This window comes from Microbacterium sp. MYb45 (genome assembly GCF_002979655.1).
GTDB lineage: Bacteria > Actinomycetota > Actinomycetes > Actinomycetales > Microbacteriaceae > Microbacterium.
Map to the genome: position 1 here is coordinate 965,548 of NZ_PCPG01000001.1, position 112,751 is coordinate 1,078,298.

General features: G+C 68.7%; 109 protein-coding genes and 2 tRNA genes (2 of these 111 only partly in view). 38 read left to right on the forward strand and 73 right to left on the reverse strand.

The window, feature by feature from the left end; all coding sequences use genetic code 11:
- From CQ034_RS04610 to sufB, 7 genes are all read right to left on the reverse strand, one after another.
- Positions 1 to 767, reverse strand: the 5' portion of a protein-coding gene (locus tag CQ034_RS04610; protein WP_105710081.1) for an MFS transporter. 604 nt of this gene lie to the left of the window's left edge; only the first 767 of its 1,371 coding nucleotides appear in the window; it begins with the start codon at positions 765 to 767; the stop codon falls past the left edge of the window.
- Positions 764 to 1,918, reverse strand: coding sequence for a MalY/PatB family protein (locus tag CQ034_RS04615; protein WP_105710361.1), 1,155 nt, complete (start codon positions 1,916 to 1,918; stop codon positions 764 to 766). Before CQ034_RS04615 ends, CQ034_RS04610 begins: the two co-directional genes overlap by 4 nt.
- 94 nt (positions 1,919 to 2,012) lie before the next feature.
- A complete protein-coding gene (locus CQ034_RS04620; RefSeq protein ID WP_021200756.1) occupies positions 2,013 to 2,342 on the reverse strand; it encodes a metal-sulfur cluster assembly factor in 330 nt (109 codons plus the stop codon).
- Positions 2,343 to 2,351: 9 nt separating this feature from the next.
- Positions 2,352 to 3,122 carry a Fe-S cluster assembly ATPase SufC gene (gene sufC, locus CQ034_RS04625; protein ID WP_029261756.1) on the reverse strand — a complete coding sequence of 257 codons (771 nt, stop codon included), beginning with the start codon at positions 3,120 to 3,122 and terminating at the stop codon, positions 2,352 to 2,354.
- Positions 3,123 to 3,125: 3 nt separating this feature from the next.
- Positions 3,126 to 3,452 carry a non-heme iron oxygenase ferredoxin subunit gene (locus CQ034_RS04630; RefSeq protein WP_017830403.1) on the reverse strand — a complete coding sequence of 109 codons (327 nt, stop codon included), beginning with the start codon at positions 3,450 to 3,452 and terminating at the stop codon, positions 3,126 to 3,128.
- Entirely contained in the window at positions 3,449 to 4,654 is a 1,206-nt protein-coding gene (gene sufD, locus CQ034_RS04635) for a Fe-S cluster assembly protein SufD (RefSeq protein WP_105710082.1), read from the reverse strand. Before sufD ends, CQ034_RS04630 begins: the two co-directional genes overlap by 4 nt.
- Positions 4,654 to 6,072 carry a Fe-S cluster assembly protein SufB gene (sufB, locus tag CQ034_RS04640; protein WP_029261754.1) on the reverse strand — a complete coding sequence of 473 codons (1,419 nt, stop codon included), beginning with the start codon at positions 6,070 to 6,072 and terminating at the stop codon, positions 4,654 to 4,656. Before sufB ends, sufD begins: the two co-directional genes overlap by 1 nt.
- A gap of 233 nt (positions 6,073 to 6,305) precedes the next feature.
- Here sufB and CQ034_RS04645 point away from each other — a divergent pair, with 233 nt between their 5' ends.
- Entirely contained in the window at positions 6,306 to 7,412 is a 1,107-nt protein-coding gene (locus CQ034_RS04645; RefSeq protein ID WP_105710083.1) for a heme A synthase, read from the forward strand.
- A 66-nt stretch (positions 7,413 to 7,478) separates the two neighbouring features.
- Positions 7,479 to 7,961, forward strand: a complete 483-nt coding sequence (locus CQ034_RS04650; protein WP_105710362.1) for a tetraspanin family protein — start codon at positions 7,479 to 7,481, stop codon at positions 7,959 to 7,961.
- 72 nt (positions 7,962 to 8,033) lie between these two features.
- On the opposite strand, the gene CQ034_RS04655 is transcribed toward CQ034_RS04650, so the two are convergent.
- Positions 8,034 to 8,939: a heme o synthase gene (locus tag CQ034_RS04655; protein WP_105710084.1), complete on the reverse strand. Its 906-nt coding sequence runs from the start codon at positions 8,937 to 8,939 to the stop codon at positions 8,034 to 8,036.
- A gap of 251 nt (positions 8,940 to 9,190) precedes the next feature.
- Between CQ034_RS04655 and tkt the strand changes: the two genes are divergently transcribed.
- Genes tkt through pgl form a run of 6 tightly spaced genes read left to right on the forward strand, consistent with a single transcriptional unit; the run spans position 9,191 to position 17,304 of the window.
- Entirely contained in the window at positions 9,191 to 11,302 is a 2,112-nt protein-coding gene (gene tkt, locus CQ034_RS04660) for a transketolase (RefSeq protein ID WP_105710363.1), read from the forward strand.
- The gene (gene tal, locus CQ034_RS04665; RefSeq protein WP_029261749.1) at positions 11,299 to 12,411 is read left to right on the forward strand and encodes a transaldolase; all 1,113 of its coding nucleotides are present in this window, start codon (positions 11,299 to 11,301) and stop codon (positions 12,409 to 12,411) included. The genes tkt and tal overlap by 4 nt, the downstream gene beginning before the upstream one ends.
- On the forward strand, positions 12,408 to 14,015 hold the full coding sequence (locus tag CQ034_RS04670) for a glucose-6-phosphate isomerase (protein ID WP_105710085.1): 1,608 nt from the start codon (positions 12,408 to 12,410) through the stop codon (positions 14,013 to 14,015). The genes tal and CQ034_RS04670 overlap by 4 nt, the downstream gene beginning before the upstream one ends.
- A gap of 21 nt (positions 14,016 to 14,036) precedes the next feature.
- A complete protein-coding gene (zwf, locus tag CQ034_RS04675; RefSeq protein ID WP_029261747.1) occupies positions 14,037 to 15,587 on the forward strand; it encodes a glucose-6-phosphate dehydrogenase in 1,551 nt (516 codons plus the stop codon).
- A complete protein-coding gene (locus CQ034_RS04680) occupies positions 15,584 to 16,519 on the forward strand; it encodes a glucose-6-phosphate dehydrogenase assembly protein OpcA (RefSeq protein WP_029261746.1) in 936 nt (311 codons plus the stop codon). The genes zwf and CQ034_RS04680 overlap by 4 nt, the downstream gene beginning before the upstream one ends.
- Before the next feature lie 5 nt (positions 16,520 to 16,524).
- Entirely contained in the window at positions 16,525 to 17,304 is a 780-nt protein-coding gene (gene pgl, locus CQ034_RS04685) for a 6-phosphogluconolactonase (protein WP_029261745.1), read from the forward strand.
- Between the two features lie 33 nt (positions 17,305 to 17,337).
- Here pgl and CQ034_RS04690 read toward each other — a convergent pair whose 3' ends face one another.
- Positions 17,338 to 18,441, reverse strand: a complete 1,104-nt coding sequence (locus tag CQ034_RS04690; RefSeq protein WP_231481795.1) for a DMT family transporter — start codon at positions 18,439 to 18,441, stop codon at positions 17,338 to 17,340.
- Positions 18,442 to 18,502: 61 nt separating this feature from the next.
- On the opposite strand from CQ034_RS04690, the gene def reads away from it, so the two are divergent.
- A complete protein-coding gene (def, locus tag CQ034_RS04695) occupies positions 18,503 to 19,069 on the forward strand; it encodes a peptide deformylase (protein ID WP_105710086.1) in 567 nt (188 codons plus the stop codon).
- A gap of 51 nt (positions 19,070 to 19,120) precedes the next feature.
- Complete coding sequence (locus CQ034_RS04700) at positions 19,121 to 19,609, forward strand: septum formation family protein (protein ID WP_146114796.1); 489 nt, start codon at positions 19,121 to 19,123, stop codon at positions 19,607 to 19,609.
- Positions 19,610 to 19,628: 19 nt separating this feature from the next.
- Here the strand turns inward: CQ034_RS04700 and CQ034_RS04705 are convergent, their stop codons facing one another.
- The gene (locus CQ034_RS04705; RefSeq protein ID WP_105710088.1) at positions 19,629 to 21,047 is read right to left on the reverse strand and encodes a CdaR family transcriptional regulator; all 1,419 of its coding nucleotides are present in this window, start codon (positions 21,045 to 21,047) and stop codon (positions 19,629 to 19,631) included.
- A 116-nt stretch (positions 21,048 to 21,163) separates the two neighbouring features.
- On the opposite strand from CQ034_RS04705, the gene CQ034_RS04710 reads away from it, so the two are divergent.
- Both CQ034_RS04710 and CQ034_RS04715 read left to right on the forward strand, forming a co-directional pair.
- A complete protein-coding gene (locus CQ034_RS04710) occupies positions 21,164 to 22,261 on the forward strand; it encodes an alcohol dehydrogenase catalytic domain-containing protein (RefSeq protein ID WP_105710089.1) in 1,098 nt (365 codons plus the stop codon).
- Positions 22,262 to 22,309: 48 nt separating this feature from the next.
- Positions 22,310 to 23,746 carry an APC family permease gene (locus CQ034_RS04715; protein ID WP_105710090.1) on the forward strand — a complete coding sequence of 479 codons (1,437 nt, stop codon included), beginning with the start codon at positions 22,310 to 22,312 and terminating at the stop codon, positions 23,744 to 23,746.
- 122 nt (positions 23,747 to 23,868) lie between these two features.
- Here CQ034_RS04715 and CQ034_RS04720 read toward each other — a convergent pair.
- The 5 genes from CQ034_RS04720 to dusB form a co-directional block, all read right to left on the reverse strand.
- Positions 23,869 to 23,944: transfer RNA gene (locus tag CQ034_RS04720), tRNA-Asn, on the reverse strand.
- 96 nt (positions 23,945 to 24,040) lie between these two features.
- Positions 24,041 to 24,814, reverse strand: coding sequence for an ATP-binding cassette domain-containing protein (locus CQ034_RS04725; protein WP_029261738.1), 774 nt, complete (start codon positions 24,812 to 24,814; stop codon positions 24,041 to 24,043).
- A gap of 36 nt (positions 24,815 to 24,850) precedes the next feature.
- Complete coding sequence (gene dnaG / locus CQ034_RS04730) at positions 24,851 to 26,710, reverse strand: DNA primase (protein WP_105710091.1); 1,860 nt, start codon at positions 26,708 to 26,710, stop codon at positions 24,851 to 24,853.
- The gene (locus CQ034_RS04735) at positions 26,710 to 28,095 is read right to left on the reverse strand and encodes a deoxyguanosinetriphosphate triphosphohydrolase (protein ID WP_105710092.1); all 1,386 of its coding nucleotides are present in this window, start codon (positions 28,093 to 28,095) and stop codon (positions 26,710 to 26,712) included. Before CQ034_RS04735 ends, dnaG begins: the two co-directional genes overlap by 1 nt.
- Positions 28,085 to 29,239: a tRNA dihydrouridine synthase DusB gene (gene dusB, locus CQ034_RS04740; RefSeq protein ID WP_029261735.1), complete on the reverse strand. Its 1,155-nt coding sequence runs from the start codon at positions 29,237 to 29,239 to the stop codon at positions 28,085 to 28,087. Before dusB ends, CQ034_RS04735 begins: the two co-directional genes overlap by 11 nt.
- Positions 29,240 to 29,298: 59 nt before the next feature.
- Here dusB and CQ034_RS04745 point away from each other — a divergent pair, with 59 nt between their 5' ends.
- Positions 29,299 to 29,793 carry a glutathione peroxidase gene (locus CQ034_RS04745; protein WP_029261734.1) on the forward strand — a complete coding sequence of 165 codons (495 nt, stop codon included), beginning with the start codon at positions 29,299 to 29,301 and terminating at the stop codon, positions 29,791 to 29,793.
- A 170-nt stretch (positions 29,794 to 29,963) separates the two neighbouring features.
- Positions 29,964 to 31,160: a metallophosphoesterase family protein gene (locus CQ034_RS04750; protein ID WP_181156207.1), complete on the forward strand. Its 1,197-nt coding sequence runs from the start codon at positions 29,964 to 29,966 to the stop codon at positions 31,158 to 31,160.
- Between the two features lie 63 nt (positions 31,161 to 31,223).
- On the opposite strand, the gene CQ034_RS04755 is transcribed toward CQ034_RS04750, so the two are convergent.
- Positions 31,224 to 31,898, reverse strand: a complete 675-nt coding sequence (locus tag CQ034_RS04755) for a DsbA family protein (protein WP_029261732.1) — start codon at positions 31,896 to 31,898, stop codon at positions 31,224 to 31,226.
- A gap of 70 nt (positions 31,899 to 31,968) precedes the next feature.
- Between CQ034_RS04755 and CQ034_RS04760 the strand changes: the two genes are divergently transcribed.
- Entirely contained in the window at positions 31,969 to 32,580 is a 612-nt protein-coding gene (locus CQ034_RS04760; RefSeq protein WP_105710093.1) for an AAA family ATPase, read from the forward strand.
- Here the strand turns inward: CQ034_RS04760 and CQ034_RS04765 are convergent.
- Positions 32,520 to 33,323: an isoprenyl transferase gene (locus CQ034_RS04765; RefSeq protein WP_029261730.1), complete on the reverse strand. Its 804-nt coding sequence runs from the start codon at positions 33,321 to 33,323 to the stop codon at positions 32,520 to 32,522. The two genes, CQ034_RS04760 and CQ034_RS04765, sit on opposite strands and share 61 nt — an antisense overlap.
- A complete protein-coding gene (recO, locus tag CQ034_RS04770; RefSeq protein ID WP_105710094.1) occupies positions 33,320 to 34,063 on the reverse strand; it encodes a DNA repair protein RecO in 744 nt (247 codons plus the stop codon). Before recO ends, CQ034_RS04765 begins: the two co-directional genes overlap by 4 nt.
- A 34-nt stretch (positions 34,064 to 34,097) precedes the next feature.
- On the opposite strand from recO, the gene CQ034_RS04775 reads away from it, so the two are divergent.
- Positions 34,098 to 34,796, forward strand: coding sequence for a trimeric intracellular cation channel family protein (locus CQ034_RS04775; RefSeq protein WP_105710095.1), 699 nt, complete (start codon positions 34,098 to 34,100; stop codon positions 34,794 to 34,796).
- Positions 34,797 to 34,896: 100 nt separating this feature from the next.
- Here the strand turns inward: CQ034_RS04775 and leuA are convergent, their stop codons facing one another.
- The gene (gene leuA, locus CQ034_RS04780) at positions 34,897 to 36,651 is read right to left on the reverse strand and encodes a 2-isopropylmalate synthase (protein WP_105710096.1); all 1,755 of its coding nucleotides are present in this window, start codon (positions 36,649 to 36,651) and stop codon (positions 34,897 to 34,899) included.
- A gap of 193 nt (positions 36,652 to 36,844) precedes the next feature.
- Between leuA and CQ034_RS04785 the strand changes: the two genes are divergently transcribed.
- On the forward strand, positions 36,845 to 37,492 hold the full coding sequence (locus CQ034_RS04785) for a hypothetical protein (protein WP_258134052.1): 648 nt from the start codon (positions 36,845 to 36,847) through the stop codon (positions 37,490 to 37,492).
- 1 nt (position 37,493) lies between these two features.
- On the opposite strand, the gene CQ034_RS04790 is transcribed toward CQ034_RS04785, so the two are convergent.
- The 12 genes from CQ034_RS04790 to hrcA all read right to left on the reverse strand — a co-directional run bounded on the left by CQ034_RS04790 (position 37,494) and on the right by hrcA (position 47,563).
- Positions 37,494 to 38,450 carry an NADP-dependent oxidoreductase gene (locus tag CQ034_RS04790; protein WP_105710365.1) on the reverse strand — a complete coding sequence of 319 codons (957 nt, stop codon included), beginning with the start codon at positions 38,448 to 38,450 and terminating at the stop codon, positions 37,494 to 37,496.
- A gap of 15 nt (positions 38,451 to 38,465) precedes the next feature.
- Positions 38,466 to 38,939 (reverse strand): hypothetical protein, encoded by a 474-nt coding sequence (locus tag CQ034_RS04795; protein ID WP_105710098.1) that lies wholly within the window; start codon positions 38,937 to 38,939, stop codon positions 38,466 to 38,468.
- Positions 38,936 to 39,916: a hypothetical protein gene (locus CQ034_RS04800; protein ID WP_105710099.1), complete on the reverse strand. Its 981-nt coding sequence runs from the start codon at positions 39,914 to 39,916 to the stop codon at positions 38,936 to 38,938. Before CQ034_RS04800 ends, CQ034_RS04795 begins: the two co-directional genes overlap by 4 nt.
- Positions 39,909 to 40,436: an RNA polymerase sigma factor gene (locus CQ034_RS04805; protein WP_105710100.1), complete on the reverse strand. Its 528-nt coding sequence runs from the start codon at positions 40,434 to 40,436 to the stop codon at positions 39,909 to 39,911. Before CQ034_RS04805 ends, CQ034_RS04800 begins: the two co-directional genes overlap by 8 nt.
- Before the next feature lie 54 nt (positions 40,437 to 40,490).
- Entirely contained in the window at positions 40,491 to 41,387 is an 897-nt protein-coding gene (era, locus tag CQ034_RS04810; RefSeq protein WP_029261719.1) for a GTPase Era, read from the reverse strand.
- Complete coding sequence (locus CQ034_RS04815) at positions 41,380 to 42,675, reverse strand: hemolysin family protein (RefSeq protein WP_029261718.1); 1,296 nt, start codon at positions 42,673 to 42,675, stop codon at positions 41,380 to 41,382. Before CQ034_RS04815 ends, era begins: the two co-directional genes overlap by 8 nt.
- Positions 42,672 to 43,130: an rRNA maturation RNase YbeY gene (gene ybeY, locus CQ034_RS04820; protein WP_029261717.1), complete on the reverse strand. Its 459-nt coding sequence runs from the start codon at positions 43,128 to 43,130 to the stop codon at positions 42,672 to 42,674. Before ybeY ends, CQ034_RS04815 begins: the two co-directional genes overlap by 4 nt.
- Complete coding sequence (locus tag CQ034_RS04825) at positions 43,127 to 44,152, reverse strand: PhoH family protein (protein ID WP_258134104.1); 1,026 nt, start codon at positions 44,150 to 44,152, stop codon at positions 43,127 to 43,129. Before CQ034_RS04825 ends, ybeY begins: the two co-directional genes overlap by 4 nt.
- A 79-nt stretch (positions 44,153 to 44,231) precedes the next feature.
- Entirely contained in the window at positions 44,232 to 44,582 is a 351-nt protein-coding gene (locus CQ034_RS04830) for an HIT domain-containing protein (RefSeq protein WP_029261715.1), read from the reverse strand.
- Between the two features lie 64 nt (positions 44,583 to 44,646).
- Positions 44,647 to 45,375 carry a 16S rRNA (uracil(1498)-N(3))-methyltransferase gene (locus CQ034_RS04835; RefSeq protein ID WP_105710101.1) on the reverse strand — a complete coding sequence of 243 codons (729 nt, stop codon included), beginning with the start codon at positions 45,373 to 45,375 and terminating at the stop codon, positions 44,647 to 44,649.
- Between the two features lie 2 nt (positions 45,376 to 45,377).
- Positions 45,378 to 46,493: a molecular chaperone DnaJ gene (dnaJ, locus tag CQ034_RS04840; protein ID WP_105710102.1), complete on the reverse strand. Its 1,116-nt coding sequence runs from the start codon at positions 46,491 to 46,493 to the stop codon at positions 45,378 to 45,380.
- Between the two features lie 38 nt (positions 46,494 to 46,531).
- A complete protein-coding gene (gene hrcA / locus CQ034_RS04845; RefSeq protein WP_091036953.1) occupies positions 46,532 to 47,563 on the reverse strand; it encodes a heat-inducible transcriptional repressor HrcA in 1,032 nt (343 codons plus the stop codon).
- A 103-nt stretch (positions 47,564 to 47,666) separates the two neighbouring features.
- Here hrcA and CQ034_RS04850 point away from each other — a divergent pair, with 103 nt between their 5' ends.
- A complete protein-coding gene (locus CQ034_RS04850) occupies positions 47,667 to 49,085 on the forward strand; it encodes a carboxylesterase/lipase family protein (protein WP_258134054.1) in 1,419 nt (472 codons plus the stop codon).
- 19 nt (positions 49,086 to 49,104) lie between these two features.
- Here the strand turns inward: CQ034_RS04850 and hemW are convergent, their stop codons facing one another.
- The 5 genes from hemW to CQ034_RS04875 all read right to left on the reverse strand — a co-directional run bounded on the left by hemW (position 49,105) and on the right by CQ034_RS04875 (position 55,255).
- The gene (gene hemW, locus CQ034_RS04855) at positions 49,105 to 50,322 is read right to left on the reverse strand and encodes a radical SAM family heme chaperone HemW (protein ID WP_105710104.1); all 1,218 of its coding nucleotides are present in this window, start codon (positions 50,320 to 50,322) and stop codon (positions 49,105 to 49,107) included.
- Positions 50,322 to 50,975: a DUF1990 family protein gene (locus CQ034_RS04860; protein ID WP_029261708.1), complete on the reverse strand. Its 654-nt coding sequence runs from the start codon at positions 50,973 to 50,975 to the stop codon at positions 50,322 to 50,324. The genes hemW and CQ034_RS04860 overlap by 1 nt, the downstream gene beginning before the upstream one ends.
- Positions 50,976 to 51,066: 91 nt before the next feature.
- Positions 51,067 to 51,552: a DUF1990 family protein gene (locus CQ034_RS04865; RefSeq protein WP_146114797.1), complete on the reverse strand. Its 486-nt coding sequence runs from the start codon at positions 51,550 to 51,552 to the stop codon at positions 51,067 to 51,069.
- A gap of 3 nt (positions 51,553 to 51,555) precedes the next feature.
- Entirely contained in the window at positions 51,556 to 53,409 is a 1,854-nt protein-coding gene (gene lepA / locus CQ034_RS04870) for a translation elongation factor 4 (RefSeq protein ID WP_105710106.1), read from the reverse strand.
- A 115-nt stretch (positions 53,410 to 53,524) separates the two neighbouring features.
- Positions 53,525 to 55,255, reverse strand: a complete 1,731-nt coding sequence (locus tag CQ034_RS04875; protein WP_051662504.1) for an ABC transporter family substrate-binding protein — start codon at positions 55,253 to 55,255, stop codon at positions 53,525 to 53,527.
- Between the two features lie 366 nt (positions 55,256 to 55,621).
- On the opposite strand from CQ034_RS04875, the gene CQ034_RS04880 reads away from it, so the two are divergent.
- Genes CQ034_RS04880 through CQ034_RS04900 form a run of 5 tightly spaced genes read left to right on the forward strand, consistent with a single transcriptional unit; the run spans position 55,622 to position 60,920 of the window.
- Positions 55,622 to 56,602, forward strand: a complete 981-nt coding sequence (locus tag CQ034_RS04880) for an ABC transporter permease (protein WP_029261704.1) — start codon at positions 55,622 to 55,624, stop codon at positions 56,600 to 56,602.
- Position 56,603: 1 nt separating this feature from the next.
- Complete coding sequence (locus CQ034_RS04885; protein WP_051662503.1) at positions 56,604 to 57,521, forward strand: ABC transporter permease; 918 nt, start codon at positions 56,604 to 56,606, stop codon at positions 57,519 to 57,521.
- Complete coding sequence (locus tag CQ034_RS04890; RefSeq protein ID WP_105710107.1) at positions 57,472 to 59,574, forward strand: ABC transporter ATP-binding protein; 2,103 nt, start codon at positions 57,472 to 57,474, stop codon at positions 59,572 to 59,574. Before CQ034_RS04885 ends, CQ034_RS04890 begins: the two co-directional genes overlap by 50 nt.
- Entirely contained in the window at positions 59,571 to 60,146 is a 576-nt protein-coding gene (locus CQ034_RS04895) for a PH domain-containing protein (RefSeq protein ID WP_181156209.1), read from the forward strand. The genes CQ034_RS04890 and CQ034_RS04895 overlap by 4 nt, the downstream gene beginning before the upstream one ends.
- Positions 60,147 to 60,188: 42 nt before the next feature.
- The gene (locus CQ034_RS04900) at positions 60,189 to 60,920 is read left to right on the forward strand and encodes an alpha/beta fold hydrolase (protein ID WP_105710109.1); all 732 of its coding nucleotides are present in this window, start codon (positions 60,189 to 60,191) and stop codon (positions 60,918 to 60,920) included.
- On the opposite strand, the gene CQ034_RS04905 is transcribed toward CQ034_RS04900, so the two are convergent.
- Positions 60,915 to 62,150 (reverse strand): MFS transporter, encoded by a 1,236-nt coding sequence (locus CQ034_RS04905; RefSeq protein ID WP_105710110.1) that lies wholly within the window; start codon positions 62,148 to 62,150, stop codon positions 60,915 to 60,917. The genes CQ034_RS04900 and CQ034_RS04905 overlap by 6 nt on opposite strands.
- Positions 62,147 to 63,517, reverse strand: a complete 1,371-nt coding sequence (locus tag CQ034_RS04910; RefSeq protein ID WP_105710111.1) for a GH1 family beta-glucosidase — start codon at positions 63,515 to 63,517, stop codon at positions 62,147 to 62,149. Before CQ034_RS04910 ends, CQ034_RS04905 begins: the two co-directional genes overlap by 4 nt.
- A gap of 222 nt (positions 63,518 to 63,739) precedes the next feature.
- Between CQ034_RS04910 and rpsT the strand changes: the two genes are divergently transcribed.
- On the forward strand, positions 63,740 to 64,000 hold the full coding sequence (gene rpsT, locus CQ034_RS04915; protein WP_105710112.1) for a 30S ribosomal protein S20: 261 nt from the start codon (positions 63,740 to 63,742) through the stop codon (positions 63,998 to 64,000).
- Between the two features lie 97 nt (positions 64,001 to 64,097).
- On the opposite strand, the gene holA is transcribed toward rpsT, so the two are convergent.
- From holA to CQ034_RS04930, 3 genes are read right to left on the reverse strand one after another with little or no spacing between them, the layout of a single operon-like run.
- A complete protein-coding gene (gene holA, locus CQ034_RS04920; RefSeq protein ID WP_105710113.1) occupies positions 64,098 to 65,138 on the reverse strand; it encodes a DNA polymerase III subunit delta in 1,041 nt (346 codons plus the stop codon).
- A gap of 43 nt (positions 65,139 to 65,181) precedes the next feature.
- Entirely contained in the window at positions 65,182 to 67,512 is a 2,331-nt protein-coding gene (locus CQ034_RS04925) for a ComEC/Rec2 family competence protein (RefSeq protein ID WP_258134055.1), read from the reverse strand.
- Positions 67,509 to 68,105, reverse strand: a complete 597-nt coding sequence (locus CQ034_RS04930; RefSeq protein ID WP_105710114.1) for a ComEA family DNA-binding protein — start codon at positions 68,103 to 68,105, stop codon at positions 67,509 to 67,511. The genes CQ034_RS04925 and CQ034_RS04930 overlap by 4 nt, the downstream gene beginning before the upstream one ends.
- Positions 68,106 to 68,286: 181 nt before the next feature.
- On the opposite strand from CQ034_RS04930, the gene CQ034_RS04935 reads away from it, so the two are divergent.
- Positions 68,287 to 68,925 carry a phosphatase PAP2 family protein gene (locus tag CQ034_RS04935; RefSeq protein ID WP_146114798.1) on the forward strand — a complete coding sequence of 213 codons (639 nt, stop codon included), beginning with the start codon at positions 68,287 to 68,289 and terminating at the stop codon, positions 68,923 to 68,925.
- Positions 68,926 to 68,995: 70 nt separating this feature from the next.
- Here the strand turns inward: CQ034_RS04935 and leuS are convergent, their stop codons facing one another.
- On the reverse strand, positions 68,996 to 71,572 hold the full coding sequence (gene leuS, locus CQ034_RS04940) for a leucine--tRNA ligase (RefSeq protein ID WP_105710368.1): 2,577 nt from the start codon (positions 71,570 to 71,572) through the stop codon (positions 68,996 to 68,998).
- A 34-nt stretch (positions 71,573 to 71,606) separates the two neighbouring features.
- The gene (locus CQ034_RS04945; protein ID WP_181156211.1) at positions 71,607 to 72,929 is read right to left on the reverse strand and encodes an anthranilate synthase component I family protein; all 1,323 of its coding nucleotides are present in this window, start codon (positions 72,927 to 72,929) and stop codon (positions 71,607 to 71,609) included.
- A 41-nt stretch (positions 72,930 to 72,970) separates the two neighbouring features.
- Here CQ034_RS04945 and CQ034_RS04950 point away from each other — a divergent pair, with 41 nt between their 5' ends.
- Genes CQ034_RS04950 through CQ034_RS04960 form a run of 3 tightly spaced genes read left to right on the forward strand, consistent with a single transcriptional unit; the run spans position 72,971 to position 75,570 of the window.
- Positions 72,971 to 73,642 (forward strand): DedA family protein, encoded by a 672-nt coding sequence (locus CQ034_RS04950; RefSeq protein ID WP_105710116.1) that lies wholly within the window; start codon positions 72,971 to 72,973, stop codon positions 73,640 to 73,642.
- 4 nt (positions 73,643 to 73,646) lie between these two features.
- Positions 73,647 to 74,672 carry an App1 family protein gene (locus CQ034_RS04955; RefSeq protein WP_029261689.1) on the forward strand — a complete coding sequence of 342 codons (1,026 nt, stop codon included), beginning with the start codon at positions 73,647 to 73,649 and terminating at the stop codon, positions 74,670 to 74,672.
- A 16-nt stretch (positions 74,673 to 74,688) separates the two neighbouring features.
- Positions 74,689 to 75,570: a 3-methyladenine DNA glycosylase gene (locus CQ034_RS04960; RefSeq protein WP_105710117.1), complete on the forward strand. Its 882-nt coding sequence runs from the start codon at positions 74,689 to 74,691 to the stop codon at positions 75,568 to 75,570.
- A 3-nt stretch (positions 75,571 to 75,573) separates the two neighbouring features.
- Here CQ034_RS04960 and CQ034_RS04965 read toward each other — a convergent pair whose 3' ends face one another.
- The 4 genes from CQ034_RS04965 to CQ034_RS04980 are packed head-to-tail and all read right to left on the reverse strand — an operon-like array spanning position 75,574 to position 78,806.
- The gene (locus CQ034_RS04965; RefSeq protein ID WP_258134056.1) at positions 75,574 to 76,779 is read right to left on the reverse strand and encodes a glycoside hydrolase family 3 N-terminal domain-containing protein; all 1,206 of its coding nucleotides are present in this window, start codon (positions 76,777 to 76,779) and stop codon (positions 75,574 to 75,576) included.
- A 26-nt stretch (positions 76,780 to 76,805) separates the two neighbouring features.
- Positions 76,806 to 77,462, reverse strand: a complete 657-nt coding sequence (locus CQ034_RS04970) for an SDR family oxidoreductase (RefSeq protein ID WP_029261686.1) — start codon at positions 77,460 to 77,462, stop codon at positions 76,806 to 76,808.
- Positions 77,463 to 77,490: 28 nt separating this feature from the next.
- Positions 77,491 to 78,018, reverse strand: coding sequence for a hypothetical protein (locus CQ034_RS04975; RefSeq protein ID WP_029261685.1), 528 nt, complete (start codon positions 78,016 to 78,018; stop codon positions 77,491 to 77,493).
- Complete coding sequence (locus tag CQ034_RS04980; protein ID WP_029261684.1) at positions 78,015 to 78,806, reverse strand: hypothetical protein; 792 nt, start codon at positions 78,804 to 78,806, stop codon at positions 78,015 to 78,017. Before CQ034_RS04980 ends, CQ034_RS04975 begins: the two co-directional genes overlap by 4 nt.
- Positions 78,807 to 78,946: 140 nt before the next feature.
- Here CQ034_RS04980 and CQ034_RS04985 point away from each other — a divergent pair, with 140 nt between their 5' ends.
- Positions 78,947 to 79,969 (forward strand): DUF2804 domain-containing protein, encoded by a 1,023-nt coding sequence (locus CQ034_RS04985; RefSeq protein ID WP_105710118.1) that lies wholly within the window; start codon positions 78,947 to 78,949, stop codon positions 79,967 to 79,969.
- On the opposite strand, the gene CQ034_RS04990 is transcribed toward CQ034_RS04985, so the two are convergent.
- Positions 79,956 to 81,026, reverse strand: coding sequence for an NAD(P)-binding domain-containing protein (locus CQ034_RS04990; RefSeq protein WP_105710371.1), 1,071 nt, complete (start codon positions 81,024 to 81,026; stop codon positions 79,956 to 79,958). The genes CQ034_RS04985 and CQ034_RS04990 overlap by 14 nt on opposite strands.
- A gap of 137 nt (positions 81,027 to 81,163) precedes the next feature.
- Here CQ034_RS04990 and CQ034_RS04995 point away from each other — a divergent pair.
- The 6 genes from CQ034_RS04995 to CQ034_RS05020 all read left to right on the forward strand — a co-directional run bounded on the left by CQ034_RS04995 (position 81,164) and on the right by CQ034_RS05020 (position 83,965).
- A tRNA-Ala gene (locus CQ034_RS04995) sits at positions 81,164 to 81,236 on the forward strand.
- A gap of 106 nt (positions 81,237 to 81,342) precedes the next feature.
- Positions 81,343 to 81,804, forward strand: coding sequence for an SRPBCC domain-containing protein (locus CQ034_RS05000; protein WP_029261681.1), 462 nt, complete (start codon positions 81,343 to 81,345; stop codon positions 81,802 to 81,804).
- Between the two features lie 103 nt (positions 81,805 to 81,907).
- A complete protein-coding gene (locus CQ034_RS05005) occupies positions 81,908 to 82,096 on the forward strand; it encodes a hypothetical protein (RefSeq protein ID WP_029261680.1) in 189 nt (62 codons plus the stop codon).
- Between the two features lie 37 nt (positions 82,097 to 82,133).
- Positions 82,134 to 82,592 carry a DUF6153 family protein gene (locus CQ034_RS05010; protein WP_181156212.1) on the forward strand — a complete coding sequence of 153 codons (459 nt, stop codon included), beginning with the start codon at positions 82,134 to 82,136 and terminating at the stop codon, positions 82,590 to 82,592.
- Positions 82,593 to 82,696: 104 nt separating this feature from the next.
- Positions 82,697 to 83,284: a DUF305 domain-containing protein gene (locus tag CQ034_RS05015; RefSeq protein ID WP_029261678.1), complete on the forward strand. Its 588-nt coding sequence runs from the start codon at positions 82,697 to 82,699 to the stop codon at positions 83,282 to 83,284.
- A 63-nt stretch (positions 83,285 to 83,347) separates the two neighbouring features.
- Positions 83,348 to 83,965 carry a CueP family metal-binding protein gene (locus CQ034_RS05020; RefSeq protein ID WP_105710120.1) on the forward strand — a complete coding sequence of 206 codons (618 nt, stop codon included), beginning with the start codon at positions 83,348 to 83,350 and terminating at the stop codon, positions 83,963 to 83,965.
- A gap of 126 nt (positions 83,966 to 84,091) precedes the next feature.
- On the opposite strand, the gene CQ034_RS05025 is transcribed toward CQ034_RS05020, so the two are convergent.
- The 11 genes from CQ034_RS05025 to rplU all read right to left on the reverse strand — a co-directional run bounded on the left by CQ034_RS05025 (position 84,092) and on the right by rplU (position 91,884).
- Positions 84,092 to 84,376: a hypothetical protein gene (locus CQ034_RS05025; RefSeq protein ID WP_029261676.1), complete on the reverse strand. Its 285-nt coding sequence runs from the start codon at positions 84,374 to 84,376 to the stop codon at positions 84,092 to 84,094.
- A 95-nt stretch (positions 84,377 to 84,471) separates the two neighbouring features.
- The gene (locus tag CQ034_RS05030; protein ID WP_105710121.1) at positions 84,472 to 85,161 is read right to left on the reverse strand and encodes an SDR family oxidoreductase; all 690 of its coding nucleotides are present in this window, start codon (positions 85,159 to 85,161) and stop codon (positions 84,472 to 84,474) included.
- Between the two features lies 1 nt (position 85,162).
- Positions 85,163 to 85,543 (reverse strand): ribosome silencing factor, encoded by a 381-nt coding sequence (rsfS, locus tag CQ034_RS05035; RefSeq protein WP_029261674.1) that lies wholly within the window; start codon positions 85,541 to 85,543, stop codon positions 85,163 to 85,165.
- Positions 85,543 to 86,754: a hypothetical protein gene (locus tag CQ034_RS05040; RefSeq protein ID WP_105710122.1), complete on the reverse strand. Its 1,212-nt coding sequence runs from the start codon at positions 86,752 to 86,754 to the stop codon at positions 85,543 to 85,545. The genes rsfS and CQ034_RS05040 overlap by 1 nt, the downstream gene beginning before the upstream one ends.
- Positions 86,751 to 87,356, reverse strand: coding sequence for a nicotinate-nucleotide adenylyltransferase (nadD, locus tag CQ034_RS05045; RefSeq protein ID WP_029261672.1), 606 nt, complete (start codon positions 87,354 to 87,356; stop codon positions 86,751 to 86,753). Before nadD ends, CQ034_RS05040 begins: the two co-directional genes overlap by 4 nt.
- A gap of 6 nt (positions 87,357 to 87,362) precedes the next feature.
- Complete coding sequence (locus CQ034_RS05050) at positions 87,363 to 87,587, reverse strand: hypothetical protein (protein ID WP_029261671.1); 225 nt, start codon at positions 87,585 to 87,587, stop codon at positions 87,363 to 87,365.
- Between the two features lie 67 nt (positions 87,588 to 87,654).
- Entirely contained in the window at positions 87,655 to 88,908 is a 1,254-nt protein-coding gene (locus CQ034_RS05055; protein WP_105710123.1) for a glutamate-5-semialdehyde dehydrogenase, read from the reverse strand.
- A 9-nt stretch (positions 88,909 to 88,917) separates the two neighbouring features.
- Positions 88,918 to 89,703 (reverse strand): glutamate 5-kinase, encoded by a 786-nt coding sequence (proB, locus tag CQ034_RS05060; protein ID WP_029261669.1) that lies wholly within the window; start codon positions 89,701 to 89,703, stop codon positions 88,918 to 88,920.
- Positions 89,700 to 91,199 (reverse strand): GTPase ObgE, encoded by a 1,500-nt coding sequence (gene obgE / locus CQ034_RS05065; RefSeq protein ID WP_029261668.1) that lies wholly within the window; start codon positions 91,197 to 91,199, stop codon positions 89,700 to 89,702. Before obgE ends, proB begins: the two co-directional genes overlap by 4 nt.
- Positions 91,200 to 91,299: 100 nt before the next feature.
- Positions 91,300 to 91,557, reverse strand: a complete 258-nt coding sequence (gene rpmA, locus CQ034_RS05070) for a 50S ribosomal protein L27 (RefSeq protein WP_028501603.1) — start codon at positions 91,555 to 91,557, stop codon at positions 91,300 to 91,302.
- Between the two features lie 18 nt (positions 91,558 to 91,575).
- Positions 91,576 to 91,884, reverse strand: coding sequence for a 50S ribosomal protein L21 (rplU, locus tag CQ034_RS05075; protein ID WP_028501602.1), 309 nt, complete (start codon positions 91,882 to 91,884; stop codon positions 91,576 to 91,578).
- 247 nt (positions 91,885 to 92,131) lie between these two features.
- Here rplU and CQ034_RS05080 point away from each other — a divergent pair, with 247 nt between their 5' ends.
- Positions 92,132 to 92,398 (forward strand): DUF4031 domain-containing protein, encoded by a 267-nt coding sequence (locus CQ034_RS05080; RefSeq protein WP_029261667.1) that lies wholly within the window; start codon positions 92,132 to 92,134, stop codon positions 92,396 to 92,398.
- Here the strand turns inward: CQ034_RS05080 and CQ034_RS05085 are convergent.
- Positions 92,363 to 94,996, reverse strand: coding sequence for an Rne/Rng family ribonuclease (locus CQ034_RS05085; protein WP_258134060.1), 2,634 nt, complete (start codon positions 94,994 to 94,996; stop codon positions 92,363 to 92,365). The genes CQ034_RS05080 and CQ034_RS05085 overlap by 36 nt on opposite strands.
- 282 nt (positions 94,997 to 95,278) lie before the next feature.
- On the opposite strand from CQ034_RS05085, the gene CQ034_RS05090 reads away from it, so the two are divergent.
- Entirely contained in the window at positions 95,279 to 95,896 is a 618-nt protein-coding gene (locus tag CQ034_RS05090) for a vitamin K epoxide reductase family protein (protein WP_105710124.1), read from the forward strand.
- A 71-nt stretch (positions 95,897 to 95,967) separates the two neighbouring features.
- On the opposite strand, the gene ndk is transcribed toward CQ034_RS05090, so the two are convergent.
- The 5 genes from ndk to CQ034_RS05115 all read right to left on the reverse strand — a co-directional run bounded on the left by ndk (position 95,968) and on the right by CQ034_RS05115 (position 102,782).
- Complete coding sequence (gene ndk / locus CQ034_RS05095; RefSeq protein WP_029261664.1) at positions 95,968 to 96,384, reverse strand: nucleoside-diphosphate kinase; 417 nt, start codon at positions 96,382 to 96,384, stop codon at positions 95,968 to 95,970.
- A gap of 1 nt (position 96,385) precedes the next feature.
- Positions 96,386 to 96,808, reverse strand: coding sequence for a DUF4233 domain-containing protein (locus CQ034_RS05100; protein ID WP_029261663.1), 423 nt, complete (start codon positions 96,806 to 96,808; stop codon positions 96,386 to 96,388).
- Entirely contained in the window at positions 96,796 to 98,148 is a 1,353-nt protein-coding gene (locus CQ034_RS05105) for a folylpolyglutamate synthase/dihydrofolate synthase family protein (RefSeq protein ID WP_105710125.1), read from the reverse strand. Before CQ034_RS05105 ends, CQ034_RS05100 begins: the two co-directional genes overlap by 13 nt.
- Positions 98,145 to 101,525 (reverse strand): isoleucine--tRNA ligase, encoded by a 3,381-nt coding sequence (gene ileS, locus CQ034_RS05110; RefSeq protein ID WP_105710126.1) that lies wholly within the window; start codon positions 101,523 to 101,525, stop codon positions 98,145 to 98,147. The genes CQ034_RS05105 and ileS overlap by 4 nt, the downstream gene beginning before the upstream one ends.
- A gap of 417 nt (positions 101,526 to 101,942) precedes the next feature.
- Positions 101,943 to 102,782, reverse strand: a complete 840-nt coding sequence (locus CQ034_RS05115) for an endonuclease domain-containing protein (RefSeq protein ID WP_258134061.1) — start codon at positions 102,780 to 102,782, stop codon at positions 101,943 to 101,945.
- Positions 102,783 to 103,077: 295 nt separating this feature from the next.
- Here CQ034_RS05115 and CQ034_RS05120 point away from each other — a divergent pair, with 295 nt between their 5' ends.
- Positions 103,078 to 103,728 (forward strand): pentapeptide repeat-containing protein, encoded by a 651-nt coding sequence (locus tag CQ034_RS05120; protein WP_105710128.1) that lies wholly within the window; start codon positions 103,078 to 103,080, stop codon positions 103,726 to 103,728.
- On the opposite strand, the gene CQ034_RS05125 is transcribed toward CQ034_RS05120, so the two are convergent.
- The 8 genes from CQ034_RS05125 to CQ034_RS05160 all read right to left on the reverse strand — a co-directional run.
- Complete coding sequence (locus CQ034_RS05125; protein WP_258134062.1) at positions 103,718 to 105,223, reverse strand: ABC transporter ATP-binding protein; 1,506 nt, start codon at positions 105,221 to 105,223, stop codon at positions 103,718 to 103,720. The two genes, CQ034_RS05120 and CQ034_RS05125, sit on opposite strands and share 11 nt — an antisense overlap.
- A complete protein-coding gene (locus CQ034_RS19725; RefSeq protein ID WP_105710130.1) occupies positions 105,220 to 106,032 on the reverse strand; it encodes an ABC transporter permease in 813 nt (270 codons plus the stop codon). The genes CQ034_RS05125 and CQ034_RS19725 overlap by 4 nt, the downstream gene beginning before the upstream one ends.
- Positions 106,029 to 106,976 carry an ABC transporter permease gene (locus CQ034_RS05135; protein WP_105710131.1) on the reverse strand — a complete coding sequence of 316 codons (948 nt, stop codon included), beginning with the start codon at positions 106,974 to 106,976 and terminating at the stop codon, positions 106,029 to 106,031. The genes CQ034_RS19725 and CQ034_RS05135 overlap by 4 nt, the downstream gene beginning before the upstream one ends.
- Positions 106,977 to 107,001: 25 nt before the next feature.
- Positions 107,002 to 108,615 carry an ABC transporter substrate-binding protein gene (locus CQ034_RS05140; RefSeq protein ID WP_105710132.1) on the reverse strand — a complete coding sequence of 538 codons (1,614 nt, stop codon included), beginning with the start codon at positions 108,613 to 108,615 and terminating at the stop codon, positions 107,002 to 107,004.
- 94 nt (positions 108,616 to 108,709) lie between these two features.
- The gene (locus CQ034_RS05145) at positions 108,710 to 110,230 is read right to left on the reverse strand and encodes a serine hydrolase (RefSeq protein WP_105710133.1); all 1,521 of its coding nucleotides are present in this window, start codon (positions 110,228 to 110,230) and stop codon (positions 108,710 to 108,712) included.
- The gene (locus CQ034_RS05150) at positions 110,227 to 110,940 is read right to left on the reverse strand and encodes a type 1 glutamine amidotransferase (protein WP_105710134.1); all 714 of its coding nucleotides are present in this window, start codon (positions 110,938 to 110,940) and stop codon (positions 110,227 to 110,229) included. Before CQ034_RS05150 ends, CQ034_RS05145 begins: the two co-directional genes overlap by 4 nt.
- Positions 110,937 to 112,031 (reverse strand): dipeptidase, encoded by a 1,095-nt coding sequence (locus tag CQ034_RS05155; protein ID WP_029261652.1) that lies wholly within the window; start codon positions 112,029 to 112,031, stop codon positions 110,937 to 110,939. Before CQ034_RS05155 ends, CQ034_RS05150 begins: the two co-directional genes overlap by 4 nt.
- Positions 112,032 to 112,047: 16 nt before the next feature.
- Positions 112,048 to 112,751, reverse strand: partial view of an aminotransferase class IV gene (locus CQ034_RS05160; protein WP_105710135.1) — the 3' portion only. Its footprint extends 187 nt past the window's final position; the window shows 704 of its 891 coding nt (coding positions 188-891); the start codon falls outside the window, past its right edge; the stop codon is at positions 112,048 to 112,050.

The window sequence follows — 112,751 nt, forward strand, 5'->3', positions numbered from 1 at the left end:
CGTGGCAGCAGCGGGAGCACGGCGAGTCCGATCGCGACGACTGCGCCGAGCGCGACCGGCCAGCCGACCGACGGTGCCATGTCGGCAGAGAAGCCGATCACGACGGCGAGAACGGCCACGACCACGGCGAGTGCGAGGCGCACGACGAGGGCGCGTCGGTTCTGCGGCTCCCCCTGCCCCAGGTCGACACCACGGAGGCGGACAGCGATCATCATGAATGCGGCGCCCGTCAGCACCGCGACGCCCAGGAACGCCCATCGCCAGTCGAGGTACTCCGCGACAGCCCCGGCCAGGAATGGTCCGACCATCGACGGCACGACCCAGGCCGCGGCGAAGGCGGCGAAGATCCTGCCGTGCAGATGAGGCGGATACAGCCGCGCCACCACCACGTAGAGCGCAACGGTCTGCCCGCCGGTGCCGAGCCCCTGGACGAGTCGTCCGATCAGGAACTGATGCATCGTCACGGCGAAGCCCGAGACGAGAAGACCGACGATGAAGAGCGTGACGGCGACATACAGGGCGCCGCGCGGTCCGCGCGCGTCCGACCACGCGCCCGTGGCGACCATGCCGATCACACTCGTCGCCAGGGTGCCGGCGAAAGCAACGGCGTAGAGGGCCTCGCCGTGGAGAGCCTCGCTGACGATCGGCATGACCGTCGTCACCGCGAGTGCCTCGATGGCGGCGAGGAAGATCAGGGCGACCGCGCCGAGGGTCACCCAGATGCGTTGGCGGTCCCAGATCGTCGCGGCGTCGACCGGAGTCGTCATCGGCCCACGAGCGCCGCGATGCGCTCGATCGCCTCAGTGATGATCTCCGGGGAGGTGCCGAAGTTCAGCCGCACATGGCCCGCACCCTCGGCGCCGAAAGCCGGTCCGAAGTGCAGGGCGACCTTCGCGTCGCGCAGGATGCGTCGCGCGGGATTGTCGCCCCAGTCGAGCGCGGTGAGGTCGATCCACGCGAGGTACCCGGCGTCCGGAATGCGATAGCGCGCACCCGGCAGGTGAGCCGCCAGAAGGTCCTCGAGCAGCACTCGATTCTCATCGAGGGTGCGCAGCAGCCCATCCAGCCAGGGGTCGCTCTCTTCCGAGAATGCGGCCACGGCGGCGAGCAGACCGAACTGTCCGGTACGCCACTCCACCTCAACGGGCAGGCCGCGCACGACCTCACTCGTCGCGTCGTCGGCGGTGACCATCAGGGCACACTTCAGACCTGCGAGGTTGAACGCCTTGCTGGCGCTGACGACTGCATAGCCGACGCGCCGGGCCGCATCGTTCACGGCGAGGAACGGCGTGAACCCGGTTCCCGGTTGCGCGAGCGGCGCATGGATCTCGTCCGAGACGACGGCCGCCCCGAACTCATCCGCCAGGTCCGCGAGCGCGGCGAGGCCGTCACGGTCATGCACCGTGCCGGTCGGGTTGTGCGGGTTGCAGAGCAGGATCGCCGTCGCTCCGTCGTCGAAGGCCGCACGGATGCCGTCGAGATCGAGTTCCCATCGGGTTCCCGTGTCACGCAGCGGGACGCGCTCCACCTCTGCGCCGGCCTCGGCGACCAGGTCGTAGAACGGCGGATACACCGGAGGGGTCACGACGACCCGCTCCCCCGGCTGCGTCACACGGCGGAGGATCTCCACGATCCCCATGCTCACGTCCGCCGTGCTCCGCATGCGCGCGGGGTCGGGCTCCCAGCCGTAGCGTCGGTTCGCGAAAGCGGCGAACGACTCGGCGAGCGGTGTGCGCGATGCGACATACCCGGTGTCACCGATCTCCACGGCGCGCCGCAGCGCATCCGAGATCGCCGGCGCCAGCGGGAAGTCGGTCTCGGCGACGAACAGCGGAAGCACATCGTCCGGGTACTCACGCCACTTCTCGCTGCTGCGCTCGCGGAGCTCCGCCAGAGGCAGTGCCTTCACCTGAAGCATTCGTTCTCCCGAGGTTCCGAAACGCGTCATCGTCGTATCGTCGGATCCGACGCGCGCGTCGTCGTGCCGCCTCGCGGCAGCGGTCCCGTGCGGATCAGATCGCGAAGCCGAGCGCGCGCATCATGTCGCGCCCGTCGTCCGTGATCCGCTCCGGACCCCACGGCGGCATCCAGACCCAGTTGATGCGGAATCGATCGACGACGCTGTCCAGAGCCTGAGCGGTCTGGTCCTCGAGCACGTCGGTGAGCGGGCAGCCCGCGCTGGTCAGCGTCATGTGGATGACGAGAGCATCGTTCTCGTCATCCCAGGCGAGGTCGTAGATGAGGCCGAGGTCGACGACGTTGATCCCGAGCTCGGGGTCCATGACGTCTTTGAGAGCCTCGGTGACCGCGTCGTACTTCTCGTCCGTGAGGGTCGCTGTCATGCGATCAGCCTACGCCTCGATGGGGGCTGCAGGGTCGAGGAAACGGTCGTATCCCTCGTTCTCCAGCCGGTCTGCGAGCTCGGGGCCGCCCTCTTCGACGATCTTGCCCGCGACGACCACGTGGACGAAGTCGGGGCGGATGTAGCGGAGGATGCGGGTGTAGTGCGTGATCAGCAGCACGCCGAGGCCGGTGGACTCCTTCGCGCGGTTGACGCCCTCGGAGACGATCTTGAGCGCGTCGACGTCGAGACCCGAGTCGGTCTCGTCGAGGACTGCGAACTTCGGCTTCAGCACCTCGAGCTGCAGGATCTCGTGGCGCTTCTTCTCGCCGCCGGAGAAGCCCTCGTTGACGTTGCGCTGCGCGAACTTGGGGTCCATGCGCAGGTTCGACATGGCCGCCTTGACGTCTTTGGTCCAGCCGCGGATCGCCGGCGCTTCACCGTCGAGTGCAGTCTTCGCGGTGCGGAGGAAGTTCGTCACGGTGACGCCGGGGATCTCGACCGGGTACTGCATGGCGAGGAAGAGCCCGGCGCGGGCGCGCTCGTCGACCGTCATCTCCAGGACGTCCTGGCCGTCGAACGTGATCGAACCGGAGGTCACCGTGTACTTCGGGTGACCGGCGATCGTGTAGGCCAGGGTCGACTTGCCCGAGCCGTTGGGGCCCATGATGGCGTGGGTCTCACCGGTGTTCATGGTGAGGTTGATTCCGTTGAGGATCGGGGTGGTCCCCGCATCGGTCTCGACCGTCACATGCAGGTCGCGGATCTCGAGAACAGACATTCTTCAAACTTCCTTAATAACAGTCGGATCGATGAGCACGTCGTCGCCGTCGATCTGGACGACGTAGACCGGGACGGGCTCATATGCGGGGAGATTCTGGGGCTTGCCGGTGAGCAGCGAGAACGCGGAGCCGTGAGCCCAGCACTCCACCGTGTCACCTTCGACGAAGCCTTCGGACAGCGAGATGTCGCCGTGGGTGCAGGTGTCGCCGATGGCGTGGATGACTCCCTCGCCGTCTTTGATCACCGTGATCGGCACGCCGCCCGGATCGACACGCAACGGCATGTCCTGCTCGAGGTCGGCGACTCCGCAGACGCGTTCGGCGGTCATGCACTCACCTCGGCCAGCTCCGTCTCGATCGCCGCCAGAAGCTCGGCCTCGAGGGCGGGGATGCCGAGGCGCTGCACGATGTCGGTGAGGAAGCCGAGCACGACGAGCCGACGTGCCTCCTCCTCGCTGATACCGCGCGCCTGCAGGTAGAACAGCTGCTCGTCGTCGAAACGACCCGTCGCACTCGCGTGTCCGGCGCCGAGGATGTCGCCGGTCTCGATCTCGAGGTTCGGGATCGAGTCGGCGCGGGCGCCCTCGGTGAGGACCAGGTTGCGGTTCGCCTCGTAGGAGTCGGTGCCCGTGGCGTCGGCTCCGATCAGCACGTCGCCGATCCAGACGCTGTGTGCGCCCTGCCCCTGCAGCGCACCCTTGTAGAGGACGTCACCCTTGGTGTGCGGTCCCTTGTGGTGCAGGTACACCTGGCTCTCCAGATGCTGCCCGGCGTCTGCATAGGACAGGCCGTAGAGGTACCCCTCGGAGCCTGCGCCTGCGAGCTCGACGTTCGGGTTGACGCGCACGACGCCGCCGCCGAAGCTCACGACGAAGTGCTTGAGCGTCGCATCCGCACCGACCCGTGCCTGGTGTGCAGACGCATGGACCGCGTCATCCGCCCACTGCTGCAGGCTGATGACCGACAGCTTCGCGCCGTCGCGGACGATGATCTCGACGTTCTGTGCGTACTGGGCGGACCCGGTGTGCTGCAGGACGACGGTCGCCGAGCTGTGCTCGAGCGCCTCGATCACGATGTGCGCATCGGCACGACGGTCGGCTCCGAGACCGGCGATGGAGACGAAGATCGGCTCTGCGACCTCTTCCTCGCGCGGGATCCGCACGTGGAGGGCCTCGGCGGATCCCTGCCAGGCCACGGCCGCGGTGACGTCTTCGGCGAGGAAGACCTCGCCGCGGGGGGCGGTACCGATCGCGAGCGGCGCGGCGATGTACTGCTCCCCCGCGTTGATCGTGTAACTCACACCGTCGTTCTGCGGAGCCACCTCGAACAGCGAGGTGAGCTGCGCGACGGGTGTGTGCTTCCAGTTGACCTCGCGCCCGGTGGGGGCGCCGAAGTCGGCCGGCTCGAAAGAGTGCGGACGCTCGGAGCGGGTCTGCACCGGGACGAATCCGGCCGCGGCCACCTGGGCGGCGGGGTCGATGTGCGCGTTCGTGTGCTGCGCCTCGGCAGGCGCTGTCGTAGCGGCGGTCACTAGCCGACCGATCCTTCCATGCCCATCTCGATGAGCTTGTTCAGTTCCATCGCGTATTCCATCGGCAGTTCCCGCGCGATCGGCTCGATGAAGCCGCGCACGATCATCGCCATCGCCTCGTCCTCGGGCATGCCGCGGGACTGCAGGTAGAACAGCTGCTCCTCGCTCACCTTCGAGACCGTGGCCTCGTGGCCGAGCTGCACGTCGTCGACACGGATGTCGATCGCCGGATAGGTGTCGGAGCGGGACTTCGTGTCGACGAGCAGAGCGTCGCAGCGCACGGTGTTCGCAGAGTGGTGTGCCGCGGCGTCCACGCGTACCTCACCGCGATAGCCGGCACGTCCTCCGCCGCGGGCGATCGACTTCGAGACGATCGACGACTGCGTGTAGGGCGCCATGTGGATCATCTTCGCGCCGGCGTCCTGGTGCTGACCGGGACCGGCGAAGGCGACCGACAGGGTCTCGCCCTTGGCGTGCTCGCCCATCAGGTAGATCGACGGGTACTTCATCGTCACCTTGGAGCCGATGTTGCCGTCGACCCACTCCATGGTCGCACCCTCGTACGCCACGGCGCGCTTGGTGACCAGGTTGTAGACGTTGTTCGACCAGTTCTGGATCGTCGTGTAGCGAACGCGGGCGTTCTTCTTCACGATGATCTCGACGACGGCCGAGTGCAGCGAGTCCGACTTGTAGATCGGGGCCGTGCAGCCCTCGATGTAGTGGACGTAGCTGTCCTCGTCGGCGATGATCAGCGTCCGCTCGAACTGGCCCATGTTCTCGGTGTTGATACGGAAGTACGCCTGCAGCGGGATCTCGACGTGCACGCCCTTGGGGACGTAGACGAAGGAGCCGCCCGACCACACGGCCGTGTTCAGCGCGGCGAACTTGTTGTCACCGGCGGGGATGACCGAGCCGAAGTACTCCTCGAAGAACTCGGGGTGCTCGCGCAGGGCCGTGTCGGTGTCCATGAAGATGACGCCCTGCGCCTCCAGGTCCTCGCGGATCTGGTGGTAGACGACCTCGGACTCGTACTGGGCTGCCACACCGGCCACGAGCCGCTGACGCTCGGCCTCGGGGATGCCGAGGCGCTCGTAGGTCTCGCGGATCTCGGCGGGAAGGTCTTCCCACGTCTGCGCCTGCTTCTCGGTGGAGCGGACGAAGTACTTGATGTTGTCGAAGTCGATCTCGCTGAGGTCGGCGCCCCAGGTCGGCATCGGCTTCTTCCCGAAGAGCTGGTACCCCTTGAGACGGGTCTTCAGCATCCATTCGGGTTCGCTCTTGAGTGCAGAGATTCCTCGCACGACCTCTTCCGAGATCCCGCGTTTGGCGATGGCGCCGGCGGCGTCTTCATCGTGCCAGCCGAATTCGTACACCCCCAGACCGTCAAGCTCCGGGCGGTCGATCAGTACATCCGACATCCAACACTCTCCTCACAGGTCCCAAACGGTGTCATCCGCCCCGACACACCTGATCCCCGTCGAGTCTGCGGGAGCGGGTGCCGTTGGTGGGCCCTCATCACCGGCGCTTCCATCGCGCCTAAACTGTTGTCGATGCTTCAGCGCGGTCAGCGCTCATCGCAACAATCCGATTCTACAGGTTCCGCCTGACAGACGGGCCATGCCCGCAGGTTCCAGCGCGGTCCGGAGGACTAATGCCCGAGACGACGATCCCCGCCTCCACTCCGACGCAGACGGCTCCGCCCCGTTCTGCTCCGTGGGGACGCGCGCTGACGGTCTTCGCCTGGCTCTCCTTCCTCAGCGAGACCATCATCATCGGCACCGGCGGCGCGGTGCGCCTCACCGGATCGGGCCTCGGATGCTCCGACTGGCCGCTGTGCACACCGGACTCCCTGGTCCCGATCCTCGAAGTGCAGGGCATCCACGGCATCATCGAGTTCGGCAACCGCCTGATGACGGGCGTGGTCGGGATCATCGCGCTGGCCGTCGTGCTGCTGGTCCTGCACCTCTTCAGCGGGAAGCGCGGCCTGGTCACCGCGCTCTGGTACGCCGCCGGCGGCATCGTGGCGGCCGTCGCCGCGTTCGGCATCGCCGCCCCCTTGCACTTCCCGGCCTCCCCCATCGCGCTCGGCGTGCTCTTGATCGCCGTCATCGCGGCGGCGGTCCGCTCCATCCGCACGACGCCCTCCCGACGTGACCTGGTCCTACTGGCCTGGCTCGTGCTCATCGGCGTGGTCGCCCAGGCGCTCGTCGGCGGCATCACGGTGCTGACCGGCCTCAACCCCTTCATCGTGGGCTTCCACTACACCTCGTCCCTGCTGCTCGTCTGCATCACGGCGGCGTTCCTGGTGCGCCTGAAGACGGACGGCGGACCCCGTGAGCGCGCGGTTCCCGCGTGGTTCGCGGCTGTCACCCACGTGACCGGCCTCGCACTCGCCGTGACGATCGTCTTCGGCGTGCTGACGACCGGGTCGGGTCCCCATTCCGGCGACGCGGATGTGCTGCGGCACGGCTTCGACGCGACCGTGCTCGCCCACGTGCACTCGTGGCCCGGCTACATCCTGGCCGCCCTCGTGCTGTTCCTCACGGTCGCCGCCTGGGTGCTGCGCCTGGAGCCGCGGCGCTGGCTGCTCGTCCTGGTGCTGGCGATCCTGGTGCAGGTCGGTGTGGGGGTCTGGCAGGCACGTGAGGGACTCCCTCCGCTGCTCGTCGGCATCCACATGGTGCTCGCCTCGCTCTCGGCCGCCGCGTACACCGTGGTCGTGCTCCATCTGAAGCGCCGGGTCCCCGCCGAGGCCTGACCCCGCACAGGCGATCCACAGCTCGCACATCGCCGACTCATCAGCGTGTCCGCGATCGTGGACGACATGAACAAGTCACTCTCACGCAGCATCGGATTCTGGCTCCTCCTGGTCGTGTCCCTCGCCACGACAGCTGTCGGCGGATGGCTCATCTCCGGTCAGATCGGGACGATGACGACCACCCTGCTCGACGGCACGGCCACGGGCGTCGAGGTATACGTCGGCCAGTCTCTCGTCGTCGTGGGCGCAGGCGTCCTCGCGGCCGGAATCGTCGGCATCCTGCTCACCCTCGGGCTCGTCGCGGCACGCTCGCTCGTCCCCACTCCCGCCCCGGCCGTCGTCGAGGCGATCGACTGGACCGCCGAGACCGCACAGCCTCAGGCCGCGGCCGAGCCCGCAACGTCCGAAACCACCGCATCCCCCGAGGCAGCGCCGACGTACGACACGGCGACAGTCGACGAGGTGCCCGCCGCTGACGCGCACGACACCGCTCGGGACGACGCTCCCGCCGGCGACGCGAAGCCGGACGACTCGACGATCACACGCTGATCTTCTGAGCGGAAAGAACGACGGAGCGGCGCCGAGGAATCGGCGCCGCTCCGTCGTTTCAGAAGCTTCGAGTCAGAACGGCAGCAGCGGGTCGATCGCGACCGCGACGAAGATCAGCGTCAGGTAGGTGATCGAGGCGTGGAACACGCGCATGGGCCGCGGCTCGGTGCCGTGGACGGCGCGGTTGTAGAGCCGGTGCGACTCGTAGATGAACCATCCGCCGAAGACGGCCGCGGAGACGGTGTAGACCAGACCCATGTTGGCGATCGGGACGAGGAGCAGAGAGCACGCCACCGTCGCCCACGCGTAGAGGATGACCTGGAGGCCGACCTGCGAGGCGTTGCGGGTGACACCCAGCATCGGCACGTCGACGTCTTCGTAGTCGTCCTTGTACTTCATCGACAGCGGCCAGTAGTGCGGCGGCGTCCAGAGGAAGATCAGGAGGAAGAGGACGAACGCCGGCCAGTCGAGCGAGCCGGTGACGGCGGACCAGCCGATGAGCACGGGGAAGCACCCAGCGATGCCGCCCCAGATGATGTTCTGCTCGGTGCGGCGCTTGAGGATCATCGTGTAGATCACGACATAGAAGAAGATCGCGGTCGCGGACAGGGCTGCGGCGAGCCAGTTGGTCGTGGCGAGCAGCCAGACCGTCGAGACGATCGCGAGCGTCCAGGAGAAGATCAGCGCGCCGCGCGGGCTGATCTCGCCCGTGACCAGCGGTCGATTCTCGGTGCGATGCATGTGCGCGTCGATGTCACGATCGAGGTACATGTTGAATGCGGCGGCGGAACCGGCGCTCAACGAGCCGCCGATGACGGTCGCCAGCACCAGCCACAGGTTGGGCAGTCCGCCCTGCGCCAGGAACATCACCGGAACGGTCGAGACGAGCAGAAGCTCGAGGACACGCGGCTTGGTGAGCGTGATGTAAGCCTTCACCGTGCGACCGATGGACGACTTCCTCACGGTCTGATCAGACATCGTCGAGATCTCGATCGCCTCCTCCGCACATGTGACCGGACAACCTCTCCAGTCTATGACACCGGATGACGTCATCCGCGCCGTCCGCTCGCGTAGCACGACAGTCGTCTTCGCTATGCTGAGAGCACTCGCGCGCCCGGCGCTGCGCACACCCCTCCACCCGTCTCCGCGACGGTGCAGGATGCGCCAGGGAAGTTGCGGATGCGCCAGGGAATAAGGGCGCCCTCGAAACTGTCGGAAAGGGCATGAACGTGTCGGAATTGCAGTGGGATGAGATCGATCGACGCGCGGTGGACACCGCCCGAATCCTGGCGGCCGATGCCGTCGAGAAGGTCGGTAACGGTCACCCCGGCACGGCCATGAGCCTCGCTCCGGCCGCGTACCTCCTCTACCAGCGCGTGCTGCGCCACGACCCGACCGACGTCGACTGGCTGGGCCGCGACCGCTTCATCCTCTCTGCGGGACACTCCTCGCTCACGCAGTACGTGGAGCTCTACCTCGGTGGCTTCGGACTGGAGCTCGATGACCTCAAGGCGCTGCGCACGTGGGGCTCCCTCACCCCGGGTCACCCGGAGTACGGCCACACCAAGGGCGTCGAGATCACCACCGGCCCGCTCGGTCAGGGTCTCGCCTCCGCCGTCGGCTTCGCCTACGCCGCCCGCTACGAGCGCGGCCTGTTCGACCCCGAGGCGGCCGCCGGCACCAGCCCGTTCGACCACTTCGTCTACGTCGTGGCCGGGGACGGCGACCTGCAGGAAGGCGTGACCAGCGAGGCCTCCTCGCTCGCGGGCCACCAGCAGCTCGGCAACCTGATCGCCATCTACGACTCCAACCAGATCTCGATCGAGGATGACACCAACGTCGCCTTCACCGAGGACGTCGCGAAGCGCTACGAGGCCTACGGCTGGCAGGTGCAGACCGTCGACTGGAAGAAGACCGGTGAGTACGTCGAAGACGTCGCCGAACTGTTCGCCGCGATCGAGGCCGCCAAGGGCGAGACCTCGAAGCCGTCGCTCATCATCCTCAAGACGATCATCGGATGGCCGTCGCCCGGCAAGCAGAACTCCGGCAAGATCCACGGTTCCGCTCTCGGAGCCGACGAGCTCGCTGCCACGAAGAAGGTGCTCGGCTTCGACCCCGAGCAGACCTTCGTGGTCGCCGACGACGTACTCGCCCACACCCGCGGTCTCGCGGCTCGTGCCGCCGAAGCCCGCGCCGCCTGGCAGGAGTCCTTCGACGCCTGGGCCGCCGCGAACCCCGAGAAGAAGGCGCTCCTCGACCGTCTCGAGGCACAGGAGCTCCCCGCCGACATCACGGCCGCGCTCCCGGTGTTCGAGTCCGGCAAGGAGGTGTCGACCCGCGCCGCATCCGGCCAGGTCATCAACGCCCTCGCCGCCGAGCTTCCGGAGCTGTGGGGCGGTTCGGCCGACCTCGCCGAGTCGAACCTCACCACGATCAAGGGGGCGCCGTCGTTCATCCCGGCCGAGTGGTCGACCCATGAGTGGTCGGGCAACCCGTACGGACGGGTGCTGCACTTCGGCATCCGCGAGCACGCCATGGGCGCGATCGTCAACGGCATCGTCCTGCACGGCAAGACGCGCGCGTTCGGCGGCACGTTCCTCATCTTCAGCGACTACATGCGCCCCTCGGTGCGTCTCGCCGCCCTCATGAACATCCCGAGCATCTTCGTCTGGACCCACGACTCCGTCGCCCTCGGTGAGGACGGACCGACGCACCAGCCGATCGAGCAGCTCGCGACGCTCCGCGCGATCCCGAACTTCACGGTCGTCCGCCCCGCCGACGCCAACGAGACCTCGGCCACCTGGCTCGAGATCCTCCGTCGCCACGAGGGACCGGCCGGCATCGCGCTGACCCGCCAGAACATCCCGGTGTTCGAGCGCGGCGAGGGTGCAGCCTCCGGCGACACGTTCGCTTCGGCGGACAACGCGGCCAAGGGCGCCTACGTCCTCGCCGAGGCGCCGAACGGCACGCCGGACGTCATCATCGTGGCCACCGGCTCCGAAGTGCAGCTCGCTGTGAACGCCCGCGAGGCGCTGGCCGCCGACGGCGTGAACGTCCGCGTGGTCTCCGCTCCGTCGCTCGAGTGGTTCGACGAGCAGGACGAGGCCTACCGCGAGAGCGTGCTTCCCGCATCCGTCACCGCTCGCGTCTCCGTGGAGGCGGGCTCCGTGCTCTCCTGGCGCGGAATCGTGGGCGACCGCGGCCGCTCGGTCGGTATCGACCACTTCGGCGCCTCCGCCGATTACAAGACCCTGTTCGAGAAGTTCGGCATCACGACCGAGGCCGTCATCGCGGCCGCACGCGAGACCATCGCCGCAAACAGCACCAAGGAGAACGCATGAGCACCCCCACCGCACAGCTCGCCGCCGCAGGTGTCAGCATCTGGCTCGACGACCTCTCCCGCACCCGCATCGACTCCGGCAACCTCGCCGAGCTGATCTCGTCGCGCAACGTCGTCGGCGTCACGACGAACCCGACCATCTTCGCGAACGCGATCACCGACAAGAGCAACACGTCGTACGACGCACAGGTCACCGAGCTCGCCGCCTCCGGCGCGAGCGCCGAGGAAGCGGTGTTCGCCGCCACGACCCAGGACGTCGGCGCCGCACTCGATGTGTTCCGCCCCGTCTGGGAGGCCTCGGGACATGTCGACGGCCGCGTCTCGATCGAGGTCTCCCCCGACCTCGCCCACGACACCGCGGGCACCGTCGCTCAGGCCAAGGAGCTGTGGTCGAAGATCGACCGCCCCAACCTCCTCGTCAAGATCCCGGCCACCAAGGCAGGGCTTCCGGCGATCACCGAGGCGATCGCGACCGGCATCAGCGTCAACGTCACGCTGATCTTCAGCCTGGAGCGCTACGCCGAGGTCATCGACGCCTACCTGACCGGTCTGGAGCGCGCACACAGCGCCGATTTCGACCTGTCGAGCATCCATTCCGTCGCCTCGTTCTTCGTGTCTCGTGTCGACACCGAGACCGACAAGCGGCTGTCGGCGATCGGCACCCCCGAGGCCGAGGCACTCAAGAGCAAGGCCGGGCTCGCGAACGCGCGCCTCGCTTACGAGCTCTTCGAGCAGAAGTTCGCGGAGAAGCGCGCCCAGGACCTGATCAAGCTCGGCGCGAACCTGCAGCGTCCGCTGTGGGCCTCGACCGGCGTCAAGGACCCCGCGCTCCCCGACACCCTGTACGTGACCGAGCTGGTCGCCGACGGCGTGGTGAACACCATGCCCGAGAAGACCCTCGAGGCGACGTTCGATCACGGAGTCATCACCGGCGACACCATCACGGGCGGATACGCGGAGGCGCACCAGGTGTTCGATGACCTCGCCGCCGTGGGCATCGACCTCACCGACGTCACGCAGGTCCTGGAGGATGAGGGCGTCTCGAAGTTCATCGACTCCTGGCACGACCTGCTGGGTCAGGTGGCCGAGGCTCTGGAGTCCCAGCGATGACCTTCTCGATCCGCACGTCCGGCGCGGCGCGAGCCGCGATCGATGAGACCGTGCCCAGCCTGGTCCACGATCTCGTCGCCTCGCGCATCACCGGGGGCGACCCCACCCTCTGGGGTGCGGCCGCCGAGGCCGAGGCCGCCGTGCGCCTCGGCTGGGTGGAGGCCGTCTCGGTCTCCCGCCCGCTCGTCGCCGATATCGTCGCCCTGCGCGCCGATCTGAACGCCAAGGGCGTCACCCGCGTGATCCTCGCCGGCATGGGCGGCTCCTCGCTCGCGCCCGAGGTCATCGCGCAGACCGCGGGTGTGCCGCTGACGATCCTCGACTCCACGGCCCCCGGCCAGGTGCTCGCCGCTCTCGACGAGGGGCTCACCGACACCGTGCTGGTCGTGTCGTCGAAGTCGGGCTCCACCGTCGAGACCGATTCGCAGCGCCGCACGTTCGAGGCCGCGTTCCGCGATCTCGGAATCGACCCCGTGGAGCGCATCGTCGTCGTGACCGACCCGGGTTCGCCGCTCGATGTCTCGGCCCGCGAAGCGGGATACCGCGTCTTCAATGCGGACCCGAACGTCGGCGGCCGCTACTCGGCACTCACCGCTTTCGGCCTGGTGCCTTCGGGCCTCGCGGGCGTCGATATCGACGAGCTGCTGAACGAAGCCGAAGCGTCTTCGCTCGAGGTCGCGGTGGACTCCGCCGAGAACCCCGCGCTCCGTCTCGGCGCAGCGATCGCCGCAACGAACCCGCGACGCGACAAGCTCGGTCTGATCACCGACGGCACGCACATCAAGGGTCTGCCGGACTGGATCGAGCAGCTCATCGCCGAATCCACCGGCAAGGACGGCACCGGCATCCTCCCGGTGGTCCTGCTCCCGGTCTCTCCTGAACTCGACCCGGTGCCCGCCGACCTGCAGATCGTCCGCCTGGTCGACGACGCCAACGAGTTCCACCTGCACGAGCGCCACGAGGGCGAGATCCTCGTGAGCGGCACCCTGGGTGCGCAGCTCATCGTCTGGGAGTATGCGACCGCGATCGCCGGTCACCTGCTCCGGATCAATCCTTTCGATCAGCCTGACGTGGAGTCGGCGAAGATCGCCGCCCGCGGCCTTCTCGACGCCCGTCCGGAGCCGACTGCTCCGGCATTCGTCGAGAACGGTGTCGAGGTGCGTGTGTCCGACACCGCCCTCGCCGCCTCCGGCACCGTCGAAGGTGTGCTCGATGCGCTCTGGGCCCAGCTCCCCGCCGATGGCTACGTGTCGATCCAGGCATACGTCAACCGCCTCGAGGTTCCGCAGCTCCAGGGCCTGCGCGAGCTCGTCGCGGCGGACTCGGGTCGCCCCACCACATTCGGATGGGGCCCGCGGTTCCTTCACTCGACCGGCCAGTACCACAAGGGCGGACCGGCGCAGGGCGTGTTCCTGCAGATCCTGGAGCGCACCGAGGTCGATCTCGAGATCCCGGATCGCCCGTTCACCTTCGGGCAGCTCATCCAGGCACAGGCCGCCGGTGACGCGGCCGTGCTCGCCGAGCACGGCCGCCCGGTCGTCACGCTGACGATCACCGAGTCCTCGGACGACGTGCTCGCCCTCTTCGAAGCCGCACAGAAGTAACAGCAGGAGAATCCCCCACCCATGTCTGTTCCCATCTCGCGCGGGCACAACCCGCTGCGTGACCCCGATGACCGTCGTCTCAACCGGATCGCGGGGCCCAGCGCTCTCGTGATCTTCGGCGTCACCGGAGACCTGTCACGCAAGAAGCTGATGCCCGCGGTCTACGATCTCGCCAACCGCGGTCTGCTTCCGCCGGGGTTCGCCCTCGTCGGATTCGCTCGCCGCGACTGGGAGGACCAGGACTTCGCCCAGGTCGTCTACGACGCGGTCAAGGAGCACGCCCGTACGCCGTTCCGTGAGGAGACCTGGACGCAGCTGCTTCAGGGCATCCGGTTCGTGTCGGGTGAGTTCGACAACCCCGACTCGTTCCGCAAGCTCCGCGAGACCATCGAGAAGCTCGACGTGGAACGCGGCACGATGGGGAACCACGCGTTCTACCTGTCGATCCCGCCGAAGGACTTCCCGCTCGTCGCGAAGCAGCTGAAGGATTCGGGTCTCGTCGGCGAGAACAGCGATGATGACGAACGCTGGCGTCGCGTCGTGATCGAGAAGCCGTTCGGGCATGACCTCGAATCCGCCCGTGCGCTCAACGCGGCGCTCGAGGTCGCGTTCCCCGCGGACTCGATCTTCCGCATCGACCACTACCTGGGCAAGGAGACCGTCCAGAACATCCTGGCGCTGCGCTTCGCGAACGAGCTGTACGAGCCGATCTGGAACCGCAACTACGTCGACCATGTGCAGATCACGATGGCCGAGGACATCGGCGTCGGCGGTCGCGCCGGGTACTACGACGGTATCGGCGCCGCGCGCGACGTGATCCAGAACCACCTGCTGCAGCTGCTCGCGCTCACCGCGATGGAGGAGCCCATCAGCCTCTCGGCGGAGCACCTGCGTGCCGAGAAGGAGAAGGTGCTCGCCGCAGTGCACGTGCCGGACGACCTCTCCCTCGCCACGGCTCGCGGCCAGTACGCGGGCGGGTGGCAGGGCGGTGACAAGGTCACCGGCTTCCTGGATGAGGAGGGCATGAACCCCGACTCCACCACCGAGACGTATGCGGCCATCAAGCTCGAGATCGACACCCGCCGATGGGCCGACGTGCCGTTCTACCTGCGGACCGGCAAGCGTCTCGGACGCCGCGTGACCGAGATCGCCGTGGTCTTCAAGCGGGCTCCGCAGCACCTGTTCGGGCGTGGCAACGCCTCGGAGCTCGGGCAGAACGCGCTCGTCATCCGTGTGCAGCCCGATGAGGGTGTGACGATCCGCTTCGGATCCAAGGTGCCCGGCAGCGGGAGCAACGTGCGCGACGTCACGATGGACTTCGGCTACGGCCACGCCTTCACCGAGGCGAGCCCCGAGGCCTACGAGCGTCTGATCCTCGACGTCCTCCTGGGCGACCCGCCGCTGTTCCCGCGGCACGAGGAGGTCGAGCTCTCCTGGAAGATCCTCGACCCCGTGGAGAAGTACTGGGCGGCCGTCGGCGGTCCGGTGGAGCAGTACGCTCCGGGCTCGTGGGGTCCGGCATCCGCCGACGACCTGCTGGCCCGCGACGGACGAGTCTGGAGACGCCCGTGATCATCGACCTTCCCGACACGACCGTCAGTCAGGTCGCCAAGCAGCTCGTCAAGGTACGCGAAGAGGGCGGCGCCGTCGCCCTCGGCCGTGTGCTCACCCTGGTCATCGCCGCCCGCAACGGTGTCGCCGAAGCGGCCATCGATGCGGCCAACGACGCATCGCGTGAACACCCCATGCGCGTCATCGTCATCACCACGGGCGACGGCGATTCCCGCCTCGATGCCCAGATCCGCGTGGGCGGCGACGCCGGCGCGAGCGAGGTCGTCGTGCTGCGTGCCTACGGGGACGCCGCGAGCAACGAAGAGAGCCTGATCACCGGTCTCCTCCTGCCCGACGCTCCCGTGGTCGCCTGGTGGCCGGAGGATGCTCCGACCTCGCCGTCGACGTCACCGCTCGGCCGCATCGCCCAGCGCCGCATCACCGATGCCGCCACCTCGCCCGACGTGCGCGATCGGCTCGCGCTGCTCGGACGCACCCACGCCCCCGGAGACACGGACCTCGCCTGGACGCGTCTGACGCACTGGCGGGAGCAGCTGGCCGCTGTGCTCGATCAGCCGCCGTACGAACCCATCACGGGTGTCGAGGTGCGCGGTGGGTCGGCTTCTCCGTCGACCGCGCTGCTCGCCGCCTGGCTGCAGATGGCTCTGGGCGTTCGCGTGCGCTGGTCGTACGAGAACCCCGAGCACTGGCAGGAGGGCATCAAGTCGGTCCGTCTGACCCGCGCCTCCGGCGACATCCTGCTCGAGCGGCCTTCGCCCGGCATCGCCATCCTCACGCAGCCGGATCAGCCGAACCACGACCTCCACCTGCCGCGCCGCACGCTCCGCGAATGCCTCGCGGAGGAGCTGCGCAGGCTCGACCCCGATGTCCTGTACGGTCGAGTCATCACCGAGGGCTGGGAGAAACTGGGTCCGCCCGAGACTGGAGAGTGACGTCGATGCCGGTATCGTCCGCAGAGAAGCGGGTCGTGGTGGAATCCACCCCCGCCGCCCTCGCCGCCCGAGTAGCAGACCGTTTCCTCACGCGTGTTCGCGCGCGTACACGGAACGGTCGAGTCGCCCACATCGCCCTCACGGGAGGTTCGATGGGTGGTGCCGTGCTCCGCGCCGCGGCGGACGATCCGCGGTCCGCCGCGATCGACTGGTCACTCGTGCACTTCTGGTGGGGTGACGAGAGGTACGTGCCGCGAGACGACGCGGACAGGAACTCCCTGCAGTCGCGCCGGGCTCTCCTCGACCACATCCCCGTGCCCACCGAGAACGTGCACGAGGTGGCGGGGCCCGAGACCGGACTCACGCTCGACGAGTCGGCCGCGGCCTACGCCGCCGAGCTCGCCCGTTTCGGCACCGACGAGCACCCGTGGCCTTCCTTCGCCGTCTGTTTCCTGGGCGTCGGCCCCGACGGACACATCGCCTCGCTGTTCCCGGATCGGGAGGAGGTCACGGTCACCGACGCCGCTGTGCTCGCCGTCCGTGATTCTCCGAAGCCCCCGCCCGAGCGCGTCACGCTCACGCGCCCGGTGCTCAACTCGTCGAAGCGGGTGTGGCTCGTGCTCACCGGCGCCGACAAGGCCTCGGCCCTCGGACTCGCCCTCGCCGGTGCGAGCTACACGAGCGTGCCGGCTGCCGGCGCCAAGGGGCGCAAGCGCACCGTGTTCTTCGTGGATGAGGCCGCCGCTTCCGAGGTCTCACCCGACCTCATCGATCAGGCGTACTGACCCGCGCGTCACTCACGGCCCTCGCTCGTGCAGCTACTGCTGCTCGGTGGGACCGGAGCGCCGCGGTGGAAGGTCGCCGTCATCCGGGCTCTCGGAGCTCTCCGGACGTTCGCGTTCCGTCGCGTCGACGGCTGTCGTCCGCGAGGAGGAGGCTTCTGCGGACGCCCCCTGCCCGGTCGGCGTGCTCCCGCGCTCGATTCCCAGCTCCTGGCTGTCGCTGAGCACCTGTGGGTGGTAACGGGCGAGACCCACCACTCCCCACACGGCGATGGCTCCGGCGATCGCGAAGATCACCATGACCCACGGCGGTGCGGCCGCGGCCTCGCCGAGAACGACCATGCCGATCAGAACCGCGACGAGCGGATCGACGACCGTGAGGCCGGCGATCACCAGGTCAGGCGGGCCCGAACTGTAGGCGGTCTGCACGAAGTACCCGCCGACCGCGGCCGCGGCCAGGAGCGCGAGCACGCAGATCGCGGTGATCCACTCGAACTGACCGGCCTCGATGCGCTTGATGATCACCTTGGCGAGGGTGGCGACGAAGCCGTAGAGCACACCGGCGCCCACCACGTAGAACAGCGCCCGCATGCGGTGGCGGAGTATCAGCCAGCAGGCTCCGAGGATGATGATGACGACGAGCAGGAGGGCGAGAATCACGAAGAGCTCGCGCTCGGTGACCTCCTGCTCCGTCGCGTAGATCGCGGCGAAGAAGACGAACAGGAAGATCCCGCCGACGCAGCAGGCTATGGCTGTGAGCGACTGTCTCGTCGGACTGTGACCGGAGACTCTCGCGTTCAGGAGCGTCGTGATGACGAGGGCGATGGCACCGAGCGGCTGGACGACGATCAGCGGCGCCTGGACGAGGGCCGCGAGCTGACAGACCACAGCGAGGCCGAGCATGAGCGTTCCGACGAGCCAAGACGGCCGAGTGAGCAGCCGTTTCAGCTGGTCGAAGCTCAGGCCCGATGCCCCGTCAGCGCCGCTGAGACGCTCGACCTTCTCGACTCCCCGGTGCTGGTATTGCGCGCCGAGCGACATGAAGACCGCTCCGGCGAGGGCGAGAGGGATCCCGAGCAGGATGCCGGGGTTCTGGAACGCTCCCACGAGCTGATCGCCGACCTGTTCGGCCCCGTTCATCCATACCCCAGCAGTCACGGTACGAGCCTACCCGGCATGCGCCTCGGACTAGGGTTGTGACGTGGCTGTACTTCCGATTCGCATCATGGGCGACCCCGTCCTGCACTCCCCCGCGTCCCCCGTCGACGAGATCACCGACGACATCCGCACGCTCGTCGCCGACATGTTCGAGACGATGGACACCGCGCCGGGAGTCGGGCTGGCGGCTCCGCAGGTCGGCGTGCCCCTGCGCATCTACACCTACGCCTACGTGGACGACGACGATCAGCCCTGGCGCGGCGTGCTCATCAACCCTGAGCTGTGGATGGTGCCGCTCGAACCGGGCGACCCCGATCCCGACCTCGAATCCGAGGGCTGCCTCTCGTTCCCCGGTGAGCGTTTCCCCCTGCGTCGCTCGGAGCGGGTGCACGTGACGGCGACGGATCTGGACGGCCGACCGGTCACGATCGACGTGGACGGATGGCGTGCCCGGATCATGCAGCACGAGTTCGATCACCTCGACGGCATCCTCTATGTGGATCGTCTCTCCGACGGCGATTGGAAGACGGTGCAGAAGATCGCACGCAAGCGCGGATGGGGACGTCCGGGGGCGAGCTGGATGCCCGGTGTTGACGACCTCGAGGGCTGAGCCGCAGCACGAGTGGAGATCGTGTCCCCGAAGGCACGAAGGAAGATCAAGATGAAGCTGTACGAACGACCGTCTCTGCTGTTCGCCGCGTGCGCCCTGACGCTCGCGGTCGCCCTGACCGGCTGCGGGACCTCTGACCCCTCTCCTGAACGCAGTGCGACCGGCGACGGCGCTGGTGTCGCGAAGGTCGAGACGCCCGCGATGACGGTCGGTGACTGTCGCCTCGAAGCCACCAGCGGCCTGCCCGAAGACGCGGAAGTCGTCCCCTGCGCCGAACCCCACGACGAAGAGGTCTTCCACGAGATCGAGATGCCCGACGGCACCTTCTCGCAGCAGGCGGTCGAGGCAGCCTCCGCCGAGTGCGTCGGGGATGCGTTCACGGCCTTCGTCGGAGTGCAGCGGGAGGCGTCCGCGCTCGGCGTGTACCCGATCCCCCCGGCGGAAGAGACGTGGGACCAGCCCTACGGGCGCACCGTCTACTGCGTGCTGTTCGATCCGGCCGGACAGATCGAAGGAACGCTGGAGGGCGCCGCGCGCTGAGCGAACGCTCCGGTGACTCTCAGCCGTCCGACGCGCGCAGCGCGAGCCACGCGGCGACGCGATCGTCCGGATCGGCCAACGACAGCCCGATCAGATCCTCGATCCGTCGGATGCGAGCGGTCAGGGTCTGCCGGTGGATCCGCAGGCGGCTAGCACTCTCGCCCCATGCACTGTTCGTGGCGAGGAAGACCCGCAGCGTCTCGATGAGTTCCGTCCCTTGATCCCCCGAACGGAGCGGATCGAGCAGTCGGCCGACCCTGCCCACCTGCTCCCGATCGAGTTGCCCGAGCACGAACGACACGGTCGGGATCGCGGTGTAGCGGACCACACGTTCGCCACCGGCACGAGCCGCTTCGCACGCCTGGCGGGACTCGTCGACGCTCCGGGCGAGTGCGTCCGTGCCGGCCGGGCGTCCGAGGCCGAGGTACAGCGTCGAGGCGAAGGCCTCCACTCGGTGCGCGATCTCTTCCACGTGCTCTTCCCGCAACAGGCCCTGGATGAGTCCGCGCTGCGATGTGAAGACGTGCTCGGCGCCGAGTTCGTCCAACCACAGTGCGAGTAGATGCTCGACGTCGACGCCGCTCGTGCGGGACGCCAGAGCGAATCCCACGAGGGTCCGCTCGTGCACACCCCAGCGGCGGAGGAGGCGCGTCGCCCGGTCTCCGCCCTCGAGAACCGTCTCGAGCATCATCGATCGACCGAGACGCTCGAGATGGCTGCTGTCGCGCGTCCTCATGAGTAGATCGAGCAGCGCAGCGGCTTGCGAGCTGAGTTCCCGGCCCCGACCGGAGCTGTCGTTGCGCGGGGCGGTGACGAGCTGCGCGGTGACGTCCTGTCCGGGGCCCACGGGATGAACCTGCAGTGCTCGATGACGCACGCGGACGGGCCGGCCGATCGCGACCGCGATCGCGTCGTCGATGTGCAGGCTCCCCGCACCGGCGGTCGTGATCACCTCGCCGTGCCGGTCGAGGAGCACGGCCCATCCGTCGATCCGGTGTGCGAGTTCGGCGATGACGCCTGTGATCCCGCTGCGTCGAGCCGCGAGCGTGAGAACCCGCATCGCCGAGGTGATCGCTCTGGCCTCCGCGGCCTGGTCGACGGCGAGGAGGGCCGTGAGCCGGGGCATGAGCAGTTCCTGCGATGTGTGCGCCCCCACGATCGCGGTGATCCGCGCTGCGGAGAGCACCTGACGCAGCGGAGGCGTGTCGACGCTCGTGACGAGCACGATGTCGCGCAGGAGCGTGGCGCGTTCCGGATCGTCGACGAGCGCGAGGATGGGCTTCTCGTCCGTCGTCACGAGTGTCGTGAAGAGCCGGTCGGTCGGGATGCCGAACGCGTCGATCGCGACCACCGAGTTCACGTGTCGGGTGCTCGGGACCTCGCCCTGCAGGAGTTCGCCGTCGAGGTACCGCGCTACGGAGACGACATCACGAACCATACTTCGATCATACGAAATGTCGAACGCAGGCTTTTCCATTCACACATTTGTCGGATGCTCCGACCGGGCGCGCTCTCCTAGCATCGTGCGCATCCCCTCTCCACCCGAAGGATGTCATGAAAGCTGTTGTCTTCCGCGATCCGCAGTCACCGATCGAGTTCGTCGACGTCGACCTCGCGCCCCCGCGCGCCGGCGAGGTCCGCGTGCGAATCGCGGCCGCCGGCGTCTGCCACTCCGACCTGCACGTGAAGCGCGGCGAGTGGGATGCCGCTGCTCCCCTGGTCATGGGCCACGAAGGATCCGGCGTCGTCACCGAACTCGGTGAAGGCGTGAACACGCTCGCCGTGGGCGATCACGTCGTGCTGAGCTGGGTGCCGCCGTGCGGCGAGTGCCGCTACTGCCGCGCCGGTCACGAGGCACGGTGTCAGAAGGTCGCGACCGTGGTCGCGCCCCTCGGCGTGCTGTTCGACGGGACCTCGCGTCTCACCCGCGACGGCGAGACCCTGCATCACTACCTCGGCGTCTCCTCGTTCGCCGAGGAGGTCGTGGTGCCCGCGTCCGGAGCCGTGAAGGTGCGCGACGACGCCCCGCTCGATGTCGTCGCCGTCGTCGGGTGCGCGGTGGCCACCGGCGTCGGAGCGGTGCTCAACACGGCCGCGGTCGAGCCCGGTTCCACCGTCGCGGTGATCGGCTGCGGCGGCGTGGGCCTCAACGTCGTCCAGGGGGCGCGACTCGCCGGTGCGGAGCGCATCGTCGCGATCGACGTGCGACCCGAGAAGACCCAGCTGGCCCTGCAGTTCGGCGCGACCGACCGCATCGACGCCTCGCAGGGCGACGCCGTCGCGCAGCTGCGGGAACTGATCTCCGACGGGGTCGACTACGCCTTCGACGCCATCGGACGCACCAGCACGACGGAGCAGTCGATCCAGATGCTCGGGCTCGGCGGCGCCGCCGTGATCGTGGGCCTCCCCCCGACGGGCGCCCGCGCGTCATTCGAACCCCTCGTCCTCGCCGAAGCCGATCAGCGCATCCTCGGATCGAACTACGGCTCCGTCCGCCCCTCCATCGACGTTCCCGCTCTGGTGGACCGCTACATGGACGGACAGCTCAAGATCGACCCCCTGATCTCCGGGCGGCGCCCGCTGTCCGAGGCCGCGGCGGCCCTCGACGATCTCGAGACCGGTTCGGCACTGCGTACGCTCCTCATCCCCTGACCGCGCACCGCGGACCCTCACCCCTGAAACCCGAATCCAGGAGAACCCATGTCTGACACCGTCGTCGCCCCGCCCGGCGCGCCCCAGGATGCCGGCCTTCGCACCGGCGTCATGAGCGGCCCCGAACTCGCCGCTCAAGCCATCGCCAACATCGCCCCCAGCGCCGTCATCGCCTTCACCGCGGCGGCGATCTTCCTCGGTGCGGGCAACGGCACCATCTACGCCTTCGCCCTGGCGACGATCGTCATCCTGTGCGTCGGCTACTGCGTCGTCGTGTTCGCTCGCAAGCACGCCTCGGCGGGTTCGCTGTACACGTACGTGTCGAAGGGCCTCGGGCCGTTCGGCGCCTTCCTCGCCGGCGTCACCCTGCTGATCGGCTGCTTCGGCATCGCGGCCGCCTCCCTCAGCGGTTCCGTCAGCTACATGGCCCAGTTCCTCCGCATGCTCGGCCTTCCGGCCCAGGGACTCGGATGGGACATCGGCCTCGCCGTCGTACTCGGCGGGTTGGCGACGCTGTTCACCATCCGCGGCATCCGCCTGTCGGCCCGGGTCTCGCTCGTGCTCGAACTCCTCTCCGTGGGTATCATCCTCGTGCTCCTGGTCGCGGCACTCATCTGGGCCGGACCCGCCGCGTGGGACCCCGCTCAGGTGCTCGCCACCGGATCCTCGTTCCAGGGGGTCGCGTCGGGCATGGTGCTCGGCATCCTCGGGTTCGTGGGGTTCTCCTCCGCTGACGCACTCGGCCGAGAGGCCAAGGAGCCGTACAAGGCGATCCCCCGCGCGATCATGTGGAGCGCGCTCGGCGTCGGAGTCCTGTACGTGTTCGCGGCGTATACGCAGATCACGGTGTTGGGCGACGACCTCGCCACCTCGGCCAGCCCGCTGGAGAGCATGTCGGCTCTCATCGGCATGCCGGCCTGGTTCGCCGCCGCCCTCACGATCGGTGTCTCGGCCTCGTTCTTCGCGGTCGTCGTCGCTCCGCTCAACGTGATCGGGCGCATCGTGTACGTCATGGGCAAGGAGGGCGTGGTCGCCGAGCGGTTCGGTCGCACCCACGAGCAGCACCTGACCCCGCACCGCGTGCTGATCATCGCCGGCGCGGCCGCGATCACGGTCGACATCGTGCTGCTGCTCTCGGGAGCGGCGACCGGCGACATCCTCGTCTGGGTGAACACCTGGGGCACCTACGGCTACATGGTCGCCTATGCCCTCGTCGCGATCGCCTGCGTCGTCTACACGCAGCGGGCGAAGATGCGCAACGGCCTCGTGAAGGTGTGCGCGACCATCGCGGTCGTCACCATGGCGTACGTGTTCTTCGCGAACGTCTGGCCGGTGCCGGCGTTCCCGTACAACGTGATCCCGTACATCTTCCTGGCCACCGTCGCTCTCGCGCTGACCCGGTACCTCTACCTGTCGCGTCGTCGACCCGACGTGATCGCCCGCATCGGCAACACCGAGACGAGCGCCATGGAGGGCGTCGGCTGACGCCGTCCTCCCCCACTGATGAGAAGAGCCCCTTCTACCGAAGGGGCTCTTCTCTCCATTTCAACCGCTCGATCCCGCGTCTGAACGAGAAAAGCCCCCTCCGTGGAGGGGGCTTTTCTCGTTGGCTCCCCGGCTTGGACTCGAACCAAGAACCTGCCGGTTAACAGCCGGCTGCTCTGCCAATTGAGCTACCGAGGAATGTGCCCGCTCAGCGGGCAACTCGACAAGCTTAGCAAACTCCGGAGCGACTTCAGGACACCGGGGCGCCCTTCGCGGATGCCGGGCGTGTCGTGCTCAGCGGCGAGAATCCGACTCCGCATTCGGGACCCAGAGCAGGTCACGTCCGACGCCCCGGGCGACCACGTGACCGGCGCGCAGCATGAGCGTTTCGGCGTTGAGCTCGCGGATGAAGTCCGCATCGTTGGTGACGAGCAGCGCGGCCATCCCCTGCTCCTTGCGGCGTCGGGTGATGGCGTCGAACACCACCGGTCGCACCTCGAGATCGAGGTTCGCGAGGATCTCGTCGGCGATCAGCACCTTCGGCTCCAGGACGAACGATCGTGCGATCGCGACACGCTGGCGCATCCCGGCGCTGAGCTCGTACGGGAACTTGGCCGCCGTGCCGAGCGGAAGGTGCAACTCGTCCAGGAGCGTCGCCACGCGGATCGAGAGCGCCTTGGTGTTGACCTTGCGCTCGCGGACGAGGATCGGCTCGGCGATGACCTCGTTGACGGTCAGCCGCGGCGGCAGGTCGGCACCCGCCCCCTGCGGCACGAAGCCGGTGCGGTAGGTGAGGATTCTGTGCTTGCGTCCCGGCCGGCGCACGTCGACGCCGCACACCTGCGCGCTCCCCCCGACGACCTTCACCGAAGGGTCGGTGGAACCCGCGAGAGCGGCGACCAGAGTGGATTTTCCGGAACCCGTGGGGCCGGCGACGCAGATCAGTCCCCCGGGAGCGAGAGAGAAAGTGACGCCGTCAACGGCGCGGGTCGGCATCCCGTGGCCGATCCGGTCGATCACGAGATCCGAGCAATCGATCGCGTTCGTGGATTCTGGCCTGCGGGACATGTGTCCATCCTGCCTTCTTCGCGGTGCAGGGCGGGGTTACGACTCGGCGAAGCGCTGACGCTCGGCATCGATGTCGCGCAGGCGCATCCGCAACGCACGGCCCCCATCGGAATCCGCCGGCACCCGCTGCACGGCGCCGAGAAGCTCCTGCTTGTCGCGCTCGAGCTGGCGCAGGACGAGTCGTCGGGCGAGGTCGGCCACGGTGGCGACGGCGCGCTCCTCATCCCGCGCGGGGAAAGGCGTCATCAGCAGCTCACCCGCCAGCGAGCGATAGGGCTCGCGGACGCTGTTGACGGCCTCCGTCACCCAGCCGGCCCTGGTGCGGTCGGGCGCCGCCGCCACGGCTTCGCGCACGGCGTCGAGACCCGGGGTGCGGAACGGCATGCCCAGCGCCCGATTCAGGAGGGCCTGATCGACCTGATGCCCGTACTGCAGGGCACCCATCAGCGCGTCCCGTTCGACCGCGACATCGGGGCTGCGCGGAAGACTGGCGAGTGTGACCGGCGCCACGACCGATGCCCCGGTCGCGGGATCGACCTGCGGAGCCTCGCGACGCGAGTGCTGCGGCGTGGAACCGCCACGCGCCGCGCGCTCGACCTCGCTACGCACCTCGGTGGGATCCATCCCGAGTCGCCGTGCCAGGACACGCTCGTAACCCGGGCGAAGGAGCTGGTCGCGGATCTCGGCCACGATCGGCGCCGCAGCCCTCAGAGCGCCCACGCGCCCCTCGACGGTGGAGAGATCGAAACCGCCCAGCTTGCGGTCGATCGCGAACTCGAACATCGGCTGCTTGGTGTCCATCAGCCCGCGAACGGCCGCGTCGCCACGCTGGAGGCGCAGATCGCACGGATCGAGCCCGTCCGGGGCGACCGCCACGAAGGTCTGCGCGTTGAACCGATCGTCTTCCGTGAAGGCTCGCAGCGCGGCCTTCTGGCCGGCCTCATCGCCGTCGAAGGTGAAGACGACCTCGCCCGAGGCGTTGTCATCGCCCATCACGCGCCGCAGCACCTTGATGTGGTCGGTGCCGAATGCCGTGCCACACGTCGCGATGGCCGTGGTGAGACCGGCGAGGTGACAGGCCATCACATCGGTGTACCCCTCGACCACGACGACACGGCGGGGGTCTCCGCGCGCGATGTCGCGCTTGGCGAGGTCCAGTCCGTAGAGGACCTGCGCCTTCTTGTAGATCGGGGTCTCCGGGGTGTTCAGGTACTTCGGGCCGTTGTCGTCGTCGAAGAGCTTGCGCGCGCCGAAGCCGATCGTCTGACCCGAGACGTCGCGGATCGGCCACACCAGGCGCCCGCGGAACCGGTCGTAGACGCCGCGCTGCCCGGTGGAGACCAGGCCGGCGTTGCTGAGCTCTTCGCGCGTGAAGCCCTGTGCGGTGAGCGCCTTGAGCATGCCGTCCCAGCCGCGCGGCGCGAAGCCGACGCCGAAATGAGCCGCGGCTCCGGCGTCGAAGCCGCGCTCCCCGAGGAAGCGGCGGCCGGCCTCGGCATCCGGCGTGAGCAACTGTGCGCGGAAGAACTCCGCGGCCGCGGTGTTCGCCGCGTAGAGACGGCTGCGGCCGCTCGTCTCCGGTGCCGCTCCCCCGTCCTCATAGTGCAGCGTGTACCCGATACGGCCGGCGAGACGCTCGACCGCCTCGGTGAAGCTGACGTGGTCCATCTCGCGCAGGAACGAGTAGACGTCGCCCGACTCGCCGCAGCCGAAGCAGTGGTAGTAGCCCACTTGCTGGCGCACATGGAAGCTCGGACTCTTCTCGTCGTGGAAGGGGCACAGTCCCTTGAGCGAACCCACGCCCGCCGACTTCAGCGCGACACGCTCACCGACGATGTCGGCGATGTTAGTGCGCGCCTTGACCTCGTCGACGTCGGCCTGCCGGATCCGCGGCATCAGCGCGCCCCTTCGGCGATGGGCCGCCTCTCGGCGTGCGCCCGAGCCCCGGGTCGAGCGTGACGAGGAGTCCAGATGCCCACCTCGGCCGGATCGATCTCTCCCACGAGCCGGTTGTGCCAATCGATCGCGCTCTGGTCGGTGAGGCTCGCGATCTGATCCACGACGACCCTGGCGCGCTCGGCATCGTCCTCCGCCGCGATGAAGTCGGCAGCGAACGCGGGCTCGAGCACGTCGGATCCGGCGGACCACAGGGCGTCTGTCGACCACAGCGCCTCGGCGAGCCGCGTCAGAACGCGCCGCTGTTCCTTGTACACGCCCTTGCGAGCCTCGATCGTGACGATGGCCTGACCCATGATGCCCTTGAGCACCGCGATCTCGACCTCGATCACCCGCGGGACGACGACATGGGCGTTGTAGCGAACCAGAGCCGTGCTTCCGTACGCCTCTTTGGTGGCGGCGACCGCGGCTTTGGCGAAGCGGCCGATCAGATCGCTCGTCAGGTTCTTGAGCCGGGCGAGCGCCTGCCGTGAGCGGTCGAACGACGCGAGCCACATCGGCTGGGACGAGAGGCGGTACAGCGCATCCGCCAACTCGTCGCGAGTGAAGTCGTATCCCACCCACTGCTGGATGCGTCCGAGCAGCGCATCGTGCGCACGCGGATCGGCCAGCTGCGCGACGTCGACGTATCCGTTGACGATCGCGTCCTCGAAGTCGTGCACCGAGTATGCGATGTCGTCGGAGAGATCCATGATTTCGGCCTCGATGCACCGCAGGCGTCCGGGGGCTCCCTCGCGCATCCACCGGAACACAGCCTCGTCCTCGGGGTACACGCCGAACTTGAGCCGCCCACCGGGATCCGGCACCGGACTGTCGACCGTCCACGGGTACTTGCACGTCGCGTCGAGGCTGGCGCGCGTCAGGTTCAGTCCGACCGAGCGGTCATCGTCGTCGAGCACCTTGGCCTCGAGCCGCGAGAGGATGCGCAGCGACTGGGCATTGCCCTCGAAGCCGCCGATCGGCTCCGCCCATTCGTTGAGCGCCCGCTCGCCGTTGTGTCCGAACGGCGGGTGGCCCAGGTCATGGCTCAGACAGGCGGTGTCGACCACATCGGCCGAGACGCCGAGAGCGACCGCCAGCTCCCGTCCGACCTGCGCCACCTCGAGCGAGTGTGTCAGGCGGTTGCGGGCGAAGTCGGCCGTGCTGGCCGGGCTCAGCACCTGTGTCTTCGCGGCGAGCCGACGCAGAGCTGCGGAATGCAGCACGCGTGCGCGATCGCGCGCGAAGTCGTTGCGCTCCGAACGATGGGTCTCCGCGAAGAAGCGCTCGGCGTCGCGCGCGTCGTAACCGTCGGCGCGCAGGCCGACCTGAGGATCAACCGCCACTGTTCTCGATCTCCGCTCCACGCATCATCTCCGATGCCGACGAGGCGAGCTCCCGCGACTCCAGCCACTTGTCCGGCAGTGCCGTCCGCTTCGGATGCCCGGAGCGTCCGCGCTGCCCCTCGGCATCCGCACCGGGATACGGAGCGGTGTGATCGAGTCGCCCGAGGAAGTCGTCGATCTCCGCGAGGCTGGATGCGGTGGCGAGCCCGGTGCGGATGTCACCACCGACCGGGTATCCCTTGAAATACCAGGAGACGTGCTTGCGGATGTCACGGCACCCGCGATCTTCGTCTTCGAAGAACTCGACCAGCAGCTCGGCATGCCGACGGAAGGCGTTCGCGACGAACCCGAGCGTGGCGTCGACCGTCTTTCCCTCGCCACCGAAGGCGGTGGCGAGCTCACCGAACAGCCACGGGCGTCCGAGGCAGCCGCGTCCGACCACGACACCGTCGCAGTCGGTCTGCGCCATCATGCGCACGGCATCGTCGGCGGACCAGATGTCGCCGTTGCCCAGCACGGGGATGCTCGTGACGGCCTGCTTCAGCTCGCCGATCGCGTTCCAGTCGGCGTGCCCGGAGTAGAACTCGCCCGCGGTGCGCGCGTGCAGGGCCACGGCGGCTGCACCGGCATCCTCCGCCGCGCGCCCGGCGTCGAGGAACGTCAGGTGATCCTTGTCGATTCCCTTGCGCATCTTCACCGTGAGCGGCACGTCACCCGCCGCCTTGACCGCCTGGTCGACGATGTCGGCGAACAGCTTCGACTTCCACGGCAGCGCTGCTCCCCCGCCGCGGCGGGTGACCTTCGGCACCGGGCATCCGAAGTTGAGATCGATGTGGTCGGCATGGTCTTCCGCGACGATGATGCGCACGGCCTCGGCGATCGTCTTCGGGTCGACACCGTAGAGCTGAATGGACCGCGGCGTCTCGGACTCGTGGTGCCGGATCAGACGCATGGTCGTCTCGTTGCGCTCGACCAGCGCACGCGAGGTGATCATCTCGCTCACGTAGAGCCCGGCGCCGTACTCGCGGCACAGGCGCCGGAAGGCGGTGTTGGTGATACCCGCCATGGGTGCGAGGACGACCGGCACGTCGAGGTCGATCGGGCCGATGCGAAGGGGGCGGGCGGGGGCGGTGGCGAGAGTCATGTCCTGTCCATTCTCCCAGACGCGGAGCCCGGAGGGATGCGGCGACCTAAGCTGTGAATATGACCGATTCCGCGCTCCGTTCGATCCCGTTCACCGATGCCAAGGGCGAGGAGAAGACGCTCGACGATCTCGGCGCCGACGTGGTGCTGGTGGTCAACGTGGCGTCCAAGTGCGGACTCACCCCCCAGTACGAGCAGCTCGAGGAACTGCAGCGCCTGTACGGGGACCGCGGCTTCACGGTCGTCGGCTTCCCGTGCAACCAGTTCTTCGGCCAGGAGCCGGGCTCCGTCGACGACATCCTCGAGTTCTGCTCTACGACCTACGGCGTCACCTTCCCGGTCAATGACAAGGTCAAGGTGAACGGCAAGAACGCGTCGGAGCTCTACAAGGCTCTCAAGGAGACCCCGGACGAGGGCGGCAAGGCCGGCCGCGTCGAGTGGAACTTCGAGAAGTTCCTCGTGCTGCCCGACGGCGACGTCCTGCGCTTCCGTCCGAAGCAGAAGCCGGACGCCCCCGAGATCGTCAGCGCGATCGAAGCAGCACTGACCCGCTAAGTCACGTCGGATCGAGCGCGGGGTCGGTGCGGTTCACCTCCGCGTAAGCCGCGCGCTTCCCTGATCTGCGGGCGAACACGGGGCTCGTTCATCTCCTCGTCAGCCCGACGCCATCTGGCCTCCCTAGTCTCACCGCGGCGAACATCGCCCGAAGACGAAGGAGACCACGCATGCCCGACCGTCTGCCGATCAGCCGGCGCACCGTCCTCACCGCCGGAGCGCTCGGCGCTCTCGGAACCGCCCTGCCCCTCGGTACCGCCTCCGCAGCCGCGGCCTCGGACATCGCCCCGGCGGGCGCCGGAGCCGGCCGCGGTCTGCGTTTCCGCGCCGACGGGACCTTCAAGGTGGTGCAGTTCAACGACACGCAAGACGATGAACTCACCGACCGCCGCACGGTCGAACTGATGGAGAAGGTGCTCGATCAGGAGAAGCCCGACTTCGTCGTCATCAACGGCGATGTGATCACCGGCGGCTGCGAGACCCGGCTCGCCGTGAAGCAGGCGATCAACAACGTCGTCACGCCCATGGAGGCCCGGCGGATTCCGTGGGCGGTCACCTACGGCAACCATGACGAGGACTCGCTGCCGCAGTCGGGCGTGGACGAGGCGGGAATGCTGAAGATCTACCGCTCGTACGAGTACAACGTGAACGCCGAGAGCACACGGGGCGTGACCGGTACCAGCAACACGATCGTGTCGATCGGCTCGGCCGCCCGGAAGAACCGCGAGGCGTTCGCCCTGTGGTTGATGGACTCGGGGCGCTACGCCCCCGGCACGATCGACGGCCAGGACTTCGCCGGGTACCCGACCTGGGACTGGCTGCGGATGGACCAGGTGGCCTGGTACCGCGAGCAGTCGCAGCGTCTCGAACAGCGGCGGGGGCGCAAGGTACCGGGGCTGATGTTCCTGCACATCGCGCTGTGGGAGCACCGCTTCATGTGGTGGGGCGGCGTGGACACCCGCACGGAGGCCGATGCCGCGCGCGGCAAGGCCCGGCACGCCATCGTCGGTGAGCGCAACGAAGACGAGTGCCCCGGTCCGTTCAACTCCGGGATGTTCAATGCCATCCTCGAGCGCGGCGATGTGAAGGGCGTGTTCGTCGGCCATGACCACATCAACGACTACGTGGGCGACTACTACGGCGTCATGCTGGGCTACGCCCCCGGCACCGGGTTCGGCGCCTACGGTCTCGACGGCGCTGAGCGCAACCGTATGCGCGGTGGTCGGGTCTTCGAGCTCAAGGAAGCCGGTGACGAGGTGACGATCGCGACGCGTGTCGTCTATGCGCGCGAGCTCGGCATCGATCTGACCGCGAACGACCAGCCCATGGAGCCGCTGCCGCTCGGCCCGCGCCAGCAGCGGATCTGACGCACACACGGGGCGACGCCGGGGACCCGTTCGGGTCCCCGGCGTCGTGTTGTCCGGCGGGTCTCAGGCCTCGACGGGTTCGTCCCGCTTGGCCCACAGGTCGCGGATCACGTTCTCGAACGCGGCCGGCGGCTGTGCGCCACTGATGCCGTACTGGCCGTCGACGACGAAGAACGGAACGCCCTGGATGCCGTAGGCCCGTGCCTGCGCCTGATCCTGACGCACGGCCGGGAGGTACTGCTCGCTCTCGAGCGCTGTGCGGGCGCGGTCGGCGTCGAGCCCCACCTCGGCCGCGAGGGCGACGAGGTCGTCGATACGCCCGACGTGCTTGCCCTCGGTGAAGTAGGCGGACATGAGCCGCTCCTCCATCTCGTGCTGCAGCCCTTCGGCCTTCGCGAAGTGCAGCAGCTCGTGCGCCTTCACGGTGTTGGTGTGCTGCAGGATGTCGAAACGGTACTCGAGCCCCGCGTTCGCGGCGACACCGGTCACGTTCGACAGCATCTGCTCGACCTGCTCCCGCGGCATGCCCTTGTGCCCGGCGAGGAAGTCGATCTCGTCGCCGTCGAAGTCGACCGGGGTGTCGGGCGACAGCTCGAACGAGTGGAAGGTGATGTTGACCTGCGGCGCGTCCTCGTCGGCAGCGACCGCTTCGAGACCCTTCTCGAGGTTGCGCTTGCCGATGTAGCACCAGGGGCAGGCGATGTCGGACCAGATGTCGATGGAGATGGGTTCAGTCACACTTTCATCCAACCGCATGCGCCTCCGAGCTATTCCGAGGCGGCGGGCGCGAGATCGATAGGATTCTCGGATGCTCACCGCCGCCGATCCGCTTCCCTTCCGGCCCGAGCGGGTCCTGATCGCCGGTGTCACGGGCTCCGGCAAGACGACTCTCGCGCGCCGCGTCGCCGGAGTGTGGGGGCTGCGCCACGTCGAGATCGACGGCCTGTTCCACGGGCCGGACTGGACTCCGCGGCCCGAGTTCCTCGACGACGTCCGCGCCTTCGCGTCCGAGGACCGCTGGGTCACCGAATGGCAGTACACGAGCAAGGGCACCGACGAGATCATCACGCCGCGTGCCGAACTCGCGATCTGGCTGGACTACCCGTACCGCGTGGTGCGCTCCCGCCTGCTGCGTCGAACGCTTCGCCGCAGCATCCTGCGCACGCGGATGTGGAACGGCAACGTCGAGAAACCGATCTGGCACATGTTCCGCATCGATCCCGACGAGAACATCCTCGCCTGGCAGACCAAGACCCTGGGGCATTGGACCGAGCGGATGCCGGACTACACCCTGCGCTTCCCGCAGCTCACGATCGTCCGGCTCCGGACTCCGCACGAGACCGAGCAGTGGCTCCGGGCTCAGGCGGGTGAGTCAGGGGTGTCGATCGCGCCGCCGAAGCGACGGTCCCGCGACAGGTAGATGCCGATCGCCCGCCAGAGTTCTTCCCGCGAGAAGTCCGGCCAGAGCGTGTCGAGGAACACCATCTCGGCGTAGGCCGACTCCCACAGCAGGAAGTTCGAGGTGCGCTGCTCCCCCGAGCTCCGGAGGAAAAGGTCGACGTCGGGCATGTCCGGCACGTACAGGTTCCGGCGGATCATCTTCTCGGTGATGGCCTTGGGCTTCACGCGGCCGGCCGCGACGTCTTCCGCAATCGCCCGCATCGCGTCGACCAGTTCGACTCTGCCGCCGTAGTTGACGCACATCGTGAGGGTGAGCACGTCGTTGCCGCGGGTGAGCTGTTCGGCGTGCTGCAACTCCTTGATGACGCTGCCCCAGAGCCTCGGCTTGCGGCCGGCCCAGCGGATGCGGACGCCCCACTCGTTGAGCTGGTCACGGCGGCGGTGCAGCACATCGCGGTTGTAGCCCATGAGGAAGCGCACCTCCTCGGGGGACCGCGCCCAGTTCTCGGTCGAGAACGCGTACACGGACAGATGCTTCACCCCGGCCTGGATGGCGCCGGCGACGACGTCGAGCAGCACCTCCTCGCCCGCCTTGTGGCCTTCGATGCGGTTGAGCCCTCGGCGGTTGGCCCAGCGGCCGTTGCCGTCCATGACGATCGCGACGTGCTCGGGCACGGCCCGGAACGCCGGCGGGTGCACACCGGTCCAATCCAGCGGACGATAGGGCACCGCGTCTTTGTGCGTGTAGGGCTTCGGGCTCATCGTGGTCCTTCCGACGAGATGTCCGACACATGGGCGAGCGAGCGGATACCGCGCTCCAGGTGCCACTGGGCGTAAGCGGAGACGAGTCCGGACGCGGCCGCGGTGTCGGCGGGCGGGGACGCATCGATGACGTCCCACTCCCCCGAGATCAAGGCGCGGAGAAGGGTCAGTGTCTTCTCGGCGACGCGGGGGCTGCCGGCCGGCGCGCAGTTGGTGCACACCAGTCCACCCAGCTGCGCGACGAACCGCGCGTGCGGCCCCGGCGTCCCGCAGCGCGCGCACTCGTCGAGCGAGGGCGCCCACCCGGAAAGCGACATGACCCGCAGGAGGTACGAATCGAGGATGCTCCGCGCGACGTGCTCTCCGCGCGACAGTGCCCGCAGCCCGCCCACGAGGAGCAGGTACTGATCGGGGGTCGCCTCGGCATCGCTCAGACGGTCGGCTGTCTCCACCATCGCGTTCGCCGCGGTGAACCGGTCGTAGTGCGCCGCGATGTCCGTGCCGTAGGAGCCGAGCGATTCCGCCTGCTGCACGATGTCGAGCGAGCGCCCCTGATAGAGCTGCACGTCGGCGACCATGAACGGCTCGAGCCTGGCGCCGAACTTCGACGAGGTGCGGCGCACGCCCTTAGCGACCGCGCGCACCTTGCCGTGGCGGCGCGAGAGCATGGTGACGATGCGATCCGCCTCACCGAGCTTGTGAGTGCGCAGGATCACCGCTTCGTCTCGGTAGGTGGGCACCCCTCGATTATCCTCCGTACGGGAGAATGGACGGGTGACCGAACCGCTCTTCACCATTCCGCTGTGGGCGGACCTGCTCGGCGTCGGCCTCGGCGGGGTCCAGGGAGCGATGTTCGCTTCGGGGTTCCAGGGTCAGCGGCGCCTCGACTGGCTCGGCGTCGCGATCATCGGCATCATGATCGGGATGGGCGGCGGTCTGATCCGCGACATCCTGCTCGGGCAGACGCCGGCGACGCTGCAGAACCAGTGGTATCTCGTCACGGCGGCCGGGGCGGCACTCCTGGGCATGCTGCTCGCCGGTCTGTTCACCCGCCTGAACACCGCGATCGTGGTGCTCGACGCGGTGGTCATCGGGATGTTCGGTGCGTTCGGGACGAGCAAAGCTCTCGCCTTCGGCATCCCCGAGGTGCCGGCCGTGTTCATCGGCGTGTGCGCGGCCGTGGGCGGCAGCGTGCTCCGCGACATGCTCATGGGGCTGCCGACCGCGATCATGCACGTCGGGTCGCTCTACGCCGTCGCGGCCGGCGCCGGGTGCACGTTCATCGTCATCGCCGTCGCGCTCGGGATGCCCATCACGATCGCCGCCGTCGCCGGCATCGCCGTGACGACCGTCATCCGCATCCTCGCCGTCACGTTCGACGTCTCCCTGCCGGAGCAGCGCCGGATCTACCGCCGCAAGGTGGCCGCCGAGACGGGCGCCATCGCGATCGTCAAGCCCAGCGCCGACATCTGAGCCTCCGCGTCGGGATTACGGCCACTCGTCCAGTGGGTCTGAACAGGGAATGACGAACGCCCCCTCGGTCGTCACCGAGGGGGCGTTCCTGCGCGGACTGTCAGACCGCCGCGAGCTCCTGCTGCCGCGTGCGGATCGAGCGGTTGACACCCGAGACGATCGCCTTGAGGGATGCCGTCGAGATGTCGCCGTCGATGCCGACGCCCCACAGGCGCTGGTCGCCGACCTGCAGCTCGACGTAGGCCGCGGCCTGTGCGTCGCCTCCGGCGCTGAGGGCGTGCTCCACGTAGTCGTACACGGTGATGTCGAAGCCCTGACCACGTAGCACCTCGACGAACGCCGCCACCGGGCCGTTGCCGTTGCCCGACACCGAGACCTGCTCGTCGTCGTCGCGCAGCACCACGTCGAGCACCACGTCACCGGACATGTCGCTGCGAGTCTGCGTCGCGAGCAGCTCGAACCGTCCCCACTTGGCCGCGGAGTCGTCGGCGGGCAGGTACTCGTCGTTGAAGATCGACCAGATCTGGTCGGACGTGACCTCGCCGCCCTCGGCATCCGTCTTGGCCTGCACGACGCCGGAGAATTCGATCTGGAGCTTGCGCGGCAGATCGATCGCGTGATCCGACTTCAGCAGGTACGCGACGCCGCCCTTGCCGGACTGCGAGTTCACCCGGATGACCGCCTCGTATGAGCGGCCCAGGTCCTTCGGGTCGACCGGCAGGTACGGAACCGCCCACTCGATCTCGTCGACCGTGACGCCCTCGGCGCTCGCCCGGGCCTCCATCGCTTCGAAGCCCTTCTTGATCGCATCCTGGTGCGACCCGCTGAACGCGGTGAAGACCAGGTCGCCCGCCCAGGGGCTGCGCTCCGGCACGGGCAGCTGGTTGCAGTACTCGACCGTGCGCTTGACCTGGTCGATGTCGCTGAAGTCGATCTGCGGGTCGATGCCCTGCGTGAACAGGTTGATGCCCAGCGCCACGATGTCGACGTTGCCCGTGCGCTCGCCGTTGCCGAACAGGCAGCCCTCGATGCGGTCGGCTCCGGCCATGTAGCCGAGCTCGGCGGCGGCGATCGCGGTACCGCGGTCGTTGTGCGGATGCAACGACAGGATGATGTTCTCTCGGTAGTTGAGGTTCCGGCTCATCCACTCGATCGAGTCGGCGTAGACGTTGGGAGAGGCCATCTCGACGGTGGCGGGCAGGTTGATGATCACCTTGCGGTCTGCAGTCGGCTCGAAGACCTCGATCACCTGGTTGCAGATGTCGACCGCGAACTCGAGCTCTGTGCCCGTGTAGCTCTCGGGCGAGTACTCGTAGTAGACCTTCGTGTCCGGGATCGTCTTCTCGAACTTGCGGCACAGGCGCGCACCCTCGAGCGCGATGTCGATGATGCCCTGCTTGTCGGTGCGGAACACGACCTCGCGCTGCAGCACGCTCGTGGAGTTGTACAGGTGCACGATGGCCTGCTTGGCGCCCGCGATCGACTCATACGTGCGCTCGATCAGGTGCTCGCGCGCCTGGGTCAGCACCTGGATGGTGACGTCGTCGGGGATCAGGTTCTCTTCGATGAGCTGGCGGACGAAGTCGAAGTCCGTCTGGCTCGCCGACGGGAAGCCGACCTCGATCTCCTTGTAACCCATGCTGACGAGCAGTTCGAACATCACGCGCTTGCGCTCGGGCGACATCGGGTCGATGAGTGCCTGGTTGCCGTCGCGAAGGTCGACGGCGCACCACCGCGGCGCCTCGGTGATCCGAGCATCCGGCCAGGTACGGTCAGGCAGGTGGACGTTGATCTGCTCGTGGAACGGCCGGTACTTGTGGATCGGCATCGCGGACGGGCGCTGAGTGTTCTGCATGATGGGGCTTCTTCTCTTCGTCAAGATGAACGGGCCAACACAAGCGCCGCGACGAGGAAGGCCCTAGCTTTAGGACTCGTCGCGGCAGCTAAGAAGAAGCAGACCACCGAAAGGCATGTGGTCATGCTAGCAGGGATGGCCCGGCGGTTTCGACGCGTGTGAGACGATCACGCGGCCGGTGACACTCCCCGATATGAGCACATCGCAGCGTCGCCTGATCCTCGCCGTGGCATCGGCCGTCGGACTCCTCGCTTTGACCGCCTGCACCGCGGGACCGGGCGGTTCCGCGGCGCCGACGAGCACGACCGTCCCGTCGGACCAGCGCCTCGAGAACGCACATCCTGAGCCTCCGGAGGGGCGCGTCATCGGGGTGGGCACCGTGCTGGACGACGCAGGCGACGTGGCGTTGTGCATGGGGGCGATCATGGAGTCCTACCCGCCCCAGTGCAGCGGGGTGGCGCTGGACGACTGGACCTGGGACGGCGTCGACGGCAGCGAGACCAGCGGCGACGCGACCTGGGGCGCGTACGCCGTGTATGCCACGTACGACGGCGAGCGGCTCACCCGGACCGACCCGCCGATCATGCTCGCGCTGTACGACACGGTCGCTCCGGAGGATCCGACCGGCGGCGTCGAGGGCTCGACGGCCGAAGACGAGTTGACGCGGGTGCAGGACGACATCTCCGCGCGTCTCGGGACCGATGCCCTCACGGTCGGGACGGATCGAGGCTACGTCTGGCTGCACGTCGTGTGGGATGACGGCACTCTCCAGGATGCGGTGGATGCCGAATACGGCGACGACGTGGTGGTCGTGACCTCCGCCCTGCGCGAGATCGACTGACCTACGGGATCAGGGCGAGTTTCCCGCCAGGGTGGCCGGTCGCCAACACACGATGGGCCTGACGCGCCTCGTCGAGCGGAAAGGTCCGGGCGACGGGCACCACGAGGTCGCCGTTCTGCGCGAGGGCGATCAGCTCACTGCGCACCTCATCGCGGAACCGGGCACTGGCGGGCATCGAGCCGGCGATCGCCTGGATCCCCTCGGCCTCGGCGCGCCCCAGGGCGGCGATGGTGACGATGCGACGGCGATCCGCGACCAGCTCGAGTGACACGTCGACGGCCTCGTCGGTGCCGACGGCGTCGAGCGCTGCGGCCACCGGTCCGGCCGAGACCTCACGGACCCGGTCGGCGAGCCCCGGGCCGTATCGGACGGGCTCTCCCCCGAATCGCCGGACCTCGTCGAACCGGTCGGTGCTCGCGGTGCCGATGACACGGATGCCGCGGAGCCGAGCCTGCTGCAGGACGCTCACGCCGACCGCGCCCGAGGCACCGTGGAGGAGGAGGGTCGCCCCCGGCGCCGCCCCGGTGACCGCGAGCATCTCCGCGGCCGTGGTGCCGACGAGAAGCAGGTTCGCCGCCTCCGGATGCGTGAGCGTGGACGGCTTCGCGAAGACCTTCTCCGCGGGGACCGTGACCGCTGTCGCGTAACCGCCGCGCACCCGGAAAGCGATCACCTCGTCGCCGATCGCCGCTGCACCGGAGCCGATCCGAGTGTCCGGGCCGACCGCGCTGAGCACACCGGACACCTCGTACCCGATCGGAACGGGGAACTCCAGGCCCGACCCGCCGGACGCGACATGCTTCGCGTCGGCGGGGTTCACGCCGGACGCGTGCACTCGGATGGTGACCTCACCGTGCCCGGGTGCCGCCAGTCGCTCCTCGACGAACTCCCACGAATCCGGTCCACCGGGCGCGGTCGCCACCCAGTGCTGCGCCAGCGGCCGTTCCTCGGATGACATCGACTGCGACACGGTTCAGAGGAGGCAGCGGAGGTTGGTGACCGTGCCGGAGACGTTGCTCCAGCTCCCGGCGGCCACGGTCTTCAGGACGGTCGACCCGTTGCGCACCTGGACGGAGCCGGAGCCGCGGGCGTTGGCGACGGACTTGACCGCGAAGCTCGACGGGATCGTATGCACCGCGCACGTGCCGAACGTCAGGGATGCTCCGCCGAGCGAAGTGTTGCTGTAGGCGCAGATCCTGCCGGTGGTGCAGCTCCCGACCGACCACGATGACAAGCCCGAGGCTGCGGGCACGGTGAGCTCCATGTCGAGCTTGGGCCACACCGCGTGCCGCCCGTCGATGACGACACCGCCCGGCACCTCATCGAGCACCGCCGCCACCAGGGGGTCGACCTCACGGTCGTCGTCGACGGCGGCCATGGCGGGGGCCGCCCCCAGCGTCATGACGAGCCCGAGCAGAGCAGCGGCCAGAACCGTGGTGCGTTTCATCGAACGGTCTCCTCATCGAGATCCCACATCTGATACGAGATGATCGCGCCGGCGGGGAACACGTCATCGGCTTTCAGGACCGTGCGTTCGACGCCCACGATCCGCCCCGTGTCGCGCGACACCAGTACCAGGTCGCTCACGGCGCCGTCCGGGGACTGGACACGTACACCGGTCACGGCGCGCCCCAGGCGATCGGTCGTGTTGCCCAGTGCTTCGCCACCACCGGCCTCCTCGAGCAGGAGCAGGAGTTGCGCGTGCTGCGCGTCGGTCAGCGTCCACTGGTCCAGAACAGAGGTGAGCGCCAGCTCGACGTCGTACGCGGTGGGATCTGCCGGCATGCCGAACGCCTCGAGCATCGCCACCATGTCGTCCCGCGTCTCACCGGGCACCGTCGTCCAGGGGGTCTCGAAATCCCCCGGCTCCATCACCAGATCGGTGACGACCTTCCCGCTGCTCGAAACCTCGGCGGCGTTGCTGGCCACCGCGTCAGAGGGATCGTACGGCACTCCGGCGATGATGGTCATCCGCCCGGAGCCGTCCGGTTCCCACACGAGTGTGGAGAGCTGTGGCACGACAGTCGTGGTCTTCGCGTCGACATCGACTTGGAAGCCCCAGGAGGCCGTCCTGACGGTTCGCATCGGCACCGTCGGCCCCGGTGTCTCGGCAAGAGCCGTCTCCGCGTCGTCGACGATCTGAGCGACAGTGCTCGACCCACTGAACTCGAGCGGTGCGGGAGTGCCTGCCACGGCGGCGCCCTGCGGAGAGAGCACCCCGATCACCAGGGCGGTGGAAGCGGCGACGGCCGTGATCCCACCCGCCCAGCCGAGCGTCCGCACCCGACGGCGCTTCGGTGCGACATCGCGTCGGAGGATGCGGTCCCGGGTCGCGAGAGCACGGGCGTCGGGCGGTGCGTCACGTGGCGTCGGTGCAGGGTCGGCGTCGATCAGCATCCGCTCGAGCACGGCGTTGTCAGTCATCACCCGTCATCAGCCCCTCCAGGCCCAGCTCATCACGCAGACGACCCTGCGCGACGCCCAGCGTCTTTCGCACTCGGGACTCAGAAGCGCGCAGCAATTCCGCGATCTCCCCCACCGCGAGTCCATCCCAGTACGTGAGCATGATGATACGCCGTTGTACCGGAGTGAGGACACCCAAAGCTCGGATGACTACCAGGCGGGCCGTCAGCCCCGGCTGTTCGTCGGCGCCGGACACTCCGCTGTGCACGGCGTCGACGGCGCCGTTCGGCATCGACGACGGACGAGAACGAGAGCGCAGACGCCGATCGGCGGCACGGAGCAACCAGACCCGACCGGGCGGTCGAGCCGGCCTCAACCGGGACCAGGCATGCAGGAACACCTCGGAGACGATCTCGGTGATTTCCTCCTCGTCGCCGACGACGCCCTCGATGTGGTGCCGTACCGCCGCCCAGTGAGCGTCGAAGACTCGGGTGAAGACCTCGTTCCGCAGCGGATTCGGGTCATCGCTGCGGAAGCTCATGTCTGCGGGGTCGGCGGCCTTCCCGCCGCCATCGACGTGTGACCGGGCCTCATCTCAGAAGCCGAGCCTGCCGAGCTGTTTCGGGTCGCGCTGCCATTCCTTCGCGACCTTGACATGCAGGCCGAGGAACACGCGGGTGCCCACCAGCGCCTCGATGCCGACGCGGGCACGCGCGCCGACCTCGCTCAGTCGCTTGCCCTTGTGCCCGATGATGATCGCCTTCTGGCTGTCGCGCTCGACGACGATCGACGCGTGCACGTCGGTGAGGTCGGTGCCCTCGCGCGGCGCGATGTCGTCGATCACGACCGCGATCGAGTGCGGGAGTTCGTCGCGCACCCCCTCGAGGGCCGCCTCGCGGATCATCTCGGCGATGCGGTCCTCCTGCGACTCGTCGGTCGTGATGCCCTCCGGATACAGGGCGGGGCCCTTCGGCATCAGCAGCAGGATCTCGTCGGACAGGACGTCGAGCTGGTCCCTGGTGAGCGCGGACAGCGGGATCACCGCGGACCAGTCTTCACGCAGCGCGTCGACCTCCAGCAGACGCTCGGTGATCTCGTCGCGGGCCGCGACATCGGTCTTCGTCACGATCGCGATCTTCTTGGCGCGGGGATAGCCGTCGAGCGACGCGGCGATGCGGCGATCACCCGGGCCGACCTTCTCATTCGCCGGCACGCAGAACCCGATGACGTCGACGTCGCCGAGCACCTGCTCCACCAGGTCGTTCAGCCGTTCACCGAGCAGTGTCCGCGGCTTGTGGATTCCGGGGGTGTCGACGATGACGAGCTGCCCCTCCGGACGATTCACGATGCCGCGGATCGCTCGACGTGTGGTCTGCGGCTTCTCGCTGGTGATGGCGATCTTCTCGCCGACGAGTGCGTTCGTCAGCGTCGACTTGCCGACGTTGGGGCGGCCGACGAAGGTCACGAACCCGCTTCGGGTGTCGTCAGTCATCGTGTCGATCTCCTTCATCCTGCGAAGCGTCAGGGTCCCCTGCCGCACGTTCCACGAACACCGTCGCGATCCCGCGACCTCGGCCACGAGAGGCTCCTCCGGTGAGGACCAGGCCCTCCACCGTCGCCGTCGCCCCGGGTTGCGGGACCTGTCCCAGCGCCTTGCCGAGCAGACCGCCGATCGAGTCGACATCCTCGTCCTCGAGTTCGAGACCGAAGAGGTCGCCCACGTCCTCCAGGGAGAGACGGGCACTCACGCGGTAGCGTCCGTGACCGAGATCGACGAACTCTGCGGATACCTGATCGTACTCGTCGGAGATCTCGCCGACGAGTTCCTCGATCAGGTCCTCGAGGGTCACCAGGCCGGAGATGCCACCGTGCTCGTCGATCACGAGGCACACGTGCACGGCGTCGCGCTTCATCTGCTGCAGGAGCGTCTCGGCGCGCATCGACTCGGGCACGAAGGTCGCCGGTCGCGCGATCGGCCGGATGGATGCGGCGCGCCAGGCACTGTCGTCGCGATACGCGAACTGCACGAGGTCCTTGAGGTACAGCACACCCACCACGTCGTCCGCGTCGTCGTCCACGACGGGCATCCGGGAGACCCCGCGGTTCAGGAACAGGGACATCGCCTCGTCCGTCGTGGCGGTGGCATCGACGGTCACCATCTCCGTCCGCGGCACCATGACGGCGCGGACGAACTGGTCCGTGAAGTCGAACACCGAGTGGATGAGGTCGCGGTCGTCCTCCTCGATCAGATCGTTCGAGGCCGCCTCATCGACCATGCTGAGCAGCTGGTCCTCGCTGGCGAAGGAGCTCCGGCCCGTGCCGGGTGTGACCTTGTTGCCCAGCACGACGAGCCCCTGCGCGAGCGGTCCGAGAAAGATGCGGAGCCCTCGGACGATCGAGGCCGTACCGCGGATCATTCCCTCGGCGTGCTGGCGACCGAACGACCGCGGGCTCGCGCCGACGAGCACGAAGGTGATCGCCGTCATCAGCAGAGCGGCGGCGAGCATCGCCCACCAGTTGTTGTCGATGAGCATGGTGAAGGCGACCGTCACCAGCACCGCAGCGGTCACCTCGGCGAGCACGCGGATGAACGCGACCGCGTTCACGTGCGCGTCGAGATCGGCGGCGATCCGTCCCAGCGCCTTGGCCCGGCGTCCCTCGGTCGCCATGTCGGCGAGATTGGCGCGGGAAGCGACACCGTAGGCGGCGTCGATCGCCGCCATGAGACCGCCGAACGCCACCAGCAGGACGGCGGCGATGAGAAGGAGGGCGGCCGTCATCGGCGGCGTTCAGCCGCGGCGAAGCCCTGGATCAGTTCCTTCTGCAGTCCGAACATCTCACGCTCCTCGTCGGGCTCGGCGTGATCGAATCCGAGAAGGTGCAGAAGGCCGTGGGTGGTGAGCAGGATCAGCTCGTCCATCAGGGTGTGACGCGCGGCCTGAGCCTGTGCCTCCGCCACCTGCGGGCACAGCACGATGTCGCCGAGGAGACCGGGAGCGGTGGGGCGGTCCTCCGTGCCCGGACGCAGTTCGTCCATCGGGAAGCTGAGCACGTCGGTGGGGCCGGGCTCGTCCATCCACTGCACGTGGAGTGCCTCCATGGCGCCCTCGTCGACGAGGACGATCGCCACCTCGGCGTCCGGGCTGACGTGCAGCTGCGCCAGGTTGTAGTCCGTGAGTCGCTGCAGCACGGTCTCGTCGACGTCGATGGCCGACTCGTTGTTGATCTCGATCATGAGAGTCCTCGTTTCGGCATGCGGTCACGTGGTCCGGGGCGCTGCGCTCCCCTGCGGTCGGCGCGATTGGCGAACTCCGCCGCCTGCTCGCGCTCGAAGCGCTGCGCCGTGCGCTTCTCGTCGTACTCGCTGTACGCGTCGACGATGCGTCCGACCAGCGAGTGACGGACGACGTCGTCGCTGGTGAGTCGCGAGAAGTGGATGTCGTCGATGCCGTCGAGCACGCGCGTGACCAGACGCAGTCCGGAGGAGCCCTGCGGGAGGTCGACCTGGGTGATGTCGCCCGTCACGACCATGCGCGTGCCGAAGCCGAGGCGCGTGAGGAACATCTTCATCTGCTCGGGTGTGGTGTTCTGCGCCTCGTCGAGCACGACGAACGAATCGTTCAGGGTACGCCCGCGCATGTACGCGAGAGGGGCGACCTCGATGGTCCCGGTGGCCATCAGGCGCGGCACGATCTCGGGGTCCATCATCTCGTTGAGCGCGTCGTACAGCGGTCGCAGGTACGGATCGATCTTGTCGGTCAGCGTGCCGGGGAGGAACCCGAGGCGCTCTCCCGCTTCGACGGCGGGACGGGTGAGGATGATGCGCGTGACTTCCTTGCGCTGCAGCGCCTGGACGGCCTTCGCCATCGCCAGATAGGTCTTGCCCGTGCCGGCAGGGCCGATGCCGAAGACGATCGTGTTCTCCTCGATCGCGTCGACGTACTCCTTCTGCCCGAGAGTCTTGGGACGGATCACCTTGCCGCGAGTGGTCAGGATCGCCTCGCCCAGCACCTCACTCGGACGGGGACCCCCCTCTTGGCGCAGCATGCGGGCCGAGCTGGAGACGTCGCTCGGAGCCAGGTCATGGCCGGCTCTGGTCATGGCGAGCAGCTCTTCGACCAGCGCCTTGGCTTTCGCGACCGCATCCACGTCGCCGCCGAGAGTGATCTCGTTGCCGCGCACGAGCACCTGGACGTCAGGGTGCTCCTTCTCGAGCATCCGCAGCAGGCGGTCCTGCGGGCCGAGGAGCTGCACCATGGCGACGCCATCGGCATAGATCTTCTCGACGGCCTCGGGCGGTCGACCGCCCAGGCTGCGTTCCTGCGGTTCGTTGTTGTCAGGCACCGACGCTCTTCTCGGTCAATCCCCCGGCCAGCACATGGGCATGGACGTGGAAAACGGTCTGTCCGGCGTTCGTGCCGGTGTTGAAGACGAGGCGGAAGTCGCCGTCGTCGGTGTGCTCGGCGGCCAGCTTCCCGGCGAACGCCACCATCTCCGCCAGCAGGGACGGATCCCCTGCGGCGAGCTCGGTGACATCGCGGTACTCCGCGGTCTTCGGCACCACGAGGAGATGCACCGGTGCCTGCGGGGCGATGTCACGCAGTGCGAACAGGCGGTCGGTCTCGCCGAGGATCTCGGCAGGGATCTCCCCGTTCAGAATGCGCGTGAAGATCGAGGGTTCCGTCATGCGATCAAGTCTACTGATCGCCGCGTCCCCAGCGGCCTGACGCCGTGGGCGGCCGGAACGCAGCTCACCAGCGGCCGAGCGCGACCGACAGCACGGCGATCGCCGCCGGGCCCGCCGTCGACGTCCGCAGCACCGTGTCGCCCAGGAGCACTCTTTCGGCGCCCGCAGCTGTCAGCCGGTCGAGTTCTTCCTCGGCGATCCCGCCTTCCGGCCCCACGACCAGCACCAGATCGCGATCGTCGGCCGAGATCTCGGAGAGGCGCACGGATGCGGTGGGGTCGAGGAGCAGCACGCGCTGCGAGGTCGCCCGCTCGGCGAGCTGCGTCGTCGAGACCGGTGCGGTGACCTCGGGCACCCAGGCCCGATGGGCTTGCTTCGCGGCCTCGCGCACGATGGTCGCCCACCGTTCGCGACCTTTGACCGCCTTCGGTCCCTCCCAGCGGGAGACGCTGCGGCTCGCCTGCCACGGCACGATCTCGTCGACGCCGAGCTCGCACGCCGCCTGCACGGCCAGCTCGTCGCGGTCGCCCTTCGCGAGCGCCTGGACCAGAACGATCCGAGGGCTCGGAGCCGGATGCTCGACGCGGTCGGAGATCCGCACCTCGACGCGGGTCGGGGACACCTCTTCGGCCGCACCGATCAGCCACACGCCCGCGCCGTCGCCGACCGTGACCGCCTCGCCGACCCGCAGGCGCCGCACGACGGCGGCATGCTTCGCCTCAGCGCCGGTCAACGACACGAGGTCGCCGACTCCGGCATCCGTCGACGACTCGACCAGGAAGTGCAGCGCCATGATCAGTGGCTGCGGAAACGGTCGCGGAGCTTCGAGAAGAGACCGGGCTGGAACTGCGCGAGCTGCGGATCCGGAGCCTTGGTCTTCTTCGCGAAGTCCTCGATCAGCGCCCGCTGCGCGGAGTCCAGCCGGGTGGGCGTCAGCACCTGCACGCCGACGCGCAGGTCTCCGCGCTGGGTGCCCCGGAGCGGGGTGATGCCACGCCCCTTGATGGTGAGCACGTCGCCGGACTGCACGCCCGCGCGGATCTCGAGGTCGACCTCGCCGTCGAGCCCCTGGATCGTGGTCTCGGTGCCGAGGATGGCGTCGGTCATCGACACCTCGAGCGTGGCGAGCAGGTCATCGCCCTCACGACTGAAAGCGGGGTGGGCGTTGACCGTGACCTCGACGTACAGGTCGCCGTTCGGGCCGCCCGCCTTGCCGACCTCGCCCGAGCCGGGCAGCTGAAGGCGAAGGCCGGTCTCGACGCCGGCGGGGATGTCGAGCGAGACCGTGCGACGCGAGCGCACGCGGCCCTGGCCTCCGCAGGTGCCGCACGGGAACGGGATGGTGGTGCCGTAGCCCTCGCACGTGCCGCAGGGCTGAGAGGTGACGACGTTGCCGAGCAGGCTGCGCACCTGACGCTGCACGTGTCCGGAGCCGCCGCAGATGTCGCAGGTGACGGGGGACGTACCCTCCTGGCAACAGGAGCCCTGGCACGTCTCGCACAGCACGGCGGTGTCGACGTCGATGTCGCGGTGCGCGCCGAAGACGACGTCACCGAGGTCGAGCGTGACACGCACGAGAGCATCCTGTCCGCGCTCCCGGCGCGAACGGGGTCGTGCGCCGCGACCGCCGCCCTGGGAGGCACCGAAGAACGTCTCGAAGATGTCGCCGAACCCGCCGAATCCGCCGAAGTTGCCAGCGGCGCCGTCTCCTCCGCCCATGTCGTAGCGGCGCCGCGACTCGTCGTCGCTCAGCACGTCATACGCGTGCGTGACGAGCTTGAACTTCTCCGCCGCATCCTCACCGGGATTCACATCCGGATGCAGCTGTCGCGCGAGGCGCCGATACGCCTTCTTGATCTCGTCGGTGGAAGCGTCTCGGGACACCCCGAGAACCTCATAGTGGTCCGCCACAATCGCCTTTCTGCGTGTGTCTTCCGGTCGCGACCGCGTCAGCGGCCGGCCTCGTCTTCGTCGAGCATCCGCGACAGGTAGCGGGCGACCGCCCGCGCCGCCGCGAGATTGCTCGGATAATCCATCCGCGTCGGCCCCATCACGCCGACGCGCGCGGTGCCGCTGGGCGCCGCGTAGTTGCTGGCGACGATCGATGCCTCGCCGAGGCCGAACGGCGCGTTCTCGGTGCCGATGCTGGCCGCGAGCCCGTGCTCGTCGGTCACCATCTCACTCATCAGCCGCAGCAGGGTCACCTGCTCCTCGATCGCCTCGAGGAGCGGATGGATGCTGCCGCGGAAGTCCTGTTCGCGACGGGCCAGGGTGGCTGCTCCCGCCATCACCAGACGCTCTTGGCGGAAACCGCTGAGCTCGTCCATGACGACGCTCGCGATCGCGCGCAGCACGTGATCCTTCGGCGCGTCCTGAACGGCGAGCAGTGCCTGCAGCCGGTCGGAGGCCTCGCCGATGCCGTGACCGGTGATCAAGGCGGCCATGCGCGCGCGCAGCACCGCCATCTCGGCCTCGTCGATGGCCTCCGGCAGCTGGGCCACGCGTTGCGACACACCGCCGGCGTCCGTCACGAGGACGATCAGGAGACGATTGGGGGCCAACGCCACCAGCTCGACGTGCGTGACGTGAGCACGTGCGAACGAGGGGTACTGCGCGAGCGCCACCTGACCGGTGAGCTGCGTCAGCACCCGCACGGTGCGCACCATCAGGTCGTCGAGGTCAGCGGGCTCGCCGAGGAACGACTCGATCGCCGAGCGCTGCGCGGACGAGAGCGGCCGCAGCTGCGCCAGGTGATTCACGAAGACGCGGTAGCCCTTGTCGGTCGGCACCCGACCGGACGAGGTGTGCGGCGCCGTGATGAGCTCTTCGTCCTCGAGCAGCGCCATGTCGTTGCGGATCGTCGCCGCCGAGACGCCGAAGGAGTGCCGGTCGACGATGGAACGGCTGCCGACGGGTTCGTGGGTCTCGACGTAGTCCTGCACGATCGCGCGGAGAACCTGGAGTCCTCGCTCTGTGACCATCGCCCTTCCCTTCCGCTGGCACTCGGACGTTCAGAGTGCCAATCCTACCCCGTGCAGCTCGGGATTCTCCGTAGCGCGGATGCGCGACCCTAGGATGACGCTCATGACCTCCTCCCCCCGGGCCACCCTGTCCAGCGGCACCGTCCGCGGCTCCGAGGAGGAAGGGATCGTCCGGTTCCTCGGCATGCCCTACGCCGCGCCGCCCTTCGGCGAGAACAGGTTCCGCGCCCCGCAACCGGTGCCGGCGTGGGAGGGCATCCGTGAGGCGACGCAGTTCGGCCCCACGGCACCCCAGCTTCCCTACGCCGGCGCGATCGGCGAGCTCCTCGGCTCCGTGCGCATCGACGGTGAGGACATCCTCACGGCCAATGTCTGGGCACCGTCCGGGGCCTCCGCGGCGCCGGTGCTCCTGTGGATCCACGGCGGGGCGCTGGAACGGGGCACCGCTGCTCTGCCCCTCTACGACGGCACGGTCTTCGCGAAAGCGGGGATCGTGTTCGTCTCCATCAATTACCGCCTGGGCTCGGAGGGTTTCTCGGTACTCGAAGGTGCACCGAGAAACCTCGGACTGCGCGACGCCGCTGCGGCGCTGGAGTGGGTGCACCGCGAGATCTCCGCGTTCGGCGGTGATCCCGCGCAGATCACCGCGATGGGAGAATCCGCCGGCGGGGCGATCGTCGCCGGGCTCCTCGCGCGCGACGAATCCCGCGAGCTGATCCATCGGGCGATCATCGAATCCGGACCGTTGGCTGCACAGCCGGCGAAGAAGGCGGGACGGGTGACCGCACGGCTCGCGAAGCACCTCGGAGTCCGGGCGGACCGTGACTCGTTCGCCGCGCTCTCACCCGGTCAGCTGCTCGAGGCGCGGAAAGCCCAGTCCGCAGGCTCGTCCCCGTTGGGCGGAGCTCCCGGCTTCCAGTTCGCGATCGACCCGGAGAGCCTGCCGCGCTCACCGCACGAGGTGCTCGGCGACATCGACACGCCCCTCCTGATCGGCAGCAACACCGACGAGTACCGGTTGTGGTTCCCGCCCGCGGCTCTGGCCGGCATCAGCGAGCTGAAGCTGCAGGCGGCGCGGATCCTCTCCCGCATCCCGCAGCGCGCGGTGCGCGAGTACCGCTCGGCCTTCCCCGGGGCGAACACCGGCGAGGTGTTCGGGCAGCTCGTCACGGACATGCTGCTGCGGGCGCCACTGAGTCGCCTGGCGGCTGCGCGGCCGGAGCGCACGCACGTGTACGAGTTCGCGTGGCAGAGTCCGGTTCGCGATCTGCGGGCCGCGCATGCACTCGAGCTCGGCTTCGTCTTCGATCGGCTCGCGGACGACGAGACGGTGCGCTTGGCGGGCCACGACGCGCCGCAGACGCTTGCGTACGAGATGAACGCGGCCTGGGTGGGATTCGTCACGAACGGCGACCCCGGCTGGCCGGCGTACGGGCCCGGCCGACAGACGCGCATCTTCGACACCACGAGCGCGACGCTGCCGCAGCGCCGGACCGCGGGGATGGACCTGCTCCCGGGCTGAGCCCGCCCGCATCGGCCGATCAGTCGGTGAGCTCGCGCACGACGGCATCGGCGAGGAGCCGACCACGAAGCATCAGCTGGACCCGGCCGCGGATGGCGGCGGCCGGGTCCACGAGCCCGTCGGCGATCAGCCCGGCGACGTTGCGTCGGTTCGCGGCGGGCACCTCGTCGATAGCGATGCCCTCGCGGATGCGGCTCAGCAACAGGATCCGCTCCAGCGTCCGCGACTCGGCGTCCGGTCGTTCCGTGCCGGCTGCGGGTGACTCGGATGCCGCGAGCCGCTGTGCGTATGCCGCCGGATGCTTGACGTTCCACCAGCGCAGCCCGGCGACGTGGCTGTGCGCTCCGGGGCCGAAGCCCCACCAGTCACTCCCGCGCCAGTACGCGAGATTGTGCCGCGACCGCTGCTCGGGCGTGCGTGCCCAGTTGCTGACCTCGTACCAGTCGAAGCCCCCCGCCGCGAGACGGGCGTCGGCGAGCTCGTACATGTCGGCCTGCACGTCGTCGTCGGGGGTCGGAACCTCTCCACGGCGGATCTGGCGAGCGAGCTTCGTGCCGTCCTCGATGATCAGCGCGTACGCGGAGATGTGGTCGGACTCCAGCGCGAGCGCCGCGTCGAGCGAGACTTCCCAGTCGGCGAGCGACTCCCCCGGCGCCCCGTAGATCAGATCGACACTGACCGCGAGACCCGCGTCCTTCGCCGCGGCGACCGCGGTGGTCACGTTCTCGGGCCGGTGCGTGCGGTCGAGGGAGGCGAGCACGTGCGGCACGGCCGACTGCATGCCCACCGACATCCGCGTCACACCGGCGGCGGCCAGCGTCCGCGCGACCGCGGGCGTCACGGTGTCAGGATTCGCCTCCACCGTGACCTCTGCGCCCTCTGCCAATCCGAAGGCCGAGGTCGCGGCCTCCAGCATCCGGGCGAGATCGCCAGCCGGCAGCAGCGTGGGCGTGCCACCACCGAAGAAGACGGTGTCCATCGGCCGCAGCGCCCCCGCGTCGGCCAGCACCCGACGGGCGAGGCCGATCTCAGAGATCAGCGTCGATGCGTAATCCTCCTGCTTGGCGCCGCGGAGCTCGGTCGACGTGTAGGTGTTGAAGTCGCAGTAACCACAGCGCACCGTGCAGAACGGGATGTGCAGGTAGGCCGAGAACGGCACACTCGCGTCGAAGGGAAGGTCGTCGGGCAGATGTCCGTCTGCCGGCGCAGGGTCTCCCAGAGGAAGCGGTCCCGCCATCACAGGGGGGTCGCGTAGAGCGGGGAGATCGCGCGGAGGTAGCGCGCGAAGAGCTCACGACGACGGCGCTTCACGAGCGCCGGCACGGTGCGGTACAGCAGCGCGTGCGGAGCGTCGAAGGCGCGGACGGTGAACCAGACCTCGTCGTTGTCTTCACGCCAGTCCACGTCGAAGGACTCCTCGCCACGGACGACGGATCCGCCGACGGTGCCGAGGACGAAGCCGATGCGCCGGGTCTCCTCGGTCACCGAGATCACGCGGAGCTCCGCGTCCGCACGCATGCTGCCGACGCGACCGCGCAGATGAAGAGTCATCCCCGCGCCGACGAAGGGCATGCCCTCCGCGTCGTAGCGGGGCTCGACGTCACGCTTGCTCGGCGCGATCGGGTTGCCCTCCGCGTCGAAGCTCACCCCCGCGTAGGCGGGGCCGGGCGCCGGACGCACGTCTTCGACGGAGAGTCCGGCCGCGCGCTGCGCCGTCCACGAGAGCAGCGCTTCACCGGCGGTCTGGAAGCGCTCGCTGCCGCTACCGATCCGCCAGGATTCCTCCGCCGGGATGCTGCGCTCCGGCGGGTACTGCATCAGATCGGGCGCGTGGGTCGCACCCACGGCCGCATAGTCCACCGTGTCGTCTCGGAAAGTCCCGCGCCGCATGAGTTCCAGCCTACTTCCCGTTGCCTGAGCGAACACCCCCACGCGCCGCACGGCGACACATCTTCGGTCAGTGAACCCGCTCAGTCGAGCGTCACTGCGTGCGGGAAGCCGCTGCTTCGGCCTGCACGATCTTCACGTAGCGCGCATGGGTCGCGCGCTGCACCATCCGCAGGGCAGGACCGAGAACACGCCAGAGTGCGGTGGAAGGGCAGGAGATGGACCGCGCTGTGAACACACCGCGCTCGTCGATCCGGAACGACTCCTCGCCGTAGATCGGGTGCCCGGGTCGCGTCTCGTAGCCGAAGCCGCTCTCATCGGCCCAGACGATACGCACCGGCTCGACGAAGCGGATGCCGAGCAGGCGCTTCGCGAGCACCCCTTCGAGTCCCGGTGTCGGCTCCTCGGACGGCACCGCGAATCCGGCGCGTCGTTTGAACTCCCACGAGCACACCAACGCCGCGACGGCATCGCGCGCCGCCGGATCGACCACGGTCGAATGCTCGGCGATCCGCATGCCCACCGGCGCTGTCGCGACAGGATGACGCGTGATTCCCCGCTCGTAGGCCGGTAGCGGCACGTGCTACTTCTTGTCCTTGCCCTCGACGTCGCCCGACAGCGCGGCGATGAACGCCTCCTGGGGGACCTCGACGCGACCGACCATCTTCATGCGCTTCTTGCCCTCCTTCTGCTTCTCGAGGAGCTTGCGCTTGCGGGTGATGTCACCGCCGTAGCACTTGGCGAGCACGTCCTTGCGGATCGCGCGGATCGTCTCTCGGGCGATGATGCGCGCGCCGATCGCGGCCTGGATCGGAACCTCGAACTGCTGGCGAGGGATGAGCTTGCGCAGGCGTTCGGCCATCATCGTGCCGTAGGCGTAGGCCTTGTCTCGGTGGACGATCGAGCTGAACGCGTCGACCTTCTCGCCCTGGAGGAGGATGTCGACCTTGACGAGGTCGGCCTCCTGCTGCCCGGACGGTTCGTAGTCGAGCGACGCGTAGCCCTGGGTCTTCGACTTGAGCTGATCGAAGAAGTCGAACACGATCTCACCGAGCGGCATGTTGTAGCGCAGTTCGACGCGTTCCTCCGAGAAGTACTCCATGCCGAGCAGCGTTCCACGGCGGGACTGGCACAGCTCCATGACGGTGCCGACGTAGTCCTTGGGCAGCAGGATCGCCGCCTTCACCATCGGCTCCGAGACCGAGCCGATGCGCCCATCCGGGTACTCGCTCGGGTTGGTCACGGTGACGGTCTCGCCGGTGTCGCTCGTGAGCACCTCGTAGATCACGCTGGGTGCGGTGGTGATGAGGTCGAGGTCGAACTCTCGCGCGAGACGCTCGGTGATGATCTCCAGGTGCAGGAGACCGAGGAATCCGCAGCGGAAGCCGAAGCCGAGGGCCACCGAGGTCTCCGGTTCGTACACGAGCGAGGCGTCGGAGAGTTTCAGCTTGTCGAGCGCCTCACGCAGCTCCGCGTAGTCGCTGCCGTCGATCGGGTACAGACCCGAGAACACCATGGGCTTGGGGTCCGTGTACCCCGGAAGCGCCTCGGACGCGGGCTTGCGCGACGTCGTGATCGTGTCGCCGACCTTCGACTGACGCACGTCCTTCACACCCGTGATCAGGTAGCCGACCTCGCCCACCCCGAGTCCCTTGGTCGGGGTCGGCTCCGGGCTCGACACACCGACCTCGAGCGCTTCGTGATTCGCTCCGGTCGACATCATCTGGATGCGCTCGCGGGGCGAGAGGCTGCCGTCCACCATGCGCACATAGGTGACCACACCGCGGTAGGCGTCGTAGACCGAGTCGAAGATCATCGCGCGCGCCGGCGCGTCCGCGTCGCCCTTCGGGGCGGGGATCTCCTTGACGAGCCGGTCGAGCAGCTCCTCGACGCCGACGCCGGTCTTGCCCGAGACGCGGAGCACGTCCTCGGGCTTGCCGCCGATGAGGGATGCGAGTTCCTTCGCGTACTTCTCGGGATCGGCGGCCGGCAGGTCGATCTTGTTGAGCACCGGGATGATGTGGAGGTCGTTCTCCAGCGCAAGGTAGAGGTTCGCCAGCGTCTGGGCCTCGATGCCCTGCGCCGCGTCCACGAGCAGGATCGCGCCTTCGCATGCCGCGAGCGAGCGCGAGACCTCATAGGTGAAGTCGACGTGGCCCGGGGTGTCGATCATGTTCAGGGCGACGGTCTGGCCGTCGAGCTGCCACGGCATGCGCACGGCCTGGCTCTTGATGGTGATGCCGCGCTCGCGCTCGATGTCCATCCGGTCGAGGTACTGGGCCCGCATGTCGCGATCCGAGACGACGCCGGTGATCTGGAGCATCCGGTCGGCGAGGGTGGACTTGCCGTGGTCGATGTGGGCGATGATGCAGAAATTGCGGATCTGCGCAGCCGGCGTCGAGGCAGGCTGAAGAGGTGTGAGAGCGCGTGGGGACATGTCCCCTCGATTCTACGGTCAGGCGGTGTGAATCCCCGATTCGCGCGCTGCTGTGCCGGGGAAAGCACACTGGGCGGCCCCGAAGGGACCGCCCAGTGTGGGGTGCGAACGGGGCTTACTTGGCCCAGCCCACGTTCTCCCAGAACTTCGCGCCGGTGACCGACTCGAACTGCGAGGGACCGTAGTTCACGAGGCCGTCGGCGATCGCGTACTGGTTCGGTCGTGCCGCGAGCGGGATCGTCACGGCTTCGCCCATGATGATCTTGTCGATCTCCTTCGCGATCTCGAGGCGCGCCTCGGGGTCGAGCTCGGCGTTGGCCTTCGCCCACAGATCGTCCAGACGCTCATCCGCGACACCGGGGAAGTTCTGCCCCGAGTCGGCCGGGTTGAAGATCGATTCCGTCGAGGAGATCGGGTACGGCGTACCCTGCCACGCGAAGATCGTCGCCTCGAAGTCACGCGTCTCGGTCGTGATGTACTTCGTGAAGAAGTCGGCCGACGGGACGGTGTCGATCTTGACGTCGAAGCCCGCCTTGGCGGCCATCGGCTGGATCTGCTGCGAGAGGATCGCCGAGTTCGGGGTCTCCGAGGGGATCACGAGGCGAACGGTCAGCTTGGTGCCGTCCTTCTCGCGGATGCCCTTGTCGCCCTCGACCCAGCCGGCGTCTTCCAGCTGCTTCTTCGCGGCGTCGACATCGAACGCGATGTCCGCACCGTCGTCTTCGTAGCCGTTCTGGCCGTTGAGGAAGATGAGGTTGTTCAGGACCTCGGGCTCGACACCCAGCGGCTCGATGACGGCCTGAGCCATGATCTGACGGTCGAGCGACTTCGCGAAGGCCTGACGGACCTCGACGTCCTCGAACACGCCGGCGGTGCCGTTGAGCGTGACGTGGCTGTACGTCACACCCTTCGAGTTCAGGATCTCGGAGTCGGAGCGCGCCTTCGCGGACTCGAGCGTGTCGACGCTGGAGTTGATCGGAACGGCGTCGAACTCCTTGTTGGCGAACGCCTGGCCGACGGTCGACCGGTCGGTCGCCTTGTAGTTGATCGTGTCGAGCTTCGGCTTGTCGCCCCACCACGTCGGGTTCGGCTCGAACGTGATGGTCTTGCCGGTCGCGTCGAACTTGCTGACGATGAACGGACCGCCGGAGACGTAGGTCGAACCGTCAGCAGCGAACGGACCGTTCGCCCACGCGGTGTTGAAGCTCTCCGGCGTCTCCGTGAGCCAACGAGGGTAGATCGTGCCGGTGCCGAGGATGGAGGGCCAGTCGGCGTTCTTGTTCGCGAACGTGATCAGCACATCCTGGTCGTTCTCACCGGCCTCGACGGAGGCGATGTCGGACCAGACGTTGGTGGACGTCGGGGCGTACGCCTCGTTCTTGCCGTTCAGGGCGTTGAACTGGCCCTGGAAGTCCTGGACACCGATGGGAGTGCCATCGGACCAGACGGCGTCGGGGTTGATCTTGACCTCGACGACCTGAGGGTCCTCGCTCTTGAGCTCGACCGACGTGGCGAAGTTCGGGTCGGCTTCCCAGCTGCCGTCCTCGTTCACGACGACGAAACCGGGGGTGAACAGGCTCGCGATCGTGTTGTCGTCGACGGTGCCGGAATCGAGGTTGTAGAGGTTCCAGTTGGCCGGCGTCTCGTCGAGCGGCAGGTTGAGCGTGCCGCCGTCCTTGACGGCGTCGCGGTCTGCGGCGACCCAGCCGGTCCCGGGAAGCGCCTCGGGCGAGGAACCGCCGTCCCCCTCGTTTCCGCCGTTCGTGGCGGGCGCGCACGCAGAGAGCGCCAGCGCGACCGCGGCGATCCCGGCGAGGCCCGCCCATTTCTTGGAGTTCGACTTCATCGATCTCCCCCTTCTATCGTTTCGTGCAGACTGCACAGGACTCGTCCGAGCCGGGTACCGAAGACAGCGACCGGCTATGGAGCAACATCATCGATAATCGCCCCGTACACCGGCATGTCAGGCACGTGTTGTCCGGATCGTTACCTAGTTGTCGTTCAAGCCGCAGGATCGTGTGGCTGAAACGGGGTCGCGTCGTGGCTGACACCGCGTCGCGCCAGCCTGACCACCGTGAACATGGCAACATGGGGAGCCTGCCGGCGATCGAAGAGGATATGCCGGAGTTTTGGAAAGCGGGACTCGGGTGCCTAGAGTAGCGAGGCCGCAACAGATGTCGGGTGCGCGGCGATCCCGCGCCGAAGGAGCTCCATGATCGGATTCATCGCCAAGCGATTGGTGAACTATCTCATCCTCACCGTCATCGCCACGTTGGCCGGTTACGCCCTCGTCTCCACCACACTTCAGCCGGCGGCGCGGTTCCTCGGCAAGAATCCCCCCGTCCCGCAGTCCAGCATCGACGCCGCGCTCGACAAGATGGGCGTCAATCCTGACGTATCGCTGCTGCAGCGCATGTGGGACTGGCTCGTCCAGTTCGTCACGACCGGCTCCCTCGGAATCTCCACTCGCAGCACCGAGGTGACGGCTGACATCATCGAACGGGCCGGCACGAGCCTCCGACTGCTGATCATCGGCTCCATCCTCGGCGCGATCTTCGGCATCCTGCTCGGTGTATGGGGAGCCATCCGCCAGTACCGCGCGAGTGATCAGATCATCACCTACGCGTCGTTCACCGTTCTCGCGACGCCGATCTTCGTGATCGCGGTACTCCTCATGATCGGCGCGACCTGGGTCAACAACGCGTCCGGTCAGCAACTCATCAACTTCACCGGCGAGTACAGCGTCGGGGTCACCGGGTTCTGGCCCGTCATAGGCGATCGAATAGCGCATCTGCTGCTGCCCACGATCGCGCTCACCGTGACCGCGGCAGCCTCCTACTCCCGGTACCAGCGCAGCGCGATGCTCGACGTGCTGTCCTCGGACTTCATCCGCACGGCACGCGCGAAGGGCCGCACCCGCGGATCCGCCATCATGCGTCACGGCGTGCGCGTCGCACTGATCCCCATGTCGACCTTCTTCGCCTACTCGTTCGGCACCATCCTGGCGGGCGCGGCCGTGACGGAGAAGATCTTCAGCTGGCACGGCATGGGCGAATACCTCATCGACTCCGTGTCGAACAACGACATCAACGCCGCAACCGGATCCATCCTGTTCGCCGCGATCCTGGTGCTCATCGCGGGCACGCTGGCCGACGTCCTCTACGCGGCCCTCGACCCCCGAGTGAGGATGTGACATGACGCTCGATCCCACACAGCTCGACGCTCCACCGCTCGAGCCGGAGAACGAGGAATCTCCCTCGATCCCCCGGTGGCGGCTGATCCTGGTCCGCACGTTCTCGACCAAGCGGGCCTGGATCGGCGCCGGCGTGCTCGTGCTGATGTTCCTGCTCGCGTACGTCGGACCGCTGCTCTACCCGTGGTCGTCCACCGACCAGGACTATCTCGCGTTCAACAAGGGGCCGAGCCTCGACCACTGGTTCGGCACCGACACGATCGGGCAGGACATCTTCGCCCAGTCGATGGCGGGTCTGCAGAAGTCCCTGCTCATCGGCCTCATCGTCGGACCGGTCACGGCACTCATCGCCGGGCTCGTCGGCGCGATCGCCGGGTACGTCGGCGGTGTCTGGGACCGGGTGATCGTCTGGATCATCGACCTGCTCCTCGTGCTGCCGAGCTTCTACATCCTCGTGCTGCTGAGCCCACTCTTCAAGGACCTGGCCTGGGTCGCGCTCGTCGTGTTCCTCCCCCTCTTCGGATGGATGGTGCTCGCGAGAGTCATCCGCGGTCAGACCATGTCGCTGCGCGAGCGCGACTACGTCAAGGCGGCTCGCTTCATGGGCGTCGGCGGTTTCACCATCATCCGCCGCCACATCATCCCCAACGTGGCATCGCTGCTGATCATCGACGCGACGCTGGGTGTCGGCGCCGCGATCCTCGCCGAGACCACGCTCAGCTACTTCGGCTTCGGCATCCAGCCGCCCGACGTGTCACTCGGAACGCTGCTCGCTGCGGGAAGCGCCGCGGCGACCACCCGTCCCTGGCTCTTCATCCCGCCGGCGATCATCCTCGTCGCCACCGTGCTCGCGTCGAGTCTGCTCGGAGATGCCCTGCGTGACGCCGTCGACCCGACCTCGGAGAACAACCGTGCCTGAACCCCTGCTTCGCGTCCGCGACCTCAACGTCACCTTCGAGACGAAGGCCCGCACCGTCCACGCCGTCCGCGGTGTGAACTACGAGGTCAATCGCGGCGAGTTCCTCGCCATTGTGGGTGAGTCCGGTTCGGGCAAGTCCGTGTCGTCGATGGCGGTCATGGGCCTCCTCCCGAGCACCGCCAACGTCTCGGGCTCCATCACGTACGACGGCACCGAGCTCCTCGGCTCCACCGACCGGCAGCTGTCGAAGATGCGCGGTTCCGACATCGCGATGATCTTCCAGGACCCGCTCTCGGCACTGACGCCGGTCTACACGATCGGTCAGCAGATCATCGAGGGCCTCAAGCTGCACCAGCCCGGGCTCAGCAACCAGGCTCTGGAGGCCCGCGCGGTCGAGCTGCTCGACATCGTCGGTATCCCGGAGCCGCGCCGACGGGTGAAGTCGTTCCCGCACGAGTTCTCGGGCGGCATGCGCCAGCGCGCGATGATCGCGATCGCCATCGCGAACGATCCGAAGCTGATCATCGCGGACGAGCCGACGACGGCACTGGATGTCACCATCCAGGCCCAGATCCTGGATGTCCTCCAGAAGGCGAAGGAAATCACCGGCGCTGCCGTGGTGCTCATCACGCATGATCTCGGCGTCGTCGCCGGCAACGCGGATCGCGTGGCCGTGATGTATGCGGGCCGCATCGTGGAGACCGCACCGGTCGACGAACTGTTCGCACGTCCGGCGATGCCGTACACGATCGGACTCCTGCGCTCGATGCCGAGCATCGCCAACGGGGCCTCCGAACGTCTCGTCCCACTCGAGGGACGTCCGCCGCTGCTGACTGAGGTGCCCACCGGCTGCCCGTTCGCCGATCGCTGCCCCGCCGTGATCTCGGCGTGCCACGACATCGAACCCGATCTCGTCCCCGTCGCACCGCTGCAGTCCGCGGCGTGCATCCGTGCGGAGGAGATCGTCGACGGCCGGCTCCCCCGCGACGAGGTCTTCTCCCCGCCTGCCCCGGTCGAAGAGGTCGTCCGCGAGGTCGAGACCCGCGGCACCGTGCTCAAGGTCGAAGACCTGAAGCGGCACTACCCGCTCACCAAGGGCACCGTTTTCCGCCGCCGCATCGGCACCGTCCGCGCGGTCGACGGCGTCAGCTTCGAGCTGGACGGCGGCAAGACCCTCGGCCTGGTCGGAGAATCGGGCTGCGGAAAGTCGACCACCGTCATGGAGGTGATGGAACTCGCCCAGCCGCAGTCGGGGCGCGTCTCCGTCAACGGCATCGACACGGCCACGCTCTCCGCTTCACAGCGTCGCGCGCTCCGGACCGACATCCAGATCGTGTTCCAGGACCCGGCGGCCTCGCTCGACCCGCGTATGACCGTCGAAGAACTCATCGGCGAACCGCTCACCGTGCACGACGTCCCGGCGAAGGAGATCTCGCGCCGCGTGCGCCGGATGCTCGAGCTCGTCGGTCTCGAGCCGAGCTATGCCCGTCGCTACCCGCACGAGTTCTCCGGAGGTCAGCGCCAGCGCATCGGAATCGCGCGTGCGCTCGTCGTCGAACCGAAGATCCTCGTCCTCGACGAGCCGGTTTCCGCGCTCGACGTCTCGGTGCAGGCCGGCGTGATCAACCTGCTCGAGGATCTGAAGCAGCAGCTGGGACTCTCCTACCTGTTCGTCGCACACGACCTCGCCGTGGTGCACCACATCGCCGATGACGTCGCCGTGATGTACCTCGGGCGCATCATCGAGTACGGCGATGTCGACGCGATCTTCAGCAACCCGCGCCACCCGTACACGCGCGCGCTGCTGTCGGCCGTGCCGATCCCCGACCCGCAGATCGAGCGGACGCGCGAGCGCATCCTCCTCTCCGGAGACCTGCCATCGCCGACCGAGACGATCACGGGGTGCGCGTTCCGCTCACGGTGCCCGCTCTACGCGATCCTTCCTCCCGCACAGCAGGCCGAATGCGAGACCGTTTCTCCCGAGCTGCGCCCCGTGGAAGGACGCGACGTCTCCTGCCATTGGGCGGAGCAGGACATCCTGCAGACCGCGTGATCCGTGGTGACGGCGTGAGCGGCCGCGGCACTGACCGCATCGTCATCCGCGGTGCATCGGGCTGGTGGATCAGCGGTGTTCTGGCGGCGCTCTTCGCCTACCTGCTCATCGATGCGGCCGTTCGCGCGGAGTGGGCGATAGTGCTCCTCTCCCTCCCCTGGATGGGAGTGGTGCTGCTCGTGTGCTGGATGCTGCTGATCCGGCCGTGCGTCATCGTCGCGCCTGCCACGCTCACCGTGGTCAACGTCTTCCGCACACACACGATCCCGTGGCACGAGGTGGCCGAGCTCCACGTGCGGTATCAGCTCGTCGTCGAGTTGACCGACGGCACCGCGATCCGCGCCTGGGGTTCACCCACCGTCCGGCCGCGTCGGGACCGGGAAGCCGACGTGTCGACGTCCCATCGTTCCCGCGCCTTCGTCGGTGTGGTGGAGGCGATCGACCACGCGCGTGATGACGTCGGGCGGGCTCCGACGGGTGAGGCGGCGACCGTGAGCGTTGCGTGGCTGCCTCTTCTCGCTCTCGCCCTCGCCGTGGCTCTCGGCGTCACGGCAGCCGGCCTGCTGTTGTGACGCGGGGTCTCGGCATAAACGCCGAGATCCTAAGCTGAACGCGTGAGCGCACAGATCGTCCTCGTGCACGGCATCCGCACGTCCGCCACCATGTGGCGCGCGCAGCTCGCCTATCTGGAAGCGCACGGATACGCCGCCACAGCCGTCGACCTGCCGGGACACGGCACCCGGATGGGCGAGGACTTCACGCTCCATGAGGCGCTGCACACGATCGACGTCGCGGTTCGCGCTGCGGCGGAGAAGGGGCCCGTCGTGCTCGTCGGGCATTCGATGGGCGGGCTCCTCTGCCTCGCCTACGTCGGCGGCGCGGAGACGCCGCCGGTCGCCGGACTGGTCGCGGCCGCGTGCACCTCGCTCCCCTCCGGCGCGGGCCTGCGCGCCTATCGGCTCTTCGCGAGGGCCGTGGACTCGCTCCCCGACCGCGGGATGTGGCTCACCGCGCGGATGCTCGAGGCCACCATCCCCGCCGAGACGCGGTCGGACTTCGCCGCAGGCGGCTACGCACTCGACACACAGGATGCCGCGCTCCGCAGCCTCGCAGCCCTCGACGTCGCCGCCGCGGTCCCCCGCATCAAGATCCCCCTCTGGTTCGTGAACGGTCAGTACGACCAGCTGCGTCTGAACGAGACGCTCTTCCGTCGTCTCGCCTCACACGCCGAGCTGATCATCGTCCCCCGCACGACTCACCTGGTCACGGCCATGAGGCCGCGGATCTTCAACGCGGTGCTGCAGCTCGCGATCGCGACGGTGGAGCAGGACGCAGAGCCGTCATGAGCGCTTCGGCTCTCGCGCGAACGCCGTGAGCAGTCCCCCGACCAGGGACAGCACCGCCGCCGCGACGAACACCAGCCAGAACCCGCCGACCAGAGCGACCAGCGCGGCCCCGAGCACCGGTCCGATCAGCTGGCCGAGGGCGGCCGTGACGTTCACGATCCCGAGGTCACGCGCATGGTCCTGTTCATCCGGCAGCAGATCGGCCGCGAAGGCGAGTCCCACCGTCGAGAACGCGCCGTACCCGAGCCCCATCAGAGCCGCGGCCACCATCGTCATCTCGAACGTCGGCACCAGCGCGATCGCAACGCCCGATGCCGCCTGCACCACCGTGGCGGCGACCGCGAGCGTGCGCCGATTGCCCGTACGGTCGGAGACGAGACCGGTCACCACGGACGCGATCACCACAAAGACCGTGTACACGACGATGAGCAGTAGGAGGTTGTCCTGCGCGACGGCACTCGGCTGGCCGAGCCCGTGCAGGAGGAAGAACAGGAACAGCGCCGTCCCGAGTGCATTGCCGATGTTCGTCACCAGGCGACCGGAGAGCATCCAGGCGAAATCCCGGTCGCGCAGAGACGCCAGCCGACGGCGCCCCACCGTCTTCGGGCGCATCGCCTCGACACTCGGCGGGTCGGGCAGGAGCAGGGCGGCTGCCGATCCGATGACCGCGATCACGCCGGCGAGCAGCAGGTAGCCGTCGCGGATGCCGAGTCCGAGGAGAACGACGAGGCCGACGCCGAGCACGATGCCGACGGCCTGACTGGAACCGACCGCCGCGGAGGCCGCACCGCGCTGCGTGGACGGCAGCTGGTCGGCGATGAGAGCGGTGAAGGCGGCGGACGAGACCGCGACGCCGATCGACACACCCACCCACCCCGCGCCGACCGCCCAGGGACCTTCCGCGTATCCGGTCAGGACGAGGCAGACCGCGGTGACAAGAACGCCGCCGAGCGCCCAGGGACGGCGACGGTGGCGCCCCGCCGCCACACGATCGGAGAGCGCTCCGGCCGCGGGACCGGCGATGATGCCGGCGAGCCCGCCGATTCCGAGAACCAGACCGGAAGAGACGACGCCGCGGATCCAGTCGTCTTCCGGCGTGTCCAGCTGCAGGGGAAGGAGCAGCTGCACCGGCGTGAGCTGCACGGTCCAGATCGCGAGCCACGCCAGCGTGAAGAGCGACATCCATCGTGCTCCCGCTCGAACGGTGCGCGTACCGGTGACTTCGGTCATCTCCCCACCGCCGTCGCTGCCGCTGCGCGCGCACTCGCGATGACGTCGCGATACCAGTCGTAGGAGGCCTTGGGCGTCCGCTCCCGCGTCTCGAAGTCGACGTGGACGAGCCCGAACCGCTGGGTGTAGCCGTCGGCCCACTCCCAGTTGTCGAGCAGTGACCACACCGTGTACTCCTCCACGGGGACTCCGGCTGCCATCGCCTCCCCGACGGCGGCGAGGTGCCCGGCCAGATACGCGATCCGGTCCGTGTCGTCGACGCGGCCGGCGCGCGGCGGTTCCGGGAACGAGGCTCCGTTCTCACCGATGATGACCGGGGGAAGACGGGGGTGCCGGGCATGCAGGTCGACCAGGAGGTCGCGGAGGGCTCCGGGCACGATCGGCCACTCGGGACCGAAGCCGGTGACGGGAGCCCCGGGAGTGGGCACGATGTCGAAGGGGATGGGACTCCCCTCCTCTGCTGCCGTCACGGTCGTGGGGTTGTAGAAGTTGATGCCGTAGAAGTCGATCGAGCCGCCGATCTCCTCGAGGTCCCCGTCGCGCACCGGCATCGGCGGGAGGCCCAGCGACTCCAGGTCCGGGTAGGAGCCGGTGAGGAGCGGCTCGCTGAAGACCCGATTGTGGATCAGGTCGTAGAGCGCGGCCGCCTGGTGGTCGTCGGCTGTGTCGTGCAGCGGAAGCACCCACGTGTGGTTGTTCGCGAGCCCGACGGCGGAGGCGCCTCGCTCCCGCAGCACGGAGGCAGCGCGGGCATGGGCGAGCAGCTGGTGGTGGGCGGTCGGCAGCGCGCCGAAGAGCAGCTGTCTCCCCGGCGCGAGTGCGCCGACCGCGTATCCCTGCAACGTCGTCATGGCCGGCTCGTTGAGGGTGTACCACTGCCGCACGCGATCACCGAGGCGGTCGGCCACGATCGTCACGTAGTCGGCGAAGCGCTCGGCGGTGTCGCGCTCGAGCCAGCCGCCGTCGGCCTCTACCGCACTCGGCATCTCCCAGTGGAAGAGGGTCGGGAACGGAGCGACCCCCGCCTCCAGCAGAAGGTCGACCAGCCGCGAGTAGTGGTCGAGGGCGGTCTTGTCACCGTCACCTCTGCCGTCCGGCTGCACGCGCGCCCACGGAATGGAGAACCGATAGCGGTCGAGCCCCAACCCGGCCGCGAGAGCCACATCCGCCTCGGGATGCCGATAGCTGTCGCATGCCGGGTCTGCCGTCGATCCGTCGATGATCGCGCCGGGCCTCTCGAGGAAGTCGTCCCAGATGGAGCGTCCCGTACTTCCCGTCGGACGCGATCCCTCGATCTGGAAGGCGGAGGTCGCGGCGGACCAGCGAAGGCCTGCGGGCACGGACGGAGGAACGCGTTCGGGGGTCATATGGCTCCTTGACAGCGGTGTCGGGATAGTGATGATTCTGCACCCAGTACCATGAGATCCGCGACGGAGTTTCGCAATCCGTCGGCCGTTTCGCGTCTGCACCCCCTCTGCTGGTAGACTCGGCTCTTGGCTTGCGTGTGGGTTCTTCCCTCACGACCGCCGTGCAGCAGCCCTCTTCTGCTGCCGGCATTCCGAACACTCCTGTACAGAAAGCGTCCACACGTGGCAAACATCAAGTCGCAGATCAAGCGCAACAAGACCAACGAGAAGGCGCGCGAGCGTAACAAGGCCGTGAAGAGCGAGCTCAAGACGGTCATCCGCACGACTCGCACGGCAGTCACCGCCGGCGACAAGGCCGCAGCCGAGGCCGGCCTGAAGAAGGCCGCCGTCAAGATCGACAAGGCCGTCAGCAAGGGTGTCCTGCACAAGAACCAGGCGTCGAACCGCAAGTCGGCTCTCGCCAAGCAGGTCGCTTCTCTCTGAGCTGAAGCTTCTGAGAAAGGCCCGTCCCGTCTTCGGGGCGGGCCTTCTTCGTTCTTCGGCAGTGATCCGCGGCGTTCCGCGGCGTGAGGACGCGTGACTACTCCTCGCCGAACGGTCGACGAGTGGCGATCACCGTGACCATACGCTCGAGCGCGAAGATCGGATCGCGGGCGGCACCCTTGACCTCACCGTCGGCGCGCGCTGTGGCCTGGATCGCCATTCCGAGCGAACGCTCGTTCCACCCGCCGAGGTCACGGCGGGCACGGTCGACCTGCCAGTCCTTCATACCCAGGCGCTGGGCGAGCTGGCGGCTCGGTTCGCGGTTTCCGGCGACCCGCGCCATGGTGCGGAGCTTCATCGCGAAGGCTGCGACCATCGGCACCGGATCAGCACCGGATGACAGTGCGTGGCGGAGCGCGACCAGCGCCTCACCGTAGCGGCCGGCGATCGCCGTGTCGGCCACGACGAATGCCGACACTTCGACGCGCCCGCCGTAGTACTTGGTGACGACTTCTTCGGAGATGTCGCCCTCGACGTCTCCGATGAGCTGCTGGCAGGCCGCCGCCAGCTCGGTGAGGTCATCGGCGAACGCGGAGACCAGCGCACGGAGCGCCGCCGGCGCGATGCGCTTCTTGGCGGTGCGGAACTCCCCCGCTGCGAAGTCGACCCGGTCGCCGTCGCGCTTGATCGCCGGGCAGGCGATCTCGATGCCTCCACCGGTGCCGGCGCGGACCGCATCGAGCAGCTTCTTGCCGCGCACGCTCGCCCCCGTGTGCCGGAGGATGACGGTCGCCCCCTCCTGCGGGTTGTCGAGGTACGACACCGCTTCCTGGATGAAAGCATCGGAGCACTTCTCCACGCCCGAGACACGCACCAGGCGTGGTTCGCCGAAAAGGGACGGGGAGGTGAGGGACAGCAGCGTTCCCGGCGCGTAGTCGTCGGCGCGCACATCGCTGACCTCGAGAGCGGGGTCTTCGGCGCGGAGATAGTCGCGGACGCCGGCGATCGCCCGCTCGGCGCACACCTCTTCCGGCCCGGAGACGAGCACGAGCGGAGCGGGACGAGGCTCTCGCCAGGAGACCTGGGGGACCTTCGTGGGTTTCGCACCACCGCGGGAAGGGGGACGCGAAGCTGCCATGGATCCAGACTACCGGCGGTCACCGACACCGCTGCCCGCTCGCTCATGGTGCAACCTTCTCCGTCCACACCTGCAGCTCGCTGTCGCCGGTGCCGAGGAGGATGCGTCCCTGCCGATCGGTGCGCAGCGCCTGCGCCCCGGTCGCCGACAGAAGGTCGAGTGTCTCGATGCGCGGGTGGCCGTAGTCGTTGTCCGCTCCCACGCTGAACAGCGCCACGCGAGCCTGCACGGCCTCATAGAGACCCGCATCCTGGTCCGCGCTGCCGTGATGGGCGACTTTGACGACGTCGTAGTGACCCAGCCGAGCCGTGCGGAGCAGCATCCGCTGGGGTGCCGCCGAGAGGTCGCCGAGGTAGAGCGAACGGGGCACTCCTCCCCCATCGAACTCCATCACCACGCTCGCGTCGTTGCCCGCCGGAAAGGCGGCCGAACCCCGCACCGGCCACAGCACTCGCCACGCGGCATCGCCGAGGTCGCCGCGTTGGCCTGCCCACGCCTCGTCGACCTGTGCACCCGAGGCGGCGAGGTCGGCGAGGAGACGTCGTTCGTCCTCCTCGAGCGCCGGCCCGTGGAGGACCGCGCCCACCCGTCCCTGCACCGCGGCGACACCGCCGACATGGTCGAGGTCGAAGTGCGTGAGGACGAGCAGGTCGATGTGTCCGATGCCGAGAGACCGCAGACACGCCGCCAGCGGCTCCGGGGCGGGCCCCGTGTCGATCAGCGCCACTCTCGCCGCCGAGCGCACGAGCAGCGCATCGCCCTGTCCGACGTCGCATGCGGCGATCGCCCACCCCTCCGGCGTCGTCGCCGTGGCGAGCGGTCCGTCGAGGACCACACGGGCGCCGGCGAGCGAGAGTACGACGATCAGAACCGCGGCTGCGGCTCGCTGCACAATGAGTCCTCCACGCCCGGTCGCAGCTCCCCTGCTCTGGGGGCCGGACCTGATGACGACGACCGCGATACACGCGCTCACGAGAGCCACGAGCAGTGCGCTGCCGATCCCTGCGGGCAACAACAACTGTGCGCCCGGCAGGCGAGCGGTCGTCGTCGCCGTCGTCGCGATCCAGGCGGCCGGCAGCCAGGCCGACGACGCCAGCAGATCAGCGAGACCCGGCAGCGGAGCGGCCAAACATGCCAGCATCCCGACCACGGTGGCGATGGGCGCCGCAGGAGCCGCGATGATGTTCGCGGCGATGCCGATGAGCGACTGCTGCTCGGCGAACAGGGCGATGATCGGGCCGCAGGCCAGCTGCGCGGCGAAAGGGACGGCCAGAGCGAGAGCCACCGGTCCGGGCATGATCCGGCCGAACCCCCGCGCGAGTGGAGGCGCGAGCAGGATCAGCGCTCCGGAGGCCGCGACCGAGAGCGCGAATCCCGGGGTGGCGGCCAGCCAGGGGTCGACGAGAAGGATGCCCGCCGCGCACAGCGAGAGCATGCCGGCTCCGGCACTCGGTTTGCCCAGAAGTAGGGTGAGCATCCCGACGGCCGCCATGACCGCCGCACGGATCACACTCGGCTCCGGCGTGACGAGGACGACAAACCCGGCAAGCCCCACGACAGCGAGGACGACCCGCAGCATTCGCCCCGCACCGCACAGGGCGGCGATCCAGAAGATCCCGCCGACGACGATCGCACAGTTCGCCCCGCTCACCGCGGTGAGGTGACTGAGACCGCTCGTGCGCATGTCGTCGTTCAGCTCGATCGACACCGCCCGGGTATCCCCCACGGCCAGGCCGGGAAGCAGGCCGGCGCCGGGCTCGGGAAGCCGCAGGGAGCGCTCGACGAAGGCGTGCTTGAGCGCCGCTGCGACGCCGAACACTCCGGAGGCGGGTTCGACGACCTCGGCATCGTTCGCGAAGACGACGAGCGCCGATCGCTCGCCCGAATCGGTGGCGGCGGCCTCCCCGATGACGCGGATGCGCGCGCCGAGGTCGAACCCGTCGCCCGGGTCCACTCCGATGCGCACGGGCACGGGCGCCGACGCCCCGCTCGCACGCCCCGGCGGTCCGAGCGTCGTGGTGGTCGCCTCGAACCAGAGCCGCCCGTCGCGCCCCACCGACGCCGAGGAGGTGATCTCCCCTGTGGCCTCCACCACGCGGCCGTCCCAGGACATCGCCTGCTCCCGTGCGGGGAGGGCGAACCCGACCGTCAAGGCCGCGGCCGCGGCTCCCGCGAGAAGCACGACGGCCAGACCGCCGGTCAGCCGCGAGACCCAGGTTCGCGGGCACCGGACGAGCAGCATCAGCACCAGACTCGCCACGAGACCGCAGGCGGCCGCACACCACCAGGCCGCCTCGGGTATCAGTACGCAGAGCATGGCGGTGCCCCAGACAGCCAGCGCGAGAGGGAGGAGACGGAGGTCGCGCGCCTTCACACCCTGACTCCGTCGCGCAGGCCAGCGAGCAGCTTCTCGCCGATGCCGGGAACCGCGAGCAGGTCGTCCACCGATCCGAAGCGTCCGTTCTCGTCGCGCCAGGCGATGATCCGCTCCGCCAGCGCCGGACCGATGCGCGGCAGCGTCTCCAGAGCGGCCTGATCCGCGGTGTTGAGGTCGATGCGGTCGTCACCCGGCGGACCCGCTCCCGGCGCATCGGTCGCCGCCCCCACGGCCGGGACGATGATCTGCTCGCCGTCTTCGAGGAGCCTCGCGAGGTTGACCGCCGCCAGGTCGGCATCATCAGTGGCTCCCCCGGCCGCTGCCAGCGCATCGACGAGGCGGGCGTCCAGGTCCAGCACGTAGATACCCGGACGGGCGACCGAACCCAGCACGTGCACGTACAGCTCACCGGGCGCGCCGGCGGCCGTCGCGGCTTCCGTCAACGGTACGGATGCGGTCGGCGCGGCCTGGCCGCGGAGGATGCCGAGGCCGACGGCGGCGGACAGCACCACGAGTGCGAGAACCACCCCGGCGCCGATGCTCAGACGCAGTCGACGCCGCGGCGGAGGTGGTGCCTGGGGAGATGCCATCCGGCCACGCTAGGTGGGTGAATCGGGCTTCCCGGGCGCCGGACACCTGAGCCGTGGACAACCTCCGCGCTCTGGCAACGGTGCAGAGAAGCACTATCCCGCGCATCTCCACCGCACGGCGGACCCGGCTACATCCTCCGACCGATGCTCACCCGAGCCCACTGTCCGTAGCGTCGTGAGCATGCCCTCCACTCGTCTGTCCGTGCGCTCCGTCCTGCCCCTGGGCATCGCCTCGGCACTCGCCGCCCTCCTGTTGATCGTCCCGTTGCCGGGGAGCCTCAGCGTGGTCGGCACCCGATGGCTCAGCTCTGCAGGCTCGGCCGTCCCCGCGGTCGAGCTGATCTCCGAAGCGGGGCTCCTCCTGCTCGCCGCCGCCACGGCAGCGGTCATGGCTCGTGCATGGTGGAACCACCATGAACGACGCGTGCACATCGCAGCCTCCGCCGTCGGCGTGGTCCTGGCCTACCTCTTGAGCGAGGGCGGAAAGCTGCTCTTCGCCCAGGCGCGTCCGTGCGCGGTCTGGCAGATCGCCGGTGAGTGCCCGCCACCCGGAGACTGGTCGTTGCCCTCGAACCACGCGACCCTCGCATTCGGCGCTGCTGCGGTGATCGCCATCACCCTCGGACGGTCGTGGCTCACATGGTCGGCGATCGCGCTCGCCTCCGTCGTCGCCGTCGGGCGCGTCTCGCAGGGCGTCCACTACGTCCATGACGTCGCCCTCGGAGCGATCCTCGGCGTGGCCGTCCCGCTTCTCGTCGTCATCGGCATCGAGGCGATCATGCGCGTCGCTCAGGCCCGCAGAGCAGCGCGAAGGGGATGACGGCGACAGCCCCTGGCGCTCACGAGAGCGAGCACCAGGGGCCGGAAGCAGTCCGTGCGGTGAGAGCCGATCAGCCCTTCACGACGATGCTGACGATCTTGGGCGCGCGCACGACGACCTTGACGATCTCGCGGTCACCGATCGAACGGATCACGCGCTCGTCCGCGCGAGCCAGCGCTTCGAGCTCACTCTCGCCGATGCGCGCCGAGACCTCGAGCTGTGCGCGGACCTTGCCGCCCACCTGCACGACGGCGGTGATCGTGTCCTCGACCAGCAACGCCGGATCGGCGGACCGCCATGGCACCAGGCCGACGGAGGGCTCGTGACCGAGGATCTCCCACACCTCTTCGGCGGTGTGCGGGGCGAACAGGTCGAGCATCACGGCGATCGTCTCGGCGGCCTCACGCACGGCGGGATCGGCGGCACCGGCAGCACCGTCGATCGTCTTGCGGGTGAGGTTCACCAGCTCCATGAGGCGGGCGACCAGCACGTTGAACTTGGTCTGCTCCACGAGAGCCGGGGCCTCGGCGAGCAGCTTGTGCGTCGCGCGGCGCAGTGCGGGGTTCCCGCCGTCGAACACGACGTCGACCGGACTCGCGACGTCGCCGGCGATCCGCAGCACGCGGGCCAGGAACTTCTGCGCCCCGGCTGTGGAGACGTCCTCCCAGTTGATGTCATCCTCCACCGGGCCTGCGAAGGCCAGAGCGACACGGACGACATCGGCACCGGGGTCGATCATGCTCGACGAGAACTCGACCAGATTGCCCTTGCTCTTCGACATCTTCGATCCGTCGAGAAGAACCATGCCCTGGTTGATCAGCGTCGTGAAGGGCTCGGTGAAATCGATCAGCCCCATGTCGAACAGGACCTTCGTGATGAAGCGCGCGTACAGCAGGTGCAGGATCGCGTGCTCGACACCACCGATGTACGAGTCGACAGGAGCCCACCGGTCGGCCTGAGCCGGGTCGAATGCGACGGTGTCGCTGTTCGGCGACAGGAAGCGCAGGAAATACCAGGAGCTGTCGACGAAAGTGTCCATGGTGTCGGTGTCGCGCAGCACCGGGTCACCGGTCCCGGGGGCCGTGGTGCGCACCCAGCGCTCCGCCGCCCCGAGCGGCGAGGTGCCCTTGGGCGAGAGGTCGAGACCTTCCACACTGGGCAGCTTCACCGGCAGCTGGTCTTCGGGAACCGGGATGATGTCCCCGTCCTCGGTGTGCAGCATCGGGATGGGAGTGCCCCAGAAGCGCTGACGCGAGATCAGCCAGTCGCGCAGGCGGTAGTTCTTCGCCGCGCGTCCGGTGCCGGATGCCTCCAGCTGCTCGATCGCACGCGCGATCGCGTTGCGCTTGGACAGTCCGTTCAGCGCACCCGAGTTGATCATGCGGCCTTCGCCGGTCAGGGCGATGCCGGTGGATGCGGGGTTCTGCTCGTCGAAAGCGGCGCCGGTGTCGATCGGCACCCCTTCGTCGTCGACCTCGATCACGGGCATCGCGCCCGTGACGGGAGCCGTCGTGTCGACGACGACCTTGACCGGCAGGTCGAACGCGCGGGCGAAGTCCAGGTCGCGCTGATCGTGGGCGGGCACGGCCATGACGGCGCCGTGGCCGTAATCGGCGAGGACGTAGTCGGCTGCCCACACCGGGAGCTTCTCGCCGTTGACCGGGTTGATCGCGTAGCGCTCGAGGAAGACACCGGTCTTCGGGCGGTCCGTGGACTGCCGGGCGATGTCCGTCTCCTTCTGCACCTGCTCCAGGTAGGTGCGGAAGCGCTGGCGCACCTCGTCCGGCGCATCCGCCGCCAGCTCGGACGCCAGATCGGAATCGGGGGCGACGACGAAGAAGGTGGCTCCGTGCAGCGTGTCGGGGCGCGTCGAGAAGACGGTGACCGGCTCTTCGCGACCCTCGATGACGAAGTCGACATCCGCACCGACCGAGCGTCCGATCCAGTTGCGCTGCATCTGCAGCACCTTGTGCGGCCAGAAGCCCTCGAGCTGGTTGAGGTCGTCGAGCAGACGGTCGGCGTAGTCGGTGATGCGGAAGTACCACTGCGTGAGCTTCTTCTTGATGACCTCGGCACCGCAGCGCTCGCAGCGACCGTCGACGACCTGCTCGTTGGCCAGCACGGTCTGGTCGTTGGGGCACCAGTTGACCGGGCTCTTCTTGCGATAGGCCAGCCCACGCTCATAGAGCTTCAGGAACAGCCACTGGTTCCAGCGGTAGTACTCGGGGTCGGACGTGTGGAGGACGCGCGTCCAGTCGTAGGAGGTGCCGAACTCCTTCAGGCTCTGCTTCTGCTGATCGATGTTCGCGTAGGTCCACTCCCGAGGGTCGGCACCGCGCTTGATCGCCGCGTTCTCCGCGGGCAGGCCGAAGGAGTCCCAGCCGATCGGGTTGAGCACGTTGTGCCCGCGGTGACGCCAGAACCGGGCCACCATGTCGACGTACGCGTAGTTCTCGGCGTGCCCCATGTGCATGTCACCGGACGGGTAGGGGAACATCCCGAGCACGTACTTGCGCGGGCGGGTGTCTTCCTCCCCGCCGGTGAGGAACGTGCCGTTCTCCGCCCAGTACTTCTGCCACTTCGTCTGGATGGCGTGCGCCGACGGAGTCTCGTCATCGGCGGGAGCGGTGGACAGGTTCTCAGACAACGAACGCACGACCAATCTGAAGGAAAAAGCGGGATCAGTTCAGGATATCGGAACGCCAGACCCCCGGCATTTCCGCACCGAGCGCGGCGAGGGGAGCTCGCGCCTTGGTCGCGACCTCGGCGACTTCGGATGCGGCGACCGATCCCCAGGTGATGCCTCCGCCCGCGCCGACGACCGCCTGGTGGCCATCGATCAGGATGCTGCGGATGACCATGGCGAGGTCGAGCACGCCGTCCGCCCCGATGTACCCGAAGCAGCCGGCGTAGACGCCGCGCGGCCCGCCTTCCAGCTCGTGCAGTCTCGTCATCGCGGAGAGCTTGGGGGCACCCGTCATGCTGCCGGCGGGAAAGGCCGCGTCGAGCAGCGAACCGACGGCCGTCCCGGCCGCGGCGACACCGCTCACGGTGCTCACGAGCTGGTGCACGGCCGGGTAGCTCTCGACCACCCACAGTCCGTCGACGCGGATGCTCCCCGGCTCGCACACGCGGGAGAGGTCGTTGCGCATCAGATCGACGATCATGACGTTCTCCGCGCGCTCCTTGCGATCCGCCGCGAGTTCTGCGGCCAGCGCGGCATCCTTCTCCGGGTCCGCACCGCGGGGCCGGGTGCCCTTGATGGGGCGGGTGCGGATGACACCCCCCTCGGCGTGGAGGAACTGCTCGGGGCTGGCGCTCAACAGGGTACGGCCGCCGATGCGGACGAAGCCGCCGTGGTGCGCGGGCGTCGCAGCGCGCAGGCGACGGTACACCTCGACGTCATCATGTGCCCCGGCCACTGTGAACCGCGTCGTCAGGCACAGCTGGTACGCGATGCCGGCGCGGATCAGGTCGCGGCAGCGTTCGATGAGCACGGCGTACTCGTGCGGATCGTGGCGCGCTTCGGCGACGCGACGCGCACCGTCGGGGACCTTCAGGGGGACCGTGTCGTCCGCCGGCTGCGGGACGGCGGAGACTTCCGCTGTCCACGAGGGGAGCTCGTCGTCGGCGCTGAGCACCCAGGTGCGCCGCGCGGCATGGTCGAACGCGACGACATGTGTGGCGCGCAGCCAGGAGCCGCCGGGCTCGTCGACGGGCCCACTCACCGGGGCGCCGGCGGCCGCGGCACCGGACTCATAGTCGAGCCAGCCGACCCACCCACCGGAGAAGGGCGGACGGGTGCGATCGGTCGGAGCCGCATCCAGTGCCACATCCCGCGGCAGCGACGACGGCTCCCCCGTGCCGACGAAGCTCCACACCTGCGCGGCATCCGCGCCGGCGTCGAGCCAGAAGACATCGGCGACGCGCGCTTCGAGCATCCGGAACACGGCCCACGGCTCCACCCAGGAGGAAAGGGGGCGAGCGGTCAGCTGTTCGGGCACCTTTCCAGCCTAGGACCGGGTCGCTCCCGTATTCTCATGACGTGGACGACCTCCTGCTCTGGCTCCTCGACACCGTGCAGTCGATCGATCCGATCACGCGCACACTGGTCGCGGGGCTCGCCGTCATGCTGGAGACCAGCATCCTGATCGGCCTCATCGTCCCCGGAGACACCATCGTCATCATCGCCTCGATGGGCGTCGCCACCGCGTGGGAGGGCATCGCGATGGGCGTCGCCGTCGTGATCGGAGCGCTGATCGGCGAGAGCGTCGGATTCTGGCTCGGACGCTGGCTCGGCCCGCACATCCGCGTGTCGTGGCTCGGCCGCAGGATCGGCGAGCACAACTGGGTCCGTGCCGAGAACTATCTCGAACGCCGCGGCGGCATCGCGATCTTCCTGTCCCGGTTCCTCCCGGTGCTGCACTCCCTCGTGCCCCTCACCGTCGGCATGAGCGAGTACCCGTATCGCAAGTTCCTGGCCTGGACCGCTCCGGCGTGCGTGCTCTGGGCGACCGCGTACGTGAGCGTGACCTCCCTCGCGGCCGGCAGCTTCCGCGAACTCGTCGATCGCGTGCACTTCGCCGGCTACATCTTCGTCGGCGTCATCGCGCTGTTCCTGCTCCTCGCATTCCTCGGCAAGAAGCTGCTGCAGCGGCTCGAAGCCCGCCATCAGGAGGCCCCGGAGTCGGCAGCCGACTCCGACGTGAAAGACTGAGTCAATGGCATCGGCTCCCCCAGCCCCCCGGATCCACTGGTTCGCCCGACTCGAGCATCGCCTCCATGTCTGGCGTGAAGGTCGTGCGCGCCGTCGTGGCCGTGTCGCCACGATCCTCCCGTTCCCCGGCTACGGCGGTCCGGGCTGGGTGCGGGTCGTGGGTCGAGTGCTGATCGTGCCCCCGCAGCGTCGCACCCGCGACGGCGAGCCGGCGAGCGTGCGCGGCTGGCGCAGCTTCGTCGGGATCCCGGTCGGGTACGCGACCGTGACCGTGCATGTCGGCGAGACGACGCATCAGCTGGTCGCCGATCGCGGTGGCGTGGTCGATGCGAAGATCCCCGTCGACCTGGAGCCCGGCTGGCAGAACTTCATGATCTCGGTCGAGGGGCAGGAGCCCGTCGAAGCCGGCGCCTTCATCGTCGCCAAGGACACCACGTTCGGCGTCGTGTCCGATGTCGACGACACCGTGATGGTCACGGCCCTGCCGCGTCCGTTCATCGCCTTCTGGAACTCCTTCGTGCTCGATGAGCATGCCCGCCTCCCCGTGCCCGGAATGGCCGTGCTGCTCGACCAGCTGCTGCGACAGCACCCCGGAGCACCGATGGTGTACCTGTCGACCGGTGCGTGGAACGTCGCTCCGACCCTCTGGCGCTTCCTCGGTCGCCACCTCTTCCCGGCGGGGTCGATGCTGTTGACCGACTGGGGCCCGACGCATGAGCGCTGGTTCCGCAGCGGGCGTGAGCACAAGCTCACCAACCTGCGCCGGCTCGCGGCGGAATTCCCCGACGTGAAGTGGTTGCTGATCGGCGATGACGGCCAGCACGACGAATCCATCTACTCGCAGTTCATGGACGAGCATCCCGATTCGGTCGCCGGGGTCGCCATCCGGCGCCTGCTGCCCGCAGAAGCCGTGCTCGCCGGCGGTCGTGCCGGCCGAGAGCCGCATTCCGAAGACGTGGCACCGTGGGTGAGCGCCGAAGACGGCGCCGGGCTCCGCGACCTCCTCGGCGAAGCCGGCATCCTGCACTGACGAGACCAGGCCAGACATGCACACGCTGATCGAGAGGGCGCTCCCCCGCGAAGAATGGCTCACCCGTGAGCAGGCGCATCACGAGCGCGCCGACGCGCTGACCGCCGCGCATCGCGAGCGCTCCTCCCGATCCGAGAAGCACCCCGTGTGGGACTTCCTGTTCACGTACTACTCGTACAAGCCGGCACAGCTTCGGCGCTGGCACCCGGGAGCCGATGTCGAGCTGCAGGATGCGCCCGAACGTCTCTCGTGGCGCTGGTATTCGCCGGGCGAGAGCGAAGGCGGCGTCGTGCCCGACCCCCGATCCTTCGCGCAGGAGAAGGCGGAGCTCGCCGCGCTCGTGGAGCGGATGCTGCGCCGCACGGCGTCGCGCCCCGGCCAGTTCGGCTGCTTCGGCCTGCACGAGTGGGCGATGGTGTACCAGGCGGACGAGCACCGTCACGCGGTGCCGCTGCGTCTGGGACGGGCGGGCACGGATGCGGTCGTCGAGAGTCATGATCTGCGCTGCACGCACTTCGACGCGTTCCGGTTCTTCACCCCGGAGGCGGTCCCCCGCAATCGCACGCCCCTGAGCCGCGAGGACCAGCCGCTGTTCGAGCAACCGGGGTGTCTGCACGCGGGGATGGACCTCTACAAGTGGGCGACGAAGCTCGGGCCCCTCATCCCCGGCGAACTCCTCCTCGACTCGTTCGAGCTGGCGCGTGACATCCGGCTGCTGGACATGGAGGCCGCGCCGTACGATCTCTCGGCGTGGGATGTCACCCCCGTCCGCATCGAGACGCCGGAGGGCAAGGCGGAGTATGTGCGCCGGCAGCGCGTCTTCGCCGAACGCGGCACCGCGCTGCGCAGGGCTCTGCTGGACGCGTGGCTCGGCGACGGCACACGAGAAGCGGCCTGAGCGTCACTCCGCCTGTTCGCAGTCGGCGCAGAGCGTCCATCGCGCCGACGCCGCGGACAGTTGGGTTCGCAACGTGAGCACCCGCGTCGCCGCTTCTTCGAGCCGCTCCTTCGGCAGAGTGCCGGCTTCGACCGCCGCCGCGATCCCGGCCGCCATCTTGCCCGCGGTCTGCGCATCGGAGCCCGCGATCATCAGCACCAGGTCGTTGCCGGCGGCGATCGCGGCGACACCGTTGGCGACGGGATCCGCGTAGGCGGGATTCCCCGACGACAGCAGCATCCCGAGGTCGTCGGTCACCGCCACCCCCTCGAAGCCGAGTTCCTCCCTGGCGATCTCGTGCCACTTCGCCGAGAGGGAGGCTGGCAGGGTGTCCACTGCCGTGTAGGCGAGATGCCCGTACATGAGGAGAGATGCTCCGGCATCGATGCCAGCCGCGAACGGGACAGCCTCCGTACTGCGCCATTCGTCGAGCCCCATGCTCGTGCTCGGGATCGCGGAATGCGAGTCTCCGGGGGCTGCGCCGTGTCCGGGGAAGTGCTTGAGCGTCGAAGCGACGAACTGCTCCTGCGCGGTGGTGGCGGCCGACACGCGATCCGCGGCGCTCGCGGGATCGGTGCCGAGCGCGCGACCGTAGATGAAGGTTCCCGAGTCGGCCGTGAAGTCGGCCACGGTGCCGAAGTTCACCGTGATCCCCGCGCGGGCCACCAGCGACCCTCGAGCCGTGAACGCCGCCGAGGTGGCGTCGACCGGCTGCCGCTTCAGCGTGGTGGAGGCCGCGTACTCATCGCCGTGCAGACGCGAGACGATCCCGCCCTCCTGGTCGACAGCGATCAGCGGCGGCAACGCGGGATCGATGGTCATCGCGGCGGTGAGGGCCTGCAGCTGGGACTCCGAGTCGGGGATGTTCGCTCCCATGAGGATGAACCCGCCGAGACCGGAACTCATGTATGCCCGGAGCGCGGCGGGATCCGTTCCCGACACGTGCCCCATGACCACGGCGGAGGCCTGCTCGGCCACCGACATCTCCTTGACGAGAGCGGTCGCATGCGCGGCCGGGCCGGTTGGCTCCGCGACCGGGGAGACCGCGGCGGAGGTGCGGGAGGCAGCCGTCGACGGGACGGTCGAAGCGCCGGCGGCCGGTGAGGCGCACAGTGCCGCCGTCGCGACGACCGCCAGCGCTCCTGCGGCCCAGCGACGGTATCGGGACATGACGGGTCCGGTGCGGTGTGGACGCGTCAGCAGCCGAGCGCCTCGGTGATCGGCACCGCCGTGGCGGCGTCGCCGTTGCCGAAACGGATCGTGCGCCCGATGGTGCACGGTCCGTGGAGCGATGCGGCGATGACCCCGGCGACGTCTGCCCGCGACACGGCTCCGCTGCCCGCTGGGTCGATCTGGATCCGCGCGGTCGGCTCGTCGAACGTGAGCGTGCCGGGAGCGAGGATCGTGCCTTCCAACCCGCTGCCGCGCAGATGCTCGTCGGCCGCCCACTTCGCATCCGCGTACGGGAAGAAGGAGTCGCCCTCCGGGACACCGTGATCGGCCGTGGATCCGAGCCACGACACCATCACGTAGCGGCGGACGCCCGCCCGCTCGGCCGCATCCATCGATCGCTGAGCGGCGTCACGATCCACCGCGTACGTGCGCTCCGGTGATCCGCCACCGGCACCGGCCGACCACACGACCGCGTCGTGCCCGCGGATGATCTCGGCGAGCTCGTCCACGTCGAGATTCTCGATATCCGCGACGAGGGCCTCGGCCCCCGTCGCTTCGACATCGGAGGCGTGCTCCGGGTTGCGGATCACGCCGGTGACCTCATCACCGCGAGCGACGAGCAGTGGCGCGAGCAGAAGGGCGATGCGGCCGTGGCCGCCGAAGACGATGATGCGCGACATACCCTCACCCTACGCGCCCCCTCCGACCTCAGCGCGGGGTCTGGTCGCTGTCGATCACGAACGCCTGCGGATGGCTCGGCAGGTAGCGGACGACCACCGGCTCGCCGCTCGTCAGGTAGACGTCGCGGTCCGGGTACACGGCGGGCGTGAAGAAGTTGCTCTCCAGCGTGTACTCGACGCCCTCGGCGGTCGTGAAGGTCACCCAGTCCCCCTCCAGTGTGCCGGTGGTCGGGCGGCCGTTGTCGTAGATGTAGGCCCGGGTCACGGGCACTCCGGTGAGGCTGAGGATCCCGATCACGAGCGATCCGACCATGACCAGCGCCAGCACGCGGGCACCGATACGAACGACGCCGGCCCAGACCCGACCTCGCGGGTGCTCCGTGGGGTGCAGGAGGCCCTCCCGCTCCCGGATGCTCCGCAGCGCCTCACCCGGAACCGCACCCCGCGCCGACAGCGCGAACAGCCCGAGGGTCGAGAACCCCGCGATGAAGACCATGGCGTATCCGTGAGAGGCCGGGAAGTTCACCAGCCAGACGAGGGTGTCCATCGGGTTCATCGTGCCGTCTCCTTCTCGATGGTCACCGCGACGGTCTGCGGGTCCTCCCGGCGGTAGAACGCCCATACGGGAGCTCCCACCTGGAGATGCGGGATCGCCTGGGGGTAGACGAACACGGTCGTGTCGGCCTCCCACGTCGCCGCTCCTTCGGGTGCCATGAGCACGCGCAGCGCGAGTTCGCTCTGCCCTTCGCGACGTCGGCCCGTCGGCCGCACCTCGAGCACGGACGCGGGCACCTGTGTTCCGCTGGTGCGCGCCCGCACCTGGCGGGGGTCGATCAACCCACGATCGATGCGCCACTGCAGCATCGCGTCGCGCACAGCGGGGTCGCTGAGGTCCGCGAGCTCGACCGTGTCCTGGTCGGTCACGCTGTAGCGCACCGGGACCGGAAGCCCCACCTGGAGCGTCGCGAGATCCGTGGGCTGCACGAGCGTACGGAGCTGCCCGATGAAGTCATCGGCCGCACCCGGGTTCACGCGGATGAAGAGGTCGTACTGCGGCACATCGTTGACCGTCATCCCGGTGCGGGTGACCTCGACGATCGTGCCGACCCCGATCTGCGCCTCACCGCGCGGGGTCCTGCGACGCGCCAGGCCCGACAGCATCCCGCCGAACGTCAGCAGCAGGCCCCACGCGACGCCGATGATGATCGGGCCGCCGAGGGTGTCCTCACCGGCGAACGGGAGGATCGAGTGACGCTGATCCACGCCGAACAGCCCTTCGCCGACCCAGATGACGAGCCAGGCGGAGAGCAGCAGCCAGACGACGAGGAACACGATGCGGAGCATGCTGTTCAGCGTAGCCAGGCACCGGTCTCCGCCCGAACACGGATCCGTGTGCCGGGTCCCTCGTACGGCGGCACCGGGTCCTCTACACTCGGGTCAACGATGCCGACCCGAACGGTATCCCTCCCGACAGCAGGACGACGATGCCCACACCGCTGATCGAGCGCGAGATCACCGCGCCCGTCTCGCTCACGACTCCCGACGGGGCACTGAACCGCGATGCGCTCGGCTGGTCTCGAACGCCTCTGCACGACACATCCGGCATCCCCGGTCGAGGCCACTGGGGGCGCAACAAGCGCTGGGAGTACTGGAACGTGATGACGCCGTCGCACATCATCGCGTTCACCGTGTCGTGCGTCGACTACCTGGCGCTGCACGAGGTCTGGGTGCTCGACCGGGCGACCGGCGAGGACATCGGATCGACCGTGATCTCCCCCGGAGCGCGCACCGCGACACTGCCGCCATCGCTCGGGGAAGGCCCGGTGCGGGCCCGCACCCGCCGCATCACGCTCGACGTCGACGAGGTGTTCGACGGCACGCGCCTGCGGGGCACCGCTCCTCGCGTGTCGTTCGACCTGCTCGCCGCCAGGCCGCCCGAGCACGAGTCGCTCGGCGTGGTGGTGCCCTGGCGTCGTGGAGACGACATCCGCCGGTTCCAGTACACGGTGAAGGACGTGGCGCGGCCGACGACCGGCAGCATCGCCATCGACGGCACCGCCCACGACGTGCCGGTGGGCAGCTGGGCGGTGCTCGACCACGGACGCGGGCGCTGGCCGTATCAGGTGCAGTGGAACTGGGCCGCGGGTAGCGGCATCGTCGACGGCCGCACGATCGGGTTGCAGCTCGGCGCGAAGTGGACGGATGGCTCCGGTGCCACCGAGAACGCCCTGCTCGTCGACGGGCGCCTGTCGAAGATCAGCGAGGAACTCGTGTGGGACTACGACCCCGAGCAGTTCATGCGCCCCTGGCAGGTGCACGGTGCGACCGCCGACCTCACGTTCACACCGTTCTACGACAAGATGTCACGTACGAATGCGCTGGTCATCGCGAGTCGGACCGATCAGCTGTTCGGCGTCTGGTCGGGTTGGGTGCACGACGACACGGGTACGCCGGTGCGCGTCGACGGCATCGAGGGCTTCGCCGAAGAGGTGCTCAACCGCTGGTGACGCTCGCCCCGGCGGACCGCAGCGCGCGCTGCACACCTTTCGCCGCCGAACGCCCGGCACGATTGGCGCCGATCGTGCTCGCCGACGGCCCGTAACCGACCAGCTGCACCCGCGGGTCGGCGACCGCGGTCGTGCCGCGGCCGTTCCGGTCGAGCTGGATGCCGCCGGCCGCGCTGCGCAAGTGCAGGGGCGCCAGGTGGCTGATGGCCGGACGGAAACCCGTGGCCCAGAGGATGACGTCGACGTGCTCGAACCTGCCGTCGGCCCAGCGCACGCCGTCGGGCTCGATGCGCTCGAACATCGGGCGACGTGCGGCATAGGCGCCCAGACGCTCGGCTTCGCGTTCCTGCGGGCGCAGCATGAGTCCGGTGACGCTGACCACGCTCTCGGGAGGGAGTCCTGCGGCGACGCGCTGCTCGACCAGAGCGACCGCGGCCGCACCGGCTTCGGGCGTGAAGTCGTCGTTCCGCCACACGGGTTCCCGGCGGGTGGCCCAGAGCGTGTCGGTGATCGGGGCGAGGGCGCCGAGGAACTGCACCGCGGACGCCCCACCCCCGACAACGAGGACTCGTCTGCCGAGGAAGTGCTCGGGGCCGGGATAGTCGACCGTGTGCAGCTGCTCTCCGACGAAGGTCTCCATCCCGGGGTAGTGCGGGAGGAACGGATGCGACCACGTCCCCGTCGCGTTCACCAGCGTGCGGGTCGTCCACTCCCCCTCCCGCGCTCGCACGACAAGGAGTCCGTCTTCGTCCTCGACGCGTTCCACGTGCACCGGTCGGAGCACCGGGAGTGCATGCGTGCGCTCGTATGCCGCGAAGTAGTCGGGGACGGCCACGTTGGCACGGGCTCCGTCACGCGGCGGCGGCGTGTCGCCGGGCAACTCGGCGACACCGTGCACGTCGCGCATCGTCAGGGCGTCCCAGCGATGCTGCCAGGCGCCTCCAGGTCGCTCATCCGCGTCGAGGACGACGTGCGAGATGCCGAGCCGCGACAGGTGGAAGGACGCCGAGAGGCCGGCCTGCCCTGCGCCGATCACCAGACTGTCGAGGATGCTCACGAAGAACAGAACGCCCCGCCACTCCCGGTTGTTCCAGCCCGGTGACGACACTCCCGGGCGGCTGCCGCCGATTGGTGCTCGCGCGGATTCGTGTAGTACTCTTTTCAAGTTGCTCCGGCTTCTACGGAGCGGCATCTGGGCCTGTGGCGCAGCTGGTAGCGCACCTGCATGGCATGCAGGGGGTCAGGGGTTCGAGTCCCCTCAGGTCCACAACGAAACCCGCGAGAGATCGCGGGTTTTCTTGTTTTCCGGGGCCTTTCGAAGCTGCGATGATCACCGGGAGCGGCGGGGAACGTCGCCGTCATAGGCTGACGATATGAGCAGAACCGATCGCGCCAGTCTCCTCGTCCACGTCGGCCGCGACGAGACGTTCGCTGCCTTGACCAGCCGCGAAGCGCTGCTCACCTGGCTGCCTCCCCACGGGATGCACGGGCGGTTCGAACGCTTCGACATGCGTGAAGGCGGCTCGTATCGACTGGTTCTCACGTATGACGACCCCACCGACTCGCCGGGCAAGACCTCGGCCGACTCGGACGCCTCCGAGGTACGCGTCGCGCGGATCGTGCCGGGCGAGCTCATCGTGCAGGAGGTCGACTTCGACTCCGACGACCCGACGTTCCACGGCACTATGCGGATGGAGTGGCGTGTCCGCAGCGTGGCGGAGGGGACGGAGGTCGAGCTGACGGCCCGCGACGTGCCCGAGGGCGTCCGCGCCCGCGACCACGCGCAAGGACTGACATCGTCGCTGGCGAATCTCGCCGCGTATCTCGAGCCCTGATTCCCGGCGCCGTGGCTAGCGTGCGACTTCATGAGCGTCAACCCGGTTCATTCCGCACGCTCCAGGATCTAGCGTGAACGCACCTCGACGAAAGGATGCGATCATGTCGAACCCCATCATTCCTCCGGTCCCTCCCGTCCCCCACGATGACGATGCGGCCGACGTGCCCACCAGGGACGTCGACGGTGAGCGCGTCCTCGATCCGGATGTCGATGACGCTCTCGTCGACAGCGCCGAGGCCGATCGCGTCGCCGCGGGAGCGGACGAGGACGCAGACGCCACCGGGGTCTGAGCGGGCCGAGCCGCACCACCCCGCTTAGACTTACTCCATGGCACCGGTGGCGGCGACGCGGTTCGGAAGGAGCTCATCGAGCATCTTCCGGGGTGTGCTGTCGGGTGTGCTGCTCGTCGCCGCGGTCATCATCGGGCTGCTGGGCATGCACACTCTGAATCTGCACGGGACCGCAGCGGCCGATGCACCGGCTGCACTGACGCTGACCGCTGTCGAGTCCTCCTCGGCGCACCACGGCACAGCTCAGGCGCATCCAACCGGGAGCCCCGCAGGCGCGGCCGATATGTCCTGCGCGGGTTGCAGCAGCGATGATCACACCGGGGCGGCGATGATGTGCATGCTCGCCCTTCTGCTCGTGCTCGTCCTCCTCATCGCGCCCGGAGTTCTCCGCAGCTGGTCGGGCACTCTGTTCCGGTCCCCCCTCATCGAGATCCTCACGGCACGGGTCCTCCCCCGCGCCCCCTCGCTTCACGTTCTCTGCATCAGTCGCACCTGAGCGGCTGTCGAGCCCGCGCTCTCGCGCACGGCTCCACACCTCTCACACACTCGCGCGCCGCCGCCCGGCGTGTGCGCCACGACTATGCCTATTGGAGAACACCCATGAAGATTCGTGCTGCGGCCACAACCGCACTCGCCCTGTCTGCCGTCCTGCTCATGTCCGGCTGTACGACCGGCACCGATGACGGATCCATGCCTGGCATGGATCACGGCTCGTCGCCGTCCGCGGGCGTCGGTGATGCCGACGTCATGTTCGCCTCGATGATGATCGTCCACCACGAGCAGGCGATCGAGATGAGCGACATCGTGCTCGCAGCGAGCGGGATCGATCCCGCGGTGACCGAGCTCGCAGAGCGGATCAAGGCCGCTCAGGGCCCGGAGATCGAACAGCTCGAAGGCTGGCTGGACGAATGGGACGTCAGCTCCGATGACCGCGACGCGAGTGGGATGGATCACGGAGACGGAATGATGAGCGAGGACGACCTGACCGCGCTGCGGGACGCGGAAGGCACCGCGGCCTCTCGCCTCTTCCTCGAGCAGATGATCATGCACCACGAGGGTGCCGTCGAGATGGCGCAGGCGCAGGTCGACGAGGGCAGCGACCCGGAAGCAGTCGAACTCGCCCAGACGATCATCGACGCGCAGACGGACGAGATCCAGGAGATGAAGGACCTCCTCACCGCCCTCTGACCCGTTCGGCGGCCGGTGTCGGTGCGCCCGGCACCGGCCCCACTCCGTATGAAGGACCACGCCATGAACCACGACACGTCCACCCTTTTCACATTGCCTCGACGACGCAAGCTGTCCGCAGTGCTCGCCGCACTCGCCGTCGCCGGCATCGCCCTGCCCGGATGTACCGCGCCCACACCCGACGCCGACCCGGCGGCGGCGCAGGAGATCCTCGCATCGCATGAACTCGCCGGACTCGACGTCGGAGAGGTGATCGAACGACTCGAGGCGATGCCCGTCGCGGACCGACCGGATCGTCTGCTCGCGTCGGTGCAACCCGATGCTCTCGTGCTCCGCGACGAAAGCGGTCGGGAGAGCCGGCTGCCGATGCCCCGAGATACGGTGTACGTCTCGATCGCACCGTTCCGCGAGCACACGCACGAGTGCCACTTCCACAGCCTTACGACGTGCCTCGGTGAGCTCTCCGATACCGAAGTACGGGTCAGCGTCACCTCTGAAGACGGCAAGACACTCGTCGAGGAGACCCGGCCCACCGAGGACAACGGCTTCATCGGCATCTGGGTGCCCCGGGACATCGAGGCGACGCTGACCGTCGAGAGCGAGGGCCTCACGGGTACCGTGCCCCTGTCGACCACTTCGCCGGACGACCGTACCTGCATCACCGATCTGCAGCTGCTCTGACCGGACGCTGTTCCGATCGGACGCTGCTCGGACGACTGGCCGACGCAGCGAAACGCCCAGGGGACCCAGAAGCGCACCCCCTCGAGCATCGAGGGGGTGCGCTTCTGTACGGCGTGGTGGAGACGGTCAGGTCGCCATCAGCGGGGGGCGGTGAGGAATCGTGATCGGACGGGTCGCGCGGCTGGAACCACGCATCCGCTCGACGTCCTCGAGCACCTCGAACGCGGTTCCGTAGCGGGTGGCGAGCGGCAGGTCACGGAGCCAGGTCACCTCGACCTCGGTCTCGGCGAGCTCGTAGACGCAGGCGACCACGTGGCGCGGATCGTTGGGGGAGTATCGAAGGTCGTTGATGACCCATTCCGACGCGGTGATGCGATTCAACATGAAGCGCGGATCGGGGAGTTCAGACATGCGGGGGCCCTCCAGGACTCTCTCGAGAAGAGCTTGCGCCCTCAGCGCTCCGAGAAGAAGCCCCTTGACAGCACCTGCGGAGGATGCGGGTCGGCTCAGCGGCCGGGGCGCACCGTCAGGTCGGTGATCTGTGCGTCCCGCGGAAGGTCGAGCGCCGTGAGGATGGTCGTGACCACGGCCTCCGGTGTGGCGTAGCGTTCCGCGTCGTACGCCTGGCCCTCCTGCTGGTGCACGCGCTCTTGCATCGGCGTCGCCGTGCGGCCGGGGTAGATCGAGGTCACCCGCACTCCGTGCGGCGCCTCCTCGGCGCGCAGGGCGTCGGCGAGTGCCCTGAGCCCGTGCTTGGACGCCGCATATGCCGACCATCCGGCGTTGGCGCGCAGGCCGGCGCCGGAGTTCACGAACACCACCTGCCCCTGCGACACGCGCAGCACCGGAAGGAGAAGCCGGGTGAGCTCCGCCGGAGCGATGAGGTTGACGGCGAGCTGCTGCTCCCACAGCGCGGCCGGCAGATCAGCGACGTCGCCGAGGTCGACGACGCCGGCGACATGCACCAGCGAATCGATGCGGTCGGGCAGCTGCTGCTTCGAGAGCGCCCACGACAGTCGCCCCGGCTGCGCGAGGTCGCCGACGATGACGGACGCCCCGGGAAGGTCTTCCGCGATCTGCTTGGCCCGCCCTGCATCCCGAGCCATCGCCACGACGACGTCGCCACGGTCCAGCAACCGGCGGGCGAGAACCGACCCGATGCCGGAACCCGCACCGGTGATCAGGTGCGTGGTCATGTCAGCTGGCGTCTGCCGCAGGCTCGGCCACGTCGATCGGAACGATCGGGCAGTCCTTCCAGAGGCGCTCGAGCCCGTAGTAGACGCGCTCCTCCTGGTGGAAGACGTGCACGATCAGGTCGCCGAAGTCGAGCAGCACCCAGCGCGCCTCCGCCCGCCCCTCACGACGCACGCGCTTGTGACCGGACTCGATCAGGCGGTCCTCGATCTCGTCCGCGATCGCGGCGACGTTGCGCTCGCTGTTTCCCGTCACGAGCAGGAAGATGTCGACGAGCGGCAGCGGCTCGGAGACGTTGAGCGCGACGAGATCCTCACCGCCCTTGTCGATGGCGGCTTGGGCTGCGAGGCGCAGCATCTCTTCGGCAGTTTCAGGTGATTGCATCAGATCATTTTCGTGGTGAAGGCGATGACGAGAACGACGCCGATCGCGAGGGCGAGTCCGCCGGCGATGATGGCGAGGGTCACCATCAGTCGGTTCCCCTTCTCGGGGGCAGGAGGTCGGATGACCTCTCCGGCCGGCTTGATGGTGCTGACGGCCGCACTCGCGGCGATCGGCGTGGGCGAGGATGCCGGCGGCAGCTCGCCATCGATGAGAACGGCGTCGACGTCCTTGCCGTCGGTGGTGCCGAGCGCATGACCCTGCGAGCCCATGCCCTTCGGCAGCTCGTAGGAACCGGTGACGAGGATCTCTCCGGTCGACGCGACCGGGCCCGAGAGCGAGCCCTCCCCCGGCGACGGGGTGAAGATCAGCGCGTTGGGCGCGGAATGCTGTGACCCCGTCGAATCTCCCACGCCGATCAGCTCGTCGAACGATGGCCGGAAAGGCGTGTGCGCTTCGGGAGCGTCGGCGAGAAGGCCTTCTCCGAACGAAGAGTTGACGGTCGGACGCACGTCGTCGTCTTCATCGTCGTCGGCATCGTGCACGTCGGCGAGGACGTCACCGTCGGCAGCCTCGTCGCTGCCCTCGACGGGAAGTCCGAGCACCGCCTCGACATCGTCTTCGTCGACCGCGGCCTCTGCAGGGGTCTCGACGGCCTCGAGCGGGACGTCGCCGACCGTGTCGGCCGCGACTGCTGCGCTGACGGGGGCGACGGCGACCTCGTCATCCACATCGTCGTCCTCGTCATCGTCGACATCGACGGTCCGAGCGAAGTCCGGGACCCCGGAGACGAGCTCGACAGGGGCTTCTGCAGCGGCCACCGCGGGAGCTTCCTCCTGCTGCGGCGCCTCTTCTTCGACCTGCGCTGCGGCTGCTGCCTCGACCTCATCGGCGGGCTCGGCGGATGGCACCGCTTCCGCTTCTTCGGCACCGATCACGGAGACGGAACCGGTGCGGGCCTTCTCCTGCTCGCGAACCTGGCGACGGGTCAGCGGGGCATCGCCGTTCGCTTCGTCGGTTACGGCGACCGGCACCGGTGCCGGTTCGATCTGGACGGGTTCCGCGGCACGGGGCAGCGGGGGCGCGGGGGGAGCCGCCTCGGCCGCCGCGGCGGCCTCCTCGCTGGAGATGACCGGGGTCGATCCCGTCAACCGGATCTCCCGCAACTGCTTGCGCGTCAGCGGACCCTGCCCTTGCTGATCCGATGTACTCATGCCTTGCTCCGATACAGGTGATGCTTCGCGATGTACTGAACGACCCCATCAGGGACCAGGTACCAGACCGGCTGATCGTCACGAACGCGTTCGCGGCAGTCCGTCGACGAGATCGACAGCGCCGGCACCTCGAGTTGGCTGACGTTGTCGCTCGGGAGGCCGTCAGTGCTCAGGACATGTCCAGGACGTGAGACCGCGACGAAGTGGGCCAACTCCCACAACTCATCATGGTCCCTCCAACTGAGAATTTGCGCCACGGCGTCGGCTCCCGTGATGAAGAAGAGCTCGGCGTCGGGTCGATCCCGCTTCAGATCGCGCAGGGTGTCGATCGTGTAGGTGGGGCCTTCGCGATCGATGTCGACCCGGCTCACCGTGAACTGCGGGTTCGAGGCGGTCGCGATCACGGTCATCAGATAGCGATGCTCGCTCGGCGAGACACCCGACTTCTGCCACGGATGCCCGGTCGGCACGAAGACGACCTCGTCGAGGCCGAAAGAGTTCGCGACCTCGCTCGCTGCGACCAGGTGGCCATGGTGGATGGGGTCGAACGTGCCGCCCATCACGCCGATGCGCGGGGGGCGCGTGGTCGCAGCGTCGTTCATGCGGGCCTAGTGGCCGTGTCCCGCCTCGTGGCCGTCTTTTCCGTGCTGCGCAGCCCATGCCTCGGCCTTCGCCGAGTGACGGTTGGCGACGTTCTTGTACGAGAACGTCACGAGGCCGAGCGCGCCGAACACGATCGCGGCGATGACCCCGAAGATCAGCGTCTCGAGCGCGACGTTGCCGTGGTGCTCGGTTTCGGCAGCGGCCATCGCGATCTGTGCGACGAGGTTCATCCTGGCTCCGTTTCGTGGCGTGCTGTTCGGGATCCTGCGGGGGTTACAGCGTCCCCCAGTCTAGCCCTCAGCCGCGCGTCTGCCCCGACCCACGCGCGAGCCATTTCGTGCTGGTCAGCTCGGAGAGCCCCATCGGTCCCCGCGCATGCAGCTTCTGGGTGGAGATGCCGACCTCCGCACCGAACCCGAACTCGCCTCCGTCGGTGAATCGCGTGGACGCGTTCACCATGACCACAGCCGAGTCCACCTCGGCGAGGAACCGCTCGGCATTGCGCGAATCCGTCGTGATGATCGACTCGGTGTGCCCCGTGCTGTACCGACGGATGTGCGCGAGGGCCTCGTCGAGCGAGTCGACGACCTTCATCGCGATGTCGAGGCTCAGATACTCGGTCTCCCAGTCCTCCTCGGTGGCGGGGATCACGTTCGACATGAGCCCCACGACCATGTCGTCGCCGTGGATCGCGACACCCTCGCTCTCGAGAGCACTGGCCACCAGCGGCACGAGACGCGGCGCGGCCTGACGGTGGACGAGGACCGTCTCGACGGCGTTGCACACGCTCGGACGCTGCACCTTGGCATTCACGACGATATCGCGCGCCCAGTCGTCGGGGGCGGTCTCGTCGAGGAAGATGTGGACGTTGCCCGCCCCGGTCTCGATGACGGGCACGGTCGACTCCGTCACCACGGTCTCGATGAGGCCCGCACTCCCCCGCGGGATCAGCACATCGATGAAGCCGCGACCGTGCATGAGCGCCTTCGCGCCGTCGCGGCCGAAGTCGTCGACGGTCTGGATCGCCTCCGCCGTGAGTCCGGCGCCCTCGACCGCCGCGCGCATGATGTCCACGAGCACGGCGTTGGACTCGTAGGCGGCGCTGCCACCGCGCAGCACCACGGCGTTGCCCGATCGCAACGCGAGCGCGGCGATGTCGACGGTCACGTTGGGCCGGGCTTCGTAGATCGCACCGACCACACCGAAGGGGACCCGCACCTGCTCGAGCGCCACGCCGTTGGGCATGCGGTGACCGCCGACCACGCGCCCGACGGGGTCCGGGAGAGCGGCGACCTCGCGGACGGCGGCAGCCAGAGCCGCGACCCGCTTCTCGTCGAGTCGCAGCCGATCGATCAGGGACTCACCGATGCCGTCCTGCTGACCGCGCGAGATGTCACGACCGTTCGCCTCGATGATGCGCGGCGCGTCCGCCAGAAGCGCGAGAGCGATCGCTTCGAGCACACGAACCTTGTCAGCGCTGGTCAGGGCCGCGGTGGCGCGGGAGGCCTCTTTGGTGCGCTCCAGGCGCGCCTGCGGGGTCTGGTCGGTCATCCGTCCAGTTTATGAGGTGGCGGGTTCGAACCAGGTTCCTATTTCGGCGCCGGAGAGCGCCTTGTCCACCAGATCTGCGCTGGTGACGAGCACGCCGATGCCGGACGCCGCGGCCAGGCGCGCCGCCGAGACCTTGGTCGCCGCTCCGCCGGTGCCGACGCTGTTGACCACCGTCGCACCGAATTCGAGCCCGGTGAGATCGGCGTCGGGGGCGACGATGTCGATCGGCTCCGCACCCGGATCCGTCGGCGGCTTCGTGTACAGCGACTCGATGTCGCTCAGGAGGATGAGCGCGTCGGCCTCGATCAGCTGCGCGACCAGGGCGCCCAGACGATCGTTGTCTCCGAACCGGATCTCCTGCGTCGCGACCGTGTCGTTCTCGTTGACGATCGGCAGAGTCCGCAGACCGAGAAGTCGCTCCATCGCACGCCGTGCGTTCGAGCGTGAGGTGGGATGCTCCAGGTCGCCGGTGGTGAGGAGGACTTGACCGGCGACGATGTCGAACGGGCGAAGCGATTCCTGATACCGGTACATGAGGATGTTCTGCCCCACGGCCGCCGCCGCCTGCTGGGTGGCGAGGTCGTTCGGCCGCGAGTCCAGACGCAGGAACGGGATCCCGGACGCGATCGCGCCGGAGGACACCAGCACGACCTCGGCCCCGCGTGCGTGCGCTGCGGCGAGGGCCTCGACGATCACAGGGATGCGCCACGACGACTCGCCGCTGATCGAGGACGAACCGACCTTGACGACGATTCGCGAGGCGGTCGCCAGATCAGCGCGGGTGCGTGCGGTCACTCGCCGTCCTCGCGGTACGCGGCCAGGCGCTGGGTCTCCACCTCAGCACGAGCCTCAGCCTTGGCATCCATGCGCTCGTAGTACTGCTCGCGGCGCTCCGACGTCGTCCGGCGCGAGTTGGGCGCCAGTCGGGGGTCGGTACCACGGGGAGCGCTCATGAGCTCTGCCGCCGAGGTCATCGTGGGTTCCCAGTCGAAGACGATGCTGTCGCCCTCGCCGATCACGACGGTCGACCCCTGCACCGCACCGAGGCGGAAGAGTTCGTCCTCGACGCCGAGCTTCTCGAGGCGATCCGCGAGGTAGCCCACAGCCTCTTCGTTCTGGAAGTCGGTCTGCTGAACCCAACGCACCGGCTTCTCTCCCATGATCCGGTAGACGTTGCCGTAGGTGCCACCCTCGACGCGGATGGTGAAGCCCTTCTTGGAGCCACGCGGGCGGATGACGACGCGCTCCGGCGGCGTCTCCAGCGCGGCTTCGGCGCGGGCCTTCTCGACGAGCTCGCCCAGCGCGAACGTCAGCGGACGCAGCCCCTCGTGCGAGACCGTGGAGATCTCGAACACACGGAAGCCGCGCGCTTCGAGATCGGGGCGCACCAGTTCGGCGAGGTCGCGCGCCTCGGGCACGTCGATCTTGTTCAGTGCGACGAACTGCGGGCGCTCGAGGAGAGGGGTCTGCCCCTCGGGCACCTCGTAGGCGCCGAGCTCGGCGAGGATGACATCGAGGTCGGAGATCGGGTCGCGCCCGGGCTCGAGGGTGGCGCAGTCGAGGACGTGCAGCAGGGCGGAGCAGCGCTCGACATGGCGGAGGAACTCGAGTCCGAGGCCGCGCCCCTCGCTCGCGCCCTCGATGAGGCCGGGCACGTCGGCGACCGTGTAGCGGAAGTCTCCGACCTGCACGACGCCGAGGTTGGGGTGCAGGGTGGTGAACGGGTAGTCGGCGATCTTGGGCCGAGCGGCCGAGATCGCGCCGATCAGACTCGACTTGCCGGCAGACGGGTAGCCGACGAGCGCGATGTCGGCGACGGTCTTCAGCTCGAGGACGACGTCGCCCTCGTATCCGGGCGTACCCAGAAGTGCGAAGCCGGGAGCCTTGCGCTTCGGAGTGGCGAGGGCGGCGTTGCCGAGCCCGCCCATCCCGCCCTTGGCGACGACGAACCGCTCGCCGGGGATGATCATGTCGATCAGGACCTCGCCCGCGGTGTTCTTCACCACGGTGCCCACCGGCACCGGCAGTTCGAGCGTCTCGCCGAGAAAACCGGAGCGGTGGTCGCCCATGCCGGGGCCGCCGTTGCCCGAGGAACGGTGCGGAGAGTGGTGGTACGAGAGCAGCGTGCCGGTCTGCGGGTCGGCGACGAGCACGATGTCGCCGCCGTCGCCGCCGTTGCCCCCGTCGGGGCCGCCCAGCGGCTTGAACTTCTCGCGGTGCACGGAGACGCAACCGCCGCCGCCCTTACCCGCACGCAGGTGCAGTGTGACGGTGTCGACGAACGTGACCATGTGCGGGTTCCCCTGGGTTCCTGTTTATGACGGTGTGCAGATACACGGACGGGGCGAGCCGAAGCCCGCCCCGAACCGGATGACTAGTGTCGTGCTGAGATCACTCAGCTGCAGCGACGATGTTGACGACCTTGCGGCCGCCCTTCGCTCCGAACTGGACCGCACCGGCGGCCAGAGCGAACAGCGTGTCGTCGCCACCACGGCCGACGTTGACGCCGGGGTGGAAGTGCGTGCCGCGCTGGCGGACGATGATCTCGCCGGCGAGGACCTGCTGACCGCCGAAGCGCTTCACGCCGAGGCGCTGAGCGTTGGAGTCACGACCGTTACGGGTGGAGCTTGCGCCCTTTTTATGTGCCATGTCCTAGTCCCCTCTGGCTTACTTGATGCCGGTGATCTTGACGCGCGTGAGCTCCTGACGGTGGCCCTGGCGCTTCTTGTAACCGGTCTTGTTCTTGTACTTCTGGATGATGATCTTCGGGCCGCGGAGGTTGCCGATGACCTCAGCCGTGACCTTGACCTTCGCCAGCGAGTCAGCGTCGGTGGTCACCGTGGCGCCGTCGACGAGCAGCACTGCGGCCAGCTCGATCTTCTCGCCCTGGGCAGCCTTGACACGGTCGAGCTGAACGATCGTGCCGACCTCGACCTTCTCCTGCCGCCCACCGGCGCGCACTACTGCGTAAACCACTTCATACCTGTTTCGTTGGGGAGCTCGCGGCTCCGAGATCTCACGGGAAGACTGTTGCTTGCATGCACCGTGGAACGGCGGGCGCGAACGCAAGACTCTCCGCTTCGACCGACGAGGACGACGCGGCATACGCACCAAGGGACTACTTTACCGGATGCGGGTCGGTGTCGCAAAGCGGGGCCGCTCCCGCTCCCCCGCGTGTCGCTCCCCCGGCCGCCAACGCCGGGAGCGGTCGTAGGCTGACGAGGTGACCGTACTCGTCGACGACCCCCTCTGGCCCGCCCACGGACGCCTGTGGGCGCACCTGGTCAGCGACGAGAGCCTCGACGAACTGCACACCTTCGCGAAGGCGAACGACGTGCCGGCGCGCGCCTTCGACCTCGACCATTACGACGTGCCGGAGGAGATGATCCCCCGGCTCGTCATCGCCGGCGCCCGCCCGGTCAAGGGCAAGGAGCTGGTGCGACGCCTGATCGCCTCAGGACTCCGAGTCCGCGGCCGCGACCGGCGCTGACGGCTCGTTGTTCACCGACACCGGGGTGCCGGTGAGTGCAGCAGTGCTCACCCGACGGCGACCTCGGCCCTGACCCGGAGCCTTCGGCTCCGGAAGGGCGTCGAGAACCGAGTCGAGCAGCTGCTCCGCCGGCGACTTCGGTGCCGAACGATCGCCACCGCGCTTCTTGCGGGCCTTCTTGGGCCGTTCGGCCGCCGTCGGCGCCTCGGACGCTGCCGGGGTGGTCTCCGCCTCTGCAGCGCCTTCCGCGGCCGGAACGATGGTGGAGGCCGCGATCTGAGCCAGCGCCGACTTGGCACCCTCGGTGATGCTGTGGGTCACGCTCGGAGCCGCAGGCGCGTTCTGACTCTGGCCGTTACCGCCGTTGTTTCCGTTGCCGCCGCGCTGACGACGACCGCTCTGGCCGTTGCCGTTGCTGCTGCCGCCGTTGTTGCTGGAGCGGTGCTTCACGACCGGATCGTGATGCACGATGACACCGCGGCCGGCGCAGACCTCGCAGGCCTCGCTGAAGGTCTCGAGGAGTCCGAGGCCGAGCTTCTTGCGGGTCATCTGCACGAGCCCGAGCGAGGTGACCTCGGCGACCTGGTGCTTCGTCCGGTCGCGGCTCAGGCATTCGATCAGACGGCGGAGCACGAGGTCACGGTTGGACTCGAGCACCATGTCGATGAAGTCGACGACGATGATGCCGCCGATGTCGCGCAGTCGCAGCTGGCGGACGATCTCCTCCGCGGCCTCGAGGTTGTTCTTGGTGACCGTCTCCTCGAGGTTTCCGCCGGAGCCGACGAACTTTCCGGTGTTGACGTCGACGACGGTCATCGCCTCGGTACGGTCGATCACGAGCGAACCGCCCGACGGGAGCCAGACCTTGCGGTCGAGGGCCTTCTCGATCTGCTCCGTGATGCGGAACGCGTCGAACGGGTCGGCCTCCTCCTCGTATGCCTCGACACGCTCGAGCAGGTCGGGCGCGACGCTCTCCAGGTAGGCGCGGATGGTCTGCTGCGCGTCCTCACCCTGGATCAGCATCTTGGTGAAGTCCTCGTTGAAGACGTCGCGGACGATCTTCACGAGCAGGTCGGGCTCTGCATGCAGGAGGGCAGGTGCCTGCTGGTTCTCGACCTGCTTCTGGACGTGCTCCCACTGCGCGGTGAGGCGCTGCACATCGCGCGTGAGCTGGTCCTCGGTCGCGCCCTCGGCCGCAGTGCGCACGATCACGCCGGACGACTCGGGGAGGACCTCCTTGAGGATCCGCTTGAGTCGCGCACGCTCGTTGTCGGGAAGCTTGCGGCTGATGCCGTTCATCGAGCCGCCGGGCACGTAGACCAGGTAGCGGCCGGGAAGGGAGATCTGGCTGGTGAGGCGGGCGCCCTTGTGTCCGACCGGGTCCTTGGTGACCTGCACGAGCACGCGATCGCCGGGCTTGAGCGCGAGCTCGATGCGCCGCGGCTGGTTGCCGGTCTCCACGCCGTCCCAGTCGACCTCGCCGGAGTACAGCACGGCGTTGCGGCCACGGCCGATGTCGACGAACGCGGCCTCCATGCTCGGCAGCACGTTCTGGACGCGGCCGAGGTACACGTTGCCGATCAGCGAGGCGTCCTGGTTGCGGGCGACGTAGTGCTCGACGAGGACGCCGTCCTCGAGGACGCCGATCTGGGTGCGACCGTTCTTCGAGCGCACGACCATCTTGCGGTCGACGGACTCGCGACGCGCGAGGAACTCGGCCTCGGTGACGACCGGACGGCGGCGACCCGCGTCGCGTCCGTCGCGGCGACGCTGCTTCTTCGCCTCGAGCCGGGTGGAACCCTTGATGGCCTTCGGCTCGGTGATGTACTCCACGACGCGCTGACGCTGACGCGGCTCTTCACGCTGGTCGTCCCCGTCGGATCCGCCACGGCGACGGCCACGACCGCGGCCACGACCCGACGACTCGTCCTGCGACTGCTCGCGCTCGGCGATGCGGTCGAAGATGCGCTCTCCGCGGTCGGGCCGTGCGGGCAGCGGGGTGATCTCGGGCGCGTAGAAGTGCAGTTGCGTGGAGACCTGCGACACGAAGACCTCGGGCAGCAGACCGAGCGACACGGCGGTCACCACGGCCGGGGCCTCGGGAGCAGCCGGAGCCTTCTCGGCGACAGGCGCCTCGACGGTGGAATCCTCGGCAGCGGTCTCAGTGACGGCCGCTCCTTCGGCCGGAGCGTCGGGGACAGCGCTCTCCTCGACGATCGCCTCGACGTCGGCATCCGAGCGAACCACGGCATCGCCGCTCTCCGCCGCAGCGTCTGCCTCGACCTCGGATCCCGAAGCGTCAGCAGCCTCGGCAGCGATCACCGCGGCCGCCTCGTCGTCGGCAGCGGCATCCGCGGCGGCACCCGCCGCAGCGTCGTCCGCAGCGGCGGCTGCGTCTTCGGCGGCCGCGTAACCGGCGGCGACATCATCGGCGGCAGCGTCGGCCGCGACCTCTGCGGCATCCGATGCGGCGTCGTCCTCGTTCGCCGGCCCTTTCGGGTCGTCGGCGTCGGGAGCAGTGGGCTCCGTCAGCGGCTCCGCGGCGTCAGCCCGGAAGTCGAGGGTAGGTACGTTGTTGTCATTGTTCTCATCGGCCATCTCTGGCTTACTCCCTGCACGGGGCACTGGTGCTCCGTGAAATCTCATGCGGTACCCGCGGGTTCCGCGAACTCACTCGGTGTGCGACCGGCTCATGGCTCTGATCACGTGGGGCATGGGGCCCCGAAGTCTGCGTCGGCACGTGTCGCGGCAAGGCCGTTCATCGTGTCACAGGCCATTATCGCACCAAGTGGGTCCGTTCACGGCATCCCATCGAGACCAGCGCGTTTTGTCCGGCCTGTTCTCGCCACATCCATAGCCATCGCAGGGATAATCCTCAGTATGAGCGAGCAGCGCACCCGCCCCGTCGTCTACGCCGTCTGGCTGATCATCGCGAGCGTGATCGGGTGGTTCGCCGCCTTCCAGCTCCTCACCGAGAAGCTCGCCAAGCTCGAGAATCCCGACGCGGTGTCCAACTGCTACGTGAGCGTGATGATCCAGTGCGACGTCAACCTCAACTCGTGGCAGGGCGAGGTCTTCGGCTTCGCGAACCCGATCATCGGCCTCACACTGTGGATGGCGCCGCTGGTCGTCGGCGTGGCGCTGCTCGCCGGCGCGCGCTTCCCCCGTTGGTTCTGGCTGGCTTTCGGTGCCGGGATCACGTTCGCGTTCGGCTTCGTCGTCTGGCTCATCAGCCAGAGCCTGTACGCGCCGAACCTCGGTGTGTTGTGCCCGTGGTGCATGGCCACGTGGGCGGTCACCATCCCGACCTTCTTCGCGACCATGGTGCATCTCACCCGCAACGGCACGTTCACGAGCAGCGAGCGGGCGCAGGAGCGCGCGAACCGGCTGATGCCCTGGGTGCCACTCGCGACGATCCTCGCCTACGCGTTGATCATCCTGCTCGTCCAGCTGCGCGGCCTCGACCTCCTCGGCGAGGTCATCGGCATGATCTTCTGATCTACCGCACGCAAAGACGAACCCGCCGCCGATCCTCGGATCGACGGCGGGTTTTCTCTCTGTCTCGGATCTCAGTCGAACCAGATGCCGAGCTCACGTGCGGCCGACTCGGGGCTGTCCGAGCCGTGCACCAGGTTCTGCTGCACCTTGAGGCCCCAGTCGCGGCCGAAGTCACCCCGGATCGTGCCGGGCGCGGCCGTGGTCGGGTCGGTCGTGCCGGCGAGCGAGCGGAAGCCCTCGATCACACGGTTGCCCGCGAGACGGATGGCGACCGACGGTCCCGAGAGCATGAACTCGAGCAGCGGCTCGTAGAACGGCTTTCCCTCGTGCTCGGCGTAGTGCTCGGCGAGCAGATCGCGGTCGGGCTCGACGAGGCGGATGTCGACGAGGGCGTACCCCTTCGCCTCGATGCGGGCGAGGATCGTCCCGGTGAGGCCGCGGGCGACACCATCGGGCTTGACGAGGACGAGGGTTTCTTCGGTGGCCATGTCATTCACTCTCTGTCTGAGTCTCGGTCGTGGGCTCGGCGGGGCGTCGTGCGTCCAATCGGGCCCCTCCGATGGTCGCATACGCCCACATGCCGCCGAAAATCAGGACGACGAGCAGGATGGCCGGAACGAAGAACGCCGACAGTGCGACGATGGCCTGGACGACCCACCCGGCCGTGAGGGCCCAGGGCTTCGTGATCATTCCGGCGATCGCGATGCAGGCGATCGCGAGGACTGCACCGCCGACGATCCCCCACCACTGCTCGATGCCGGCAGGAAGCTGACGCAGGCCGAAGATCGTGAGTCCGACGAGGAACACCACGATCGCCTCGAACCCGAGCACGATGGGCGCGAGCTTCTGCACGAGTGTCCTCGGCGGGCGAGGCGCGCGTGCGGGAGCGGCATCCGCGTTCACGCGCGCCACCCCGACTTCCAGTCCTCTTCCTCGGCAAGGGCGATCGCCTCACCGGCGAGCACGACCGAGCCGGCGATCACGACGGCGCGGCGATCGGATGCGGCCGCCCACTCGCGCGCCGCGTCGGCAGCGTCGGAGAGGGAGTGATGCACGGTCGCCCGCTGACCCGCCTGCTCGACGAGGTCGGCGATCGCGTCGGCGTCGCTCGCGCGATCCGAGTCCGGCGCCGTGGCGAAAACGTGCGCGACGGCGGGAGCGAGTCGGCCGACGATGCCTGCGGCGTCCTTGTCGTCGAGCACACCGAGCACGAGGCCCCACTCGTCGAAGTCGAAGCTGTCGTCCAGCGCCTGGGCGAGGGCCGTGGCTCCATGGGGATTGTGCGCGGCGTCGACGATCACGGTGGGCGCGATCCCGAGCAGCTGGAGCCGTCCGGGAGACGTCGTGCCCTGGAGTCCATCGGAGATGATGTCGCCCGCGATCGCCTGGGTCGCCCCGCCGATGAGCGACTCGACGGCGGCGACGGCGAGTGCGGCGTTGTGGCCCTGGTGGGCTCCGTACAGCGGCAGGTACTCCTCGGCGTACTCCCCCGCGAGTCCGCGGATCGTGAGCAGCTGGCCGCCGACGGCGAGCTTCTGCTCCGTGATGCCGAACTCCTCGCCCTCGAAGGCGATGGTCGCGTTGCGCTCCGCCGCCACGCGACGCAGCACCTCGGCGGCCTCGGGAGGCTGCTGGGCGGAGACGACCGCCGCGCCCTCCTTGATGATGCCCGCCTTGACCTCCGCGATCTCGGCGATCGTGTCGCCGAGCCGATCCGCATGGTCGATGTCGATCGGTGCGAACACCGCGACGTCGCCTTCGGCCGTGTTCGTGGAGTCCCACTCCCCGCCCATGCCGACCTCGAGCACCAGCACATCCACCGGCGCATCCGCCACGGCGACGAACGCCAGGACCGTCAGTAGTTCGAAGAAGGTCAGCGGCGCATCCCCCGCGGCCTCGAACTCGGCATCGACGATGTCGACGAAGGGCTCGATCTCATCCCACGCGTCAGCGATCGCCTCGTCGGCGATCGGCTCGCCGTCGATCATGATGCGCTCCGTGAAACGCTCCAGGTGCGGGCTGGTGAACAGCCCCGTGCGCAGATCGTGGGCACGCAGGAGGCTCTCGATCATGCGCGCCGTCGAGGTCTTGCCGTTCGTGCCCGTGATGTGGATCACGCGGTAGGTGCGCTGCGGGTCGTCCAGGAAGGCGAGGATGCGCGCGGTGCGCTCCTTGCGCGGCTGCACCCAGCGCTCCCCCGCACGGCTCAGCAGCGCCTCGTAGACGGCGTCCGCTCGTTCCCTCTCCCTCATGCTCCGGCCTTTCCGCTCGCGACCGCAGTCGCATCGATCGTCACGATCACCGGGGCCTTCGTCGCACCGAGCGCACGCGCTCCCGAGCGGAAGACGCCGTCGCCGGGGCTCGTGACCTCATCGACCAGGGCCTCGAGGTCGTCGGTCGGCTGCACGGCGAAGGCGACCGCGAGCGTCTCAGCAGCGATCAGCTCTGCATGGGCCTCCAGCGCGGCGGCGTCGTCGGGCGACGCGTTCAGTGCCAGGACGATGCGGTCGCTGACGTCGAGACCCGCATTCTTCCGCGCCTCCTGGACCACGCGGATCGCGTCGCGGGCGAGCCCCTCGGCCTCGAGCTGCGGCGTGGTCTGCGTGTCGAGCAGCACGAACCCGCCCGAGGGAACGATCGCCAGCGCCTCGCCGTCCGGACGCCCGGTGGTCTCCAGCGCGAGGTCGTACTCGGCGGGCTCCAGGGCGATCCCACCCGCGGTGACGACCCCTCCCTCCTCGGACCAGTCCCCCGCCTTGGCCGCCTTGATCACGGTCTGCACGTTCTTGCCGAGACGCGGACCCGCGGCACGCGCATTCACGCTCAGGCGGTGCGTGATGCCGTATTCGGCGGCGGTCGAGTCCTGCAGGGCGACGAGCTCGACCGACTTGACGTTGAGCTCCTCGCGCAGGATGTCCTCGAACTGCCCCAGCGTTCCGGCCAGCGGCGACACGACGGTCAGACGCGCCAGCGGGAGTCGCACGCGCAGCTTCTCCTTCTTGCGCAGCGCATTGCCGACGCTCGAGAGCTCGCGCACCGCATCCATCGCGTCGCGGATCTCGTCGGCGGCCGGGAACTGCGTGTCATCCGGCCAGTCGGTCAGGTGCACACTGCGCCCGCCGGTGAGGCCCTGCCACACGCGCTCGCTGATCAGCGGCACGAGCGGTGCCGCGACGCGGGTGAGCGTCTCGAGCACCGTGTACAGCGTGTCGAATGCCTCGCGGCTCTTCGGGTCCTCGGTGACACCGACCCAGAAGCGGTCGCGCGAGCGACGGATGTACCAGTTCGTCAGCACCTCGGCGAAGTCGCGCAGGCGCGCCGATGCCGTGGTCGAATCGAGCCCTTCCAGGTCCGCTCGAACCTCGCGCACGAGGTCACCGAGGCGAGCCAGGATGTAGCGGTCGAGCACATCCGTGGAATCCGTGCGCCATTCGGCCTCGTAGCCGTCGACACCGGACGCGTTCGCGTAGGTGGCGAAGAAGTACCAGGAGTTCCACAGCGGCAGCAGGAACTCGCGGACGCCGGAGCGGATGCCCTCTTCGGTCACCGCGAGGTTGCCGCCGCGCAGCACGGAGCTCGACATCAGGAACCAGCGCATCGCGTCGGAGCCGTCGCGATCAAGCACCTCGGAAACGTCCGGGTAATTGCGCAGCGACTTCGACATCTTGTACCCGTCGCTGCCCAGCACGATGCCGTGGCAGCTGACACCGGTGAACGCCGGGCGGTCGAACAACGCCGTCGACAGCACGTGCATGACGTAGAACCAGCCGCGGGTCTGACCGATGTACTCGACGATGAAGTCCGCCGGCGCGTGCGAGTCGAACCACTCCTGGTTCTCGAACGGGTAGTGCACCTGGGCGTAGGGCATCGAACCCGAGTCGAACCACACGTCGAAGACGTCTTCGATCCGTCGCATCGTGCTCTTGCCCGTGGGGTCGTCGGGGTTCGGGCGCGTCAGGTCGTCGATGTACGGGCGGTGCAGGTCGATCTCGCCCTCGGGGTTGCGCGGCATCGTGCCGAAGTCGCGCTCCAGATCCTCGAGCGAGCCGTAGGCGTCGACGCGCGGGTACTCCGGGTCGTCGCTCTTCCAGATCGGGATCGGCGAACCCCAATAGCGGTTGCGGCTGATCGACCAGTCGCGCGCCCCCTCGAGCCACTTGCCGAACTGACCGTGCTTCACGTTCTCCGGCACCCAGGTGACCTGCTCGTTGTTCGCGAGCATGTCGTCCTTGATGTCCGTCACGCGGATGAACCAGCTCGACACGGCCTTGTAGATCAGGGGATTCCGGCAGCGCCAGCAGTGCGGGTACGAGTGCTCGTAGCTCTGCAGACGGATCAGACGACCGTTCTCGCGGATCAGGCGCACCAGCGGCGTGTTCGCGTCCATCCACAGCTGACCCGCCACATCGGTGACGTTCGGGAGGAACTTCCCGCCGTCGTCGAGAGACAGGATCGTGGGGATACCGGCCGCGCCCGCGACCCGCTGGTCGTCCTCACCGTAGGCCGGGGCCTGGTGGACGATGCCGGTGCCGTCGCTGACCGTGACGTAGTCGTCGACCAGGATGCGCCAGGCGTTCTCGGTGCCGTACGTCTCGGTGTCGGCGTAGTAGTCGAACAGACGGTCGTAGGTGACGTCCTGCAGCTCGGCGCCGCGGACGGTGGCGTCGACCGCGGCGAGCGCCTCCTCCGCACTCTCGTATCCGAGGTCCTTCGCGTATCCGCCGACGAGCTCACGGGCGAGCAGGTAGCGATGCGTGGACGACTCGATCGCGGCGTCCGTGGTCCCGGCGACCTGATGCACGTCGGCCGCGCCGAGGGGACCGGCCGGCAGCACGACGTACTCGATCTCCGGCCCCACGGCGAGTGCGACGTTTGTCGGCAACGTCCAGGGCGTGGTCGTCCAGGCGAGGGCGCGCACTCCCGTGAGCCCGAGCGACTCGGCCTTGGCCCCGGTCAACGGGAAGGTCACCGTGACGGAGGGGTCCTGACGCATCTGGTACACGTCGTCGTCCATGCGCAGCTCGTGGGCGCTGAGCGGGGTCTCATCACGCCAGCAGTACGGCAGCACGCGGTAGCCCTCGTAGGCGAGGCCCTTGTCGTACAGCGTCTTGAACGCCCAGAGCACGCTCTCCATGTACCCGAGGTCGAGCGTCTTGTAGCCGCGATCGAAGTCGACCCAGCGCGCCTGGCGGGTGACGTAGTCCTGCCACTCGTGCGTGTAGGCGAGCACGGAGCTCTTCGCCTTCGCGTTGAAGACGTCGATGCCCATCTCCTCGATCTCGGCCTTCTCGGTGATGCCGAGCTGCTTCATCGCCTCGAGCTCGGCGGGAAGTCCGTGCGTGTCCCAGCCGAAGACCCGGTCGACCTTGTGGCCGGTCATGGTCTGGAAGCGCGGGAACACGTCCTTGGCGTACCCGGTGAGGAGGTGGCCGTAGTGCGGCAGGCCGTTCGCGAACGGCGGGCCGTCGTAGAACACCCACTCCGGCGATCCCTCACGCTGCTCGATCGAGGCGCGGAAGGTGTCGTCGTCCTTCCAGAACGCGAGCACCTCCTCCTCGATCTGCGGGAAGCGGGGGCTGGGCGCGACGGAATCGGCGGCGGGGCCGAAGGAGGAACGGGGGTAAGTCATCGTGTCTCGCAGTGGTCGTCGTGGCGGATGCTCCTGCGAGGACGACCCTCACGGACCGCGGTACCACCTCGCGTGCCACGCCTTGCGACGCGACCACTCTCACTGCGGCTGTGACGGGCCTGCCCCGCTCGGTTCTAGTGAGCACACCCCGAGGGATGCGCCGTTCTTCCGAGAGCTCCCCGGTGATGCCGGATCGATGCTCGTCCCTCCAGTGTACGCGGGTCCCGCGCGGTGGGCCGCCCTGCGCTTCCCGCGCTTCCCGCCGTCCTGCGCTTCCGCGGACTTTCGCGCTTCCCGCGGCCTTTCGCGCTTCCCGCGGTCGAAATCGAGGAGATTGGCCGAACAAAAGACGAAAGGCCGAGGGAGCGACGCCTCCGAATACCGACAGGCCCCGTGCCCCGTGCACGTCTCGGCGACTCAGGCCTCGTGCATCCCCTGCGCGACGGCGCGCATGATCAGGTCCTGCACTGCTGGCCACTCGAACATCATCTGAGAGTACGAGACTCGGATGACGTGGTATCCCCCGAGCTTCAACACAGCGTCATGCCGGATGTCTTCACTGCGCTGTGCACCGACATGATGCCCACCGTCGATCTGGATGACGAGGCGGCTGCCGATCAGAGCGTCGACACGGTGACCTGCGATCCAGATCTGAGCGCGCACGGGCACCCGGAGCCAGCGGAGCCGCTCGCGGAGGTACGTCTCCAATCCCGCATCCGAGAAGGGCGTGGCGGTCGCCAGAACTCGACGAGCGGCTGGTCTCCAGGGAAGGCCCCTCAGGTCCTCGATCTTCACAAGCGATCTGTTCAATGCGGACTCCCACGTGGCGAGCGCCTGCTCAAACGGTTCGCACTCGGCGATGTGCGCCAGCACGTTCTCTACCGGATCGACCAACGCGTCAGGGTGACGCGGGATGACCGGTGCTCCCCAGTGCACTTTGGCTCGGAGGTCGCGCCGACTCGCAGAGTTCGTCCCGACGGCGACGTGCGGGACACCGTTCGGGTCATGCACCCAGAGCCCGAGGCGGCCGGCCTGAGTCCGACAGGTGAGTACCACCCCGTGTCGGGCTGCGCCCAGCAGGAGCGGGTCTGCCGTGGGCGAGGCGAGCCATCCACGTCGAGGACGGGTGATGGCTCCGGCTCTGAGCGCAGCTTCCACTGCCGTCCTGCCGAACCCGAGATCAGCGACGCGTCCGGACCGCACGATACCGCCGAGGTCGACGATTCGCTCCGTGAGTCCCTCCGCCGTTCGCCGCACCCGTCCAGTGTGAAGCTGTGATGCTCCGTCGCCGAGCGCGAAAACGCCATCTGTGCACCGCTGTGCGCTTCCAGGTCGGGTGGAGGACAAGTCGCGGTCGCATGTCTTCAGGTATTTCGCGCTCCGCTCGGCCGAAATCCGTGCGGGTGGCCGCGCCGAGCGCAGAAGGCCGGGGCGACTGTGAGTCGACAGCCTGCAGCGCCCGGCAGGAAGTCGGAGCGTGCGACTCGGGTGTGAATCTGCGTGCCGAGGCCGGGGCCAGGCCGGTGTCTGTGCCAGGCCATAGCCTCGGAGCATGGCCCGCACGACAGAGTCCCCCGCACCGCCCCGCATCAGCGACCCCGATCTGCCCCGGGAGTTCGAGCCCGCATCCCCCGCGCGCAGCGCCGACATCATCGCCGCGAGCCTCGATCTCCACGGAACGGTGGACCTCGCCTACGCGACACTCGAACAGTGCACCGTGTCGGCGGATGCCGAAGCCGTCGACCTCACGGGCGCGACGGTGGTCGACGTCGAGATGTCCGGGGCACGCATCGCTTCACTGCGGATGCGCGACACCGGTGTGCGACGACTGCGGATCGCTGGCGGCCGCATCGGCACCCTCGACCTCAGCGAGGCACGCATCTCGGAACTCGAGCTGCGTGACGTACGGATCGACTACCTCAACCTCGGTGCCGCGAAGGTGACCGACCTCGAGATCTCCGGCTGCGCGATCCGCACGATCGACATGCCGCAGGCCGACCTCACCCGCGTCCGGTTCACCGCCACGACCAGCGACGAGGTCGACCCGCGGGGCATGCGCGCCACAGACGTCGATCTGCGCGGTCTCGATGCGATGACCTACCTCGACGCCAACAGCCTCCGCGGGACGACACTCTCGTCGTTCCAGGTGCAGCAGCTGGCGCCCGTGATCGCGGCGGGCCTGGGCATCCAGATCAAGGACTGACGGGACCGCTCGCCTCCCGCAGCTCTCGCGTGAACGGATGCTGCGGCGCCGCGAACACCTCGGCGGTCGCGCCCTGCTCCACGATCCGGCCATCCTGCATGACGAGCACCTCGTCGGCGACGGCTCCGACCACATCGAGGTCGTGCGAGACGAGGATCATCGTCAGTTTCCGTTCTTGCTGCAGTCGGGCGAGCAGCTGCAGCACGCGTTCGCGGACCGAGGGGTCGAGCGCCGACACGGGTTCGTCGAGGACGAGCACCTCGGGGTCGGCGGCGAGCGCCCGGGCGATCGCTGCGCGCTGACGCTGCCCGCCGGAGAGCGCGCGAGGACGACGGTCGGCGAGTTCGGGTGCGAGGCCGACCTCGTCCAGCAGCTCGGCGACCCGCTCGGCCCGTCTGCCCCGGGGCACGCCCGCGGCCTCGAGCCCCTCGCGCAGGGAGCGCCCGATCGTCCATCGGGGGTCGAAGGCACCGAGCGGGTTCTGGTGCACGAGCTGCACCCGCGGCTCGCCGATCCAGCGCAGCGAGCCGGCGTCCGGCTGCTCGACACCGACGATCATCCGCGCCAAGGTCGTCTTCCCCGATCCGGACTCCCCCACGACGCCGAGCGTCCGCCCCGCCACGACGGTGAACGACGCCTCGACGACCGCCGGCACCGCGTCGAAGCTCTTCGAGAGTCCGTCCACGACCAGCACCGGCGCCGACTCCGTCCGCACCCCCGCACGCGGTTCGTGGATCGTCGCCGCGATCAGCTGACGCGTGTACTCGTGCTGCGGGCTCTCCAGCACCTCGGACACCGGGCCGGACTCGACCACCTGCCCGCCCTTCATGACCAGCACCCGGTCCGCGAGCCGCCGGACGGCCGCGAAGTCGTGGCTGATGAAGACGAGCGCGGTCCCGGCGTCCGTGATCTCGCGCAGCAGGCCGAGGATCCGCGCCTGCACCGTGGCGTCCAGCGCCGTCGTCGGCTCATCGGCCACGAGGACGACAGGAGATGCGGCGATCGCGGAGGCGATCAATGCCCGCTGTCGGAGTCCGCCCGAGAGCTCGTGCGCATACTGCCGGGAGCGACGCTCCGCATCCGGCATCCACACCCGCCGCAGAAGCTCTCGCACCCGGGCGTCGAGCGCCGCCCGGCCCCGCACGATACCGTGCAGGCGCAACGGCTCCGCCACTTCCGCACCGATGCGGCGGAGCGGATCGAGCGAGACCAGGGCGTCCTGCGAGACGAGGCCGATGCCGGCGCCACGGAGCCCTCGCCAGCCGCGCTCGGAGAGCGTCGCCGCATCCCTCCCGTCGACGGTGAGCGTGTCGACCGTCACCGTCGCATCCGACGGCGTGAGCCCGAGGAGTGCGCGCGCGGTGAGTGTCTTGCCCGCTCCGGATTCCCCGACGATCGCGACGCACTCCCCCGGCTCCACCGCGAACCCGACACCGTCGACGACCGGGTCCGCGCCGAACGCGATCCGCAGTCCCCGCACCTCCAGCGCACTCACGACGTCCGCCCTTCTGCGCGTGCCCGCAGGATGCGCCCGATGACGGTCGCCGAGATGACGGTGAGGGTGATGGCGATTCCGGGGAAGACCGCGATCCACCACGCCTGTCCCAGCACGTTGCGTCCTCCGGCGAGCATCAGCCCCCATTCGGGCGTCGGCTCGGACGGGCCGAGACCGAGGAAGCTCAGGCCCGCCGCGGCCAGGATGCTCGACCCGATGCCGATCGTCGCGAGCACACTCAGCGCCCCGAGCACACCGGGGACGACGTGACGCGTGAACGCCTTCACCCTCGGTACGCCCAGGATGCGCGCGGCTTCGACGTGCTCGGCGACCCGCAGGGTCTGCGTCTGCACGCGGGCGAGCCGGATGTACACGGGCACCGCGGCGAGAGTGACCGCGATCGCGATGTTCACCGGCCCCGGGCCCAGCACCGCGACCACGACGAGAGCGACGAGGAACTCGGGAAAAGCCATCAGCACGTCGTTGACCCGCATCACGGTGGTGTCCACCGCTCGGGGTGCGACCCCGGCGAGAGCTCCGATGACGAGGCCGACCGCCAGCGCGACCGCCGTGGCGAGAAGCCCGATCCCCAGCGAGCGCCCAGCCCCGTAGACGACACGCGAGTACACGTCGCGACCGCTCTGGTCGGTGCCGAAGAGATGCTCGGCACTCGGCGGGAGCAGCGCCGAGCGGACGTCGGTCTGCAGCGGATCGTGAGTCGCGAGCATTCCGGGGAAGACGGCGGCGAAGACGATCAGGGTGAGCATCGCCACGGCCGCCCACAGCAGCACGCGCTGCGCACGCTTCATCGGACACCTCCGGCTCGGGCCGCTCCGACGCGCGGATCGATGAGGGGATGCACGAGTTCGATCACGAGGTTCACCACGACGAACACCAGGGCGCTCAGGAGGATGATGCCGGTGATGACCGGAAGGTCCCGGTCGCTGATCGCGGCCAGCGTGACACGGCCGAGTCCCGGGCGGGCGAACACGGTCTCGACGAGCACGGCACCACCGAGCACGGAACCCGTGAGGTACGCGGCGAGCGTGATGGCGGAGGCCGCGCCGTGACGCAGCCCATGACGCACCGTGAACCACGAGGGACTGGCACCGCGGGCACGCACGGTCTCCGCGAACGGCATCCGCTCCGCCTGCATCAGGCCGTCCCGCAGCACCTGACTCAGCAACGCCGCGACCGGAAGGGCGAGGGTGATCGCCGGCAGCACGAGAGTGGCCGGGTTCCGCGCCCCCGAGACGGGGAACCAGCCCAGGCCGAAGGCGAAGACGCTGAGCAGGATGAGCCCGATCCAGAACACGGGTGACGACAGCACGACCAGTTCGATGCCCGCGGCGACGGTACGAGCCACCTGGCCGCGCACGAGCACCGCGACGGCGAGCGCCAGCACCAGGGCGATGAGGAGCGCGAGCACCGAGAGCTGCAGGGTCGCGCCGAGCTGCCGGCCGATGACCTCGGACACCGGCATCCGCAGCTGGTACGACTCGCCCAGGTCTCCGCGGGCCAGCTGCCCGATGAAGCCGAGGTACTGCTCGAACGGCGGCCGATCCAGCCCGAGGTCGGCGCGGATCCCGTCTTTCACCGCCTCGCTGACCTGCGCCTGGGGACCGAGCATCACCGACACGGGATCACCCGGGATCACCCGGAACGCGAGGAAAGCGACGGTCGCGGCACCCCACAGCACGATGACGACGGATGCAGCGAGGCCGACGATGCGGACGAGAGCAGCCTTCACCACCCCTGCCCTCCGCTCAGCCGGCGGTTCAGCCGACGGTCACATCGTAGAACAGCGGCCGACCGTAGAGGTCGTACTGCAGTCCCTCGACGCGCTCGCCGACGGCGGTGATCGCCGACGGGCTGTACAGCGGCACGATGGCGGTGTGTTCGGCGTTCCACTGCTGCAGCTGCGCGTAGAGCTCGTCGCGCTCGCCCTGGTCGCTGCTGGCCACGGCCTGCTCCAGGAGTGCGTCGATCTCGGGGTCGCTCACCTGCGACGCGTTCTGGACGCCGTCGGTGTGCAGGTGGCTGCGCAGCAGATCGGGGTCGACTCCCGAGAAGCCCCAGTCGGTGAGGTCGAACGTCTTGGGCTCGTACTGCTCGTTGTAGGCGCCCGGCTCGAGCACCTCGCGCTTCACCTCGAACCCGATCCCCTTCAGGTCGGACTGGATCGCGTTGGCGAGCGCCGCGCGGTCGTCGGGAACCGGGGTCCAGGCGATCCAGCGCACCGACAGCCGCTCGCCGTCCTTCATACGGATGCCGTCGGCGTCGCGCTCGGTCCATCCGGCTTCGTCGAGCAGCGCGTTCGCGGCGTCCTGATCGAACGGCCAGCTGCCCTCGAGCGAGGCGTCATAGCCCGGGGTCGTCGAGCCGAGGATGCTCCATGCACGCGGGAACTGTCCGAAGTAGATCTCCTCCACCGCCGCGTCGATGTCGATGCCGCGCGCGAAGGCCTGACGCACCTTCTCGTCGGCGAACACCCCGTACTTCTCGTTCAGGTACAGCGAGTACGGCAGACCGGGGTACTCGATCGAGTCGACCGTGACGCCGTCGCCGAGGTCCTGCGCGAGGTTCGGCGGGATGTTGCTGGCGAGATCGGCCTCACCGCTGGTCACCACGCCCGTGCGCACCGAGGCCTCGGGCTGGATCTCGACGCGCAGCGTCTCGAACTTCGGAGCCTTCGTGTCGTGCGGGCCCCAGGCGTAGTCATCGTTGCGGGTGTACACGATCTCCTGGTCGGGCGTGTACTCGGTCAGCTCGAACGGACCGGTGCCCACGGTGATGCCGGGGCCGCCCGCCTTGAGCTTGTCGCCCGACTCCTCGAGCACGGCGGGCGAGTAGAACCCGAGCTGCGGCGTGCTGGCCGCCTGCAGGAAGGGTGCGTACGGCTGGGTGAAGGAGACCTTCACCGTGTAGTCGTCGATGACCTCGGTGCCCTCGTAGAAGGCCGCGCCGAGCATGCTGGCTGCCTGGGCCGAAACCGTCGCGGGGTCGACGATGCGGTCGAAGTTCGCCTTGACCGCCGCCGCGTCGAAGGGCTCGCCGTCGGTGAAGGTCACGTCGTCGCGGAGCGTGAAGGTGTACTCGGTGCTGTCCGGCGAGACCTCCCACTCTTTCGCGAGCCAGGGCGTGAACGTGCCGTCGGTCTCCTGGAAGACGAGCGAGTCGAGCACCGCCCGCTGCACCATGCCCGAGACATCGAGCTGGCTGATCTGCGGGTCCATGTGCCCGGCCGACAGGTTCGCGCCCTCGATGGACCACACGAGTTCTCCGTCACCCTCCCCCTCCGAGGCAGGAGCAGCGCAGGCGCTGAGCACCAGGGCGGTGGCGGCGGCGAGCGCGGCGAAAGGCAGGAGACGGCGCACGGGGTTTGCGGGCATGACGATCCTCAGAACGGACGGGGCGGGATGCGTCCATTCTACGGCGATTTCTTGGACTGGGTCGAAAAGCATGCCCCCGCGGCTCCGGGGCTCCTCACTCCCCGTCGAACACGATGCGATGGCGGTCGGCGGGCGAGACGATCTCGTCTTTCGTCCTCGTCTCGCCGTGGACGATGACGGCGACATCCAGGTTCTGCACGCGAGGCCGGGGCACACCCACCAGGCGCGCTTGCACGCGCAGGTCTGCCCTCTCCCCGGCGATCCGCCAGAGCAGCTCGGCCTCGGTGGCGGATGCGATCACCCGCTCAGCGAAGGGCTTCTGAACGGGGTGCATGCCGCCGATCGTGGCGATGTGGGCCGCAAGGCGGGAATCACGGATGCCCGGCGGCACATCCTCGAGGACGTGATCGGCCAGGCCCGGATACTCGGCGGCGGATCGGCCCTCTCGGATGGCGTCATCGATCGCCCGCGCCGCGGTCACGGTCTCCGGCCACGGCTGCACCACGGCCGACGGCGCGTCGGTGCCGTCGAGCGCGTCCTGCAGTGCGGCACCGGCCACACGCCGCGCACCGAACTCGTCCGAGTTCCCGAACGCCACCGCGCCGATGCCGGTCGCCGCATGCCAGCGCATGTGGGCGGAGAAGCCCGGAAGGCCGCCGGAGTGCTGCACGATGCGGCCGAACCGCCGGTCGTGCTCCACGAAGAGTCCGTACCCGTAGCCGGCACCGGCGAGGTCGCGTCCGTCGAACATCCCCGATGGCACGTCGATGGGTGTCCTCGGCTGCTGCATCTCGATCCGCGAGGAGGGCGCGAGCACGTGCGGCGCGAGCGGGTCGTCGGTGAAGGCCGAACCGAGGAACCACATCCAGGTGGCGATGTCGTCCACGGTGCTGAACATGCTCCCGATGCAGCCGAGGGCGCCGGTGCGCACATACGGCTCGGGGTGGAAGGTCGCGCCGTCGTCGAAGGTGCGGAAGCCGCGGGCCAGGGTGTCGTGCGCGTAGCCGTCCGCCGAATGGGCGGTGCTCGTCAGTCCCAGTGGCTCGAGCAGTGTCTCCCGCACCACGTCCTCGACGGCTCGTCCGGTGACGGCCTCGACCGCCGCGCCGACCAGCGACTGCCCGAGATTGGAGTACTGGTACGTGGTTCCGGGCGCGGCGGAGAGCAGCATCCCCTCGGAGAACAGCGCAGCGATCTCCGCTCGGGAGTCGCCCAGGTGGCGGTCGACCCAGGCGTTGTCCTCGCCGAGCCCCGACCGGTTGGAGAGCAGCAGGTCTCCGGTGAGCAGGGCATCCGCGCCCCGGTGCCTGGCGCGCACGGCGGGGAGATACTCGGTGATCGGGGCATGGAGATCGAGGGCGCCGCTGTCGCGCAGGGCGAGTGCCGTCGCGGCGAGAAAGCTCTTCGACATCGATGCGATCCGGAACACGGTGTCCCGACTCGTCGTCGCGGCGTCGGCGCGCGGATGTCCGTGGGCGCGGACACCCCGCACCTCCCCGCGCTCGCACACGGCGACGATCGATGCGGGGGCGGTCCGACGCGCCCTCCCGTCCAGCCCGCGCCGGAGTGCGCGGTCTACCGTCGTCGTCGCGAGCGGAGCGGCCGCCGCGTTCACCCGCGACCTCCGACCAGGATCTCGTCCGCGAACGCCTCGACGATCGCACGGCTGACCTCGGTGTTGTGCGCGTCGACCTCCTCGGCGGCGGCGATCAGGCGCGCCAAGGATCGTCCTTCTCCGCGCAAGGCGGCATCGTCCCAGCGGGCGAGATCGGCAGCCGAGGCCTCCGGGTGGAACTGCACGCCGCGGACGTGCCGCCCCAGCCGGAAGGCCTGAATCTCGATGGCGTCGCTGGATGCGAGCAGCACCGCCCGCGGCGGCAGACGGGTGATCATGTCCTGGTGGTTCTCGATCATCGGGGCACCGTCGCCGAGCGTCGCGATCACCGCGTCCTCCCGGCCGGACGGGGTCGGACGGATGGGCGTCGCCCCGCGCTCGACGGGGCCGGTCTTCGCCTTCACCTCTCCTCCGGCCACGTGCGCGAGCACCTGCGCGCCCAGGCAGATGCCGAGCGTCGGGAGGTCGTGGTCGATGGCCTCGGCGGCGAGCGCGCGCTCGACCGCGAGCCAGGGCGCACGGTCGTCCTCGTCCGGCATCAGGCCGCCGCCGAGGAGCACCAGTCCGGCGTAGCCGTCGAGAGTGGCGGGGAGCTCCTCCTCCGCTGCGACCACGGCGTCGACCGCGATGCCGCGGTCGACGAGCCAGGCCCCGAGGCGCCGCGGTCCGGAGCTCGCGGAGTTGACGACGACGAGCACGCGCGGGCTCACAGCGCTCCCTCCCGCGTCGACACATCGACGGCGGGCACCAGCGCGGCGGTCGCGGGCGGTGCTGCCCGCCCTGCCAGGAAGGACTCGTGATCGCGATCGGAGGCCTCCAGGACCCGGAGCACGTTCTCGTGCGCGAGGCCGGCGAGTTCGGCCTCCGACCATCCCCGCGCTCGCAGCTCTGCGAACAGCACCGGGTAGCCGGAGACGTCGGCGAGTCCGTCCGGCATCGCATCGGTGCCGTCGTAGTCCGCGCCGATGCCGACGGCGTGTGGTCCCGCGACCCGTCGGATGTGGTCGAGGTGATCGGCGACGTCGCGGACGCTCACGGCCGGCGCCTCGCCCTCGCCTCCGGCCTCCCACCAGTCGCGGCGGGCCTGCGAGACGAACGTGGGTACGAAAGCGACCATCACCACTCCGCCCTGGGCACCGATCGCGGCGAGCACGTCGTCGGGGACGTTGCGCGGGTGATCGCAGAGGGCGAGAGCACCGGAGTGGCTCACCATCACGGGGCGGGTGGTCTCCTCGAGGGCGTGACGCATCGTCGTCGGGGCAACATGGGAGAGATCGACGAGGACCCCGATGCGGTTCATCTCGCGCACGACCTCGCGGCCCCACGCACTGAGACCGCCGTGATGCGCGTCGTCGGTCGCGGAGTCGGCCCAGGTGGTCGTCCGCGACCAGGTGAGCGTCATGTACCGCGCGCCCAGACGGGCGTACTGGCGCAGCACCGCGAGCGAACCGCCGAGCTGGCTGCCGCCTTCGATGCCGATGAGCGAGGCGATCCGCCCTTCCGCCATCGCCTGGCGCACATCCGCTGCGGTCCGCGCGAAGGCGAGGCGCTCGGGGTGCGCGTCGACCAGACGGTGCACGAAGTCGATCTGCTCCAGCGTTCCGACGACCTGCTCGGCACCCTGCAGCACCGGATCGACCCATACCGACCAGAACTGTCCGGCCACCCCGCCGATCGCGAGCCGGGGAAGGTCGGTCTGCGTCGACGGCACGCCGTCCGCGAGTTCCTCCACCCCATACCCGAGCAGGGTCCTGCTCGCCCACGCCAGGTCGTTGTGTCCGTCGATCACACTGTCGAGCATCCGCTGTGCACCTCTCTCAGTCCTCGCGCGCGTCCAGCGCCGCGTTCATCCGCGCGGTCAGGTCATGGTCGATGAACCGCTCCGCACCGTCGAGCTGCCCCACCGGCACCGCGCCGCGCGTGCTGGAGCACAACCACAGCGCGTCCGCCCGATCCAGATCGTCGCGCATGAGCACCCCGATCCTCGTCGGGACGTCGGTGATTCCCGAGAATGCATCGGCCTGGGTCGTTCCGGGGAGGACGCCGAGCTCGGCGGGTGGTGTGACGAGCTCGCCGTCGATGCGGGCGATCAGCGTCGAGCGCGGGCCCTCGAGCACGAATCCGTCTGCGCTCACGAAGATCACGTCATCGGCGCCGCGACGGGCCGCCTCCCGAAGGGCAGCCTGATTCACCGCATAGGCGAGCGACTTCGCTCCCTGCAGCAGCCAGGGGGCGGTCTGCATCACGTCGTGCCGGTAGCCGCGATCCAGCACGACGGCGCGGACGCCGCGCATACGGACGGCGGAGGGGTCGCTGCCGGCGAACCCGAGCACCCAACCGGTCGGCGCTCCCTGGTCGAATTCGTCGCCTCGGGTCATGACGAACTTGACGGACGCGATCTCCCCGTCCTCCAGCACTCCGGGAAGGGACACCGCCGCGGCCGCCCGGAGCACCGCGGCTCGCCACAGGTCACGTCGGGGCGCGGGCAGCTCCATCAGCGCCGCCGAGCGTTCGAGGCGCG

Bases quoted from the DNA above. Each gene is read 5' to 3' on its own strand.
- CQ034_RS04615 (WP_105710361.1), bottom strand. From the start codon at position 1,918: ATGCTTCAGGTGAAGGCACTGCCTCTGGCGGAGCTCCGCGAGCGCAGC.
- CQ034_RS04620 (WP_021200756.1), bottom strand. From the start codon at position 2,342: ATGACAGCGACCCTCACGGACGAGAAGTACGACGCGGTCACCGAGGCT.
- sufC (WP_029261756.1), bottom strand. From the start codon at position 3,122: ATGTCTGTTCTCGAGATCCGCGACCTGCATGTGACGGTCGAGACCGAT.
- CQ034_RS04630 (WP_017830403.1), bottom strand. From the start codon at position 3,452: ATGACCGCCGAACGCGTCTGCGGAGTCGCCGACCTCGAGCAGGACATG.
- sufB (WP_029261754.1), bottom strand. From the start codon at position 6,072: ATGTCGGATGTACTGATCGACCGCCCGGAGCTTGACGGTCTGGGGGTG.
- CQ034_RS04645 (WP_105710083.1), top strand. From the start codon at position 6,306: ATGCCCGAGACGACGATCCCCGCCTCCACTCCGACGCAGACGGCTCCG.
- CQ034_RS04650 (WP_105710362.1), top strand. From the start codon at position 7,479: ATGAACAAGTCACTCTCACGCAGCATCGGATTCTGGCTCCTCCTGGTC.
- CQ034_RS04655 (WP_105710084.1), bottom strand. From the start codon at position 8,939: ATGTCTGATCAGACCGTGAGGAAGTCGTCCATCGGTCGCACGGTGAAG.
- tal (WP_029261749.1), top strand. From the start codon at position 11,299: ATGAGCACCCCCACCGCACAGCTCGCCGCCGCAGGTGTCAGCATCTGG.
- CQ034_RS04670 (WP_105710085.1), top strand. From the start codon at position 12,408: ATGACCTTCTCGATCCGCACGTCCGGCGCGGCGCGAGCCGCGATCGAT.
- zwf (WP_029261747.1), top strand. From the start codon at position 14,037: ATGTCTGTTCCCATCTCGCGCGGGCACAACCCGCTGCGTGACCCCGAT.
- pgl (WP_029261745.1), top strand. From the start codon at position 16,525: ATGCCGGTATCGTCCGCAGAGAAGCGGGTCGTGGTGGAATCCACCCCC.
- CQ034_RS04690 (WP_231481795.1), bottom strand. From the start codon at position 18,441: ATGAACGGGGCCGAACAGGTCGGCGATCAGCTCGTGGGAGCGTTCCAG.
- CQ034_RS04700 (WP_146114796.1), top strand. From the start codon at position 19,121: ATGAAGCTGTACGAACGACCGTCTCTGCTGTTCGCCGCGTGCGCCCTG.
- CQ034_RS04705 (WP_105710088.1), bottom strand. From the start codon at position 21,047: ATGGTTCGTGATGTCGTCTCCGTAGCGCGGTACCTCGACGGCGAACTC.
- CQ034_RS04710 (WP_105710089.1), top strand. From the start codon at position 21,164: ATGAAAGCTGTTGTCTTCCGCGATCCGCAGTCACCGATCGAGTTCGTC.
- CQ034_RS04715 (WP_105710090.1), top strand. From the start codon at position 22,310: ATGTCTGACACCGTCGTCGCCCCGCCCGGCGCGCCCCAGGATGCCGGC.
- CQ034_RS04725 (WP_029261738.1), bottom strand. From the start codon at position 24,814: ATGTCCCGCAGGCCAGAATCCACGAACGCGATCGATTGCTCGGATCTC.
- dnaG (WP_105710091.1), bottom strand. From the start codon at position 26,710: ATGCCGCGGATCCGGCAGGCCGACGTCGACGAGGTCAAGGCGCGCACT.
- dusB (WP_029261735.1), bottom strand. From the start codon at position 29,239: ATGACTCTCGCCACCGCCCCCGCCCGCCCCCTTCGCATCGGCCCGATC.
- CQ034_RS04745 (WP_029261734.1), top strand. From the start codon at position 29,299: ATGACCGATTCCGCGCTCCGTTCGATCCCGTTCACCGATGCCAAGGGC.
- CQ034_RS04750 (WP_181156207.1), top strand. From the start codon at position 29,964: ATGCCCGACCGTCTGCCGATCAGCCGGCGCACCGTCCTCACCGCCGGA.
- CQ034_RS04760 (WP_105710093.1), top strand. From the start codon at position 31,969: ATGCTCACCGCCGCCGATCCGCTTCCCTTCCGGCCCGAGCGGGTCCTG.
- CQ034_RS04765 (WP_029261730.1), bottom strand. From the start codon at position 33,323: ATGAGCCCGAAGCCCTACACGCACAAAGACGCGGTGCCCTATCGTCCG.
- leuA (WP_105710096.1), bottom strand. From the start codon at position 36,651: ATGCAGAACACTCAGCGCCCGTCCGCGATGCCGATCCACAAGTACCGG.
- CQ034_RS04785 (WP_258134052.1), top strand. From the start codon at position 36,845: ATGAGCACATCGCAGCGTCGCCTGATCCTCGCCGTGGCATCGGCCGTC.
- CQ034_RS04790 (WP_105710365.1), bottom strand. From the start codon at position 38,450: ATGTCATCCGAGGAACGGCCGCTGGCGCAGCACTGGGTGGCGACCGCG.
- CQ034_RS04795 (WP_105710098.1), bottom strand. From the start codon at position 38,939: ATGAAACGCACCACGGTTCTGGCCGCTGCTCTGCTCGGGCTCGTCATG.
- CQ034_RS04800 (WP_105710099.1), bottom strand. From the start codon at position 39,916: ATGACTGACAACGCCGTGCTCGAGCGGATGCTGATCGACGCCGACCCT.
- CQ034_RS04805 (WP_105710100.1), bottom strand. From the start codon at position 40,436: ATGAGCTTCCGCAGCGATGACCCGAATCCGCTGCGGAACGAGGTCTTC.
- era (WP_029261719.1), bottom strand. From the start codon at position 41,387: ATGACTGACGACACCCGAAGCGGGTTCGTGACCTTCGTCGGCCGCCCC.
- CQ034_RS04815 (WP_029261718.1), bottom strand. From the start codon at position 42,675: ATGACGGCCGCCCTCCTTCTCATCGCCGCCGTCCTGCTGGTGGCGTTC.
- ybeY (WP_029261717.1), bottom strand. From the start codon at position 43,130: ATGATCGAGATCAACAACGAGTCGGCCATCGACGTCGACGAGACCGTG.
- CQ034_RS04825 (WP_258134104.1), bottom strand. From the start codon at position 44,152: ATGGTGCAGCTCCTCGGCCCGCAGGACCGCCTGCTGCGGATGCTCGAG.
- CQ034_RS04830 (WP_029261715.1), bottom strand. From the start codon at position 44,582: ATGACGGAACCCTCGATCTTCACGCGCATTCTGAACGGGGAGATCCCT.
- CQ034_RS04835 (WP_105710101.1), bottom strand. From the start codon at position 45,375: ATGGCGCTGCACTTCCTGGTCGAGTCGTCGACGGATGCCGGAGTCGGC.
- hrcA (WP_091036953.1), bottom strand. From the start codon at position 47,563: ATGGTCACAGAGCGAGGACTCCAGGTTCTCCGCGCGATCGTGCAGGAC.
- CQ034_RS04850 (WP_258134054.1), top strand. From the start codon at position 47,667: ATGACCTCCTCCCCCCGGGCCACCCTGTCCAGCGGCACCGTCCGCGGC.
- hemW (WP_105710104.1), bottom strand. From the start codon at position 50,322: ATGGCGGGACCGCTTCCTCTGGGAGACCCTGCGCCGGCAGACGGACAT.
- CQ034_RS04860 (WP_029261708.1), bottom strand. From the start codon at position 50,975: ATGCGGCGCGGGACTTTCCGAGACGACACGGTGGACTATGCGGCCGTG.
- lepA (WP_105710106.1), bottom strand. From the start codon at position 53,409: ATGTCCCCACGCGCTCTCACACCTCTTCAGCCTGCCTCGACGCCGGCT.
- CQ034_RS04875 (WP_051662504.1), bottom strand. From the start codon at position 55,255: ATGAAGTCGAACTCCAAGAAATGGGCGGGCCTCGCCGGGATCGCCGCG.
- CQ034_RS04880 (WP_029261704.1), top strand. From the start codon at position 55,622: ATGATCGGATTCATCGCCAAGCGATTGGTGAACTATCTCATCCTCACC.
- CQ034_RS04885 (WP_051662503.1), top strand. From the start codon at position 56,604: ATGACGCTCGATCCCACACAGCTCGACGCTCCACCGCTCGAGCCGGAG.
- CQ034_RS04890 (WP_105710107.1), top strand. From the start codon at position 57,472: ATGCCCTGCGTGACGCCGTCGACCCGACCTCGGAGAACAACCGTGCCT.
- CQ034_RS04905 (WP_105710110.1), bottom strand. From the start codon at position 62,150: ATGACCGAAGTCACCGGTACGCGCACCGTTCGAGCGGGAGCACGATGG.
- CQ034_RS04910 (WP_105710111.1), bottom strand. From the start codon at position 63,517: ATGACCCCCGAACGCGTTCCTCCGTCCGTGCCCGCAGGCCTTCGCTGG.
- holA (WP_105710113.1), bottom strand. From the start codon at position 65,138: ATGGCAGCTTCGCGTCCCCCTTCCCGCGGTGGTGCGAAACCCACGAAG.
- CQ034_RS04930 (WP_105710114.1), bottom strand. From the start codon at position 68,105: ATGGCATCTCCCCAGGCACCACCTCCGCCGCGGCGTCGACTGCGTCTG.
- CQ034_RS04935 (WP_146114798.1), top strand. From the start codon at position 68,287: ATGCCCTCCACTCGTCTGTCCGTGCGCTCCGTCCTGCCCCTGGGCATC.
- CQ034_RS04955 (WP_029261689.1), top strand. From the start codon at position 73,647: ATGGCATCGGCTCCCCCAGCCCCCCGGATCCACTGGTTCGCCCGACTC.
- CQ034_RS04960 (WP_105710117.1), top strand. From the start codon at position 74,689: ATGCACACGCTGATCGAGAGGGCGCTCCCCCGCGAAGAATGGCTCACC.
- CQ034_RS04965 (WP_258134056.1), bottom strand. From the start codon at position 76,779: ATGTCCCGATACCGTCGCTGGGCCGCAGGAGCGCTGGCGGTCGTCGCG.
- CQ034_RS04970 (WP_029261686.1), bottom strand. From the start codon at position 77,462: ATGTCGCGCATCATCGTCTTCGGCGGCCACGGCCGCATCGCCCTTCTG.
- CQ034_RS04975 (WP_029261685.1), bottom strand. From the start codon at position 78,018: ATGAACCCGATGGACACCCTCGTCTGGCTGGTGAACTTCCCGGCCTCT.
- CQ034_RS04980 (WP_029261684.1), bottom strand. From the start codon at position 78,806: ATGCTCCGCATCGTGTTCCTCGTCGTCTGGCTGCTGCTCTCCGCCTGG.
- CQ034_RS04985 (WP_105710118.1), top strand. From the start codon at position 78,947: ATGCCCACACCGCTGATCGAGCGCGAGATCACCGCGCCCGTCTCGCTC.
- CQ034_RS05000 (WP_029261681.1), top strand. From the start codon at position 81,343: ATGAGCAGAACCGATCGCGCCAGTCTCCTCGTCCACGTCGGCCGCGAC.
- CQ034_RS05005 (WP_029261680.1), top strand. From the start codon at position 81,908: ATGTCGAACCCCATCATTCCTCCGGTCCCTCCCGTCCCCCACGATGAC.
- CQ034_RS05010 (WP_181156212.1), top strand. From the start codon at position 82,134: ATGGCACCGGTGGCGGCGACGCGGTTCGGAAGGAGCTCATCGAGCATC.
- CQ034_RS05015 (WP_029261678.1), top strand. From the start codon at position 82,697: ATGAAGATTCGTGCTGCGGCCACAACCGCACTCGCCCTGTCTGCCGTC.
- CQ034_RS05020 (WP_105710120.1), top strand. From the start codon at position 83,348: ATGAACCACGACACGTCCACCCTTTTCACATTGCCTCGACGACGCAAG.
- CQ034_RS05025 (WP_029261676.1), bottom strand. From the start codon at position 84,376: ATGTCTGAACTCCCCGATCCGCGCTTCATGTTGAATCGCATCACCGCG.
- CQ034_RS05030 (WP_105710121.1), bottom strand. From the start codon at position 85,161: ATGACCACGCACCTGATCACCGGTGCGGGTTCCGGCATCGGGTCGGTT.
- rsfS (WP_029261674.1), bottom strand. From the start codon at position 85,543: ATGCAATCACCTGAAACTGCCGAAGAGATGCTGCGCCTCGCAGCCCAA.
- CQ034_RS05040 (WP_105710122.1), bottom strand. From the start codon at position 86,754: ATGAGTACATCGGATCAGCAAGGGCAGGGTCCGCTGACGCGCAAGCAG.
- nadD (WP_029261672.1), bottom strand. From the start codon at position 87,356: ATGAACGACGCTGCGACCACGCGCCCCCCGCGCATCGGCGTGATGGGC.
- CQ034_RS05050 (WP_029261671.1), bottom strand. From the start codon at position 87,587: ATGAACCTCGTCGCACAGATCGCGATGGCCGCTGCCGAAACCGAGCAC.
- CQ034_RS05055 (WP_105710123.1), bottom strand. From the start codon at position 88,908: ATGACCGACCAGACCCCGCAGGCGCGCCTGGAGCGCACCAAAGAGGCC.
- obgE (WP_029261668.1), bottom strand. From the start codon at position 91,199: ATGGTCACGTTCGTCGACACCGTCACACTGCACCTGCGTGCGGGTAAG.
- rpmA (WP_028501603.1), bottom strand. From the start codon at position 91,557: ATGGCACATAAAAAGGGCGCAAGCTCCACCCGTAACGGTCGTGACTCC.
- CQ034_RS05085 (WP_258134060.1), bottom strand. From the start codon at position 94,996: ATGGCCGATGAGAACAATGACAACAACGTACCTACCCTCGACTTCCGG.
- CQ034_RS05090 (WP_105710124.1), top strand. From the start codon at position 95,279: ATGAGCGAGCAGCGCACCCGCCCCGTCGTCTACGCCGTCTGGCTGATC.
- ndk (WP_029261664.1), bottom strand. From the start codon at position 96,384: ATGGCCACCGAAGAAACCCTCGTCCTCGTCAAGCCCGATGGTGTCGCC.
- CQ034_RS05105 (WP_105710125.1), bottom strand. From the start codon at position 98,148: ATGAGGGAGAGGGAACGAGCGGACGCCGTCTACGAGGCGCTGCTGAGC.
- ileS (WP_105710126.1), bottom strand. From the start codon at position 101,525: ATGACTTACCCCCGTTCCTCCTTCGGCCCCGCCGCCGATTCCGTCGCG.
- CQ034_RS05120 (WP_105710128.1), top strand. From the start codon at position 103,078: ATGGCCCGCACGACAGAGTCCCCCGCACCGCCCCGCATCAGCGACCCC.
- CQ034_RS19725 (WP_105710130.1), bottom strand. From the start codon at position 106,032: ATGAAGCGTGCGCAGCGCGTGCTGCTGTGGGCGGCCGTGGCGATGCTC.
- CQ034_RS05140 (WP_105710132.1), bottom strand. From the start codon at position 108,615: ATGCCCGCAAACCCCGTGCGCCGTCTCCTGCCTTTCGCCGCGCTCGCC.
- CQ034_RS05155 (WP_029261652.1), bottom strand. From the start codon at position 112,031: ATGCTCGACAGTGTGATCGACGGACACAACGACCTGGCGTGGGCGAGC.